Genomic DNA, 115,343 nt, shown 5'->3' on the forward strand with positions numbered 1-115,343 from the left:
GTACTGATGTGGGCGTAGCCCTTGTCGTAGTCGCGGGCAATCTTCGCCATCATTCGCGTCTGGCGCGAAGTCAGCTGGCCGTAAGGCACCGCCACTCGCAACATGGGTGCGAAACGCTGGATGTAAAGCCCGTTCTGCAAACGCAACGGGCGGAATTCTTCTTCGCTCAGCTCGCCTGCCAGATAGCGTCGGGTCTGATCACGGAACTGCTTGACGCGGTCCTCGATGATCCGCTGATCGTACTCGTCGTATACGTACATATAAGTCCTGTTCTCAGGCTTGGGCCGGTCGGATCCAGTTGCGTTTTCGCCTGGAAAGTCTCCGATACTGCCTTGGCAATTCTGCGCGCACGGCCGCGCACTCCCTACGGAGCCGGGGCAAGATACCAGTTTGGAGTTATGCGCAAAAGTGATGTTTGAGTATATGCAAAGAACCAAATCGACTAACGAGAATCGTTATTGATAAACCCGCATTTGTGGTGTGGGCAAACCTCGTCTTTACTCTGGTCGAGTCTTTATGCAATCACCGATAAAACCGACAAGAGGCGATGCAATGAGCAACCCTACTAAAGCTTCAAAGCCTGACAGTACGGTCGATGCTTGGGCCATCCTGTTTCTGATCATCCTGGTCGTGGGCACCGCGGTATTCTGGGTCAGCCATCAGTAACCGACCCCGTCCGGGCCCGATTCCGACGATTGTCGGACAAAAGCTGCAATAAACGCCGTTTTACGGGCGTTCGCTGGCTATAATGCGCGGCGAATTTCCGGGGGCTCGGACGACCAATGTTGAAGTTTCTCTACACCTTCCTGCTCATGCTGGGCACGGTTTACGGACCTGCTGCGCGTGCGGAATCGGTGTTGTTCCTGAATCCGGGGAAAGTCGACGAGGCCTTCTGGACCAGCTATTCGCAATTCATGCAGGCGGCCGCGACGGACCTGGGTATCGACCTGCGGATTGTCTATTCCCGGCGCATGCCGGAACTCACGCTGGCGCAAGCGCGCCTGGCGCTGCAAGGTCCCGACCGTCCGGACTATCTGGTGTTCGTCAACGAGCAATCCATCGCCCCGCAAGTCTTGCGCATGGCACAAGGCAGCGGCGTCAAGCTGTTCATGGTCAACGGCGCACTCACTGACAGTCAGTTGAGCCTGCTGGGTGAACGCCCGGATCGATTGGGCAGTCTGGTGCCCAACGACGAGGAGGGCGGCTACCTGATGCTCAAGGAGCTGATTCGGCAGCACCCACCCGTGGCGCCCGGTCAGGTGATCGAACTGCTGGCGTTCTCCGGCCTGAAAATCACGCCGTCAGCGCAGCTGCGCGAGCAAGGCATGATGCGGGCGCTGGCGGAACATCCTGAAGTGCGTTTGCGGCAACTGGTCTACAGCGGCTGGACCCGCGACCGTGCGTACGAACAGGCCAAGTTGCTGCTGCGGCGCTATCCCAAGGTGTCACTGGTGTGGGCCGCCAACGATGAAATGGCGTTTGGCGCGATGCAGGCGTATTCGGAAGCCGGTGGCGTGCCGGGCAAGGATGCGCTGTTCAGTGCGGTCAATACGTCTACCGAAGCGTTGCAGGCGAAAGTGGATGGCCGCTTGAGTGTCTTGCTGGGCGGACACTTCACCTTGGGCGGTTGGGCGCTGGTGGAGTTGCATGACCTGGATCGGGGCGTGGATATCAGCCACTACGGCGGCCGTGACCGTAAGATTCCGTTACTGCAACTGGTCGACAAGGCCACCGCCAAGCGGATGCTCGCCATGGGTGAATCGCCCGACTACGGGGTGAACTTCCGTCGACTCTCGGCCAAGGGCCGGCCAACGACCTACCGTTATCCGTTCAGCCTGCAAACCCTGATGCGTTAAACCCCCGCAAACAACAGCACCAATTGCACGATGCCGTAGAGCGTCAACGCAAACACCACCGTGAACAGAATCCCCAGGAGCACGAAGTGACTGGGTTTGCCGTGGGTGAAATCCCGGGCCCGGTTCTTCCCGCTCTGTACCCCGAACGCTGCAGCCATGACGCTGTGCAGCATCTGCCAGAAAGTCGGCGGCTTGTTGTCGACTGGATCGGTCATAAACCCCTCGTCACGGATGTGTGAGCGCTAAGCATAGACAATCCCTGCAAATACAAATCCCCCTGTAGGAGCGAGGCTGCTCGCGAAGGCGGTGTATCAGACGATATTGTTGTCGACTGACATGACCTCATCGCGAGCAGGCTCGCTCCTACAGGGGGATTTGTGTTGCCGCAGGGTTAGTTGTCGTAACCCAGGTTAGGCGCCAGCCAGCGTTCGGTCACGCTCAGTTCCTGACCTTTGCGCGAGGTGTAGCTCTGCACCTGATCCTTGTCGACCTTGCCCACGGCAAAGTATTGCGCCTGCGGGTGAGCGAAGTACCAGCCGCTGACCGCTGCCGCCGGGAACATCGCGTAGTGCTCGGTGAGGAACACGCCGCTGCGGCCGGCCTGCATTTCGCTGGCTTCAGGGTCGAGCAGGGCGAACAGCGTCGACTTCTCGGTGTGATCCGGGCACGCCGGGTAGCCCGGAGCAGGGCGGATGCCGGTGTATTGCTCTTTGATCAGCGCCTCATTGTCCAGCGTCTCGTCCTTGGCGTAACCCCAGTAGTCTTTACGCACTTGCTGGTGCAGCCACTCGGCGCAGGCTTCGGCCAGGCGGTCGGCGAGGGCCTTGACCATGATCGAGTTGTAATCGTCGCCCGCGTCCTGATACGCCTTGGCCACTTCTTCGGCGCCGATGCCCGCGGTGGTGATGAAGCCACCCACGTAGTCGGTGACTTCACTGTCCTTCGGTGCAACGAAGTCAGCCAGGGAGAAGTTCGGCTTGCCGTCGGTCTTGATGGTCTGCTGGCGCAGGTGATGCAGCTTGGCCAATGGCTTGCCGTCCTCACCGTAGACTTCGATGTCGTCGTCACGCACCTGGTTGGCCGGCCAGAAACCGAACACCGCACGGGCGCTGATCAGTTTCTCGTCGATCAACTTGGCGAGCATTTCCTGGGCGTCGGCGTACAGCGCGGTCGCGGCTTCGCCAACCACTTCATCCGTGAGGATGCGCGGGAACTTGCCGGCCAGGTCCCAGGAGATGAAGAACGGCGTCCAGTCGATGTATTCGGCCAGGACTTTGAGGTCGATGTTGTCCAGCACTTTGGAACCGGTGAACGTCGGTTTGACCGGTGCGTAGGTGCTCCAGTCGAACTGCGGCTTCTTGGCGATGGCGGCCGGGTAGCTCAGGCGTTCGGTGCGGGCGCTGCGGTTGGCGGTGCGCTCGCGAACGTCGATGTATTCCAGGCGGGTCTTCTCGACGAAGCCGGCTTTCAGTTCCTTGGACAGCAACTGCGTCGCCACGCCCACGGCGCGGGAGGCGTCGGTCACGTAGATCACCGCGTCGTTGCTGTACTTCGGCTCGATCTTCACCGCCGTGTGCGCCTTGGACGTGGTCGCGCCACCGATCATCAGCGGCAGGTGGAAATCCTGACGCTGCATTTCGCGGGCGACGTGGACCATTTCATCCAGCGACGGCGTGATCAGGCCGGACAGGCCGATGATGTCGCACTTCTGTTCCTTGGCCACTTGCAGGATCTTCTCGGCCGGCACCATCACGCCGAGGTCGACGATGTCGTAGCCGTTGCAGCCGAGCACCACGCCAACGATGTTCTTGCCGATGTCGTGCACGTCGCCTTTCACCGTGGCCATCAGGATCTTGCCCTTGGCTTCCGGCTTGTCGCCCTTTTCCAGCTCGATGAACGGGATCAGGTGGGCCACAGCCTGTTTCATGACGCGGGCGGATTTCACCACTTGCGGCAGGAACATTTTGCCGGCGCCGAACAGGTCGCCGACGATGTTCATGCCGGACATCAGCGGGCCTTCGATCACTTCGATCGGACGGGCGAACGACTGGCGCGACTCTTCGGTGTCCTCGACGATGTGCGTGGTGATGCCTTTGACCAGCGCATGTTCCAGACGCTTGTTGACCTCCCATCCGCGCCACTCTTCGGTCTCGGCTTCCTTGACGCTGCCGTCGCCCTTGTATTTGTCGGCGATGGCGAGGAGGGCGTCGGTGCCTTCCGGGGTGCGGTTGAGGATCACGTCTTCGACGGCGTCGCGCAGCTCTTGCGGGATCTGGTCGTAGATTTCCAGCTGGCCGGCGTTGACGATACCCATGGTCAGGCCGTTGCGGATCGCATACAGCAGGAACACCGAGTGAATCGCCTCACGCACCGGGTTGTTGCCACGGAACGAGAACGACACGTTGGACACGCCGCCCGAGGTCAGGGCGTACGGCAGTTCGTCACGGATGTAGGCGCAGGCATTGATGAAGTCCACAGCGTAGTTGTTGTGTTCTTCGATGCCGGTGGCCACGGCGAAGATGTTCGGGTCAAAGATGATGTCTTCCGGCGGGAAGCCGACTTCGTTGACCAGAATGTCGTAGGAGCGTTTGCAGATTTCTTTCTTGCGCGCTTCGGTGTCGGCCTGGCCGGCTTCGTCGAACGCCATCACCACCACGGCGGCGCCGTAGCGCTTGCACAGCTTGGCGTGGTGGATGAACTGCTCGACGCCTTCTTTCATGCTGATCGAGTTGACGATGCCCTTGCCCTGGATGCACTTGAGGCCGGCTTCGATTACTTCCCATTTCGAGGAGTCGATCATGATCGGTACGCGGGAGATGTCCGGTTCACCGGCAATCAGATTGAGGAAGGTCACCATGGCCTTCTTCGAATCGAGCATCCCTTCGTCCATGTTGATGTCGATCACCTGGGCGCCAGCTTCGACCTGCTGCAGGGCGACTTCCAGGGCTTCGGTGTAGTTGTCTTCACGGATCAGGCGGGCGAATTTGGCCGAGCCGGTGATGTTGGTGCGCTCGCCGACGTTGACGAACAGCGAGTTGCGATCGATGGTGAACGGCTCCAGGCCCGAGAGGCGGCAGGCCTTCGGGATTTCCGGGATTTCACGCGGTGCATAACCGGCCACGGCTTTGGCGATGGCTTCGATGTGGCCCGGCGTGGTGCCGCAGCAACCGCCGACGATGTTGAGGAAGCCGCTTTGGGCGAATTCTTCGATGACCTTGGCGGTTTGCGACGGCAGTTCGTCGTACTCGCCGAATTCGTTCGGCAGGCCGGCGTTCGGGTGCGCGGAGACGTGGGTGCCGGCCTTGTTCGACAGCTCTTCGAGGTACGGACGCAGTTCGCTGGCGCCGAGGGCGCAGTTCAAACCCACCGAAATCGGTTTGGCGTGGGCCACGGAGTTCCAGAACGCTTCTGTGGTCTGGCCCGACAGGGTGCGGCCGGAGGCGTCGGTGATGGTGCCGGAAATCATGATCGGCAGTTCGACGCCCAACTCTTCGAACACGCCTTGTACGGCGAAGATCGCGGCTTTGGCGTTCAGGGTGTCGAAAATGGTTTCGATCAGGATCAGGTCGGCACCGCCTTCGATCAGGCCTTTGGTGGCCTCGGTGTAGTTCTCCACCAGTTCATCGAAGGTCACGTTGCGGTAGCCGGGGTTGTTCACGTCTGGCGACAGCGAGCAAGTGCGACTTGTAGGACCGAGCACGCCGGCGACGAAGCGAGGCTTGTCCGGGTTCTCGTGGGTTTTCGCATCGGCGACCTTGCGCGCCAGGCGAGCGCCTTCTACGTTCAGTTCGTAGGCCAGTTCTTCCATGCCATAGTCGGCCATGGAAATCCGGGTGGCGTTGAAGGTGTTGGTTTCCAGAATGTCAGCGCCGGCGTCCAGATAGGCTTTCTCGATGCCGCCGATCACGTCCGGGCGCGTCAGCACCAACAGGTCGTTGTTGCCTTTGACATCGCTTGGCCAGTCGGCAAAGCGTTTGCCGCGATAATCCTGCTCTTCGAGCTTGTAGCTCTGGATCATCGTGCCCATGCCGCCGTCGAGTATCAGAATGCGCTCTTTGAGGGCGTGCTTGAGGGCTTGAAGGCGAACACTGCGATCGGACATTGGGGCTACTCGGAAAGACCATGACGAAGGGGCGGGATCATAGCAAACCTGTGCGGTTTTAGAGCATGTCGGGAAATTGCATGAATATCGCTCATGTTGGCGCAGAGGTCATGCCGGTAGAATCGCGGAGTTTTTTTCACGATCAGGACCAGGGACATGTCTTTTCGCGTCATCAGCATTGCGTTGCTGTTTTTAAGCTGGGGCGCCGCCGCGCAGGAACCGGCCATTTCCTCTGCTATTTCCTATAGCCGGGACATCCAACCGATCTTCACCGAAAAGTGCGTGGCCTGCCATGCCTGCAACGACTCCGCCTGTCAGCTCAACCTGGGCAGTGGCGAAGGTGCGGCGCGCGGCGCATCGAAAGTGCCCGTCTACGACGGCGAGCGCAGCCAGGCTGCCGCGCCGACCCGGTTGTTCTACGACGCTTTCGGCAAGCACGCCTGGCAGCAGAAAGGCTTCTACCCGGTACTCGACGCCCAGGGCAGCCAGGCCGCGCTGATGGCGCGGATGCTGGAACTGGGCCACAAGACGCCGCTGACACCCAACGCCAAATTGCCGGAAGACATCGTTCTCGGTTTGAACCGTGAAAACATGTGCGCGATGCCGGCGGAGTTCGACGGTTATGCCAGCGCTCATCCCAAGGAAGGCATGCCGCTGGCGGTCACCGGCCTGACCGATCAGCAGTACAAGACGCTGCAACGCTGGCTGGCCTCGGGTGCAGCCATCGATGAGCAAGCGCTGGTGCCTTCGGCGAAAGAAGCCCTGCAAGTGGTGCAGTGGGAAAATTTGCTGAACTCGCCGGGCGCACGGCAGAGCCTGGTGGGGCGCTGGCTGTTCGAGCACTGGTTTCTCGCGCACCTCTATTTCAAGGACGGCGAGCCGGGGCATTTCTTCCAGTGGGTGCGTTCGCGCACGCCGACCGGCCAGCCGATTGACCTGATCAGCACCCGCCGTCCCAATGATGATCCGGGCACGCAGGTGTATTACCGCCTGTGGCCGGTGCAGGGCGTGATCGTGCAGAAGACCCACATCACTTACCCGCTGAGTGCGGCGAAGATGGCGCGGATCAAAAGCCTGTTCTACAACGGCAACTGGCAAGTCAATGCCTTGCCGGGCTACGGGCCGGAGCGCCGGGCCAATCCATTCGCCACGTTCGAGGCAATTCCGGCGCAGGCGCGCTATCAGTTCATGCTCGATAACGCCGAATACTTCGTGCGTACCTTTATTCGTGGGCCGGTGTGCCGGGGGCAGATCGCCACGGACGTGATTCGCGACAACTTCTGGGCGTTGTTCCAGGCGCCGGAACATGACCTCTATATCACTGACCCCAATTATCGCGGCCAGGCTACGCCTTTGCTGGCGATGCCGGGGCAGAACGATGACGTCGGCAGCGTCCTGAGCCTGTGGCACAACTACCGCGACAAGCGTAACGAATACGAGGCGCTGCGCCGCGACAACTATGCCGACGCGCCCGCGCCGAGCTGGTCGACCTTGTGGGCGGGTAACGACAACGCGCTACTGACGATCTTTCGGCATTTCGACAGCGCTTCGGTGAACAAGGGCCTGATCGGTGACGTGCCGCAGACGATGTGGCTGTTCGATTTCCCGCTGCTGGAGCGCACCTATTATCAGCTGGCGGTGAATTTTGACGTGTTCGGCAACGTCTCCCACCAGGCCCAGACACGGCTCTACTTCGACCTGATCCGCAATGGCGCTGAGCAGAACTTCCTGCGCCTGATGCCCGCCGACTCCCGGGACGGTTTCCTCGACGACTGGTACCAAAGCAGCGGTAAATTCAAGATGTGGCTGGATTACGAGTCCATCGACAATGACAAGCCGACGGCGCTGAAGCTCGACGAGAAGGACCCGAAGCGCGACTTCGCGATGCAACTGCTGACCCGATACGGCGAACTGAATGCCAAACCCGATCCGATCAACCGTTGTGACGGTGCTTATTGCTCACGGCCGAACATCGATCCGGCCTTGCAGAGCGCCGAACAGGCCCTGAGCCGCCTGACTTCGCGTCCGGCGGCCGGGCTGAAAGTCATCGATCAGTTACCGGAAGCGACGATGCTGCGGGTTGAGACGGCCAGTGGCAAACGCGAGGTCTACAGCCTGCTACGCAACCGCGCCCACAGCAACGTCGCGTTCCTGCTTGGGGAATCTCTGCGTTATCAGCCGGGGCTCGACACCTTGACCCTTTTCCCGGGCGTACTCAGCAGTTATCCGAACTTCATGTTCAACGTTCCGGCCGAGCAGGTGCCGGCGTTCGTGGATGCGATGGAAAACGCCAAGGACGCCAATCGCTTCGAAAAAATCGTCGAACGCTGGGGGATTCGCCGCAGCCATCCGCAGTTCTGGTTCTATTTCCATGACCTGAGCACCTACGTCCATGAAACCGAACCGGTGGAAGAGGGCGTGCTGGACATGAACCGCTACGAGAATCTTTGACCTTTCGTTAGCGGCCCGGTGTCGGATCCATAAGGCACCGAAAAACCCTTGTAGGAGCCGGCTTGCCGGCGATAGCGCCCTCACAGTCACATTAATGTTGAACGTGACGCCGCCATCGCCGGCAAGCCGGCTCCTACAGGGGGGCGGTGGTTCTGGATTGCGACCGGAGGGCCGTCGATGTTGATTTCAGTACAGGCACTGCGCGCGCTCGCGGCCTGGACGGTGGTTTGCCACCATTTCATGCAGATCTTTTTCGACTTCCAGGCCCGTGGTCCCATCGGGCAGATGTTCATCGACAAGGGCGCGGTGGGCGTCGATGTGTTCTTCGTCATCAGCGGCCTGGTGATCTTCCTGTCCACCGAGGGCAAGTCGTTGCCGCCGGGACGATTCCTGCTGTATCGATTGTTTCGTATCGTTCCCGCGTACTGGCTGTACACGGTTCTGATGGCGCTGGTGGTGGTCTTCGCCCGGCCAGTGTTGCCGGACCAGACCGTCGACTGGTCGCATTTTCTCCTGTCCTTGTTGTTCATTCCTACGGAAAACCCCGGCGGCTACGGGATTTATCCGACATTGAATGTCGGCTGGACCCTCAATTACGAAATGCTGTTCTACGTGCTGTTTGCCTGGGCGCTGCTGTTCCGCTTGCAGGTTCGCCTGCTGATCGTCGCAGCGCTGCTGTTTTCGGTGTGTCAGGCCTGGACCGGCTACGGCTGGATCAGCGAGTTTTACCGATCCGACATTGTTTATGAGTTTTTGCTGGGGATCGCCATCGGCATGATCTACCGTCGCGGCTGGATCAAGCCGGGTTTATGGCTGCCGTTGCTGGGGATCGGCGCTGCGTTGCTGGCGATTTACCACTTGGCGCCGCAGCCGCGATTCTTGGCCTGGGGCGTACCGAGTGCGGTGTTGGTGATGGCGTGCATGGCTCTCGAGCGGTTTTTCGAGAACAACCGAGTGTTCAAATTACTCGGGGATTGCTCCTACTCGGTGTACCTGATGCACGTATTGGTGCTGTCGGCCGGCGGATTTGTCGCACAACGCTATGGCATAAACCCTTACGTGATGTTCGTCGTTTGCGTCGCAGCCATCGGCGTGGGGTCGTGGGCAAGTTACGAATGGGTGGAAAAATGCAGCTATCGGTGGCTTAAAGCACAGATCGACGGCGAATCACCCGATCGCGGCGAGCTGGCGCTTTCCCGACAAAAATACTAGGACTTTGTACGGCGCGATGATTGGCGTAAACTGCGCCCAAGCCTGCGAGGAGTTTCCATGACCGCTATTACCATCACCGACGCCGCCCACGATTACCTGGCTGATCTGCTCTCCAAGCAGAACACCCCGGGCATCGGCATCCGCGTCTTCATCACCCAGCCTGGCACCCAGTACGCCGAAACCTGCATTGCTTACTGCAAGCCGGGCGAAGAAAAACCCGAAGACACCGCGCTGGGGCTGAAAAGCTTCACCGCTTACATCGATTCGTTCAGCGAAGCGTTCCTGGATGACGCGGTAGTCGACTACGCCACCGACCGCATGGGCGGCCAACTGACCATCAAGGCGCCAAACGCCAAAGTACCGATGGTCAACGCTGACAGCCCGGTCAACGAGCGCATCAACTACTACCTGCAAACCGAGATCAACCCGGGGCTCGCGAGCCACGGAGGTCAGGTCAGCCTGATCGATGTGGTTGACGACGGTATCGCCGTGCTCAAGTTCGGCGGCGGTTGCCAGGGTTGCGGCCAGGCTGACGTCACCTTGCGTGAAGGCATCGAGCGCACCCTGCTCGAGCGCATTCCCGAGCTCAAGGGTGTACGTGACGTGACCGACCACACGCAGAAAGAAAACGCCTACTACTAAGGCGTTCGCTGCGACATGAAAAAACGGCGCCCCGTGAGCGCCGTTTTTTTATGCCTGATATTTCATTGGCCTCATCGCGAGCAGGCTCGCTCCCACAGGTTTTGTGCCCGACCTCAATCCTCTGTGGGAGCGAGCCTGCTCGCGATGGGGGCCTATGGCCTGTAGAGATGCGCATGCCCGGCGCGATACAGCGACGACTCACTGAACTGATCACTGCCCAACACCTGGCCCACCAGAATCAACGCCGTACGCCGAAATCCCTTCGCCTCAACCTTGCCGGCAATGTCCGCAATCGTCCCCACCACCCAATCCTGATCCGGCCAGGTCGCCCGGTGGATCACCGCAATCGGACAGTCCGCGCCGTAGTGCGGCAGCAACTCAACCAGGATTTTCTCCAGGTGGTTCACGCCCAAATGAATCGCCATGGTCGCCCCATGCTGCGCCAGGTTCCCCAGTTCTTCACCGGCCGGCATCACGGTCTTGTCGGCGTAGCGAGTCAGAATCACGCTTTGTGAAACATCCGGCAGCGTCAGTTCTGCGCCCAACAGCGCCGCGCACGCCGCCGTGGCCGTGACCCCCGGAATGATTTCAAACGGAATGCCGAGTTCGCGCAGGTGACGAATCTGCTCGCCAATCGCGCCATAAAGGCTCGGGTCGCCGGAGTGCACTCGCGCCACATCCTGGCCATTGGCGTGGGCGGCCCTGATCAGTTCGATGATCTGTTCCAGGTGCAGTTCGGCGCTGTTGACCACCTGCTCGGCGCGATGGCCTTCCAGCACTGCGGCGGGCACCAGCGAGCCGGCGTAGATGATCACCGGGCAACTGCGGATCAGCCGCTGGCCTTTGACGGTGATCAGTTCCGGGTCGCCGGGACCTGCGCCAATGAAGTAGACGGTCATCGTCGTTTCCTGTCAGAAAAAGGGGCTGGGCAAGGCTTCAGATGAAGATTGCTCATGATCGAAGGCGGGGATTATCGGGGATTTCACCCGGAGCGGGCCAATGCCAGGGTCGCCTGGGCATATTTTTGTCGCGAAATCAGCAAGGTCGCCGGTGCCTGCGCCAGTTGTTCAGCGAGGGCGAGGGCAGCACTTTCCGCTACGCCGTAGCAGCCGGTGCGTTCAAAGGCGATGTCCGAAAGGTGGCTGAGTCGCGGTTGAAAACCGGCCAGTTGTTCGCTGCTGAAGTACGTCAATGGCAATCCGAGTTGTGCGGCGAGCTCGATCAGGCCGGGTTCGTCACGCTTCAGGTCGATGCTGGCCAGGGCCGTGATTTGCTGAAGTGGGATTTGATGCGCCTGTAGCGCCTGATCGAGTAACGCCCGCAGCGTGCTGGCGGGGCAGCCACGCTGGCAGCCCAGGCCGACCACAAGAGTCGGCGCTGTGCCGGCATTCGTCATGCGTGGTATTGACCATCGCTTTTGCGGCGGAACAACCACGCGCTGATCAGGCCCAGGGCCAGCCAGAATCCGAGGTTGGTCAACTGCGAAGCGATTTTGAACTGCGCTTCCAGGGCTTCCGGCGCGAGCATCGAGTGCACTTCCGGTTGTGGTGCGCCGATCACGTGAGGGACGGCGAGAATCGCCACGCCCAGGAGCTTCATCAGCCAGTGGCGGCTGAAGACGATCAACGCGATACCCACTGCGGTGGAGGCTGCGGTGCCAATCCACCAGATTTGCCGTTGTGCCAGGTCAGCCGCGGCAGTGCCCGGCAGTTCCGGCGGCAGGCCGAGGGTCGGAGCCAGTACGAATGTGACGTAACCGGCCAGGCCCCAGAGCAGGCCTTGCGAAGTTTTGGTCGGGGAGCGCAGCGTGTACAGACCCGCGAGCATCAAGGCGAAACCGACCGCCACCACCAGGTTGCCGCCAGTGGTCGACAGCACGCGCTGCCAGCCGTCTTCCGGTTCCCAGGCTTCGGCATCGTGGGTGTGGGCGGCGGCACCGGCGGCGTGTTCATGAACTTCAACAGCGGCTGGTTCGGATTTTTCGTAAGTCTCGGCCTGCAGAATCAGCGGCGCGACCCAGAAGCTTTGCAGCAGGGTCAGCAGCAGGGCGGCCAGCAGCCCGGTGAAACCTGCGGTTTGCACGATACGCTTGATCATGTCGGCAGGTCTCAATGGCACGGGAAAGCAGAGCTGTGACGGGTATCGTGCGCGGCGTTGTGCACCGCTTCGATGTGCGAGAAACCGGCGAAGTACACCAGGCACGCACCAAGGATCGACGCACAGACGGCGGCGGTCAGGCGTTGGGCCAAAGTGGTCGTGGTAGTGCTGGCGGATGTGTGGCCGGTGCTGCTGATGATCGACATGGCGCTTCCCTCTGGTCTGTCAGCGGGTGAATAGAGCGCATGGAAGATCCCTGCAAATCGGGCTCGCAGAGATACAAACAGCGCCCGCCCACCGCGGGTTTGTTGTTCAGTGAACGTAATCGTCACTTTGTGTTGCGGGCCGGTCTCCGGGCTCGCGAGGGGCTTGGGCGTCAGCCGAAACCTGCAAGCGTCACCTTCCCATGCCGAACTGCTGGCACAGTGGATCTGACGCTTCGCTCGCTTACCGTTGCGGGGGCAGCACCGGACTGACATGGCTTTGAGTAAAGCACATGATTCACCGGTTTCCCGTTTCACCCTGTGAAGGGCACCCGTAACAAGTTGTGTAGGAGAGCATGGGTAGGGGCTGGGCGTCAATTGGCAGGGGTTCTCAACTCGGAACCGAGTCGCCCCCATCGCGAGCAGGCTCGCTCCCACAGTGGACCGCGGTCTAATGTGGGAGCGAGCCTGCTCGCGATGGGGCCAGTGCGGCTAACACAAGACATTGACCCGCCCCAAGACCATGCGTAGCCTTGCGCATTCGAGGTTCTTCGGCGCATGCCGAAGCTAAGAAGGGAACGCGGTCGATGCCGCGGCTGCCCCCGCAACTGTGAACGGTGATGTTCGCTGCCACGCCACTGCACGCTCCAGCCCTGGAGCCCGCGGGAAGGCGCAGCGAACGCCAGTCTAGCGACCGGCGCACCGTCAGCCAGGAGACCTGCCTCGAAACGAATTCTCACTACAACCGGGCGGGGTGATCCGGTGGCGAAATCTTCCGCGCGCCTGTCGCTGCGGTCGTCGTCCCGTATGCCCGCCACCTTGCCAAAGGGCATCCGATGAAAACACTGGCCAAACTCCCCGTCACCATCGTTACCGGCTTCCTCGGCTCGGGCAAAACCACCTTGCTGCGCCATATGCTCGATAACGCTCAGGGCCGCCGTATCGCGGTGATCGTCAACGAGTTCGGCGAGCTGGGCATCGACGGTGAAATCCTCAAGCAGTGCTCCATCGGCTGCACCGAAGAAGAAGCCAACGGCCGCGTCTACGAACTGGCCAACGGCTGCCTGTGCTGCACCGTCCAGGAAGAATTTTTCCCGGTGATGCGCGAACTGGTGGCCCGTCGTGGCGACCTCGATCACATTCTCATCGAAACCTCGGGCCTGGCCCTGCCAAAGCCGCTGGTGCAAGCCTTCCAGTGGCCGGAAATCCGCAGCGCCTGCACCGTTGACGCGGTGATCACCGTGGTCGACAGCCCGGCCGTGGCCGCCGGCACTTTCGCCGCATTCCCGGACCAGGTCGACGCCCAGCGCAAACTCGATCCGAACCTGGATCACGAATCTCCGCTGCACGAACTGTTCGCCGACCAACTGGCCAGCGCCGACCTGGTGATCCTCAACAAGGCCGACCTGATCAGCCCTGAAGACCTGGCCCGTGTGCGCCTGGAAGTCGCCGAAGAACTGCCGCCCGCCGTCAAAGTCATCGAAGCCTGCAGCGGGCGTCTGCCGCTGGACGTGCTGATCGGTCTCGGCGCCGGTTCCGAAGAACACATCGACAGCCGTCACAGCCATCACGATCACCACCACGACGGCGATGACCATGACGACCACGATCACGACGCGTTCGACTCCATTTCCATCGAACTGCCCCAGGCTGACGAAAGCCTGCTGATGGATGCGCTGACGCAACTGGTGGTCAAGCACGGCATCCTGCGGGTCAAGGGTTTCGCGGCGATCCCGAACAAGCCGATGCGCCTGCTGATCCAGGGCGTGGGCACGCGTTTCGACAAGCACTTCGACCGCCAGTGGGGCGCCGATGAGGCGCGCATCACACGTCTGGTGCTGATCGGCCAGGAGTTGGACGCCGCACAACTCGAAGCGCAACTGCGCGCCGCGCTCAGCGTTTAACCCATGCACCTGCTCAGGACCCAGCCCGGCGGTTTCGTGTCGGATGACAACATTGCCGACCTTGGACAAACCCCCGCCGAGCTGGTGATCCTGTGCAGCGGCGATTCCAGCCTGGCGCTGCTCGCTGAAGCGGCGCAGCAACTGCCCGACGATTACCCGAGCGTGCGTCTGGCCAACCCGATGCAGGTGCAGAATCACGCCTCGGTCGATTTGTATGTCGACGAAGTGCTGCGCCACGCCAAGGTGATCCTGATTTCGCTGCACGGCGGCATCGCTTATTGGCGCTACGGCGTCGAGCGGCTGGTCGAGCTTTCACAGCGCGGCGTGCAACTGATTCTGGTGCCGGGCGATGATCGTCCGGACCCGGAGCTCAGTGACCTCAGCACCGTCGGCGCCGAAGATCGCGACCGGCTCTGGCATTACCTGCGCCAGGGCGGCATGGGCAACGCGCTCGACCTGTTTCGTTGCCTGGCCAATCGCTGGCTGGACCGCGATTACGCCTGGGCCGAACCGCAAACCCTGCCACGCACCGCGATCTACCATCCACAAAAAAGCCCCGCGACATTGAGCGATTGGCACGCCGACTGGCAGGCCGGTCAGCCGGTGGCGGCGGTGCTGTTTTACCGCTCGCATTTGCAGGCGGCCAACACCGCGTTCATCGATGTGTTTTGCCAGCGTTTGCAAGCGGCAGGGCTGAACCCGTTGCCGATTGCCGTGGCCAGTCTGAAAGAGCCCGGCTGTCTGTCGGTGGTCGAGGACTGGCTGGATGACGTGGAGGCCGGGGTGATTCTCAACACCACCGGTTTCGCTCAGTCCAGCCCGGAAGCGCCGCACTTGCGCCCGTTTCGCCGTAATATCCCGGTGATCCAGGCGATTTGCGCCCAGGACAACGAACCCGGCTGGCGTGCCAGCGAGCAGGGCCTGGGTCCGCGGGATCTGGCCATGCACATTGCGTTGCCGGAACTGGACGGTCGGATCATCAGCCGGCCGATCAGCTTCAAGGACCTGGCCTGGCGTAGCGAGCGCAGCCAATCGGATGTGGTGTGCTATCGACCGCAACCGGAGCGCATGGATTTCGTCGCCGAACTGGCACGGCGCTGGATCGATCTGGCGCGGGTGCCCAACAGCGAAAAACGCATCGCCCTGATCCTCGCCAATTACCCGACCCGTGACGGGCGCATCGGCAATGGCGTCGGCCTCGATACCCCGGCTGCGGCGCTGAACATTTTGCGTGCGCTGCATCAGGAAGGTTATCCGCTGCCCGCCGAACTGCCCGACAGCGGCACCGCGTTGATCCAGCAATTGCTTGGCGGGGTCAGCAATGACCTCGACACCCTCGACCAGCGTCCGTGTCATCAAAGCCTGGCGCTGGACGACTACAATGCGATGTTCAACGCCTTGCCCGAGGCCAATCGCCAGGCGGTGCTGGAACGTTGGGGCGCGCCCGACAGCGATCCGATGTTCCGAGGCGGACGGATGATGATCGCCGGGCTGCGCTTCGGCCTGACCTTCGTCGGCATTCAACCGGCGCGGGGTTATCAGGTCGACCCGAGCGCGGTCTATCACGACCCCGACCTGGTGCCGCCCCACGGTTATCTGGCGTTCTATTTCTGGTTGCGCACCACCTATGGCGCCCACGGCGTGATCCACGTCGGCAAGCACGGCAACCTCGAATGGCTGCCGGGCAAAGGCGTCGGGCTCTCGGAAAACTGCTGGCCGGATGCGTTACTCGGGCCGCTGCCGAACATCTATCCGTTTATCGTCAACGATCCGGGCGAGGGGGCCCAGGCCAAGCGACGCACGCAAGCGGTGATCATCGATCACCTGATGCCGCCGCTGACCCGTGCCGAAACCTACGGGCCGCTGCGCAACCTTGAGCTGTTGGCGGACGAGTATTACGAAGCGCAATTGCTCGATCCGCGCCGTGCTCGGGAATTGCAGCGCGACATTCTGCAACTGGTGCGCGACACGCACATCGACCGCGAACTGCAGCTGGACGAGCAACTCGACAGCGATGCCGACGCGGCGATCTGGCTGCCGCGGCTCGACACGTACCTGTGCGATTTGAAGGAATCGCAGATCCGCGATGGCCTGCACATTTTCGGTGAGTCGCCGACCGGGCGCTTGCGCATCGATACGTTGCTGGCGCTGCTGCGGATTCCCCGGGGCGACGGACGCGGGGCGCAATCGAGTCTGTTGCGGGCGTTGGCCAAGGCGTTCGGGTTGGGGTTCGATCCGCTGGATTGTACGTTGGCTGAGCCTTGGACCGGACCGCGCCCGGATGCCTTGCAATCTGTCAGTGACGAGGCCTGGCGAACAGCCGGGGATATCCGCGAACGCCTGGAGTTGTTCGCCGCGCAACTGATCTCGCAAACACTGGACACCTGTAGGAGCGAGCCTGCTCGCGATGGTGTGTCAGTCGACACCAACGTGGCTGACACACCATCGCGAGCAGGCTCGCTCCTACAGGGATCGGGGTGGGCTGAGGTGAATGCCATCCTCGACAACCTGCGCGAAGTGGTTGCGCCAAGGCTCGACGCCTGCGGCCCGGCGGAAATGCGCGGCTTGCTGGATGCCCTCAGCGGCCGCTTCGTCCCGGCCGGCCCGAGCGGCGCGCCGAGTCGCGGGCGTCTCGACGTGTTGCCCACGGGGCGCAACTTCTATTCGGTGGACGTGCGCAACCTGCCGACCACCACCGCGTGGCGCATCGGTTTCCAATCGGCGAACCTGATCCTCGAGCGGCACTTGCAGGATCACGGCGATCATTTGCGTCAGCTCGGTCTGTCGGTCTGGGGCACCGCGACCATGCGCACCGGTGGCGATGACATCGCCCAGGCGATGGCGCTGATGGGCGTGCGGCCGGTCTGGGCCACGGGCAGTCAGCGGGTCGACGATTTCGAGATTCTGCCCTTGAGCCTGCTCGACCGTCCGCGCGTCGACGTGACCTTGCGTGTGTCCGGGTTCTTCCGCGATGCCTTTGCCAACTTGATCCGGCTGTTCGACGCCGCCGTGCAGGCGGTCGCCGCGCTGGATGAGCCGGACGATCTCAACCCACTGGCGGCCAAGGTCCGCGCCGAGCGTGAAGCATTGCTGCAATCGGGCCTTGATGAAGAAGCGGCCAGACGGCAGGCCGGTTGGCGCATCTTCGGCGCCAAACCCGGTGCCTACGGCGCGGGTGTGCAAGGCGCCATTGACGGGCGCCTGTGGCAGAGCCGCGAAGACCTCGCCGAGGTTTACCTGAACTGGGGCGGCTACGCTTATGGCGGCACCGACGAAGGCACCGCCGCCCGCGACCAATTCGCCCAGCGCTTGAGCCAGGTGCAGGCGGTGCTGCAAAACCAGGACAACCGCGAGCATGACTTGCTCGATTCCAATGACTATTACCAGTTCCAGGGCGGGATGCTCGCCGCCGTGGAAAGCCTCAGCGGCGAAGCAGCGGCCAGTTACCACGGCGACCACAGCCAGCCGGACTTGCCGAAGATCCGCACCCTGAAGGAAGAGCTGAACCGGGTGATCCGCTCCCGGGCAGCCAATCCGAAGTGGATCGACGGGGTGAAGCGGCACGGCTACAAAGGTGCGTTTGAACTGGCGGCGACGGTCGATAATCTCTTTGCATTCGACGCCACCACGCAGTTGATCGACGATCACCAGTACGCGTTGCTGGCGGAAGCGTACCTGCTCGACCCGGCGACCCGTGACTTCGTTCGCGAACATAATCCCCATGCGCTGCGGGACATGACCGAGCGAATGCTGGAAGCGCAGCAGCGCGGGATGTGGCAGGAGCCCGGCGCCTATAAAGAAGCATTGGAAAACCTGCTGCTAGACATAGAAGAAGACACTTGACACACCGCAAATCCCATGTAGGAGCGAGCCTGCTCGCGATAGCGGTGTGTCATCAATGCAGATATCAACTGAAATACCGCTATCGCGAGCAGGCTCGCTCCTACAGTAAAAGCAATTTCCGACCATGACCGAGATTTGATAATGACCGACACTCCGCATTTCCCCTTATCCGCCGTGGTCGGCGCCGACGACTTGAAACTCGCCCTGTACCTCACCGCCATCGACCCGAAAATCGGTGGCGTGCTGATCGAGGGCCCGCGTGGCATGGCGAAATCGACCCTGGCCCGAGGTCTCGCCGACCTGCTCGCCAGTGGTCAGTTCGTCACCTTGCCCCTGGGTGCCACGGAAGAACGCCTGGTCGGCACCCTCGACCTCGACGCCGCCCTGAGCGAAGGTCGCGCACAGTTTTCTCCTGGCGTGCTGGCCAAGGCAGACGGCGGCGTGCTCTACGTCGATGAAGTCAACCTGCTGCCCGATCACCTCGTCGATCTGCTGCTCGATGTCGCCGCCAGTGGCACCAACCTGATCGAGCGCGACGGCATTTCCCATCGGCATTCGGCGAAGTTCGTGCTGATCGGCACGATGAACCCGGAAGAGGGCGAATTGCGTCCGCAATTGCTCGATCGTTTTGGCTTGAATGTCGCGCTCAGCGGCCATACCGCGCCTGCCGAGCGCGGCCAGATCATTCGTCGGCGGCTGGATTTCGACAGCGATCCGCAACGTTTCTGTGTCGACTGGGAAAGTCAGCAGCATTCTCTGCGCGAACGTTGCGAAAGAGCACGCAGTATTCTGGCGAGCATCCCTCTCGACGATGAAGCGTTGGCGCAGATTACCGAGCGCTGCTTCGCGGCCGGCGTCGACGGTTTGCGTGCTGATCTGGTCTGGTTGCGCGCCGCCCGTGCCCACGCGGCGTGGCGGGGAGGCAGTGCCATTGCTGAGGAAGATATCGACGCCGTGGCCGAATTCGCATTGCGCCATCGCCGTCGCGAGCAATCGCCACCGGCGCCACAGAAGGCCCAACAACCTTCGCCACAGCAATCCGGCCCGAGCGAAGGCCAGGGCCAATGGGGCGACATGCCCGCCCAGGCGCTGCCGGTCGGTGCCCGACGCGAAGTGCCGAGCTGGCCAAAAAAGCCCTAGGCATTCGCCCTCGTTCTGACGCGGGGGCGAATGCCAGACCCCGTGCGGGACGACTGGACCACGGCAAACAGGGCAAGCGTCACGCCGCACGCAGTGGCTCGATCAATTGGCCTGGCACGTTGCTCAATGGCCGCCCGCGCCAACGTCAGGATCTGCTGTTTCAATTGCGCACCCGTTCGCCCCATGAACTGTGGCTGGTGATCGTCGACGCCTCGGCTTCGACGCGCCGCCATCAGGCATTGAGCGATGCGAAGGGGCTGCTGGCGCAACTGTTCGACGACGCTTACCGCCAGCGCGCACGCCTGGCGTTGTTGACTGCCAGCGGTCATTCGCCCACCTGGCAAGTGCAGGGGTTGAAAGCGTCTCGCGGATTGGGCCATTGGCTCGATGGCCTGGGTGCGGGCGGCGGCACGCCGTTGCTGGCGGCGCTGGGCGAGGCGGGGCGATGGCTTGCGGCGCGGCAAAAACGCTTTCCGGCCGAGCAGCAGCGGTTGTTGCTGGTGACGGACGGGCGCTTGAAGGAGTGGCCAATGCTACCGATGCTTGAGTGTCCGGGGCTACTGATCGATATCGAGCGCGGGCCGATCCGGTTGGGGCGCGCGCGGCAGTTGGCGGCGGAGTTGCGAGCGGAGTATCGGCATATCGATGAGCTGGTTTCTGGCTGAGTGCGGTGTGGTTGCGACTGACCTCATCGCGAGCAGGCTCGCTCCCACATTGGATCGTTGTTGAACACGCAATCTGTGTCCGCCAAAGTCTCCATGTGGGAGCGAGCCTGCACGCGATAAAGGCGACTCGGTCTATGCCTTGACCTCGATTACTTACCCATCGCCCGACGATACTGTCGCGTACGGCGGCCAAGGTACAGCTGGTCAAGAATCAGCGCCCAGAGGGCCGACACTTCGGGGCGGGGCTTGTTGCCGCGGCTAAGGCGACGAAGCTGGAATTTCACCACAGCCTGGTTCGCAAGGGACGCCAGCGGCTTGCGTTTCCAGTTGATCGGCGGCAATTGCGGATGGCTGTCCCGGCCTTCGCGCCAGTGCTTGACCAGTTGCGGTTCGATCGCCAGTGCCGTACCGATGCCCGCCATGGCGATGCCGCTGTCGAGCACCTGTTCGACCACGGCCAGGCGCCGAATCCCGCCCGTCACCATCACCGGCATGCGCGCCACGCCGGCCAGTTCGCCGGCCATTTCCAGAAAGTACGCTTCCCGCGCCAAGGTCCGGCCATCACGCGCTTCACCTTGCATGGCCGGGGCCTCATAGCTGCCTCCGGAGAGCTCCAGCAAATCGATCTGCTGATCGTTGAGCCACTGGATCACCTGACGGGCATCGTCGGCATCGAAGCCGCCGCGCTGGAAGTCCGCCGAGTTGAGCTTCACCGACACACAAAACTGCGGCGACACGGCCCGGCGAACGGCGCTGATCACCTCCAGCAACAGACGCGCACGATTTTCCAGGGAACCGCCCCAACGATCATCACGGCGATTGGTCAACGGCGACAGAAACTGGCTGAGCAAATAACCGTGCGCCGCATGAATCTGCACGCCGGTGAAGCCAGCCTTTTCGGCGAGCGCTGCGCTGGTGGCGAAGCGGCTGATTACATCGCTGATATCGCCCTCGGACATCGGCCGGGGTTCGGCAAACATCTTCGAGAATGAACCCAGGTCCAGCGCCACCGCTGAAGGTGCCAGTGCCTGCTGGCCGAGGTTGGCCATGGTCTGGCGTCCCGGGTGGTTGAGCTGCATCCAGAACTGCGCGCCACCGGAACGGCCAATCGTTGCCCATTGGCGAAAGCGTTGCAGGTCGCGGTCATCTTCCAGCACCACGCCACCGGGGCCGGTCATGGCACGGCGGTCGATCATCACGTTGCCGGTCAGCAACAGGCCGGTTTCACCCACGGCCCACGCCTGATACAAGCGAAACAGCGCGTCGGAAGGTGCCTGTGCGGTATCGGCCAGGTTCTCCTCCATCGCGGCTTTGGCGATGCGATTGGCGACGGTCTGGCCGTTGGGCAGATTCAACGCTTGGAAGGGCGACATGCTTGACTCCTCATCAGTGAAGGGTAGAGGCTAAGCTTAAAGTTAACTTTAATGTCAAGCAGGCAAATCGAGACCGTGATGAAGATTGGTGAATTGGCGCAGTTGAGCGGGTTCAACCCGTCGCGTATTCGTTTTTACGAGGCTCAGGGCCTGATCCAGAAAGTCGAGCGTCGGGCGAATGGCTACCGGCATTACCCGGACCAGGTTCTGCAGACGCTGTACCTCATCCAGTGCGCGCAGCAGGCCGGGTTCAGTCTGGAGGAGTTGAAGCAGTTGATGCCGGACACCGCGACCGGTGAATTCAAACACGATGAACTTGTGGCGGGCCTCAACCGTAAAGTCGAGCAGATCGAAGAAATGCAGCTTCACCTGGCGCAGAGCAAGGCGAAGCTGCTGGCGGTGATCGACGATATCCAGTCAAAACCCGAAGGCATGGGCTGCGACGCCAATGCCGAACGGGTACTGGCGTCATTCAAGCATTCGCGTTGACGGGGGACGCCGTTGGGTTGGGGATCGGGTTGCGCATCAAGGTGCCCACCACCAGCGCGCCCAACAAGGCGAGCAGACCCGCGACCCACAGCAGCAGGCTGAAACCACCGACAAAAGCCTGTCGAGCCAAGGGTTCAATCAGGCTCTGGGCGTTGCCCGGCAACAGGTTCATCGCTGCCGTCATGTCACCGGCCACCACCCGCGAAGCGATGCCCTGGGTTTGCGCGAGCCATTGCGCGCCCTGGGTCGAAAGGCTGGCGCGCAACAGTTGTTCGGTATGACTGGAAAGCAGGGCGCCGTACACGCCGATGGCCAACACGATGGCGCTGAAACGCATGGTGGTGCTCATGCCCGACGCCATGCCCGTGCGCTCCCTTGGCACGCAGGCCATGATGTTTTTCTGCGTGTCGCCGTTGAGCAATCCGGCACCGGCGCCCGTCACGGCAATCGCCAGGGCGAAGGGCAGGTAACCGCCGCTGTTGACCGCCCAGGCACTCAGCAAATTGCCGCTGCCGACCAGGGTCAGACCGGTGGCCATCAGCGTCGCCGGGGCAAAACGGGTGGACAGGCGCACGCCGATCCGCGGACAAATCAGCATGGTCACGGCAAACGGCAACATGCCCAGACCCGAGGCGATGGCCGAGAAACCCAGGCCGTTTTGCAGATAGAAGGGCAGCAACGTCATCATCACTTGAGCGCAGCCTGCATAGGCGAACATGCCCAGCAGCGCGCCGATGAAACGCGGGTGCCTGAACAGTTTCAGGTCGACCATCGGCCGTTGTTGCATGCGCTCTATCACCACGAACAACCCCAGCAACAGCGCGCCGCCGATCAGGCGGGCATAAGTGGTCGGGTTGTTCCAGCCGAGCCGGTTGGCTTCGATCAGGCCCCACATCAGGCACAACAGACTGGCGCTGAAGGCCAGGCTGCCCCAGGGGTCGAGGCGGGCGGATTGCGGGTCACGAGATTCCGGCACCGCGCGCCAGACCATGACCATCAGCAACAGGCCCACCGGCAAGTTCAGGTAGAAAATCCAGCGCCAGCCCATGTATTCGGTGATCAGCCCGCCGATGGTGGGTGCAGCGGTCATCGCCACGCCCATGCACGCGCCCCAGAACGCCCAGGCCTTGGCCCGTTCGACTTCATCGTGAAAGGTATGGCCAATAGAGGCCAGGGCCGAGGTCAGCAGCAATGCCGCACCGACCCCTTTGATTGCCCGGGCGATGTCGAGAAACAACGCGTTGGGCGCGGCGCCGCAGCCGATGGACGCCAGGATGAACAGACCCAGGCCGCAGAGCAGGGTTTTCTGTCGGCCAAAGCGGTCGGCGATGCTGCCAGCCGGGAGCAGCAGGGCGGCGAAGGCCAGCATGTAGGCGCTGACCACCCATTCGATGTCGGCAAAATTGGCGCCCAAGTCGCGGGCGATGGTTGGCAGGGTAACGGCGACGATGTTGGTGTCGAGGACGATCAGCGAACAGACGCCGGAGGCCGTCAGCAGGGTCAGGCGCGGATTGACCCGGTTCATGAGTGGATTGCCTTTTGTGCAAGGCCTTCGGTCACAAAGACGATATGGGGTTTGACGTGCATGGCATGGGCTCTCTACTGTGATTGCCAAGCCAGCTTATCGCGACCTTTTGCAGGCATTGTTAGCCGACAGCTGACACTTCATTACCTTTGAGCTAATGCACAATTGGACATCCGCCATTTTCGCTACTTTCTTGCCGTTGCCCGACATGGCCACTTCACGCGCGCCGCCGAGCAACTGGGCATCGCGCCGCCGACACTGACTCGACAGATCCAGGACATGGAGAGTGAACTCGGCACGCGGCTGTTCGTGCGCGAGACCCGTGAAGTGCGCCTGACCGAGGCCGGCGCGGCACTGGTCATCGAAGCCGAAGCCACCGTTCGCCAGTTCGAGTCCGCCCAGCGCCATGCCCAGCGCGCCGGTCGCGGCGATATCGGTCACATTGAGCTCGGTTACGTCGCCTCGGCGGTGTACTCGGGTTTGCTGCAGAAACAGGTGCAAGCGTTCAGCCGCGAATGCCCGGACGTCAGCCTCAACGTGCGCGAAAGCCCGATGGCGACCTTGCCGGCGATGGTGCTCGAAGGTCGCTTCGACATCGGTTATGTCCGTTCACCCATGACCTTGCCGGAAGGCCTGGAAGCGATTCGTCTCGACGCAGAGGGTTTTGTGCTGGCGCTGTCGAGCGAGTCGTGGCTGTGCCGCCTGGCCGAGATCGGCCCGGAACATCTGCAGGGCGAGTCGTTCATCCTGCCGGAGCAGATCAGCGGCACCTTGCAAGTCGCCGCCGAAGGCGGGTTCGCGCCGAAACTGGGATCGCAACCGGGCGGGCTGGTGGCCGTGCTGGCGCTGGTGTCGTTGGGGCAGGGCGTGGCGGTGGTGCCGGAATCGGTTGTCGGACATGTCGGGTTGCCGGGGGTGGTGTACCGGACGATCAAGGGTTGTGAGGCAAGTTCGTGGTTGTCGCTGGTTTATCGGCGGTTTGAGAAGTCTCCAGCGGTAGTCAGGTATATCGAGCGGGTCAGAAGCCGCTAAAGCATCGCGAGCAGGCTCGCTCCCACATTTGAAATGCATTCCAATGTGGGAGCGAGCCTGCTCGCGATGAGGGCCCCAAAAACGATGAATTCCTGAGGTTCTACAGATTTTGTAATGATTTCCGGCTGTAGGAAAAGTCGCTTTCACCTGTACGCTCCAAGGCCTTTTTCCTTTCAGGATTTGCATGAACACCCTCTCGGAGCCTCCCAGTTATCCATTCTCCCAGCGTCACCGTGCACGTTTGACGCACGCGAAACACCCGGTCTTTCGACTTCCGAACCCCTTTGCCATTGCAACTCCACGGCCCCAGCGCCGCGCCTTGCCGTGTCCGGCATTCTGAATTCACTGAACAGATCGAGACGTTTTTATGGAATGGATAGCTGATCCCACCGCATGGCTGGGCCTGTTGACGTTGATCGTGCTGGAGCTGGTGCTCGGCATCGACAACCTGGTGTTTATCGCGATCCTGGCGGACAAATTGCCGCCCGAGCAGCGCGACCGTGCGCGACTCATCGGCCTGTCCCTGGCCTTGCTGATGCGCCTGGGCCTGCTGGCGAGTATTTCCTGGCTGGTGACCCTGACGCAGCCGCTGTTCGAGGTGTTCGACAAGAGCTTCTCCGGGCGTGACCTGATCATGCTGTTCGGTGGTGTGTTCCTGTTGTTCAAGGCCACCATGGAATTGCACGAGCGACTCGAAGGGCATGTCGGCGAACGCACGACCAACACGACGTATGCGCTGTTCTGGCCGATCGTCGCGCAAATCGTCGTGCTGGATGCGGTGTTCTCCCTCGACGCCGTGATTACCGCAGTGGGCATGGTCGATGAATTGGCGGTGATGATGATCGCCGTGATCATTTCCATCGGCCTGATGATCATCGCCAGCAAGCCGCTGACCCGCTTCGTCAACGCGCACCCGACGGTGATCATGCTGTGCCTGGGCTTCCTGATGATGATCGGCTTCGCGCTGACTGCCGAAGGCCTGGGCTTCCACATTCCGAAAGGCTATCTGTATGCGGCCATCGGCTTCTCGATCCTGATCGAAATCTTCAACCAGATCGCCCGGGCCCGTCGCAAGAAGTCCATGCAGGGCCTGCGCCCGATGCGCGAACGCACGGCCCACGCGGTCTTGCGTTTGCTCGGCGGTCGCAAACTGGCGGCGGAAGAAGTCGACGAAGAAATTGCCGACTTGCTGGAAAACGGCGAAGCACCGGGTGAAGCGCTGTTCGACCGACGTGAGCGGGTGATGATCAGCGGCGTCCTGCAACTGGCCGAACGCCCAATCCGCACCGTGATGACCGTCCGCGCAGACGTCGACCACATCGACCTGTCCGACACGGCCGAGGCGATTCGTACACGCCTGATGCAATCGTCCTACTCGCGCCTGCCGCTGATCCGCGACGGCGAGGTGGATGAGCCGTTGGGCTTTGTGCACAAGAAGGAACTGCTCAAGGAATACCTGGGCGGAAACGAGCCCGACCTCGAACACCTGGCGCGCAAGACCCTCAACTTGCTGGACAGTTATTCGATCCTCAATGCCCTGGAACAGATGCGCAAAGCCTCGACGCACATTGCATTCGTGGTCAACGAATTCGGCGATTTCGTCGGTGTGCTGACCATGACCGACATTCTTGAATCGATCGCCGGCGAGCTGCCAGACGCAAGCGAAATCGAAGGCCCGGACGTGGTCGAGGACAATGGCGGCTTCCTGGTCGGCGGCGCGTTGAACCTGATGCGAGTGCGCCAGCGCACCGGGTTTGCGGCAGAACCCACCGACGATTACCAGACCTTGGCCGGGCTGGTGATGAGCCTGATGGACCGGTTGCCGATGATCGGTGATAGCCATGAATGGGAAGGCTGGCGGATGACCGTTGTGGCGGTGGAGGAGCGGCGGGTGACGCGGGTCAGGTTAATGCGGCTCGACGGGTAATTTGCTGCGTAGCTGATGGCCTCTTCGCGAGCAGGCTCGCTCCTACAGGGGATTTGTGCACGACGCAGGACAACTGTAGGAGCGAGCCTGCTCGCGAAAAACGTTTAGGCAACGCGTTGTAATAGTAAGAACGCGTAATCGTTGTCGTCCATCGCGAGCAAGCTCGCTCCTACAGGGAAACGCATTTCAAATGTGAGAGTGGCGGTGCGACGGTTCGACTTGCTCGCGAAGGCCATCTTCCTCAAACCTCATGAAACGGGTCCATGCCGCGTTCAGGAGCACACGCGCACCAACTGTGAACCTGATACCCGCCCCCGTAGCCAACGGTAGCGTTTTCCCATCAGCACCTTTCGTAACACCCTCTGCGCCGTTTCGCGCATCCCTCTGATTCAAAACACTTTTCAATTTCCCCTGCCTTCGCCTTTCAACCTGTGGCACACTTTCTGCTGTCTATTCCGTTGTTACATACCTTGTTCCGGTATAGCGGAATAAACATAATCCTGGAGTGCTTGCCATGCATCGCCGACCTTCCTTGTTTAAAGCGTGTGTTTTTCTTTTTGCAGCTTCGGCTGCTGCCGTGGGCGTGGCCCAGGCGGCGGACAGCAAGCTCGATAGCGTGCTGGCCCGCGGGAAATTGATTGTGGGTACGGGCAGTACCAACGCGCCGTGGCACTTCCAGGGGGCGGATGGCAAGTTGCAGGGTTTTGATATCGATATCGGGCACATGATTGCCAAGGGTCTGTTCAACGACCCGACCAAGGTCGAGTACGTGGTGCAGTCGTCCGATGCACGGATTCCCAACCTGCTGACCGACAAGGTCGACATCAGCTGCCAGTTCATCACCGTCACCGCCAGCCGTGCCCAGCAAGTGGCGTTCACGCTGCCGTACTACCGCGAAGGTGTGGGTCTGCTGCTGCCGGCCAACAGCAAGTACAAGGAAATCGAAGACCTGAAAGCGGCGGGCGACAAGGTCACCGTTGCGGTGCTGCAGAACGTTTATGCCGAGGAACTGGTGCATCAGGCGTTGCCCACTGCCAAGGTCGATCAGTACGACAGCGTGGACTTGATGTACCAGGCCGTGAACTCCGGTCGTGCCGATGCGGCCGCCACCGATCAGTCGTCGGTGAAATACCTGATGGTGCAGAACCCAGGCCGGTATCGCAGCCCGACCTACGCCTGGAGCCCGCAAACCTACGCCTGTGCGGTCAAGCGTGGCGATCAGGACTGGCTGAACTTCGTCAACACCGCACTGCATGAAGCCATGACCGGCGTTGAGTTCCCGGCGTACGCAGCGTCCTTCAAACAGTGGTTCGGTGTTGATTTGCCAACGCCTGCCATCGGTTTCCCAGTCGAATTCAAATGATCCCGTGAGAGTGGGGCGCCGATAACGCGCCCCGCTCAAGGTACTGCTGACCATGAACTATCAGTTGAACTTTGCCGCCGTGTGGCGCGATTTCGACACCTTGCTGGCGGGGCTCGGTCTGGGCTTGCAGCTGGCGCTGGTGTCGATCGCCATCGGCTGCGTGATCGGCCTGATGATGGCGTTTGCTTTGCTCTCAAAGCACCGCGCGCTTCGGGTGCTGGCATCGGTGTATGTGACGGTGATCCGCAATACGCCGATTCTGGTGTTGATCCTGTTGATCTACTTTGCGTTGCCGAGCCTCGGAATCCGGCTGGATAAAATTCCGTCGTTCATCATCACGCTGTCGCTGTACGCCGGGGCGTACCTGACCGAGGTGTTCCGCGGCGGTCTGTTGAGCATTCCAAAAGGGCAACGCGAAGCCGGGCTCGCCATCGGCCTCGGTGAATGGCAGGTCAAGGCCTACGTCACCGTGCCGGTGATGCTGCGCAATGTGCTGCCGGCGCTGTCGAACAACTTCATTTCGCTGTTCAAGGACACCTCGCTGGCGGCGGCGATTGCCGTGCCGGAGCTGACCTATTACGCGCGCAAGATCAATGTCGAAAGCTACCGGGTGATTGAAACCTGGCTGGTGACCACAGCGCTCTATGTTGCGGCCTGTTACCTCATTGCCATGTTGCTGCGTTACCTCGAGCAGCGTCTGGCGATCCGCCGATAGGAGGCCCCATGTACGAATCACCCAGTTGGTTGCATGAGTTGTGGGTTGCCCGAGAGGTTTTGTGGCAAGGCTTTCTGACCAGCGTGCAAGTGTCGGCGCTGGCGATTTTGCTGGGCACGATGGTCGGCATTGTCGCCGGTCTGGTGCTGACGTACGGCAAGTTCTGGATGCGCGCGCCGTTCCGTTTTTACGTGGACATCATTCGCGGTACGCCGGTGTTTGTGTTGGTGCTTGCCTGTTTCTACATGGCGCCGGCACTGGGTTGGCAGATCAGTGCATTCCAGGCCGGTGCCCTGGGGTTGACGCTGTTCTGCGGTTCCCACGTCGCCGAGATCGTGCGCGGCGCGTTGCAGGCCTTGCCCAGCGGTCAGATGGAAGCGAGCAAGGCCATCGGCCTGACGTTCTACCAGGCCCTCGGCTACGTGCTGTTGCCTCAGGCGCTGCGGCAGATCCTGCCGACCTGGGTCAACTCGTCCACCGAGATCGTCAAGGCCTCGACCTTGCTGTCGGTGATCGGCGTGGCTGAATTGCTGCTCAGCACCCAGCAGATCATCGCCCGGACGTTCATGACGCTGGAGTTTTACCTGTTCGCCGGATTTCTGTTTTTCGTCATCAACTACGCCATCGAATTACTCGGCCGGCACATTGAAAAGCGGGTGGCCTTGCCATGACTCAAGCTCAGCTCTCAAATTCAAAAGACGCTAACGCTCAAAACGCTCAGGCCCTGCTGGATATTCGCGGCCTGCACAAACAGTACGGCAAGCTCGAAGTGCTCAAGGGCGTCGACCTGACCATGCAGCGCGGCAACGTGGTAACGCTGATCGGTTCCAGCGGTTCGGGCAAGACCACGCTGCTGCGCTGCGTGAACATGCTCGAGGAATTCCAGGGCGGCCAGATCATGCTCGATGGCGAGTCCATCGGTTATGACGAGGTCAACGGCAAACGCGTCCGTCACCCGGAAAAAGTCATCGCCCGCCATCGCGCCATGACCGGCATGGCGTTCCAGCAATTCAACCTGTTCCCGCACCTGACCGCGCTGCAGAACGTCACGCTGGGCCTGTTGAAGGTCAAGAAGCTGCACAAGGACGAGGCCGTGGCCCTGGCGGAAAAATGGCTGGAGCGCGTCGGACTGCTGGAGCGCCGTAATCACTATCCGGGGCAGTTGTCTGGCGGTCAGCAACAGCGCGTGGCAATTGCCCGGGCGATTGCGATGAACCCGAGCCTGATGCTGTTCGACGAAGTCACCTCGGCCCTTGACCCGGAACTGGTCGGTGAAGTGCTGAACGTGATCAAGGGCCTGGCGGACGAAGGCATGACCATGTTGCTGGTGACCCACGAAATGCGTTTCGCGTTCGAGGTTTCAGACAAGATCGTTTTCATGAATCAGGGGCGTATCGAAGAGCAGGGGCCACCCAAGGAGCTGTTCGAACGTCCGCAATCACCGCGTCTGGCTGAGTTTCTCAAAAATACGCGTTTTTAACTTTCCAGAGTTCAATCAGGAGAAACACTCATGAGCATCACTCGTTACGGCACCGGCAGCAGCGCCGCTGGCGGTACGCCTCGTCCTTTCGCCCGCGCCGTTGAAGCCGATGGCTGGCTGCACGTTTCTGGCCAGGTGCCGGCGTTGGATGGCGAGATCATTGTGGGCGGCATCGTCGAACAGACCCACCAGACCATGAAGAACCTGATCGCGATTCTCGAAGAGGCCGGTTATGGCCTGGAAGATGTGGTGCGTGCCGGGGTGTGGCTGGACGATCCGCGGGATTTCACCAGTTTCAACAAAGTGTTCGGCGAGTACTTCAAACCTGAACACGCACCGGCCCGGGCCTGTGTTCAGGCGAGCATGATGGTTGACTGCAAGGTCGAGATCGACTGCATCGCGTACAAGAAAAAGGCCTGATTACCGTGGTGACCGCATCGCGAGCAGGCTCGCTCCCACATTGGAATGCGTTCCTCCTGTGGGAGCGAGCCTGCTCGCGATGGCGGCCTAACGGTCGACACGGCACTCTGGGTAAACTCCCGGCACTTTGAATGGGAATTTGAAACATGACCGAAGACACCATCAAGCGCCGGGCACGCGGTCTGGACCGGGCGTTCGATATCCTCGATTTCCTCAAGGAAATCGGCCAGCCCTTGCGCCCGAATGAAATCGCCAGCGGCATCGGCAGCCCCAAGTCCACGGTCTACGAACTGGTGGCCTCGCTGCTGGAACGGCGCATCCTCGAACCCGTGGGCAAGGACGGTCACGTCTACCTCGGCCGTCAGCTGTATTTCCTCGGGCAGGCGCATCTGCGCCACTTCGACCTGACCCGCGAGGCCGACCATGCCTTGCAGGAAATCGTCAGCCAGACCCATGAAACCGCGCAGATGTGCCTGCTCAACGGGCGCAAATACACGGTGGCCCTGATGAAAGAGGGCGAGCGACATTTTCGCATTTCCTCGGACATTGGCGAGAACGCCCCGATCCCCTGGACCGCCTCCGGACGCCTGTTGCTGGCGCACCTGAGCGACCAGGCCATCATCGACCTGATCGACCACGACGACTTCATCCTGCCCAACGGCGAACGCCTGCCGCTGGAGCAGTTCCTGGGGGAAATCCGTCAGGCCGGCATCGATGGCTTTTTCTCCTTCGATAGCGTCGCCGACACCTTTACCCATTGCTTTGCCGCGCCGGTCAAAGACCCGAACGGCATCGCCATTGCGACCCTGTGCATCGTCGCGCCACGTGCCGATGCGAAGAACAATTACAACGACTATCGCCGGGTGCTGATCGACAGCGCCAACAGCCTCGCCCGGCGTATCAACGAGTAACCGCGGCTGCCTGCGGCCGCGAATGTGAGGAGTTCGACCATGTCTACTGCCCAAAATACTGCCGCCGTGGAAAAGGGCTTTGCCCAGACCGGCGCCCACCTGGTACGCGATGTCAGCCTGCCAGCACTGGTGCTGCACCGCGAAGCGCTGGAGCACAACATTCGCTGGATGCAGGCGTTCGTCAGCAACAGCGGCGCCGAACTCGCGCCCCACGGCAAGACCAGCATGACCCCGGCGCTGTTTCGACGCCAACTGGACGCCGGCGCCTGGGGCATCACCCTGGCCAGCGCCACGCAGACCCGCGCGGCCTATGCCCACGGCGTGCGTCGGGTGCTGATGGCCAACCAGCTGGTCGGCACGCCGAACATGGCGTTGATCGCCGATTTGCTGGCGGACTCGACGTTCGACTTCCATTGCATGGTTGATCACCCGGACAACGTCGCCGACCTCGGCGCGTACTTCGCCTCGCGCGGTGTGCGCCTGAACGTGATGATCGAGTACGGCGTGGTCGGCGGCCGTTGCGGTTGCCGCTCGGAAGATGAAGTGATCGCCCTGGCCAAGGCCATCAATGCCCAACCGGCATTGGCGCTGACCGGCATCGAAGGCTACGAAGGCGTGATCCATGGCGACCATGCCGTCACCGGTATTCGTGAATTTGCGGCGTCGCTGGTGCGTCTGGCGGTGCAGTTGCAGGACAGCGGCGCTTTCGCCATTGCCAAACCGATCGTCACCGCATCGGGTTCGGCCTGGTACGACCTGATCGCCGAATCCTTCGAAGCGCAGAACGCCGCCGGGCGTTTCCTCAGCGTGTTGCGCCCGGGCAGTTACGTGGCGCACGACCATGGCATTTATAAAGAAGCGCAATGCTGCGTGCTCGACCGTCGCAGCGATTTGCACGAAGGCCTGCGCCCGGCGCTGGAAGTCTGGGCGCACGTGCAATCGCTGCCGGAGCCAGGCTTCGCGGTGATTGCGCTGGGTAAGCGCGATGTCGCCTACGACGCCGGTCTGCCGGTGCCGTTGCTGCGTTACAAGGCTGGTGTGGTGCCGGCGAAGGGCGACGACGTCAGCGCCTGCAAGGTGACGGCGGTGATGGACCAGCATGCGTTCATGACCGTTGCGCCGGGCGTTGAGTTGCGGGTGGGCGACATCATTTCGTTCGGCACTTCGCACCCGTGCCTGACGTTCGACAAGTGGCGGACCGGGTGTCTGGTGGATGAGCAGTTGACGGTCATCGAGACCATGGAAACCTGCTTCTAAGGTTGCAGACCGAGGCGTGGCCATCGCCGGCAAGCCGGCTCCTACATTGGAATGCGTTCCCCTGTAGGAGCCGGCTTGCCGGCGATGAGGCCCGACCAGACAACAAAGAACCACCAGAGACACCATCACAATGAACACCATCAACACCCTCGGCCCTGACACCCCGCGCATCGCCCTGATCGGCGAATGCATGATTGAACTCCAGCACCGCGCCGACGGCAGCCTGCAACAAAGCTTCGGCGGCGATACCTTGAACACCGCGGTCTACCTGTCCCGCGAACTGGGCGAAGGCGGCCGGGTGGATTACGTCACCGCCCTGGGCGATGACAGTTTCAGCGATGCCATGTGTCAGAGCTGGGCCAACGAAAATGTCGGCCTGGGCATGGTCCAGCGTTTGCCCGGGCGCTTGCCCGGTTTGTATTGCATCCAGACCGACGCGGCCGGTGAGCGGCGTTTCCTCTACTGGCGCAACGAAGCGGCGGTCCGTGACTGCTTCACCACGCCAGCCGCCGAACCGATTCTGGCGGCGTTGCCGGATTACGACGTGCTGTATTTCAGCGGCATCACCCTGGCGGTGCTCGGTGTCAAAGGTCGGGAAAAATTGCTGGAAACCCTGATCGAGGCCCGCCAGCGCGATGCGCGGATCGTTTTCGACAACAACTACCGGCCGCGTCTGTGGGCGTCAGTCGAAGAGGCTCGGGCGGCCTATCGCAGCGTGTTGCCGTACGTGGACCTGGCGTTGCTGACGGTCGACGATGAACAGGCGCTGTTTCATTTCTCCGACTGCGAGGCGGTGTTTGCCGCTTACGAGCAGGTCGGGACGCAGGAAGTAGTGCTCAAGCGCGGTGCCGAGGCGTGTCTGATTCGCTGTGACGGCGAGTCGTTCGAGGTGCCGGCGCAGAAGGTCGAGCGGGTGGTGGACACCACGGCGGCGGGGGATTCGTTCAGTGCGGCTTACCTGGCCAGTCGGCTCAAGGGCGGGAGCCCGATGGACGCGGCGGAGGCGGGGCATCGGTTGGCGAGTCGGGTGATTCAGGTGCCTGGGGCGTTGATTCCCAGATAAGGGTTGAATGGCCGTCTGCTGCGCAGTCGGATCACGAGCAGGCTCGCTCCTACAATGGAATGCATTTCAATGTAGGAGCGAGCCTGCTCGCGAAGGGGCCCTCAAGCCAAACACTCAATCCCGGTAAAACACCTGCACCAGGTGATAGCCAAATTTGCTCTTGATCGGCCCATGCACCACCCGCAGCGGCTTCTTGAAAATCACCGCATCAATCACACCGACCATCTGCCCCGGCCGCACTTCACCCAGGTCACCGCCGCGCTTGCCGGACGGGCAGGTGGAATATTTCTTGGCCAGCACATCGAAGGCTTCGCCCTTGGCGATGCGTTGTTTGAGCTGCTCGGCTTCTTCCGAGGTTTTCACCAGGATATGGCGGGCTTGAGCTTTCATGGGGACAGGTACCTTGCAGCGGTCGTGGCTATGTGGGTGGATCGGGGCGCGCGATTATGCCTCAACTCACTCGGGTTGACCGATCATCGTGCGAATCTTGTTGGCCAGCAGGTCGATGGAAAACGGTTTGGCCACCATGTCCATGCCTTCCTCGAGGAAACCCTGGCGTTCGGCGGCCATTTCCGCGTAGCCGGTCATGAACAGCACTTTCAATTCCGGACGGTGCTGACGGGCAATTTCTGCCAGTTGTCGACCGTTCATCCCCGGCAACCCGACATCGGTCACCAGCAGATCAACCCGCAGACCAGATTCCAGCAAGGGCAGGGCGGCCGTCGCATCTTCAGCCTCATGGGCGCGATAACCCAGTTCCTTGAGCAGGTCGAACACCAGCATGCGCACCGCCGGATCGTCTTCGACCAACACCACGGTTTCCCCGGCAATCGCCGACGGCGCCTCGCTGATGACCGGCGTCAGCACATCTTCCGGCTCCACCTCGTGCAACCGCGGCAGGAACAGGCGCACGCTGGTGCCCTGGCCGGGCAAGCTGAACAGGCTGACATGGCCGCCGGACTGCTGGGCAAAACCGTAGATCATCGACAAACCCAGCCCCGTGCCCTGGCCGATCGGCTTGGTGGTGAAGAACGGATCGAACGCCTTGGCCAACACTTTTGGGGTCATGCCGGTGCCGTTGTCGTTGACGGCGATCATCAGGTAATCCCCGGCCTTGACCGGTTCCAGGATGTTGATGTCACTGCTGTCCAGATAGACATTGGCGGTTTCGATGCTCAACTCGCCGCCGTCGGGCATGGCGTCCCGGGCGTTGATCACCAGGTTGAGCAGGGCATTTTCCAGTTGGCTGACGTCAGTGCTGACCGACCAGATGTCGTCGGCCAGTTGCAGCTTGAGTTCGATGTGATCGCCCTTGGTCCGGCTGAACAAGTCCTCCAGCGACAGGATCAGCTCGTTGGCGTTCAGCGGTTTGCGATCCAGCGACTGACGGCGGGAGAAGGCCAGCAGGCGATGGGTCAGGGCGGCGGCACGATTGGCAGAGGACACCGCCGCTTCGGTGAAACGGCCGATCTCGGTGATGCGCCCGTCGGCGATGTAGCGTTGCATCAGGTCCAGGCTGCCGATGATGCCGGTGAGCATGTTGTTGAAGTCATGGGCGATGCCGCCGGTGAGCTGGCCGACCGCTTCCATTTTCTGCGCATGGCGCAACGCATCTTCGGCCCGCTCGCGCTCGAACATCTCGTTTTGCAGGCGCTGGTTGGCTTCGGCCAATTGCTGGGTGCGGGCGGCAACCCGTTCTTCAAGGGTTTCGTTGAGGTTGCGCAAAGCTTCTTCGGTTTGCTTGCGCTCGGTTTCGTCGATCACGAAGATGTAGAAACCGTTCACCGCGCCATCCGCACCGTGACGGGGCAAATAATTCATCAGGGCTTGCCGGGTACTGCCATCGCGGTGTGGCGTGCTGATGCTGAAACAGCAGGTTTTGCCCGAGAGCGCCTCGGCGATGTAGTGGGCGCGCAAGGCATAGGCGTCTTCGCCCAGGACTTCACGAATGGTCCGGCCAAAAAGCTCCTGGGGCGTCAGGCCGTACCAGTCGAGGTATGCGGCGTTGTTCAGGCGAAAGCGCTCCTCGCTGTCGACGTAACTGATCAGGATCGGCATGGCGTTGATGATCAGTTGCAGTTCAGTCTGGCTCTGACGCAGCGCTTGTTCGGTGTGTTTGCGTTCGGTCAGGTCGAGGGCGGCGCCGAGGAATCGGATCGGCCGGCCATGATGGTCCTTGTAGCAACGACCCCGGGCGAACACCCAACGCAACTGACCGTCGGCTTGCAACAGGCGATATTCCTCGGCGTATTCGGTGCCGTGGGTGATGCAGTGCTTGATGCTGCGGGTGACCATCGCGCGGTCTTCCGGGTGCACGGCCTGGAGGTAATCGCTGATGGGCAACTGGCTGGCGTACTGCGGGTCGATGCCGTGCAATTGGGCAAAGTGTGCGTCGGCGATGAAGCGGTCTTCGCTGATGTCCCAGTCCCAGGTGCCGACGGCATCGGTGGCGGCCAGCGCCAGTTGCAGGCGTTCCTCGGTTTCGCGCTGGGCCTTGAGGCTGGCGGCTGAACGCTGCTCGAGTTCGAGCGCGATGCGCCGGCGCTCGTTGGTTTCGATGGCGGTGACCAGAATCCCGGCGACCTCGGCGCTTTCATCGCGGATCGGGCTGTAGGTCAAATCCAGCCAGAAGTCGGAATCTTCATTGTTACGTTGCAGGGTGAAGCGCTGTTCGCTGTAGGTCCGCACCTGGCCCTGTAGGACGGCGCTGTAAATCGGGTCGGTAAAGTCTCTGAGTTCTGGCCAGATCAGGTGTGTCGGTTGTCCGAAAGCGTGCGGATGCTTGTTGCCGGCGAGCAGGGCGAAGCCGTCGTTGTAGATCTGCGTAAGCTCCGGCCCCCACAGCAACAGCATCGGCATCGGTGAATGAATCACGATGTCCACCGCGGTACGCAGGCTCTGCGGCCAGGTACTGGCGGCGCCCAGCGAGGTGCGCGTCCAGTCCAGTCTGGCAATCAAGGCCTGGGCATCGCTGCCGGTGGGTATTGCGTTCATCAAGGTGTCCTGCACGTCGGTCAGTGTGGTGGGGTCTACTATCCTAGTGCGGTAGACGCTGTATGGCCCGTTTTCGGGCCATTTCTGTTCATTGAATGCTTCGCGGGTGTTTTTTGCCAATGGAAATCGATGCGCTGTTAACGCTGCTGGCCAGCCAGAATGGATCCGATCTGTACCTCTCCACCGGCGCGCCGCCCTGTGCCCGGTTCGATGGAGTGTTAAAGCCCTTGAGCGATCAGCCGTTCAAACCGGCAGAAATTGCGGCGATGGCCGCGTCCATCATGGACGCCGAACAGCGGTTGGAGTTCGACCGGGAGCTGGAAATGAACCTGGCGATTTCGTTGCCGGGTGTCGGTCGTTTCCGGGTCAATATTTTCAAGCAGCGCAACGATGTGTCGATCGTGGCGCGCAACATCAAACTCGACATCCCGCGCTTCGAGGACCTCAAGCTGCCGCCGGTGCTGTTGGAGTCGGTCATGCTCAAGCAAGGGCTGATCCTGTTCGTCGGCGCTACCGATTCGGGCAAGTCGACTTCACTGGCGGCGTTGATCGATTACCGAAACCGCCACAGCAGCGGCCACATCATCACCATCGAAGACCCGGTCGAGTACATCCATCGCCACAAGAAATCGATCATCAATCAGCGCGAAGTTGGCGTGGACACCCGCAGTTTTCATGCGGCGTTGAAAAACACCCTGCGCCAGGCGCCGGACGTGGTGCTGATCGGAGAGATCCGCGACCGCGAAACCATGGAGCACGCGCTGGCGTTTGCCGACACCGGGCACCTGGTGATTTCCACGTTGCATGCCCACAACGCCCATCAGGCGCTGGACCGCATCATCAACCTCTTCCCGGAAGACAGGCGCCTGCAACTGCTGCATGACCTGGCCAACAACCTGAAAGCGTTCGTGTCCCAGCGCTTGGTACGCACCCGAGACGGCCAACGCCGGGCGGCGGTGGAAGTGATGCTGGGAACCCCAACTATCGGCGACCTGATCCGCCGTAACGAGCTGGATGAACTGAAAGGGATCATGGAGAAGTCCGTGGACGCGGGGATGCAGACGTTCGACAGCGCGCTGTACGCCCTGGTCGTGGAAGGTGCGATCGATGAGGACGAGGCGCTGAAGCATGCGGACTCGGTGAACAATTTACGCTTGCGACTCAAGTTGCACGCCGAAACATCCCCAGCTCCCCACACCCCTCCGCGCGATTGGGGCCTGATGGACTGACCCAAAACCCTGTGGGAGCGAGCCTGCTCGCGATGCGGTGGCTCAGTCGATATCAATGTTGCCTGACCCGGCGCCATCGCCGGCAAGCCGGTCTCGCTCCCACAGGGGGAATGCATGCTGCCCCTCCTGTGGCTACGCTTGCTGAAGACAGGAGCACCCCCCATGCAAGCGCTGCTGCAGTATTTCAAGGCGATCGTCCACCCCGGCCCCGGGGTGTTGCTGTTTGCCTTGAGGACCATCGCCGCCGGGCTGTTGACCCTGTACCTGGCGTTCGTGTTCGACCTCGATCAGCCCAAATGGTCGATCATGGCGGTGGTCATCGTCAGCCAGCCATTGGGCGGCATGGCGTTGGCGCGCAGCTTCGGCCAGGTGATCGGCACGACCCTGGGCGCGGTCGTCGCGGTGGTGATCATGGCGATCTTTCCCCAGGCGCCGCTGCCGTTCCTCGTGACGTTATCGCTGTGGCTGGCGCTGTGTACCGCCGGTGGCACCTTGTTGCGCTACACCAGTTCTCAGGCCTTCGTGCTCAGCGGATACACGGCGGTGGTGGTTGGGCTGCTGGCGGTGCCCGATCAGGACGGCACCTTCCTGTTGGCCGTGACCCGCGTCACCGAAACGCTGCTGGCGGTGGCCTGCGTGTGCGTCGTCAGCCTGCTGACCGCACGCCCGGAAACCGTCGCCCGGGACTACTTCAACAAGATCGATCAAATCATCAAGCAGCTGGCGACTCATGCCAGCGCCGTCATTCGCACCGAAGAAAACGAAACCGACTTTATGCGCCGGCAGATGCAGCTGCTCGGCCAGATCAGTGCGCTGGAAGGCGTGCGCCGGCACCTGTATTACGACGCGCCACGCTTGCGCAGCGCCGACGAACTGGTGCAATTACTCGGCAATCAACTGGTGCTGCTGACCGCGCGGCTCACTGCCTTGCGCCATCAGCGCGAACTGTTGCTCGAACGCCTGGAAGGCGAGATTCCCCAGGAGATCCAGCGTTTGCTCGCCGAAGAAGTGCTGTTTCTCGATGAGCTGGCACAGCTGGGACGCGCGATGCCCGTCGAGCAAAGACGCCAGTTCGGGCTGTTGCAGAAGCGTTTCGATGACCTGGCCTACCTGTCGGAGCAACTCGTCGAACCTTTGCCGGCGACGTTGCGTTCGCTGTCCTGGTCGTTGCGCTGGGAACAGGCGCGGCTGTTGCAGCAGTTTGAAACGATCATGGAACTGAGTGACGTGATCCAGAGCGGACGCAAGGCCAGCAGTGTCTATCGCGGCCAGAAAAACACCCTGCACATGGACTACACGCTGGCGGCGATGAACGCGATCCGCGCGTTTTGCGCATTGATGGTGGCGGGGCTGATCTGGATCGAAACCGGTTGGGACGGCGCCCGTGGCGGCATGATCGTCGCCGGGATTCTGTGCTCGCTGATGGCGACATTTCCCCGGCCGATGCTGGCGGCCCAGAGTTACGCGCGGGGGCTCGGGCTGGCGCTGGTGGTGTCGGCGGTTCTGCAGTTTGCGCTGGTGCCGATGATCAGCAGTTTCGAACTGTTGGCGTTGTTGCTGGCGCCGTTGCTTTATTGCGTCGCGGTGGGGCTGTCGAGCCCGCCCACCACCGGCACCGGGATCGGTCTCGGGCTGACGACCTTCCTGTTATTGGGACCGCAAAATGTCGGGCTGGGGCAGAACAGCGCAATCCAGTGGTTCGAGTTCGCCGGCGCCTATGTCTGCGCCACGACGCTGGCATTGAGCGTGTATGCCTTGATCTTCCCCTTCAGGCCGGTGTTGCGGATTCGCCGCTTGCATAAGGAAAACTGCGAGCAGGTCAACGCCTTGCTGAAAATCCCGGCCACCGATGAAAATCAGTTTGCCTTCGAGAGCCGCATGGTCGACCGCCTGACCATGATGCTCGGCCTGTTGCCGTCGATTCAGGACAAACCCGCCCGTGACCTGTTCGACGTCAGCCTCGGTTGCATGGCCCTGGGCATTGCGTTGAACCAGCTGCGGCAACAGGGGCAGAACAACCCGTTGCTGAGCCCAGACATGCAGAACCGCTTGTTTGCGACGGTGCGGGACACCGGGCGCCTGGTGGCCGGCCGGGCGGGTATCGACAAGGATCGCGTGCTTGCCAGCCTGCATGTCCTGGGCGATGAGCTGGATGCGCTGCATTGCAGCGTGCATGAACAGCTATGGTCAGTGTTTCGCATGCGCGTGGCGCTGTTGATCGTGGTGTCGTTCCTGGAGCGCCACCGTGGCCACTTCGAACCCCCCATACCCACAGAAGGAGTGCCAGCCCTTGCCCATTGATCTGGAAATAGGCGGTGTCTACCTGCCGCCGATTGCCCAGGCCTTGCTGCTGGGCTTGCCGGTTTTCCTGCTGTTGGACTGGGTTCTGCGGCGCCTCGGCGTGTTGCAGTTCGTGTGGCATGAAGCCTTGTTCGAAGGCGCGTTGTACGCCTGCGTGTGCGCGACGCTGATTCTGCTGATGGGAGCCTGATGCAGTGAAGAAGATCCTTGCCCGACTCACGACAGTGGCCGTGGTCCTGCTGGCCTTTGTGCTCGGCTGGTTCGCCTGGGATCATTACACCCGCGCGCCCTGGACCCGTGACGCCCGGGTGCGGGCCGATGTGGTGACCCTCTCCGCCGATGTCGCGGGGCGCATCGTCAGCCTTGGCGTGCAGGACAACCAGCATGTAGAGAAGGGCCAGTTGCTGCTGGAAATCGATCCTGCGCGCTACGTCCTAGCGGTGGAACATGCCAAGCGCTCGGTGGAGGTGGCGAAGGCTTCACTGGGGCAGTCCGAGGCCACGATTGTCGCCAGCCAGGCGCTGCTCAAACAGCGTCAGAGCGAGGAGCGCCGGCGCCGCACGCTCAAGGACCGCGCGGCGATTTCCGGGGAAGAATGGGAAAAATCCAGCACCGATGTCTCGGTAGCCCAGGCCGATTTGCTGCGCAACCAGGCCAACCTGATTCTGGCGCAGGCCAATGTGCAGCTGGCCACGGCCGCCCTGACTCAGTCCGAACTCGATTTGCAGCGCACCCGCGTGGAATCGCCTGTCACGGGTTATGTCACCAACCTGCTGACCCGGCAGGGCGACTATGCGACGGCGGGCGGTCCGCTGTTGGCGTTGGTGGATAGCGATTCGTTTTACGTCAGCGGCTATTTCGAGGAAACCAAGCTGCCGCGAATCGGCGAAGGTGACCGGGTCGACATCGAGTTGATGAGCGGAGAACGCTTTGGCGGCACGGTGCAAAGCATCGCCTTCGCCATCGCCGACCGCGAAAACCTGCCCGGCGGCCGCTTGCTGGCGAACATCAACCCCAGCTACACCTGGGTGAAACTGGCGCAGCGGGTGCCGGTGCGGATCAAGATCGACGCGGACTATGCGGGCAAAGACAAACTGCGGGCGGGCACCACGGCTACCGTAACCGTCAAGGAACCCCAAGCACAACGCTGACTCCCCCCTGTAGGAGCCGGCTTGCTGGCGATGGACTCAAGTGCGCCGCGTTGATTCAGGCAGCACGCGTTTTCGTTAACGACCATCGCCAGCAAGCCGGCTCCTACAGGGATAGGTGGTGGCTTCAAGGGTGCAAAAAAAAGCCCCTCGACCGAATGGGGCGCGGGGCTAAAAATTTGGTTGGTTGGAACCAACCAAAAGAGCTCGTTAACGAATTACTTGCTGGCCACCGTCTCTGGCTGCCAGCCACCACCCAGGGCCTTGTAGATCGCGACGATGCCGCGATACAGGTCGATTTCAGCCAGGGCCTGGGAATCTTCCGCCGCCAGACGCTCGCGTTGTGCGTCGAGCAGGACGAGGAAGTCCGAGGAGCCTTCGCGGTAGCGAATTTCCGCCAGGTCCGCAGCCGCGCGGCTCGATTCACTCTGACGGATCAGCGAAATCAGGCGTTGCTGGCGTTTGCCGTAATCACTGAAGGCGTTTTCCGATTCTTCCAGCGCCAGCAACACTTGCTGCTCGTAGGTCGCGAGAGCGCCTTCGGCATCGGCATCGGCGCCGCGCAGACGAGCGCGCACGCTGCCCAGGTCAAACGCGGCCCAGGTGATGCTCGGGCCGAGTGCCCAGGCGTTGGCCGCCGAGGAACCGATCTGCGAACCACGTCCGGCGGTCCAGCCGAGGAAGCCGCTGAGGCTGACCCGTGGGAACAGATCCGCCTTGGCCACGCCGATACGCGCTGTGGCCGAAGCCAGTTTGCGCTCGGCGCTGAGAACGTCCGGACGACGCTGCAGCAATTCACCCGGATCACCGATCGGAAGTGCCTTGGCAATCGCCGGCAAGTCTTTCGGGCTCAGGTCCACGGTCAACTTGTCCGGACGCTCACCCAGCAGGGTGGCGATACGGTTTTTCTGCCGGACCTGCTCAGCCTGCAATTGCGGCACGCTGGCTTCGACCGCCGCCAGGCGGGCATCGGCGCGGACCACGTCGAGCTGATCGCCGACGCCGGCATCACGCAGGCTTTCGGTGATCTTGCGCGATTCCTGCTGGTTGTTCAGGTTGGCCAGGGCAATCTTTTCCCGCAATTGCGCACCGCGCAGTTGACCGTAGGCGTCCACCAGTTCGGCAATCATGGTGACTTGCAGCTGGTACAGGTCGGCTTCGGCCGCTTGCTGCTCGGCCTCGCTGGATTCCAGGTTGCGCTGGATGCGACCGAACAGGTCCAGTTCCCAGGCCATGTCCAGACCCAGGTCATAGCGTTCGCTGTTGACCCGCTGGGTGGTCTGGCCCGGAATCTGGCCTTTGCCCAGGTCACTGCTGGCGCGGCTGGTGATGGTCGGCATGGCGTCATTGCTGACGTCATCGCGGATCGCCCGTGCCGCTTTCCAGCGGGCGAAGGCGACGCGCAAATCACGGTTACCCTTGAGCGATTCGGTCACCAACTGGTTGAGGGTCGGGTCTTCGAACTGCTGCCACCAGATGCCTTCGAAACGCGAGCGGTCGAAGTTTTTCTGACCCGCAGCACCGTCGGTAGCGGTGGTGATGTTGGCCGGTTCAGTGGCCGGGGTCTTGTAGTCCGGGCCGACGGCACAGGCGCTCAGCGCCAGTACCAGCAGGCTCGGCAGGAAGGCTTTCAGACTCATTGTTGCGCCTCCAGTTTCAGGGCTTTGGCCGCTTTGCGCTTCTCGCCGCGTTCCACGAAATTACGGATCAACACGTAGAACACTGGCGTCAGCAATAGACCGAAGAAGGTCACCCCGAGCATCCCGGAGAACACCGCCACACCCATGGCGTGACGCATTTCGGCACCGGCACCGCTGGAGAACACCAGTGGCACCACACCCATGATGAACGCGAAGGAGGTCATCAGGATCGGCCGCAGACGCAGGCGGCAGGCTTCAAGCACCGCAGCCAGCGGGTTCATGCCTTCTTCCTGTTTGTCCTTGGCGAACTCGACGATCAGAATCGCGTTCTTACAGGCAAGTCCCACCAGTACGATCAAGCCGATCTGGGTGAAGATGTTGTTGTCGCCTCCCGAAGCAATCACACCGGTGATGGCCGACAGCAGGGTCATCGGTACGATCAGGATCACCGCCAGTGGCAGGCTCCAGCTTTCGTACTGGGCCGCGAGCACCAGGAACGCCAGCAATACGCAGAGCGGGAACACGAACAGCGCGGTGTTGCCGGACAGAATCTGCTGGTAGGTCAGGTCGGTCCATTCGTAGGTCATGCCGTTCGGAAGTTCTTCCTTGAGCAGTTTCTCGATGGCGGCCTGAGCCTGGCCGGAGCTGTAGCCCGGGGCTGCCGCACCGTTGATTTCAGCAGTGATGAAGCCGTTGTAGTGCATCACGCGGTCCGGGCCCGAGGTGTCGCTGACCTTGATGAAGGTCGCCAGCGGGATCATCTCGCCTTTGTTGTTACGCACTTTCAGCTGACCGATCTGGTCCGGCTCGAGGCGGAACTGCTGCTCGGCCTGAACGTTGACCTGATAAGTGCGACCGAAGCGGTTGAAGTCGTTGGCATACAGCGAACCCAGGTAGATCTGCAGGGTGTCGAAGATGTCGCTGACGGCCACGCCGTGGGTCTTGGCTTTTTCCCGGTCGATGGCGGCATCGACCTGCGGCACGTTCACGGTGTAGCTGGTGAACAGCGCGGCCAGTTCCGGCACGTTGTGGCTCTTGGTGATGATGTTCATGGTTTCTTTGTACAGCTCGTCGTAGCCCAGGTTGCCCCGGTCTTCGATTTGCAGGCGGAAACCACCGATGGTGCCCAGGCCTTGTACTGGCGGCGGCGGGAAGATCGCCATGTAGGCTTCCTGAATCCCGGCGAACTGGCCGTTCAAGGCACCGGCAATCGCACCGGCGGACATGCTCGGGTCTTTACGCTCGTCGAACGGTTTCAGGGTCACGAACACGATGCCGGCGTTAGGGCTGTTGGTGAAACCGTTGATCGACAGGCCAGGGAACGCTACGGCGCTTTCCACGCCCGGCTGTTTCAGGGCCAGGTCGGACATGCGCTTGATCACGTCTTCGGTGCGGTCCAGGCTCGAAGCGTCCGGCAATTGCGCGAAGGCCACCAGGTATTGCTTGTCCTGGCCGGGTACGAAACCGGTTGGGGTGCTGGAGAAACCGAAGAACGTCAGGACCATCAGGCCTGCGTACAACAGCAGGGCGATGCCGCTGCTGCGAATAACCCGGCCAACAGTACCAACGTAGGTGTGGCTGGCCTTGTCGAAGAAGCGGTTGAACGGACGGAACAGCCAGCCGCCGAAGATCTTGTCCAGCACCTTGGAGAAACGGTCTTTCGGCGCGTCGTGGCTCTTGAGCAACACGGCGGCCAGTGCCGGCGACAGGGTCAGGGAGTTGAAGGCCGAGATCACCGTCGAGATCGCAATGGTCAGGGCGAACTGTTTATAGAACTGCCCGGTCAACCCGGAGATGAACGCCGCCGGGATAAACACCGCACACAGCACCAGCGCCGTAGCGATGATCGGACCGGTCACTTCACGCATCGCACGCTTGGTCGCTTCGACCGGCGTCAGTCCGAGCCCGATGTTCCGCTCGACGTTCTCCACCACCACGATGGCGTCGTCTACCACGATACCGATGGCCAATACCAGTCCGAACAGCGACAGGGCGTTCAGCGAGAAGCCGAACAGGTGCATCACCGCAAACGTACCGATCAACGAAACCGGAACCGCCACCAACGGAATGATCGAGGCACGCCAGGTCTGCAGGAACAGGATCACCACCAGAACCACGAGGATCAGCGCTTCGAACAGGGTGTGAACCACCGCCTCGATGGAGCCGCGTACGAAGATCGTCGGGTCATAGACGATGCTGAAGTCCATGCCTTCCGGGAAGTTCTTCTTCAACTCCGCCATCTTGTCGCGCACTTCGTTGGAGATTTCGATCGCGTTGGAGCCCGGACGCTGGAAGATCGGGATCGCCACCGCCGGTTGGTTGTTCAGCAAGGAGCGCAGAGCGTACTGGCTGGAACCGAGCTCGACGCGAGCGATGTCTTTCAGGCGAGTGATTTCACCGTTATCGCCGGAGCGAATGATGATGTTCTCGAACTCTTCTTCGGAAACCAGACGACCCTGGGTGTTGACCGACAGCTGGAACGCGGTGGCATTCGGCGCGGGCGGGGCGCCCAGGGCACCGGCGGCCACTTGACGGTTCTGTTCGCGGATCGCGGTCACCACGTCGGTGGCGGTCAGGTTGCGCGAAGCGGTCTTGTTCGGATCGAGCCACACTCGCAGGGAGTAGTCGCCCATGCCGAACAGCTGCACGTCACCGACACCGCCCAGACGCGCCAGCTCATCCTTGATGTTGAGCAAGGCGTAGTTGGACAGGTAGAGCATGTCGTAGCGTTTGTCCGGCGAGGTCAAGTGCACAACCATGGTCAGGTCGGGCGAAGCCTTGTCCACGGTGATACCGATGCGCGTCACTTCTTCTGGAAGTTTCGGCTCGGTCCGGGTCACGCGGTTCTGCACCTGCACCTGGGCGTTGTCCAGGTCGGTGCCCAGCGCGAAGGTGATGGTCAGGGTGATCTTGCCGTCAGCCGTGGACTGCGAGGACATGTACAGCATGTTCTCGACGCCGGTGATGGCTTGCTCCAGCGGAGCGGCCACGGTTTCACCGATGACTTTTGGGTTGGCGCCCGGGAAGTTCGCGCGGACCACAACGGTCGGCGGCACGACTTCCGGGTATTCGCTGATCGGCAATTGGAACAGCGAGATGGCGCCGGCGATCAGGATCAGCAGCGAAAGTACCGCTGCGAAGATCGGCCGTGAAATGAAGAATTGGGAAAAATTCATCGGAGTCGTTATCCCTTAACCGCGTGGGGTCGCAGCAGCCAGTTTCACAGCCGTGCCCGGCGCGACCTTGGCAGGTGCGACTTGTGGCAGGTTGCTGGCTTCCAGCGCTTGTCGTTGTTGTGCGAGTGCCGCGAGGGTTTGTTCACTGGCCATCGGGATCACTTCAGGGGTGACCGGCGAGCCAGGGCGAACCCGTTGCAGACCCTTGACGATGATGGTGTCGTCCTTGTTCAGGCCGTTGCGCACGATGCGCAAGCCTTCGATTTTCGGACCCAGCTCAACCGCGCGGTAAGCGGTCTTGTTGTCGGCATCCATCACCAATACGAACTTCTTGCCGAGGTCGGTACCGACCGCTTCATCGTTGATCAGCACGGCGGAGTAGGTGCCGCTGCCGACCAGTTTCAGGCGGGCATACAGGCCCGGGGTGTAGGTGCCGTCGGTGTTGTCGAACACGGCGCGACCACGGATGGTGCCGGTTTTCGGGTTGACCTGGTTGTCGACGAAGTTCATCACGCCCTGGTGCGGGTTGCCGTCTTCGTTGGACAGGCCGAGGTAAACCGGGGTGGTCGCACCGCGTTTGCCCTGGCGAGCGAGCTGGGTGTATTTGAGGAACACACGCTCGTCGGCGTCGAAGTAGGCGTAGACCTTGTCGGTGGAAACCACGCTGGTCAGCGCGGTGGTGTCGGCGGTCACCAGGTTGCCGGCGGTGATTTCCGCACGGCTGACGCGGCCACTGATCGGCGCGGTAACACGGGTGAAGCTCAGGTTCAGTTTCGCCAGGTCCAGTTGCGCTTGCAGGGCGCCAACGGCGGCGCGGGCTTCCTGGGCGGCGCTGGTGCGCGAGTCGGCCAGCTCGGCGGAGATCGCGTTGCTGGTGCGCAGGCGTTCGCCGCGCTGGGCTTCGTTTTCGCTGCGGGTAGCGTTGGCACGGGATTGCGCGACCAGCGCTTCGAGGCGGCGGACCTCAGCCTGGAATGGGCGTGGATCGATCTGGAACAGCAGGTCGCCTTTCTTGACCAATGCGCCTTCGGTGAAAGCTACATCGTCGATCTGGCCGGAGACCCGTGGACGGATTTCAACCGTTTCCGGCGCTTCGAGGCGCCCGGTGAATTCGTCCCACTCGTTGACCGGTTGCTCCAGTACCTTGGCGACACTGACCTTCGCCGCTGGCATGGTCCCGGCAGACTCCGGTGCCTTGCCGCAGGCGCTCATCACCACTACGGCCAATATGGCCAACGGGAAGCGCAAATGTTTGAGTGACTGTTCCATGGATGCATCCGCCAATGTATTGAGAATGGACGGATGATGCTCGGCGGGGGTGGTAGCGGACGAATCGAATGAACCGAAGGTAACTATCATTCGGAATGATATAAGAACCAGGTTAGCTCTCTAGCCTGCGCCTTTCCCAAGGCGTCGATCAACGAGTTTGATGACAATTCTGTGTTTCCGGAACTGCAAAGGTCTGGATGTCGTGGCGGCCTATTCGCGAGCAGGCTCGCGAATGAGGCCTCCAGCCTCATGGCTTCCAGATTTCAACATCCTTGGCATCCACGGCCTTGGGCAACAGACCGGCAGCAAAGAACGCATCGGCGATTTTCTGCTGCTCACCCAGCTGCTCGACTTTCACCGGTTGCACCTGGTAACTGCGATGGGTGTTGGCGCTCTCGACGGTTTCCACCCCAAGGTTGCCCCACAGCGGGCTCAGAACCTGGGCCGCCTCACGAGGGTTGGTCTTGATCCAGTGGCCGGTTTTTTCCAGTTCGGCATAAACCACCTTGAGCACTTGCGGGTGGGTCTTGGCGTAGCTGTTGCTGGTCAGGTAGTAGCGTTTGTAACTGGCCAGGCCCGCGCCGTCCGCCAGGGTGCGGGTCGGCAGCTGCCGTTGTGCGCTGGTGAGGAACGGTTCCCAGGTCACCCAGGCGTCAACCTTGTTGTTTTCGAACGCCGCACGACCATCGGCCGGCGACAGGTAGGCCGGCTGGATGTCCGAGAACTGCAGGCCGGCCTTGTTCAAGGCGGCGATCAACAGATAGTGCGAGCCGGCCGCTTTGGTCACCGCGACGGTCTTGCCTTTCAGGTCCGACAATTGCCGCAGCGACGAGTCCTTGTGCACGACGATTGCCTGGGCCGAAGGCGAGGGCGCTTCCTGGGCGAAGTAGGTCAGTTTGGCCTGAGCGGCCTGGGCGAAAATCGGCACGGTGTCGGCGACGTCGGCACTGATGTCGACATTGCCGACGTTCAGCGCCTCCAGCAGCGGCAGGCCACTGGAGAACTCATGCCAGCTGACGTCGATGTTCTGTTGCGCGAGGGTTTTGTCCAGGGTGCCCTGGGTTTTCAGCAGGGTGATCAGGGTCGATGACTTCTGATAACCGATGCGCAGGGTTTCTCGAGCCTGGGACGGCAGGGCAAACGACAGGGCGGCCAAGGCAACCACCAGGCCGGTGAGCAGGGGACGACGGAATTTCGTTGGAGCACTTCGGGTGGACTTCGACATGGCACGCTCGCTTTCAGGTAATGAAAAAGAGGAAACTGGTAATGAGCATAAAGTTATAAAAAATAATTTATAAATAATTTATAGGCATTAGCTTAGTGAGTTTAGGGCAGCCTCCAGCACACCCAAAACCCCTGTAGGAGCGAGCCTGCTCGCGAAAAACGTCCAGACCCGCGTTGATCCAGACGGCCCGCGTCATCGTTGGCCTTCATCGCCAGCAAGCTGGCTCCTACAGTAGGAATGCGTACGTAAACCTGTAGGAGCGAGCCTGCTCGCGAAAAACGTCCAGACACCGCGTTGATCCAGACGGCCCGCGTCATCGTTGGCCGCCATCGCCAGCAAGCTGGCTCCTCGCGACGATTGAACTGTCCCGGTGTGATCTGTTTCGTCATGGTCAGGCTCTTGTCAGATGGCGATTTGCACGGGGGCTTGCCCCAGCAGCTGTTCTACTGCGCGAATCACCGGGTCGGCTTCGGTGCGCACCAGCCAGTCCGGGCTGACCTCGGCGAAGGCCACGGTCCCGTCCTTGTCGATCACCACCACGGTAGGTTGCGGCAGTTCCCAGGTGCCGGTGCCGGTGGTTTCACCGATGCCGTTGCCCTTGGCCAATGCCGCCTTTCGTGAGGCTTCATCAAAGCTGTAGAGAATGCCCAGGCGTCGGCCCAGCTGATTGTCCGGGTCGCTGGCCACTTGCAGCTCCAGGTTGTGGCGAGTCTTGATCTCTACCAGACGCTCCGGCACCTGCGGGCTGACCGCCACCAGCGGCACGCCCAGTGCGTGCAGCCGCGGGTAGAGCCGGCGCTGGTAATACGGCAGGGCGATGTTGCAGGCCGGGCAGCCGGCGAAACGGAAGAAAATCAGCACCGCCGGCCCCTTGGCGAGCAGCTCGTCCCGGCTCAGGCGGCCACCTTCGACCTTCAGCAGAGTGAAGGGCTCCAGGGTGTCGCCGATGCTGACGAAGTCTTCGCTGCGCGCTTCTTCCACCAGGCGTCGACGCTGATTGATATTGACCTGCAAGGCTGCCGGCTCCCAGGTCGCCACGCGTTGTGCATGCAGGTCCGCCAGCAGGGTGTTGAGAGATTCGCTCATGCCAGTGCCTCGCTTTCTTCCTGAACGGTGAGGGCGGCGGATGCATGACGGTTGACCGGGACGTGCAGGCCAAGGTGGTCACGCAGGGTGGCGCCACGGTATTCGTCGCGGAACAGGCCGCGCTGTTGCAGCACCGGCACCACCAGCTCGGTGAAATATTGCAGGCCGTCGGGCAGCAACGAATTGATGATGAAGCCGTCCGCCGCGCCTTGCTCGAACCACGTCTGAATCGCGTCGGCGACCTGTTCGGGCGTGCCGACGAAATCCCGGCGCGGCCGCGAGAAGCGCAGGGCGACTTCACGCAAGGTCAGGCCTTCATCCTTGGCCAGTTGCTTGATCCGGTCCGATCCGCCTTTCTGGCTGTTGGACCCCAGGTCGCCCAGCTCGGGGAACGGTGCGTCCAGCGGGTACTGGCTGAAATCGTGATCGTTGAAAGGGCGGCCCAAAGCGACGATCGCGTCTTCGATGGTCACCAGTTCAACGGCTTGCTGATAGCGGCTTTCCACCTCGTCGGCATCGCGACCGACAATTGGGCGAATGCCCGGCAGGATCGACAGTTTCAGCGGGTCGCGACCGAAACTGGCGGCGCGTGTTTTCAGGTCCTGATAGTAGGCTTGCGCATCCTCGAATTTTTCCGGGCTGACGAAGATCGCATCGGAATTTTCCGCGGCAAAATTGCGCCCGGCCTCGGAAGTACCAGCCTGGAAAATCACCGGTTGGCCTTGCTTCGAACGGGAGATGTTCAGCGGGCCTTTCACCGAGAAAAACTCACCCTTGTGTTCCAGCGCATGCAACTTGCCGGGGGTGAAAAACTCGCCGCTTTGCTTGTCGTAGGCAAAGGCGTCGTCTTCCCAGGAATCCCACAAACCCTTGACCACGTTCACGTGCTCTTTGGCGATGCGATAGCGAACGGCGTGGGGCGGGTGTTCGGATTTGCCGAAGTTGTCCGCGGTGCCGCTGAGCCACGAGGTCACTACGTTCCAGCCGGCACGACCGCCGCTGATGTGATCCAGCGAGGCGAACTGGCGGGCGACCTGGAACGGTTCGGTGTAGCTGACGGTGACAGTCGCGACCAGGCCGATGTGCTGCGTGGTGGCCGCCAGCGCCGAGAGAATGGTCAACGGCTCGAAGCGGTTGAGGTAATGCGGGCTGGACTTCTCGTGGATGTGCAGGCTGTCGGCGATGAACACGAAATCGAATTTGGCTGCTTCGGCCAGTTGCGCCTGTTGCTTGTAGAAGTCGAAACTCACGCTGGCATTCGGGCGGGCCTGCGGGTGGCGCCACTCGCCCCATCCGTGGCCGACGCCGTGGACCATCGCACCGAGTTTCAGTTGACGTTGTTTGCTCATGGTCTTACTCCTGAATCCGTCGCATCGTTATCGAGATGCCTGGTTGAGTTGGGCACGCTTGGCGTTGAAGCTCTTGTCGAAGCCTTGGGAAACGTCGATGCGTTTGCCGAGGATTCCTTCCTGCTGATAGATGTCCGCCGTGGTCTGCAGGCCGGCGATGACCTGATCGTCAATCGCCACCGATTCCATATGCGTGCCTTTGGCCACGGCGATGTGCACGTCCAGCGGCAGGCCGGTGACGCGGGCCTGGGCGGCGGCATATTCCTCGGGATGGGCGTTGGTCCAGCGATAAGCGCGGTCGACCCGGGCGATGAAATCGTCGAGCTGCTGACGCTTGTTGGCGATGGCCTGGCTGGTGGCGGCGAAGTACAAATGATTGGTCAGCAGTTTTTCGCCGCTGGCCAGGACCTTGGCCTGATTTTGCGTGGTGGAAATGGTGGTGTAGGGGTCCCAGGTCGACCACGCGTCCGCGCTACCGTTGTCCAGCAGGATTCGGGATTCGCTTGGCAGCAGGAAGATGAACTGCACGTCCTGAGTGCTCAAGCCGGCGTCGCGCAAAGCCTTGATCGCCAGGAAGTGGCCGATCGAACCACGCGTGGTGACGATTTTTTTGCCCTTCAGGTCGCTGGCGTTGTTCAGCGGCGAATCCTTGGGCGCGAGAATCGCGGTGGTGTAGCGACCTTCGGCGTGCACGATGCTGACGACCTTGATCGGTGCGCCCGCCCCGAGAGCGAACACGTACGGGGCATCGCCGAGGGCGCCGATGTCAACGGCGCCGGCATTCAACGCCTCGCCCAGCGGCGCGGCGGCCGGGAACTCGGAAAACTGGATTTCGTAAGGTACGTTCTTCAGCTCGCCGGACACGTCCAGCAGCACCTTGATCGAAGACTTCTGATTGGCGACCAGCAGTGGTTGCAGGTCAGCGGCGTGGGCGGAGGCGGCGAAGCCCAGGGTGCAAAAGAGGCTCAACAACAGGGATCGTGGTGACATGGGAAACTCCAGGCAGGTTGTTGCGCTTCGAATAACCTCCGCCTGGAGAAGGGGTCGGTGTTGGGGTGACGTTATCTCTATAAGAATCCTCTGTGAAATTCTTTATGGTTATATGCTAATTATGAAGTTATCTGATTATCACTTTAATGATTATTAAATAAATGCATTTAAAGGTTTGCGTAATACCCGTAGGAGCCGGCTTGCTGGCGATAGCGATTTATCCATCAACATAAATGTCGCCTGACCCACCGCGATCGCCGGCAAGCCGGCTCCTACAAATTGTGTGATGACACCGATCTCGTTGAATCCCCGTCCCTGTAGGAGCCGGCTCGCCGGCGATGGCGTCGTATCAGCCAGCATGAATGGCACCTGACCCACCGCGATCGCCGGCAAGCCGGCTCCTACAAATTGTGTGATGACACCGATCTCGTTGAATCCCCGACCCTGTAGGAGCCAGCTTGCTGGCGATGGCGGCGTATCAGCCAGCATGAATGGCACCTGACCCACCGCGATCGCCGGCAAGCCGGCTCCTACACAGGTATGTGTTGCTGTTAGAAGTTGTAGGCCAGCCGCGTGTAGTAATACGCACCGCCAAACCCGAACGGGGAGAACTGGCCGTATTTGTAGCCGCCCGCCCAATCCTGGATGCCGTTTTTGTCCGGGTACACGTTGAACAGGTTGTTCGCCCCCAACGCCACCGTCAGGTGCTTGGTCAGGTCGTAGGCGGCATCGATGTCGGTGATCCATTTGGCGCTGAATTTGCGGTCGTTCGCCGGGTTGTTATCGCCTTCGATGTAACTGCCGAAACGAGTCAGCGCCAGGTTGATGTTGTAATCGGTGACCTTCCAGTTCGCGCCGAGGATCAATTTCGATTGCGGCGTGGCCACGGTCAGGTCCTTCTGCAGGCGGCGGTCGAACAGCTGCAGGTTCGAGCCGCTGAGTTGCGGCGGGTTGTCCTGAAGCTTCTCGATCTTCGTCTGGTTCCAGTTATAGGCCGCGCTCCAGCGGACCTGCCCGTACTCATCCAGTTGCTGGCGGTACTCGTTGATGATGTCGACGCCGCGGGTCCGGGTGTCCACCGCGTTGGTGTAGTACTGGGCGAACAGGCCGGGAGACAAACCGTTGGCGACCAGCACCTGCGAGACCGTCGTGCCGCCGAGCAGGCTGGTGGAGACGATGCGGTCGCGGATGTCGATCTGATAGAGGTCGGTGGTCAACCGGTAGTTTTGCGTGGGCTCATAGGTGAAACCGAAGCTATAGTTCAGGGATTTTTCCGGCTTGAGTTTCTCCGCACCCAAGGCCTGGGCCTCAGGTGTATCGACGGGCAGAACCTTCACGGGCACGGAGATCTGCTGGCCATTGACCACGCCGCCGGAGGTAAAGGTCGACGAGGCATAAATGGTTTGCGCGAGCGACGGTGCGCGGAAACCGTTGTTGATCGTGCCGCGCAGGGCAAAGGCGTCGGTGAAGGCATAGCGGGTCGAGAACTTGCCACTCCAGGTGCTGCCGATGTCCTGGGTGTAGCGTTCATAACGAGCGGCTGCGCCGACATACCATTTGTCTGTCACGTCCAGGCCCAGATCGACATAGCTGGCGACGTTGCTGCGGCTGATTTCCCCGGCGTCGGCGGTGCTGGTGCCGTTGTAGGAAGCAAGGCCCGGCAGCGGCGTTCGCCCGGCAAACGGCCCACTGGGAATGACGTAGTTGCCGGGCGTGTAGGAGAGGAAGTCGCCGGGCTCGATCTGGTATTTCTCCCAGCGATACTCGAAACCGAACGCGGTTTGCAGCGGGTTTTTCAGGCCGATGTCGAAGCCGCGGTGGAAGTCGAGGTTGTTGGTCCACTGATCGAAGATCTGCGAAGCCAGGTTGAACGACGTGGGGCTGGTCGGGCCCAGGGATGGGTTGAGGGTGTTGTTGGCATTGAGCGTGGAGTCGTCCTCGCCCCAGGTGGAACTGGCGTCATAGTTCCAGCCGCCGACTTCACCCTTGAAGCCGCCCGCGATCTGGAAGTCCTTGGTGCGGTTGCGCCGTTGGGCGTGGATGCCGTCGGGGTAGGGCGTATTCGGGTCGCCGGCCAGGGACGTAATTTCGTTGGGGCGGTAATTGCCGGTGACTTTGGTGGTCTCCATGTAGCTGGCGGTGGAGAAGGAATAGAACGTCAGATCATCCTGGATCGGCAGTTCGAGGTTGTAGCTGGCATTGGTGACCTTTTCCCGGCCCAGGCCATAACTGGGGTTCCAGCCGTGGCGGTTGACGGTCTGGTCGCGGCTGTCGGGGAAACCGGGCAGCGAATACAGGTTGCCCTTGGCACTGCCGGTGCGGTCGAAAGGTTCTTGTTCCTTGCTGTCCAGCGACAGGTTGGCGAAACCGTCGTTGGGCAGCGACAGGCCGTAGTTGATCGTCTGGTGCACGGTGTCGCCATCGCCACTGCCGTAACGCCCGAAGGACGTTTCGGCGCTGCCGCCGCTGTCGTTTTCCTTGAGGATGATGTTGATCACCCCGGCGATGGCGTCCGAACCGTACTGCGCGGAGGCGCCATCGCGCAGCACCTCGATATGGTCGATGGCCGAGACCGGAATCAGGTCGAGGTTGACCGGCACCGCCGCCGTACCAATGCGCGCCAGGTTGTTGATCAGCGCGGTGTTGTGCCGGCGTTTGCCGTTGACCAGCACCAGCACTTGGTCCCCGGACAAACCGCGCATGGTCACGCCGCGAACCGACCATGACGTACCGCCGCCATTGATCGCCGGCAGGTTGAAGGACGGCAGCAGGCGCGAGAGCAATTCCTTGAGCCCGACCTTGCCGCTGGCCTGCAATTGCTCGGCGCTGATCACGTCGATCGGCGAGGGGCTGTCGGTGATGGTGCGTGGCTGGCCGCCACGGTTGCCGGTGACGACCACGGTGTTGAGGGTCTTGTCGGATTCTTCGGCCTGGACCGGGATGCTCGCGACCAGCAGGCTAAAAGCGGCGGCAGCGCAGTATTCGTATTTCACTCGGGGGGTGGATGAACTCATGTCGCCAATTCCTGAAAAGATCGTCACGCACAGACAAACCCCTTCGCGCGCATTGGCGGATGTCGAGTTTGTCGGGTAATGCCCGTCTGTAGGAGCCGGCTTGCCGGCGATAGCGCTGTGTCAGGCGACATCATGGTGATTGATGCACCGCTATCGCCAGCAAGCTGGCTCCTACAGGGGGCAGGTGTTGTTTTGGGGGATCAGGCCGCGTCGGCGCGTTTTGCCCGATGGGGGATGTCGTCGTAGGCGATCAGCACCCGTTCCATGCGGCGCGGATAGTCGCCGTAGTTGTAGACCGGGTAGTGCAGGGTCGAGCGGTTGTCCCAGAACGCGACCGAGTTTTCACGCCATTTGAAGCGCACCTGGTGCTCGGGCTTGTTGAATTCCAGCAGCAGGCGTTCGATCAGTTGTTTGCTCTTTTCCGGCGGCCAGCCAATCACCGAAGGGTTTTGCGAAAAATTGATGAAGAGTCCGTCCTCGCCGGTTTCCGGGTGAGTGCGCACCAACGGGTGGGCGAGGATCGGGTAGTCGTAGCCGACCTTGTCCAGCGACGACTTGAAATCGTGGACCACATGCAAGTCGTCAATTTCTTCCCGTAGCGCATCGGGCAAGGCGCGATACACCGCCGCCGTGTCGGCCCACAGGGTATCGCCGCCCACCGCTGGCAAATCCACCGCGCGCAACACGGCGCCAAGGGTCGGTTGCAGCAACCAGCTGGTGTCGGTGTGCCAACGACCGCTGATCCTCGGGCCGTAGAGTTTGCGGGCATCCTGCGCTTCAATCAGGTGCGCTTGCGGTTGTGCCGGATCGTTTTGCTGGGTGGTCGGGTGCACGTACAGCTCGCCGAATTCGCGAGCGAAGGCGATCTGCTGTTCAGTGCTGATGGCCTGGTCGCGGAAGAAAATCACCTTGTGCTCGAGCAGCAAGCGGCGCAACTCATCGCGCAGCGCCGGGGTCAGCGGCTGGCGCAGATCGATGCCGCTGATTTCCGCGCCGATGGTGGGTTCCAGGCGGGTGACGTGCAGGGTTTCTGTGGGATGTGACTCGGTGTGCTGCAAGACGGCGGACATGATGTAAATCCTCTCGGTTGTGGGTTCAGCCTCCGCCTGGAGAGGGGTCGGATGTGGGGTTGTTGCAATAACTGTAGGAGCGAGCCTGCTCGCGAAAAACCTGAGAACGCCGCGGAGAATCTGGTTCTTCGCGTTTTCGTTCACGACCCTCGCAAGCAGGCTCGCTCCTACAGGTTCAAAGCGTTTAAATCACGAAAAAGCCATGGGTACCGTCGCGGGCCAACTGGTCGACCAGTCCGAATTCCCAGTCCAGATAGGCCTGCATCGCTTCGCGCGGGTTGTCGGTGCCTTCATAAGGACGGCGATAACGGTCAATACGTGCCGAAGCCAGGCGGGTTTCACCTTCCTCCAGCGGCAAGTTCGCGGCGATCCAGCCGGCCGTGCCGTCCTTGAGCAGGAACACCGTTTTTCCGCTCAACGCCTCGACCTCGGCCACCGCCAGTCGCGCCAGCTGACTGCTGCCACAGGTCAGCACATAACGCTCGGCTGACGGCACGTTGGCCAGCGCTTCACGCAATTGACTGCGCAACGCCCACCACGCGCCGGGGATGTGGCGTTTGACGTAATTGGCGCTGCTGGTGAAATCCAGCACGGCGGTATCGCCATGGGTCAACCACTGGGCCAGTGTCTCGGGGCTGATTTCTTCAGCCTGACGTGGCGCCGGGACGGGCGCCTGCCATGCACCCTGTTCGCTGAAATGTTCAGGCTCAAGGTCATCCAGCACATGCACTTCCCAGCCCAGTTGCGACAGCCAGGACGCCGACATGTTGGCGCGTACGCCATCGTCGTCGACCAGCACCAGTCGCGCCCCGCGCACGCTGGCGAAGTGGTCGGTTTCCTGCACCAGTTGCCCGCCGGGTGTCGAGCGGGCAGACGGCAGGTGCCCGGCTTCGAATTCCTCCGGGGTACGCACATCGAACAGGTAAGTGCTGCGGCCCGGCTCCTGCTGCCAGCGTTGCAGGTCCGTCAGCGACGCACGACCTACCAGCGCTTTGTCGGCGACGCGGCGGGCATCGTCGGCGGCAATTTTCCGGTGCTCTTCGCTGGTCGGCGCAAAGCGGCGCGACTGGCCATGCTGCAATGTCTGCCCGGCCAGGGTCCAGCCGATGGTACCGTTGCGCAGGGCCGACACCGGGTTGGCTATGCCGGAATTGATCAGCGACTGAGTGCCAATGATGCTGCGGGTGCGGCCGGCGCAATTGACGATGATCCGCGTGGCCGGATCGGGCGCCAGCTCCCGGGCACGCAGCACCAGCTCCGCACCTGGAACGCTGATACCGGTGGGAATGCTCATGGTCTGGTATTCGTCGAAGCGCCGGGCGTCGAGCACCACCACATCGGCTTCGCTGTCGAGCAATGCCTGAACCTCTTCAGCCGCGAGGGACGGGGTGTGACGCTGGCTTTCCACCAGTTCGCCAAAGGCCTTGCTCGGCACATTGACGTCGATGAACAACTCGCCACCGCCGAGACGCCAGCCTTCCAGGCCACCGGCGAGCAGCGTGACATTGACGTAACCAAGCGCCTGCAGTCGCTGGGCCGCGATGCTCGCCAGACCTTCGCCATTGTCATAGACCGTCACGTGGGTATCGCGCCGTGGAATCCGCGAGAACACCTCGAGTTCAAGTTTCGACAAGGGAATGTTGGCCGCGAACAGCGGGTGGGATTCGGCGAAGGGCGCTTCTTCGCGCACGTCCACCAGCGCGAGCTCTTCACGGTTCAACAGGGCCTGGCGAACCTCGGCATAGGAACGGGTCGGTGCAGTGCTCATAGGGCTTGGCTCTCTTTGGACAAATCCCAGATATTGGGCAGGTAGGCGTTGGAATAACCGGAAATGAACAGCTTCTCGCTGCCGTCGGCCTGATAGACCGCGCGGCGCACCGCGCCGATGTTGGCGCCATATACATGGATGCTGATCGACACCTGGTCGTCGAAGGCATTGCTGACTTGATGAATGTCGCCGACCTTGGGCGATACCGCCTCGACCTGACCCGGGCGCAGTTGCCCGCGGCCGCCGTCGGCGATCAGGGACCCATCGTCGCGACGCTGGAAGCCTTGCGAATACTCCGCGCCACGCAACATGCCGATCAGCCCCCAGACCCGATGGTCATGGATCGGCGTGCTTTGCCCCGGCCCCCAGACAAAACTGACGATGCTGAACCGCTGCCGTGAATCGGCGTGCAGCAGGTATTGCTGATAGCGCTCGGGGTCTGGCTGGGCAAAGTCCTCCGGCAGCCAGTCGTCATGACTGACCAATTGGCTGAGCAGCTTGCCGCCACGGTGCAGCAGGTCGCCCTCGCGGGGGTTGCTGTCGATCAATTCCGCCAAGGCGCCTATGAATGCTCTGAGTCTCTCCGGGTGTCGGGCCTGGGTCATGGCGATTCCATCGTTCGTTGTGAATGTTGACCCTTTTGATTTAAGCATAATGTTTTAGATCAATATGCGATTGTTTAATGATTAGGTTATAGCTGAAAGTAATTTATAACCCCTTTGCATAGCGCCAGACGCTATTGGTCTTGGGGCGGGCATAGGGCGGGCTATCCAGATCACGCCAATAGAACTATGCTTTTCAGACATCTTATTGACTGTTCTCTATGTGCGGGCCAAATGAAAATTGATGATATCGACGCCTTCGTCGAAGTGATTCGTTGCCAGTCCATCAGCCATGCGGCCGAGTCGCTGCAACTGACTCAGCCGGCTATCACGCGGCGCGTGCAGAACTTTGAGCAGGCGTTGGGCGTGGAGCTGTTCGACCGCAATACCAAACCGCTCAAGCCTACGTTGATTGGTACACGGGTCTATGAACAGTGCCGGGTGATCCTGCGGGAAATGGATGCACTGCGCGAACTGGTCGCCACCGATGCACCGCCCACCGGCCTCTTGCGCCTTGGGGTTCCGCAGACGATTGGCGATGTGGTGTTGCTCGATGCGCTGAAACACCTGCGTGTCGAATACCCCGACTTGCGCGCTCAAGTAGCAACTGGATGGGGCAGCCAATTGGTCGGCAAGATCGAGCGCGGCGAACTGGATGCCGCCGCGGCGTTGTTCCCGGCCGGGAAGATTTTCCCGGACAACATCGTCGGCGAGTCGATCGGCAAGATGGAGCTGGTGGTGGTGTGCGCCAAGGCGCAATTGCCCAAGCGTCCGTGCAAGCTGGCAGACGTTTACCAGAACGGCTGGATTCTCAATCCCGATGGCTGCGGTTTCCGCGCCGGGTTGCAACGTACCTTGTCCGACCAGGGCCTGGCGCTGCGGGTGAACCTGGAAACCTTCGGCACCGAGTTGCAGTTGGGCCTGGTTGCCGACGGTCTCGGTTTGGGGTTGGTGCCACGTCCGTTGCTAGAGCGCAGTGCGCACTTCGATCAGTTGGCCGCCATGCCGTTGAAGGATTTCAAACCGGTGATGGACCTGTGGCTGATCTATCCGCACTTTCTCGGCAACCTGCAAGGACCGGTCGACGCATTTGGCAAATTGGTCGCCGGATCGCTGCAGAAAATCAAGAACGCGGCGTGATGAACGGGAATGGGATAATAAAAAAAAATAATAATTAGCTTAGATTAAAATGTGCTTTTTATTATTTTTTGCCTTCCCCTAGGCTTGCTGGAAGTCCTTAAGGCCATCCAGGAAGTTTTGCCATGAGCAGCGTCAGTCCGTTATCCAGCGTCTCGAAAAATGTTCGCCAGCGCGTCAGTTCCGAAGAATGGGAAGTGCGTGTAAAACTGGCCGCGGCCTATCGGCTGGCGGCCCTGTTCAAGTGGACCGACCACATCTACACGCATTTTTCCGCACGGGTGCCGGGGCCGGAAGAGCATTTCCTGATCAATGCCTTCGGTTTGCTGTTTGATGAGATCTGCGCCTCCAACCTGGTCAAGGTCGACATTGACGGCAGCATCGTCGATGACCCGACAGGGCTGGGCATCAATCCTGCCGGTTATGTGATCCACAGTGCGATTCACGCTGCACGCCCCGATCTGCAAGCCGTCCTGCATACCCATACGCGCGACGGCATCGCGGTGTCCGCCCAGCGCGATGGCTTGTTGCCGATTTCCCAGCATGCCATGGGTTTTTCCGGGCGGGTGGCTTATCACGGTTACGAAGGCGTGGCGCTGGACCTCGACGAGCGCGAACGGTTGGTGGCAGATCTGGGCGACAAGAGCGTGCTGATCCTGCGCAACCATGGATTGCTCACGGCGGGGATCAGCGTTGAACACGCGTTCCAGCAGCTGCATGGCCTGGAGCGGGCCTGCAATATCCAGATCGCTGCCCAAGCCGCTGGCAACGCCGAGCTGATCTTTCCGCCAGTCGAGGTCGTGGCCAAGGTCGAGAAACAGGCCGAGGTGTTCAAAAGCGGCGACGGGCCGGGCGTCGCACGGCATTGGGATGCGTTGATTCGTCAGTTGGAACGCAGTGATACCGAGTACAAGAACTGAACCTGAAGCATCCCCAAACCTGTAGGAGCCAGCTTGCTGGCGATGGCGGTCTGTCAGTCAACAGAGTTGTTGAATGTGCTGCCATCATCGCCGGCAAGCCGGCTCCTACAGGGAGTGGTGGTGTGCACACTCTTTGTGAACTGCGCGGACAACTGTAGGAGCGAGCCTGCTCGCGATAGCGGGCTGTCAGTCAACAGAGTTGTTGAATGTGCTGCCGTCATCGCCAGCAAGCCGGCTCCTACAGGGAGTGGTGGTGTGCACACTCTTTGTGAACTGCGCGGACAACTGTAGGAGCGAGCCTGCTCGCGATAGCGGTATGTCAGTCAACATAGTTGTTGAATGTGCTGCCGTCATCGCCAGCAAGCCGGCTCCTACAGGGAGTGGTGGTGTGCAAACTTTTGTGAACTACGCGGACAACTGTAGGAGCGAGCCTGCTCGCGATAGCGGTATGTCGGTCAACATAGTTGTTGAATGTGCTGCCGTCATCGCGAGCAGGCTCGCTCCTACAGAGGGACTTTGCTGGGGCTTCAGGCAACTTTTTCTGCGGCTTGCCGCTCACGTTCCGCCACCAGTTTGCGGGTCAGGGGGATCAGGCGTTTGCCGTAGTCGATCGCGTCTTCAAGCGGGTCGAAGCCACGGATCAGGAAGGTGGTGATGCCCAGGTCGTAGTAATCGAGCAAGGCTTCGGCCACCTGTTCCGGCGTACCGACCAGTGAAGTCGAGTTGCCTTGCGCACCCAAAAGCCCGGCAATGCCCGTCCACAGGCGCTTGTCCAGGCGTGAGCCTTGGGCCGCGGCGGCCAGCAGCCGTCGAGAACCTTCATTGGGTGGTTCACGGCGGACAAAACCATTCTTCTCTGCCAATGCAGTGGCTTGCTCCAAGATGCGCTCGGCGCGCTCCCAGGCTTGTGCTTCGGTGTCTGCCAGAATCGGGCGCAACGACAGGCTGAAGCGAATGTTGCGGCCATGCCTGGCCGCTTCGGCACGGACTTGCTTCACCACCTCGCGCACCTGCTCGTAGGTTTCACCCCACAACGCGTAGACGTCCGCATGTTTGCCAGCCACTTCGATGGCCGCGGTCGATGAACCACCGAAGTACAGCGGAATGTGCGGCTGTTGCGGTGACTTCACCGCCGAGTGCGCCCCCTCGATCTGGTAATACAGGCCTTCATAGTCGAACGGCTTTTCGCTGGTCCATTCCTGACGCAATACATCGAGGTATTCGTCGGTGCGGGCATAACGCTCGTCCTTGCCGATGTGACTGCCATCGGCACGCAATTCGCGATCATCGCCGCCGGTAATGATGTGCACCGCGGTGCGCCCGCCATTGAAGACGTCGAGGGTGGTGAACTGCCGGGCAGCCAGGGTCGGTGCGGCGAAACCCGGTCGGTGGGCAATCAGGAACTTGAGGTTTTTGGTCACGCTGGCGGCGTGCGAGGCAATCAGGGTGCTGTCCGGGCTGTTGGAGTGGAACGCGACGAGCGCCCGGTCAAACCCGGCCTCGTCATGGGCGCGTGCGACTTTCTCCACGTACTCGGGTTGCAGAACCGGGCCGCTGCGTGGGTGGATTTCCGAAGAATGGTGGCCGCCGATGTAGCCGATGAATTCAATGCTCATGAAGGGTTCCTTGTCGTTGAATAGGCGTGATTCAAGCCTCCACCTGGCATTGGGGTCGGTCTGTGGGATCAAAAATAGGCGCAGCGGGACAGGCCTGTGAAATGCCGTTTGGTTCTAAGTTAATTATTAAAAAAAAGAATGATATGTATTTATTGATATCAATTAACCGCATTTTAATCGGTCAGCGTCATCCAAGCCCCGGCAGGGCAGGGCAGGCGTTAATTATTATGCAAATAATTTATCAGGTGATTCGAATATCTGATTTTTAATCATATTAGGTTATTCCTAAAAAGAATTTCACTGAGGTTTTTTATGCGAATAGCATGAAAACCGAAGCTGACCCATGGCACCTCTCGCCATGTTCTTTAGAGGAAGGAAGCCTGATGACTGAAAAGACCTTCGATACACAGAGCCCCGAGAGCTCGTTTTCCGTCAATAAGGCTGCGCGCCAGACAGGTGAGCTGCAAGGTGCATCCAGGCTGCTCCCGAACTGGCTGCGCACCTGGCGCACACCTGATGCGTTGCTGCGCTTGCTCAGCCCGATTGCGTTGTTGTTGCTGTGGGAGCTGGCGTCTCAAGCGGGACTGATTCCGCAGCGAGTGATTGCGGCCCCTTCGCAAATCGGTGGCACGCTGTGGGCGATGATTGCTTCCGGCGAGCTCGGCAAGCATCTCCTGGTTTCGTTGCAGCGGGCGTTGGTGGGGCTGAGCATCGGCGTCAGCATCGGTGTCGTTGCAGCCCTGATCAGCGGCTTGTCCAAACGCGGAGAGGTGATTCTTGATTCGCCCTTGCAGATGCTGCGTACCATCCCCTCGCTCGCCCTGGTGCCATTGTTCATTCTCTGGTTCGGCATCGGCGAATTCACCAAGATTGCGCTGATCGTCACCGGCACCACCTTCCCGGTGTACCTGAACCTGTTCGCCGGTATCCGCAACATCGACCCCAAGCTGATCGAAGCCGCCAACACCCTGGGCCTGAGTCGTCGCGAGCTGATCTGGCACGTGATCCTGCCGGGCTCCCTGCCTTCGTTCTTTGTCGGCCTGCGTTACTCGCTGGGGATTTCCTGGCTGGCGCTGGTGTTCGTCGAGCAAATCAACACCACCGCTGGTATCGGTTTCCTGGCCAGTGATGCGCGGGACTTCATGCGCACCGACGTCATCGTGATCTGCCTGCTCATCTATAGCGTCCTCGGCCTGTTGATCGATGGACTGATCCGCACGCTGGAACGTTTTGCCCTGGCCTGGCGCCCAACTTTTGTGAGGAACTGATATGTCGAGCATCGATCTTTTGGACGTCACTTCTGCACCTTCCACGGCGCCGGTACAGCTGCGCAATGTGGTGCGCCAGTTCGGTCAGCAACGGGTCATCGATGGCCTGGACCTGGACATCGCACCGGGAGAGTTCGTCGCGTTGCTCGGCGCCAGCGGTTCGGGCAAGACCACTTTACTGCGCAGCCTCGCAGGGCTCGACAGCATCGACAGCGGTCAGTTGCTGGTGCCGAAGGCGCGGGCGGCGGTGTTTCAGGAGCCCCGGCTGATGCCGTGGAAACGCGCCTGGAAAAACGTGATTCTCGGTTTGCGCATCCCCAACGCGAAGGTGCGTGCGGTGCAGGCGCTGACAGAAGTCGGGCTGGCTCATCGGCTCGATGCCTACCCGGCCACGCTTTCCGGCGGTGAAGCACAGCGCGTGGCGCTCGCCCGTGGCCTGGTGCGTGAGCCGAAACTGCTGTTGCTGGACGAACCCTTTGCCGCACTCGATGCGTTGACCCGGATTCGCATGCATCGACTGATCATCGAACTGTGGCGCAAACACACCCCGGCGGTGCTGCTGGTGACCCATGACGTCGATGAAGCGATCCTGCTGGCCGACCGGGTCATCGTCCTGGAAAACGGCAAGATTGCCGAACAGGTCATTATCGATCTGCCACGGGCCCGAGACACCGGGCAGGCGGGTTTCCAGGCGATCCGTGCGCGCCTGCTGAACCTGCTCGGTGTCGAAGTAGAGCCCGCGGCTGTTGCCGAGCGTCGCGCATCGAACACCACGGTCCGGCGTTTCGCCCATGGCTGATTCCGTATTCAGCCTTTTGCTACAGGGACGCTCCGCGATGTCACCACGGGTATGGAAGTCAGCGGCTGTTCTACTCTCGGGAGCGGCGTTGTTGCTGAGCGGTTGCGGGGAAACAGTCGAGAGCAAAGCGCCTGCCTCGGTTCACTCGGATCTGTCCGGCGTGACGCTGATCCTTGGCGATCAGGCCAAAGGCTTGCGCACGGTGGTTGAGGCGGCGAATGCATTGGAGGGCATCGACTACAAGGTCGAGTGGGCGAACTTCCAGGGCGCCGCACCTTTGTTCGAAGCCCTGCGCGCCGGTGCCGTCGACCTGGCGCCGGCCGGTGATACGCCGGTGTTGGCGGCAGCTACCGGTGGTGCGCCTTTGCGCATTGTCGCCGTGCGGCGCAGCCAATCGCGGGGGATCGCGATCCTGGTGCCGGCGGATTCGCCGATCCATGACGTGGCGGACCTGAAAGGACGCAACGTCGTGGTGTCTTCGGCCCGGGGCAGCATTTCCCAGTACCTGCTGATTCGTGCACTGGCCAATGCCGGCGTCGATGAGAAAGAGGTCAACGTCGGGTTCGTCCTGCCGACCGACGCCCTGTCCGCATTCAACGCCGGCAAGATCGAAGCCTGGGCCACGTTCGGCATCTATCAGGCCTTTGCGGAACAGCAGGGCGCGCGGGTGCTGATCACCGGGGAGGGCATCAACACCGGGCTGACCTTCATTACAGCCTCTGAAGAAGTCCTCGCCGACCCGCAAAAGCGCAAGGCACTCAGTGACGTGCTGCAGCGTTTCGCCAAGGCGTTCGAGTGGGCGCGGCAGCATCCCGACGAATACGCGCGGGTCTTTGCCAAGGTCAACGACATCCCGCTGGAAGTCTCGCAGCGCCTGCGCAGTTGGGGTGACGAATCGTTGCTGCCGGTCGAGCCGCGGGATGTCCAGGCCTTGCAGCAGGTCGATGACCTGTTCGTGGAAAAGAACATCTTTCCCCATCGAGTCGACGTGGAAAAGCTCACGGATACGGCGGTGTTTTCTGCTGCACCACTGGCGGTCACGCAATCGGAGCCGGCGCGCTAGTCCGGGTTCAATCTGAAGATTTACAGGAGTCTATCAATGGGCAATGTCCAGAGCGCCACCAGTGCCTTAGAGGTGTTTCGACACCCTCTGCCTGGCGGTGAATTGCTCGATCTTGGCCGGGTCTTTCGCGAACCTTTGGCGCAATCGCGCCTGCACAGCACACCCAAGCGCGTCCTGAGCCGCCGCGAAGCGGTGTTGCTCGGCGTCTTCGCGCTGGTGCTGCACGGCGCGGTGATCGTCTGGGTCAACAGCACCCCGACGCCGCCGCTGCCGGTGGTGCCGCCGGAAATCCCGCCGATGACCATCGAATTTTCACAACCGGCGCCGCCTGTGGTGGAACCGCCACCACCCGAGCCGATTGTGCAGCCGGTGGTCGAGCCTCCGCCGCCGGTGGAGGATGAACTGGCGGTCAAGCCGCCACCGCCGAAACCGATTCCCAAGCCCAAGCCCAAGCCTGTGGTCAAGCCTGTGCCTAAACCAGTGGCCAAACCGGTGGAGCAACCGCCCGCGCCACCGGCCCCACCGCAACCGGTCGCAGCCCCGGCGCCACCCGCACCGCCGGCGCCGAAACCGGTGACCCCGGCCTCGGCCAGCGCTGGTTATTTGAAGAACCCGGCACCGGAATATCCATCCTTGGCGATGCGTCGCGGCTGGGAAGGCACGGTGCTGTTGCGTGTACATGTATTGGCCAGTGGCAAGCCCGGGGAAATCCAGCTGCAGAAAAGCAGCGGTCGCGACCAGCTCGACGAGGCCGCACTGGCAGCAGTGAAGCGCTGGAGTTTCGTCCCGGCGAAACAGGGTGATGTCGCCCAGGACGGCTGGGTCAGCGTGCCGATCGACTTCAAGATCAAGTAACTCAACTTCGAACGCTTTTATCGCGGGCCACCTGACAAAAGGCGCATCGCTACACCTGATTAATGCCTTGCTGGAGAGCCCACCATGAACCTCATTGCGTCCCCGTTTGAATCCATCGAACACGCGGTCATCTGGCTGCTGATCATCTTCTCCGTCGCGACCTGGGGCCTGGCCTTGTTGAAAGGCGTGCAGTTCACCCGCCTGAAGACCCAGGACCGCAAATTCCACAAGCAATTCTGGGCCGCCTCGAGCCTGGATTCCGCCGCCGAACTGGCCCACAGCCAACCCGGCGCCGCGGCCCGCGTGGCGCTCGCCGGTTACGCGGCGATCCAGGTCCCGGACGGCGTGCAGGCCACTGACCTGAGCCAGGCGATCAACCATCAGGACCGCCTCGAACGCGCCTTGCGCCAGCAGATCGTGCGCGAGCGGCGTTCGCTGGAAACCGGGTTGGCGATCCTCGCCAGCATCGGCAGCACCTCGCCCTTCATCGGTCTGTTCGGTACGGTCTGGGGGATCATGTCGGCATTGAAAGGCATCAGCGCGGCCGGCTCGGCGAGCCTGGAAACCGTGGCCGGGCCGATCGGCGCGGCGCTGGTCGCCACCGGCGTGGGCATCGCCGTCGCGGTGCCGGCGGTGCTGGTCTACAACTACCTGCTGCGCCGGTTGAAGCTGACCGCCGCCGACCTCGACGACTTCGCCCACGACTTCTACAGCCTGGCGCAGAAGCATTCGTTTCGTGTGCTGACGCACCCGGCGCTGAAAAAATCCGGCGCCACCGCGACCGGGCAGAAAGTGAAGGAGGCGTCCTGAGATGGCCTTTTCCGCACAAGACAATGACGAAGTGCTGAGCGAAATCAACGTCACGCCGCTGGTGGACGTGATGCTGGTGCTGCTGGTGGTGTTCATCGTCACCGCGCCGCTGCTGACCAACTCGATCCCGATCAACCTGCCGAAGACCGAATCGGTGGCGCCGGTGGAGCAGAAGGACCCGCTGGTGGTGAGCATCGACGACAAGGGCAAGCTGTTCATCAACAAGGACGAAATCCAGCCGGACCTGCTGGAAACCAACCTCAAGGACGCCAAAAGCAAAAACGCCGACGTGCGCGTACAGCTGCAGGCCGACAACGGCGTGAACTACGGCGAAGTGGCCCGGGCGATGGCCTCGATCGAGCGGGCGGGCATCACCAAACTGTCGGTCATCACCGCGAAGTAGGAGCCGGCTTGCCGGCGATGGCGCCCGTGAGAACGCCATCGCCAGCAAGCTGGCTCCTACAGGGATCTTTGTCGCCATCAAGTGACATGACACACCACAAACCGTGTAGGAGCCGGCTTGCCGGCGATGGCGGAGTGTCAGGCGACATTGATGTCTACTGATCGGCCGCCATCGCCAGCAAGCTGGCTCCTGCAGGTGGCGGTGTCACCACAAAGGAGGGAGGGTGGCGGTACTTTTACAGGCTGTCCGGATCGCCGAAAAACATCTGAATCCGCGACCTTAACCAGCGTTCACCCGGATCATTGTCCTGAGACCCGCGCCACGCCATGTGCAATTCAAAGCTGCGCACCGGCAACGGTGGTTCTTCCGCTCGTACACCGCCTGCTGCCGTCAACGCTTCAGCGGTGTAGTCGGGCACGGTCGCGACAATGTCGGTGCCGGCGAGCAGCGTGCTCAGGCCGTTGAACTGGGGCACCGCGAGCACGACATGCCGTTTGCGCCCGAGTTTCTCCAGTTCTTCATCGATAAAACCGCTCAAGTCGCCGGCAAACGACACCAGCGCATGAGGGCGCGCGCAGAAGTCGTCGAGGCTCAACGGCCCCGGCACCGTATCGGCGCGCAACAGCTTCGGCGAGCTGCGCCGCAGCACTTTGCGCTTGGCGTTGGCCGGCAGGTCGGTGGTGTAGCTGACGCCAATGGAAATCTCGCCGGAGGCCAGCAATCCCGGCATCAGGATGTAGTTGACCCGTCGTATGACCAGCACGATTCCCGGGGATTCGGCGCGCAGACGCTTGAGTAGCATCGGCAGCAAGGCGAATTCGACGTCGTCGGAAAGGCCGATACGGAACACGGCGGTACTGGTCGCCGGGTCGAATTCCGCCGCACGGCTGACGGCCGTGGAAATCGAGTCCAGGGCCGGGGAGAGCAGGGCGAAGATCTCCACTGCCCGGGCGGACGGCTCCATGCTGCGACCGGTGCGTACGAACAGCGGATCATCGAACAGGCCACGCAGGCGCGAAAGCGCCGCACTGATGGCCGGTTGGCCGAGGAACAATTTCTCCGCAGCACGGGTCACACTGCGTTCATGCATCAATGTTTCGAAAACGATCAACAGGTTCAGGTCGACACGACGCAGGTCATTACGATTCATCTGGAGTCCTGGCAGAGTCATCAAGCTTGACGGGAGCAGCCATATGAGAACAATGGCCGGCATGAATATTACGGGGAAAGGCTGCTACTCTGCACCGAGTAATTCAGATTTCCTACAAAGGCTGCTTCGGTTTCTTACGACATTTGAAGATGTCGCCGGCGCTGCGGAATCAATGACAGGCATGTCGACTATTAATAGCCACTGATAGTCTTGGGTAGAAAGCCCAGATAGAGTTCATGGCATTAGAGGTTCATTTGGCGAGGTTTGCGATGTCCCGCACGATCCGTTTTCACAAATTTGGTCCAGCCGAGGTGCTCAAATGCGAAGAGCATGCGGCGGCTCTACCTGCACCGGGTGAAGTGCAGGTGCGCGTCGAAGCCATTGGCATTAGCTGGTATGACATTCTCTGGCGTCAGAACCTGGCGTCGTCCCACGCTCGTCTGCCTTCAGGCCTTGGCCATGAAATGTCCGGCGTTGTGACGGCAGTCGGCGATGGCGTCGATGACCTGGCAGTCGGTGACAAGGTCGCCAGCTTCCCGGCCGAGAGCCCGAACGACTACCCGGTATACGGTGAGCAGATTGTTCTGCCGCGCTCGGCGCTGACCCGTTATCCGGATGTGCTCAGCCCGATTGAAGCCGCCGTGCATTACACGCCGCTGCTGATTGCTTATTTCGCCTATGCCGACCTGGCACGGGTCAAGCCCGGGCAATTTGCCCTGGTGACGGACGCCAGCCACTGCGCCGGACCTTCGTTTGTGCAACTGGGCAAGGCCTTGGGTGTACGGGTGATTGCCGCCACCAAGACGGCGGAAGAGCGTGAGTACTTGCTCTCGCTGGGTGCCGAGAAGGTCATCGTCACTGAAGAAGAAGATCTGCTGATGCGGATCAACAAGATCACCGACAACCGCGGTGTGGATGTGGTGTTCGATGGCCTGGGTGGCCCGCAGATGTCGTTGCTTGGCGATGTGCTGGCACCGCGCGGCAGCCTGGTGCTGTACGGCCTGCAAGGTGGCAACCAGACGCCGTTCCCGGCCTGCGCAGCGTTTCAGAAGAACATTCAGTTCTTTGTGCACTGCATCGGCAACTTCACCGGCAAGCCGGAACTGGGCATCATCCAGGACCAGGTTGCACTGCAACGTGCACTGCGCGACATCAACCAGCTGACCGCCGATCGCGTGCTGCTGCCGCTCAAGACTCGGGTCTTCCCGTTCTCCGAGTTTGTCGAAGCGCACCGCTACATGGACGAATGCCCATGCCGCGAAAGGGTTGCGCTGCAGGTTGAGCCTGCGTAATAGCGATCCGTCCTGAAAAAGTCCGTGCCTGCACGGACTTTTTTTTGCGCCATGAAAACCAGTGACACGATTCATTGTAGGAGCCAGCTTGCTGGCGATGGTCGTTAACGATAACGCGTGCAGACTGGTTCATCGCAGTGCATTTGAGTCCATCGCCAGCAAGCTGGCTCCTACAGGTTCCGGGTATCCCGAGATTCCTTTTATTGTCTTTGGAAGCGTCGAATGCGCTTGCTGAAGAAGTCAGTTCAGCAACTGAACTGGTTTTTGCTTTCAATCTGTATCTTCTAATCGCCACTTAAGCCCTGATAATTGGATGATTACATTCATCTCAAGGAAAGAGTCATGGCTGGGTATCGGTTTGATACTTCTAAACTCACATTGTTAATAATTTTCCGACTAACCGTTGATCGTTGCGCAGTTGCCAGGCAAACATGTGCAACTTCTTTCTTTATTTCTTGTGCTAAATGTCTGTGGGATGTTGTCGGACATTTCCTAGGATGTCTCTCGAAGCCCAGAAGCGCCGGTAGTACGGGGCTTTTCGGCGTGTCGGTGCTAGCTGGATTAATCGGATTGTCCGGATGTTTAAAATAACGACTCTAAGCTGAAGTGTTAGCATTTGACCATGACGTCCAGCACTTCATTTGTGGCAGATAATCCGTTTGCGCACTGCATATCGTTGTTTTCGCACTATTGAACTTACGAGTATCAGGTAAATAAAGATGACGCTTATCCATGATCAGGCGATGAATTATGTCTATCAGCAGATGTTGCAACGTTTGCTGGGTTTCTTTTCCCGGGCGGAACGCACGGCATTGCAATTGATGATTCAACGGTTGGTTGTCACCGCCGGCGGTATGGAGCGCATTGGCGACTACAAGGTGCTGTTCATCCAGTCAGGGTCACGGGACAGTTGCTACACCCTGGCGCTGCTGCGTGCCGCGCAACTGAGCATTGCCGGCAGGGCGCCCAACACGTTCCAGCTGCGCGTGGCTTCATTGCGCATGAACGGCGTCAGCCCGATGGCCCAGGACAACATTCATCGCAGCTACAGTGCGTTATTCCTCTACGACGACCCGAGGGTCGAAGTCTTGATGGTCGACAACCGGGAGGTTTTGCCGTTCAGGCACCTGACGCCGCTCTCGGAGCCGGGCCGCGAAGTCGGCCGACTCAATCTGTTGATGGTGGGGCATCGCCGGACGCTGGACGGGCCGATTGACCTGTGGGACGACGGGTATCTGGCCACCGGGGAGTTTTATGGGCAAGTTGCTCGCTGGAACAGCGGCGTCGACGCCTTGATCAGCAGCGACACCCTGCATCAGCAAAAACAGTTCCTTGCGGGTTTGAAGCGGGCATCCGGGAAGGCCGGGCTCAAGGTGTCAAATCATCCAGGGAGCGGTTTTGACCCTTTGTTTGCGATGCTCGATGAGCTCGGCAGCGATTGTTACCGCATGCTTTATGCCGGTCATGTGCAGGCGCAGTGGCGTCCTGCAGAACAATTCGAAGCCTGCCGTCGCGCCTCGTTCATCGATATTCACGACATGCTGGTCAGCAACCGCGAGGAGCGTTGGCCACTGCTGACCGAGTTTCTCGGTTTTCAACCCGACGAGCTCACGGCCCAGCTCGGCGAAAACGAATATGTAAGCCCCTCGATCTCTGCCCATGTCCGCGGATTGCAGGCGTGCTTCGTGCAAGGCCGCAGCTACGAGTCGGGGGTCGCTGAGTATTTGCAGAAGGCCTTGGTGCTGATGCGCCGCAAGCAATTGCCGGAGCGTCTGTGCGAACAAGCGGTCGAGGCGTTCGGCAACCCGGCGAAACTGTCCGATCAACGCGCGCTGGCAGCGGCCGAGGCGCAGAAAAGTCTCGGCCTGAGCGAGTCGCAGCTGGTCTGCCTGCTCTTCGCGCCCTTTGTCGATAACGGCGCCGGGCTTGAACGTTTTCTGCGTCAGTGCCATCCGGGCATGCTGGTCGCGCTGCCTGATTTGCATCGGGCGATGCAGGGCAGTCCGGTGTCGGAGCAGATAGCGCAATGGATGGTTGACGTCAGCGGGCTGCCCGTCAGCCTGATCGGCAAGCTGTACCGGATGGGACCGGTGCCAGGTGTCGAGGACGGTTTGACCGACGCAGAAACCGACGGTGCAGAGGGGGGCGGAGAACTCGACAATGATGCAATGGTGGCGGGTGAATGGTCAGCGGGACGTTGAAAGGCCCGCGTGAGACCGACTTTGCCTATCAGGCCGTGTACCGCTACCTGACACACCTGATCAATGAGCCGGTCAGCGACACCAGCGTGCGCTTGCCATCGCTGCGCCAGTTGGCCAATCGCCTGAATGTCTCGATCTCGACCATTCAGTACGCCTATTCGTTGCTGGAGAAAGAAGGGCGTGTCTATTCGGTGGCGAAATCCGGTTACTACGCGTTGCCGGTGTCTTCCATCAACCTGCTCGGCAATGGCGATGATCTGCTCGAAACCCTGTATGTCAGTGCCCGGCGCCCGGGCATGTTGGTCTTCAGCGCCGATGAGCCGGCGTTGCTGCAACCCCTCGACAGTCCGTTGCTGCTGCTGGAGCGAGAACTGCTGCGCCAGTATCCACGTCTGCCACAGCCACCCTCACAACCTTGTGGCGAGCTTGAACTGCGCACCGCGCTCGCGGCGCGCTACACCACGTCGCCGGTGCGTTGCTGGCATGCCGATGACGTCTACATTGGCGCAGACCTGCGCGGCGTCCTGGAAATACTGATCGCCGTGTTGGGCCTCAGGGAAGCCGCGGTGGTCGTCGAGTCGCCTTGTGACTGGGCCATACTGCGCCTGCTTCAGGCGGCGGACGTTCAAGTCATCGAATGGCCGGTGCAAGTCGATGGCAGCCTGGACGCCGCGCGGCTCAAGGAATTGCTTGAAACCCGTCCCGTGCGCCTCGTGCTGCTGTCGTCGGGATTGAGCGTGCCGCGAGGCAGTCTGCCTCCCGATGACAATCGACTCGCCATCGCGAGGTTGGTGGAGCAGCATGGCAGTTGGGTCCTGGAAAACGACTGCAACGGCGAGCTCGAATTCGAGCCCGGCGGTTTGCGTTTCCGCGACCTGCTCGATCCTGAGCGGCTGATCGTGTTTTCCTCGTTCGAGAAAATCATCGGCCCGGAAGCGCCTTACGGCTATCTGCTGTCGCGGCATTTCAGCGAGCAACTGCAGCGTCATTTTCTACTGCGTTCGTTCCGCTTGTCGCCAATTCGCCAGAAAGCCATTGCCCGTTTGTATGGTAATGGCCGGATTGATCAGCACCTGCAGGTCTTGCGCAGGTTGCTCAAGGATCGCAAGGTGCAGATGACGCAGCTGCTGCAGGAGCGTCTGGCCGATGCGCTGCAGGTCGTTGAGCCTCAGGGCGGGGCAACGGTCTGGGCGCGTTCGTTGCGTCAGGTCGATATGCGGCGCGTATTCCAGCGTCTGCTCAAACATCACGTCGTCATCGCGCCGGGCGAGCTGTTCAGCCTGCAAGGGCTACACTCGCAGCATCTGCGCATGAGTCACGCCTTCGGTGGGGATCATGACCTGGGCGCTGCATTGAGCCTGTTGGGGGATGCCTTGCGGCTGGAATCGAGCGACTGAACAGGCTCGAAAACAACCTGTGTGCCCGAGGATCGATCCCATCGCGTTGCGGTCAAACTGCCAGTAAACTGCGATCCTATTCCTGAACCACTCTATTCCAGAGGTTTTGCATGACACTCAGTCCTTTTGCGGGCAAACCGGCACCGGCAGAATTGTTGGTCGACATCCCGCGACTGGTTACGGCCTATTACACCGGCCAGCCCGATGCCGCCATCTCCACCCAGCGCGTTGCTTTTGGCACGTCGGGGCACCGGGGCAGCTCGTTCGACCTGAGTTTCAACGAATGGCACGTTCTCGCGATCAGCCAGGCGATCTGCCTGTACCGCGAAGCCCAGGGCATCGACGGGCCGCTGTTCGTCGGCATTGATACCCACGCGTTGTCGACCCCGGCCGGCGCCAGCGCCCTCGAAGTGCTGGCGGCCAACGGCGTTACGGTGATGATCGCCGAAAATGACGAATACACCCCGACACCGGCGATTTCCCACGCCATTCTCTGCTACAACCGCGGCCGCACCACCGGGCTGGCGGACGGCATCGTCATCACGCCGTCGCACAACCCGCCGCAAAGCGGTGGCTACAAATACAACCCTACCAATGGCGGCCCGGCTGATACCCACATCACCAAGTGGATCGAAGCCAAGGCCAACGAGCTGCTGGGCAACAAGCTGGCCGGCGTCAAACGCATCAGCTATGAGCAGGCACTGAAAGCCAGCACCACGCACCGTCACGATTACCTCAACACCTATGTGGCCGACCTGATCAACGTGATCGACTTCGATGCCATCCGCAACGCCAAGCTGCATCTGGGCGTGGATCCGCTGGGCGGAGCAGGGGTGCGCTACTGGTCGGCGATTGCCGAGCATTACAAGCTCGACCTGGAAGTGGTGAACAAACAGGTCGATTCGACCTTCCGCTTCATGACCGTCGATTGGGATGGCCAGATCCGCATGGACCCATCTTCCAGCCACGCGATGCAAGGCCTGATCGGCCTTAAAGAGCGTTTCGACGTGGCCTTCGCCTGCGACCCCGATCACGACCGTCACGGCATCGTGACCCCGTCGGGCGGTCTGCTTGCGCCGAACAGCTACCTGGCGGTGTCGATTGACTACCTGTTCCAGAACCGTCCGCTATGGCGTGCCGACGCGGCCGTGGGCAAAACCGTGGTCAGCAGCGGTTTGATCGATCGTGTGGCCAAGCGCCTGGGTCGTCGCCTGTACGAAGTGCCGGTCGGTTTCAAATGGTTTGCCGACGGTCTGTTTGACGGCTCGCTGGGTTTCGGTGGCGAAGAAAGCGCCGGCGCCTCGTTCCTGCGCAAGGACGGCGGGGTCTGGAGCACTGACAAGGACGGCCTGATTCCGGCACTGCTGGCGGCTGAAATGACCGCGCGCACCGGCCGTGATCCGAGCCAGGCTTATCGCGCGTTGACCGACGAACTGGGCGAACCGTTCTCGGTGCGGGTCGATGCCAAGGCCAATCCGCAACAGAAAGCGCTGCTGAGCAAGCTGTCGCCGGAGCAGGTGACCTCGACCCAACTGGCAGGCGAGCCGATCCAGAGCATCCTCAGCCACGCGCCGGGTAACGATCAGGCCATTGGTGGCCTGAAGGTCATGACCGAGAACGGCTGGTTCGCGGCGCGTCCGTCGGGTACTGAAGACATCTACAAGATCTACGCCGAGAGTTTCGTCAGCGACGAGCACTTGAAGCAGCTGGTGGCGGAAGCCCAGACCCTGGTGGATGGCGCTATTTCGGCGAAGTAAGCGAGGGCCTCTCGCGAGCAGGCTCGCTCCCACAGGCTCACGCAAAACCCTGTAGGAGCTGGCTTGCCAGCGATGAGGCCATCCAAAACACTGCAAATCCTGAACAAAAAAAGGGGCGACCATCACGGTTCGCCCCTTTTTTGTTTCTCCAGCACCTACAACATCAAGCCAGATCCACCAGCACAATCTCGCTGTCCTCAACCGCCGTCACCCGCAGCACCTGCTCATCCGCCACGGCAACACCGTCTCGAGCTTGTGCACGTAAGCCATTGACCTCAATGACACCGGTTGCCGGAACCAGATATGCGCGACGGCCATTGTCCAGGCGGTATTCAGCCGATTCACCGGCCTTCAGGTTAGCCGCCACCAAGCGCGCGTCGGCCCGGATCCGCAGGCTTTGATCGTCGCCGGCCTTGCCGCTGGCCAGGGTCACGAAGCCTTCACGCTGACCTTTGGGGAACGGCTTGGCACCCCAGGACGGTGCGAGTCCGGTTTCGTTCGGGATGATCCAGATCTGGAAGATCCTGGTTTCGCTGGCTTCCAGGTTGTATTCGCTGTGGGCGATCCCGGTGCCGGCGCTCATGACCTGAACGTCGCCCGCTTCAGTGCGGCCCTTGTTCCCGAGGTTGTCCTCGTGGGTAATCGCGCCTTCACGAACGTAGGTGATGATCTCCATGTCCCGGTGCGGGTGTTTCGGGAAGCCGGTGCCGGAGGCGATCACGTCGTCGTTCCACACCCGCAGGTTGCCCCAGTTCATGCGCTTGGGATCGTGGTACTCGGCGAACGAAAAGTGGTGATGGGCATCCAACCAGCCATGGTGGGCGCCGCCCAGGGAGTTGAAAGGTCTGAGTTCGAGCATGATCGTCTCCTGAAAAGGGTGTTTGATGGCGAGCATCATCCATGAGGGACTGATCGATAAAAAGCGTAAAAAATGCCTCATTATCATCTAATTAGTTGATATCAAATCACCTCGAAACGTTCTCATCCAGCCTTCACTTCATCGCATAAGCCAATGACCTGTAAGCATTTCACTAGAACTGAACGGCAAATGCAGACACCATAGCCCGCAACAGCCTCACACCCTGGAGTCAGCCCGCGTGCCGCAACACACCCCCGATCTTCCTCCTGAACTTCGTCCCTTGGCCGAGATGCCGCTGCTCAAGCGCCTGGCCGCCAGGTTCTTCGGTCATGGCCTGACCCGGCTGCGCGCGCAGCACCGCGCGTCATGGTTGCATGGCCAGGCCGATGGTTTCCGCAGCGGTCACAGCGCCGGCGTGGACTACGGCTATAAAGAAGGCAAGCTCGAAGGGTTGGAGGAAGGCCGGCAGGTGTTGCTGATTCGTGACTCGCGCTCCACCGAGCACCGGCCACCCAACGTCGACGACAACCTGTTCGACGACTGGCGCCTGCCCTTGAGCGCCGAGCTGAAGAAGCGCATGAAGGCCGACGTCGCCCGCTTGCTGCCCAGTCATGCACAGCCCAGCGCTGCCCAATGGAAGATGATTTTCAGCGACACCCCCTCGACCTCGGTGATCGCAGGTGCGGGCGCGGGCAAGTCGACCACCCTGGTGCTGCGCCTCGTGCTGCTCACCCATTACCTGGGTTTCGAGCTCGATTCGATGACGGTAGTGACCTTCACTCGGGAATCGCGCAAGGACTTCATCAATAAGCTGATCGAGCTGTTCGCACTCTGGGGGCGGTCACTCAGCCTGAAAGAGGCGCGGGACCTGGTGCGCACCTTCCATTCGCGCATCCTGCCGATGGTGCGCAGCCTGCCGGGCTTCGAACGACTGCAAGCCTTCGAAAACCTCAGTCACCGTGCACCCAATGGCGATGATGAAGCCGACAGCAATCCGTTCGACCTGCGCATCAATGATGCCCAGCGTCAGCAGCTCAATGCCTGCTATCACCAGTTGCACAGCCGGGATGAGCGTTTTCGCGAGTTGATCAAACCGTTATCCCGCCATGCCTTGCAGCTTAAAGAGGTGGAGCGCGATCACCCCGACGTGCAAAAACGCATGGCCGTGACCGAGCTGGCGGCCAAGCGTGACGAGGAGCTGTGCGATCTGATCGAGGATTTATGGTTTCGAGCGGGCGCGTGGCCGATCAAGGGCATCGAGCCCAACCGCCAGACGTTTGATATCAACGGCTCGACCTTTCACTGCCACGGCTATATTCCGAGCCTGGACGCGTGGGTGGTGCTGGGGTTCGATCCCCGGGAAAACCCTCAGGTCAGTCGCCCGAATGCCAAGCTCAGCGTTCGCGCAGAGTGGGCAGTAAAGCGCACCCTGTTTCAAGCTTTCTGTCGTAAGCCTTTGATATGGATTGATAGTTATGATTCGTCGAAACGTGTGTTGGCCTCGCTGGCAGGCGATGCCAGCGCCGGGCCGGGCTTCGATTACAAGGTCAAGGGTGAGCTCGGCTCAGCGCCTTTGCTCGACTGTTTTGTCGCGGCCGCCGGGTTTATCGAGAACCTGAGCCTGGATGTGCCGAACGCCGTCAGCCAGATGAGTTTTGCCAAGGACGACCCGGACCGCTTTTTCTTCGAAGCCCTGAGTCTTTATTGGCGCGCACTGGAAGATCACCTGCTGGACCAGAAGCCACCGGTGATGACCTACAACCGCATGTTCGCCTTGTTCAGCGAGCACTCCCCGGAAAACCAGAAGCTGCTGACGGATGACCTGCTGCGACCGCTGTCACACCTGATGATCGACGAATTTCAGGACGTCTCGCCGCAGATTGTTTCCTGGATACGGGCCAGCCTCGCGGAAATTCGCAGTCGCGGGCCGGCGATGCACGTCGGCCGTGGCGCGCAGCGTTCGTCGCTGCTGTGCGTGGGGGATGACTGGCAGTCCATTTATGGTTGGCGCGGCAGTTCGCCGACCTACTTCATGGAGTTCAACAAGGAATTCCCGTCGCCGAGCACCACCAAAGTCATGCTCAGCGACAACTATCGCAGCCACCAGCACATCATCGATGCCGCCGAACATATCGTCCGCGCGGCGCCGGCCATTGCGGGGAAGAAGGCCAAGGCCAGCGGCGAGCCCAAGCCTTTGCTCCCGGTCAACGTACTGGATCGGGACGACCAAAGTATGGCGAAGCGTCTGATGGAGCACTACAGGCAGGGCGATTCAATCTTGATGCTTTATCGAAAAACTAGCGATAAGTCATTGATAGAGGAGCATATTCAGTCTGTAGTTAATGTGGATTCTAGCTTGCCGTACGAGTCTCGGCGGTTGAAACAACTGACCTATCACAGTGCCAAGGGCCTGCAGGCCGACGCGGTGTTTCTGCTCGGCGATTGTCAGCACCTGACCAGTTCGCCTTACAAGAACCAGGTGTACCGCATGGCGGGTCTCGGCAAGGCTGGCGACAATGAAGCCTACGACAATGCGCAAAAGGACGAGATCCTGCGGCTGGCCTATGTCGGCATCACCCGGGCGGTGAGCCATTGCTACTGGTATGTGGACGGGCAAGATACCCAGGCGGCGAACATGCCCAAGGCATCCGACCGGATCGGCAAGGGCAAGGCGTTCTTCGTCGATCACCGTGCGGGCAAGGCGCTTTAATTCCGGACACTAAAAAGCCCACTAAATGTGGGCTTTTTGATGGAAGTGCGCTGAAACCTTCAGGCATAGCTCCTGAGGGCCACCGGTGGAATGAAAGACTCGAGTTCATCCTCCACCGCTTCGATAATTCGTTCTACATCCGCGGCATTCATGACGGTTGCACAAGGGATACCCGCGATGGCGATCATGGTCTCGCCACTGGCACGGTCAAACAGACGGGCGATCATGCTGCCCGGCGCATCCATGCTCGCCTCAAAACCCATGGGATGAAAATGCCAGCGCATCAGCTGGCAGGCGTTTGGAAAGGTAACCTTACTGAACCCTTTATTCATATGTTGCCCGCCTTCTTCATCGAGCGCTTCCGTTAGCTCATGTTAGGAGGGAAGAGCCTTCATTGGCTCAACCGGTGACTGTCTTTAAAAGTAGCATCCGGATGTGAAAATAATGTGGAATTTTCAGGCCGTTTAGCGATTGCTTCAGTTTTTTTTGATTCAGGTCACAGTGCTGCGATGATCAGGCAATCGGCCGCTACCGAATCGACGTTGAACCCGTGCCTGAATTTCGGCAAGCTCGCGGTTTTCCCGCCGAGACCGCCAATGCCCGTCGATGATGATGGTCCGCTGCAAACCCAGGCCACGAGCCAGACGGTCCTGCGCTATCACCTGCGCTGGAAACACCGGGACCTGGACGGGGTCATGGCGCTGTATCACCCGGACGTGCAGTACCACGACTTTTTCCAGAACCGCGTGATGGGGCTGGATGAGTTGCGCGAGTACGTGCGCAGCAGCATGCCGCGCGATCCCGATGAAGCGCTGGAGCACTCCGACCGCATTCGACTGGACGGCAACACTGCGTTCATCCAGTACCGCATCACCCTGCGCGGCGGTGAAGGCCTGGTGTCGTTTCGGGCCAGCGAGGCGATCACCGTTCGCGACGGACTGATCTGGCGCGTCAATGAATACGCTTCGCTGGTGCATGAACAGCCCGTTAGCAAGACCGCCAGCCATCAGCAGCGTCCGGCGGCCAGCCGGCTGGGGTTGTCGCCGCGTCAACTGAGCTTCATGGCTGAAGACCTGCAACAGTATTTCCAGCGTCAGCAACCCTATCTCGACCCCGGGCTCGACCTGCAGCGGGTGGCGAAGGAGTGCGGGTACAGCCGCAACCAGATTTCCTACCTGCTGAACCAGGTGCTGGGCCAGAGCTTCTATCGCTACGTCAACCAGGCACGCTTGCAGCACTTGCTCGCTGCACTGGACGCCGCCACGCCGCCGTTGCGGATCGACGACCTGGCGTTTGCCGCCGGCTTCAACTCGCTGTCGGCGTTTTACAGCTGTTTCCGCCAGCACACCGGCCTGTCGCCCAAGGCCTACGTCAAACAAATTTCTTTGCGTGCACGCGCGCAAGACAGCCTCTAAGGCCACGCACTAGGATCACCGCCATCGAAGTTTGAGTGGCGGAGTCTTGCATGCCGGCGTGGCGCACTATCAGTTTGTGGATGGACCAGCTCGACGAGCCGTTAACGGCGCGTCCGGCCCTGGAACAAGACCTGGACGTCGACGTCGTCATCATCGGCGCCGGCTACACCGGGCTCTGGACTGCGTATTACCTCAAGCGCCTGGCGCCGGGCCTGAACATCGCCATCGTGGAAGCGCAGACCGCCGGTTTTGGCGCCTCGGGGCGCAACGGCGGCTGGCTGATGGGTAATATCCTCGGCGAAGACCGCTTGCTCGCCGGTTTGTCGGCCGAGAAGCGGCTTGCCTCCTACGAACTCTTGCACAGCATTCCGGATGAAGTGGAGATTGTCCTTGAACGTGAGGGCATCGACTGTGATTACCGCAAGGGCGGGGCGCTGTACTGCGCGGCGCGCTATCCCGAACAGGAAGCCAGCCTGCGGCATTATCTGGACACGCTCTACCAGCAAGGCCTGACCGAAAGCCATTACCGCTGGCTCAGCCCTGAGCAATTGGCGCAACAGATCCGGATCGCCAAACCTTACGGCGGCATCTATTCACCGCACGTCGCGACCCTCCACCCGGCCAAGCTGGTTCGAGGCCTGGCCCGGGCGGTTGAGCGCCTTGGCGTGCGGATTTATGAAAACAGTCCGGTAACCCACTGGCAGTCCGGCAGCCTGCGTACGGCGAAAGCCGGGGTGCGCAGCCGCTGGATCGTGCCGGCGGTAGAAGGTTATGCGGCCACGCTGCCGCCGCTGGGGCGCTATCAGTTGCCGGTGCAAAGCCTGATCGTCGCCACCGAACCGCTGTCCGCCGCGACCTGGGACGAAATCGGTCTCAACCAGGGCCAGGCGTTCGGCGAAAGCAGCCGCCAAGTCACTTACGGCCAGCGTACGGCGGATAACCGCCTGGTGTTCGGTGCACGGGGCGGCTATCAGTTCGCCGGCAAGCTGCGCCATGACTTCGACCTGACCACCAGCGAAGTGGCGTTGCGCCGCTACCTTTTCGGCGAGCTGTTCCCGCAACTCAAGAACGTGCGCATCACCCATGGCTGGGGCGGCAACCTCGGCATGTCGCGGCGGTTCAAGCCGCACATGCTGTGCGATCAGGCCAGCGGCATCGCCTTGTCCGGCGGCTATGGCGGGGAGGGTGTCGGTGCCAGCAACCTGGGCGGACGGACCCTCGCTGACCTGATCCTGCAGCGTGACACCGAACTGGTTCGCCAACCCTGGGTGATTCCTCAAGGCGGTCTCGATGCGCTGAAAGCCTGGGAGCCGGAACCCTGCCGCTGGCTCGGTTACAACGCGATCATCCGCAGCTTCGTCCATGAAGACCAGACCCTTGCCAACCCGGCGACCGCGCCGTGGCGGCGAAAGCTGGCGAGTGGGGTCGCGGGGTTCATGGAACGTTTCATGCACTAATCGACGCTTTTTCCATAGACAGGTACTCCCATGAGCATCACCCAATTCAAGAACACCGCAACCCTGAAACTGGACGAGTCGAACCCGGTCGCCGTGCCGCTGGGCACTCCAGTGGCTGTGGCGTCCACCACCAGTGTCGAGCGCGACGACGGCGTCGAAACCGGGGTCTGGGAATGTACCCCCGGCCGCTGGCGTCGCCAGATCGTCGCCCAGGAATTCTGTCACTTCATCCAGGGCCGCTGCACCTTCACCCCGGACGACGGTGAAACCCTCTACATAGAAGCCGGCGATGCACTGATGTTGCCAGCCAACAGCCTCGGTATCTGGGACATCCAGGAAACCGTGCGCAAGACCTACGTCTTGATTTTTTGATCCTCTGATTGCCTGCCAACAATAACTCACACAGGAATCCGCTCATGATCCGAAAGACCCTGGCACTCGCTCCACTGGCGCTCGTCGTCAGCCTCAGCCACGCCGCCGACACCGTGAAGATCTACAACTGGTCGGACTACATTGCCCCGGACACCACCAATAACTTCCAGGCAGCCACCGGCATCGGCTTCAGCTACGACGTCTACGACAGCAACGAAACCCTCGACGGCAAGTTGATGACCGGTAAATCCGGTTACGACGTGGTGTTCCCGTCCAACCATTTCATGGCACGGCAGATTCAGGGCGGGGCGCTGAAGAAGCTCGACAAGAGCCAGTTGCCGAACTGGAAGAACCTGAATCCGGTACTGCTCAAAGCCCTGCAGACCAACGATCCGGGCAACGAGCACGGCTTCCCGTACCTGTGGGGCAGCACCGGCATCGGCTACAACATCGCCAAGGTCAAAGCGGTACTGGGCGAGAACGCGCCCGTGGATTCCTGGGACCTGATTTTCAAACCCGAAAACATGGCCAAGTTGCAGAAGTGCGGCGTGGCGATCCTCGACAACGGTCCGGAATTGCTCCCGGCCGCGCTCAACTACCTCGGCCTGCCGCATCACAGCAAGAACCCGGAAGACTATAAAAAGGCTGAAGCCTTGCTGATGAAAGTCCGGCCGTACGTCAGCTATTTCCACTCGTCCAAGTACACCAGCGACTTGGCCAACGGTGATATCTGCGTGGCGGTCGGTTTCTCCGGTGACATCCTGCAGGCCGAAAACCGCGCCAAGGAAGCCAAGAACGGCGTGGACATCGGCTATGCGATTCCCAAGGAAGGCGCTGCGATCTGGTTCGACATGGTTGCCATGCCCGCCGATGCCCCGGACGAGAAGGCCGGTTACGCCTTCATGAACTACCTGCTACGCCCGGACGTCATGGCCGGCATCAGCAACTACGTGCATTACGCCAACGGCAACGAACAGGCTGACAGCCTGATCGACCCGGCGATCAAGAACGACACCAAGGTCTATCCGAGCCCGGAAATGATGGGGAAACTGTTTGCCCTGGAAGCGATGCCGCTGAACATCGACCGCATCCGCACGCGGGTATGGAACAAGATTCGCACCGGCAGCTGACAGGCTGGACAGGCCATCGGGACAGGATGTCCCGTTGCGCGATCATCCGACCGGTTCGGCCGTACAACGCAATGGCGCCGAGCCCGGTATCTGCAGCAAGGCGTCGTCGCCGGTTTGCAAGAAGCTGTAGCTCCCGCGGTTATCCTTGCCGCTGAACTGGCTGGCGGAATCGTTCGGCACCTGGCTGAGGGTGGCGGCGCTGTTCGCCCACTTCAGGTACACGATGCGGGGCTCGACATTGAAGAATGTCGCGGAAACCAACGCATTGAGCCCTGCGCACCGGAAGGCCACGGGGCCGTCGGTGAGCCTGTTCGGGTCTTTGGTTCGGACAATCGCCGAGCCCTGGCGAAGCTGATGCGCACGTTCGGCGTAACTGCGGATGGTGCAGGCCTTGGGGTCTGCGTCGGCAGAGCATTGGTTGCGCGCGGCGACCCAGAAGCGCTGGTCGACCTCGACTTTGTCCGGGGGCGGCACCGAGCGATCGTCCGTGAGCGCCAGGCGATACAGGCGCGTCAGTTCAATGTCCATCTGCTTCAGTTGCGGGGTGCGGCAGATCAGCTTTTCAATGGCCGCGCTGGCCCTGGCGCAGTCGAAACTGGTGGCCAGGACCGTCACGGTTCCCGCATTCGCACACAGGCTCGTGGCGGTGAATGCGCCGGCGGTGATGAGAGCGGCCCAGACGGGCGTGACCATTTTCATGTCGGCTTCACCCGGATCATTTCGAGAGGCCCTTGGTGCAACGGAAATAATGCATCGTCATTCGTTTGCATGGGCTGTATCGCAGTTTAAGGCAGTGTGCGAAACCTGCCACATCGAGCACCGTTTGCCGAAGATGATTCGGTGTCTGTATGGACCTCTTCGCGAGCAGGCTCGCTCCCACAGTGGCGCGCGCATGGAGATCCCCTGTGGGAGCGAGCCTGCTCGCGATGAACGATAACGCGGTGCCTAGTCTTCCTTGCGAACGGTAGCCACCTCATCAACCTTGACCTTCACTTTGGCCCCGGAAATATCTTCGAATTCGTAAACGCCTTCCTTGGTATTGGCCTTCGGCATGTCCTTGGTCAAATACTGAGTGCCGTTCTGCAAGGTCACCACCGTCTGCGTCGAGCAACCGGCCAGGGCTAACAGGGTCGCCATTGCCAGTGGCAACCCCAGCGTCTTGATATTCATAACCACCTCTCATCCTTCAACTGTCACTGTATCTCTACCGCGGTTGGTACGACGGATCCGCAGAAAGTTCGACGGCCCGCCAAAAAAAATCCTTATGGCGCCGCCGCTTATCCTTTTCCGTTTGCACCGGACGGGGCGTTGCTGGTATCTGTACGCATAACCAGTATTCGCTCGCCATGGCCCTGTTCCCCTGTGACCCAGAATCCGCTCGACGATCCGTTCTATTACTTGAACAACTTCATGCAAGTCATTGATTGGCTTGAACATCGCTATGCCGATGTACTGAGTGACGAGGAGCAGGCCTTCATCCGTGATTTCAACCGGCTGCCCCGCGAGTCCAGGGCACTGCTGGTGCGGATGATCATGCGCAAGGGCATACATTTCCGGGCGAGCAAACTGCATTACCTCGAGATTGGTGACATCGAGAGCGCCGCCATGCCGCTGCTGGAACGAGGCTGGATCGATGAGCAGGCGCCGTTGCCGCTCGAAACCCTGTTCGAGGTGCTGCTCAAGGCGGAAATCCTCCAGTGTTTCGGCGCCGCTATTGACCAGCCCAAGGGCAAGAAGACCGATTGGCTGCCAGTCCTGAGCGAGCGGTTTGCCGAAACCCGAAGCTTCAGCCAGTGGTGCCCGCCGCTGGAGGACCGGCTGTTCAGCCTTACCATCATGGGCCTGTGCGATCGTCTGCGCCTGATGTTTTTCGGCAACCTTTATCAGGACTGGTCGGAGTTCGTGCTCGCCGACCTTGGCATTTTTACCTACGAAAAAGTCGAGTTCTGTGCGGAGTCCCGTGGCTTGCGCAGTCGCGAGGACGTGGATGCCTGTCTGTTTCTGCACGCCTGCCAGCAGCGTTTCGAGGCCGGTGAATCGGTGGCGGAGGTGGTCGAGCAGATCAACGGCCTGACGCTGAGCAATCCCTGGCTGCAGAAGCGCCGTGGCAAGCTGCTGTTCCAGCTCGGCCAGTACTGCGAGCGCATGGCGGATTTCGCCAATGCCCTGAGCATTTACCGCGACTGTGCCTGGCCCGGGGCGCGGCAGCGGTTGATTCGGGTGCTGGAGCGCTGCGGCGAGTATCAGCTGGCCATGGACCTGGCCGTTGTCGCCGGGCAGGCACCGGAAAGCGCCGCCGAACAACAGCAATTGCTGCGCATGTTGCCCAGGCTGCGACGCAAACTCGGAGGGCCACCGGTGAAACGAGCGTCCCCACGGCAGATGCTGCGCCTCGATCTGCAGTTGCCGCGAACCGATCCCGAGCTGTCAGTGGAGTTTTACGTTCAGGCGCATCTGACCGAGGATTCGGCACCCGTACACTACGTCGAAAACAGCCTGATCAATTCGTTGTTCGGGTTGCTCTGCTGGCCGGCGATCTTCGCGCCGTTGCCGGGAGCGTTTTTCCACCCGTTCCAGCGCGGACCGGTGGATCTGCACAATGAAGACTTCCATGCCCGACGGGCGGAACTGTTCGATGCCTGCCTCGCCCAGCTGGATGACGGCCGCTACCTGCAGACGATCCGCGAGCGGTATGTCGCGAAGTGGGGCGTGCAATCGCCGTTCGTGTTCTGGGGCGCGCTGAGCGAAGAGCTGCTCGAACAGGCGCTCGATTGCCTGCCGGCCGAGCACCTCAGGCACTGGTTCAACCGGTTGCTGCTGGACATCAAGGCCAACCGCGCCGGCATGCCGGACCTGATCCAGTTCTGGCCGCAGCACAAGACCTACCGCATGATCGAAGTCAAAGGCCCCGGCGATCGCTTGCAGGACAACCAGTTGCGCTGGCTCGAATTCTGTCAGGAACACAAGATGCCCGTTGCCGTGTGCTACGTGCAATGGGCGGAGCAGAGCGCTTGAGCTACAGCATCGCGGTGCGGGCGCTGTGTGAGTTCACCGCCAAGGTCGGCGACCTCGACCTGCGCTTTACCCCGTCACCGACCGCGCTGGAGGGTATCGTCGGCCACCGAACGGTGGCGTCCCGGCGCAGCGAGGGCTACCAGAGTGAAGTCGCCCTTGAGGGCCTGTATCAAACGCTGAAGGTCAAGGGCAGGGCGGACGGCTACGACCCGGCGCAGAACTGCCTGGAAGAAGTCAAAACCTATCGCGGCGACCTGGGCAAGCAACCGGCCAACCATCGCCAACTGCACTGGGCGCAGGCCAAGGTCTATGGCTGGTTGATGTGTCAGAAGCTCGATCTGGCAGAGATCAACGTGGCCCTGGTGTATTTCGACATCGTCAGCGAAAAGGAAACCTGTCTGGTCGAGCGCTTTGGCGCTGACGAACTGAAGGCGTTCTTCGAGCACCATTGCCGGTTGTTCCTGCACTGGGCCGAACAGGAAATGGCCCATCGCGAGGCGCGCAACCACGGCGCGCAGCACCTGGCGTTTCCCCATGCCGGGTTCCGTCCGGGGCAGCGGCATCTGGCGGAATCGGTATTCAAGGCCGTCAGTACCGGCCGCTGCCTGATGGCGCAGGCACCGACGGGGATCGGCAAGACTGTCGGCACTTTGTTTCCGATGCTCAAGGCCCTGGCCCCGCAGCAACTGGACAAGGTGTTCTTCCTGACGGCGAAAACCCCGGGGCGCAAGCTGGCGCTCGATGCCGCGCAGGTCATTCTCGACAGCGCCACTGCGCCGCCGTTGCGGGTGCTGGAGATGATCGCCCGGGACAAGGCCTGCGAACATCCGGACAAGGCCTGCCATGGCGAGTCCTGCCCGTTGGCCCAGGGTTTCTATGACCGCCTGCCGGTGGCGCGCCAGGCCGCCAGCGAGCTGACGCTGTTGAACCAGAGCGCTTTGCGCGACGTGGCCCTGGCACACGCGGTTTGCCCTTATTACCTGAGCCAGGAAATGGCCCGTTGGGCCGACGTGGTGGTTGCCGACTACAACTATTACTTCGATTTCAGCGCGCTGCTGTTCGGCCTGGCCCAGGCCAACAACTGGAAGGTCGCGGTGCTGGTGGACGAAGCGCACAACCTGGTGGAGCGTGGGCGGCAGATGTACAGCGCCAGCCTTGACCAGGCGACGCTCAACAGTGTGCGCAAAACCGCGCCCGAGCCTTTGAAAAAAGCCCTGCAGCGGGTCAATCGTGAATGGAACGCCCTGCATAACCTGCAACTCGCGGCGTACCAGGCTTACGACAAACCGCCGGAAAAACTGCTCCAGGCCTTGTTCAAGTGCAGTGCCAGCATCGGCGACTACCTCAACGATCACCCGCAAGGGCTGGACAGTGCCTTGCAGAGTTTCTATTTCGAGATGCTGCAATTCTGCAAGGTGGCGGAGCTCTTCGACGAACAGTTCCTGTTCGATATCAGCAAGCGTGACCTCGACCGCCCGCGCAACCTGTCACAGCTGTGCCTGCGCAACGTGGTGCCGGCCGGGTTCATTCGCCCGCGCCTGACGGCGGCCCGCAGTACCGTGCTATTTTCCGCAACGTTGAGCCCGCGTCATTACTATGCGGACCTGCTGGGGACGCCGGCGAATACGGTATGGATCGACGTCGAGTCACCGTTTCACGCTGACCAGTTGCAGGTCCATATCGTCAGCCGGATTTCGACGCGGTTTGTCCATCGACAGTCATCCCTTGCGCCGATTGTCGAGCTGATTGCCCGGCAGTTCAGTCAGCGCCCGGGCAACTACCTGGCGTTTTTCAGCAGCTTCGATTACCTGCAGCAGGTCGCGCAGTTGCTGGCCGAAACCCATCCTCACATCAATCTGTGGGCGCAATCCCGAGGCATGGCGGAAGGTCAGCGGCAGGATTTTCTCGATCAGTTCACCGCGGACAGTCAGGGTGTCGGATTCGCGGTGCTGGGCGGGGCGTTCGGCGAGGGCATCGACTTGCCCGGCGCCCGGTTGATCGGCGCCTTTATCGCCACCCTCGGGCTGGCGCAGCTCAACCCGGTCAACGAGCAGTTGAAACACCGCATGGCGGCGATTTTCGGCGCCGGCTACGACTACACCTACTTGTTTCCCGGGGTGCAGAAAGTGGTTCAGGCGGCGGGGCGGGTGATCCGGACCCAGCAGGATCAGGGGGTGGTGATGTTGATCGATGACCGGTTTGGCGAGAGCAAGGTCAAGCAATTGCTGCCACGGTGGTGGTCGGTCGAGCATGAAGTGGGTGCAACGCCATCCTGCCATCGCTATGAGGCCGGTTGATCAACTCGCGTCAATGAGTGTTTTCGGGCTTTCCTATTCTTCGGTTTGTCCCATACTCCACCAAAACAATCATGACGTGAGGGCTCAATGAGCGAGGATCGGACCAAAGCCAGCGCCATCGAGGACGGACGCTTTCGCCTGTTGATCGATGCGGTGATTGACTATGCGATCTACATGATTGATCCCGACGGCATCATTTCCAGCTGGAACGCCGGTGCCAAGCGTTTCAAGGGCTACGAGGAAGCCGAGATCATCGGCCAGCACTTCTCGCGTTTCTACACGGAGGAAGACCGTCTCAAGGGGATGCCGCAACGGGCGCTGGACACGGCGATTCGTGACGGGCGTTTCGAAGGTGAAGGCTGGCGGGTTCGCAAGGACGGCTCGCATTTCTGGTGTCACGTGGTGATTGACCCCATTCGCGACCCGTCCGGCAAGCTGCTGGGGTTTGCCAAGATCACCCGGGACCTCACCGACCGCAAGATGGCCGAGGAAGTCCTCAAGCAGAGCGAGCAGCAGTTCCGGCTGCTGGTGCAAAGCGTTACGGATTACGCCATCTACACGCTTGACCCGGAGGGGCGCCTGACCAACTGGAATCCAGGCGCCCAGCGCATCAAGGGCTATTTGCCCGAAGAGGTGATCGGCAAGCATTTTTCAATGTTCTACACCCCGGAGGATCGCGAGGCCGGTGAACCGAAGCGTACGTTGAGCATTGCCGTTCGTGACGGGCGTTTCGAAAACAAGGGCTGGCGGTTGCGTAAGGACGGCACGCGGTTTCTCGCCCATGTCGTGGTCGATCCGATCTGGGGCGACACGGGCACCTTGCTCGGTTTCGCCAAGATCACCCGGGACATCACCGAAGCCACGCTCGCCCAGCAAACCCTCGAACAAACCCGTGAAGCGCTGTTCCAGGCGCAAAAGATGCAGGCCATCGGCCAGCTCAGCGGGGGCATTGCTCATGACTTCAATAATCTGTTGACGGTGATCCTCGGCAACCTGGAGATCGTGCGAAAACGCGTGGGCGATGACTCGAAAATCACCCGGTTGCTGGATAACGCCACGCAGGGCGCGCTGCGCGGCGTATCGCTGACCCAACGCATGCTGGCGTTTGCCCGGCGTCAGGAGCTGAAAACCGAGTCCGTCGAAGTCCCGGCGCTGGTGGAAGGCATTACTGGTTTGCTGCGCAGTTCCCTCGGACCTTCCGTGGTGCTCGAAACCCGGTTCACGGAAACGGTCGAACCCGTACTGGCCGACATCAACCAGCTTGAACTGGCGGTCCTGAACCTGGTGACCAACGCCCGCGACGCGATGCCCCATGGCGGCAAGATCCTGATCAGCGCTCGTTCTGAAGACGCGAAAAACGATCGCTCGCTCACCTCTATGTCAGGCCGTTACGTTTGCCTGAGTATCACCGATGCAGGAGAGGGCATGGACGACGCCACCCTCGCCGTGGCGATGGACCCGTTCTTCACCACCAAGGGCGTCGGCAAGGGCACGGGGCTAGGGCTGTCGATGGTGCATGGCTTCATCGAACAACTGGGCGGACGCTTTATCCTCAAAAGCCAGAAGGGCAAGGGCACCACGGCGGAATTGTGGCTGCCTGTCGCGACCCACGGTTCGAAGGCCAAACCCGCCGAAGTGCAAGCCGCACCGCCAGTGCCTCGACTGTGTGTGCTGGTGGTGGATGACGACAGCCTGGTGCTGACCAGTACCTGCCTGCTGCTCGAAGACCTCGGGCATCGGGTGATCAGTGCGATGTCCGGGGTACAAGCACTGCAAGCGTTCGACAGCGAACCGTCGATTGACCTGGTCATCACCGACATGGCCATGCCGCAAATGGACGGTGCAGAACTGGCGCAGGCCATCAGGAAGCTCAAGCCGGAGCTGCCGATTATCCTCGCCACCGGTTACGCCGAGCGGCTGGAAGGCTTCGCGACCGAACTCCCGCGCCTGTCCAAACCCTTCACCCAACTGAACCTGGTGGAGATCATTGCCTCGACAATGAAATGATTGGCGTATGGGGCGGCCTGAATCCATATGAACTTGTCGGCAGGCGTTTCTTCTAAACGCTTTCGATCCTGTGTGTGCCCTGTGCCAAGAATATTGACTGAAGCCCCCGCCGAAGAAGCCCTGACTGAACACAACGCCAAAATGTTTGGCTCGCCCAAGGAACGTCTGGATTTCTACCGACGGGAAATCCAGTACGAAACCAGCATCCTGGCCAATCGCACGGACGCTTATCTGGCGGCGCAATCGTTCCTGGTGATTGCCTTCGCGTCGTGCATGTCCAACCTCAATCCTGAATGGGGCAAACTTTTCACCCTGGTGGTGCCACCGTTTCTGGCATTGCTGGGGCTGCTCAGTTCGCTCAATGCCTGGCCGGGCATTCGTGCGGCATACGACATCATCGATCACTGGCATTTCAAACAGAGCGAATTACTGCGCAGCGAACCCTTGATGGGGCTCGCTTACGACGAGTCGCCGCTGTTCAGCGAGATGGAGTCGTCGCACAAGGGGTATCGCAAGTCGCTGTTGTTCTCGGTGCGTACGCCGTGGATATTTGCCACGTTCTGGATATTGCTGGGCAGTTATGCGGTGTTTATCCAGGTCACCAATCCGGGCGGTTGAGCAGCGTTAGGCAAAATGGCCATCACACATGCGCATTCCTGTAGGAGCCAGCTTGCTGGCGATAGCGGTGGGTCAGTCGACATATTTATTGTCTGGACGGACGCTATCGCCGGCAAGCCGGTTCCTACATGTTGATTGCGTAGATCCGAAAATGACGTGTAGATCCAAAAATAAAAGGCCCGGTCAATACCGGGCCTATCTGTGCCTGTGTCATTGATCAGGCCGCCATGTTGGCGCCCATTTCTTTTTTACATTGAGCCTTCATGGTCTCCATCTGCGCGCCCAACTCTTCCAGCGTCGCTTTGCCCAGCAGCTTTTTCGCCTGAGGAAACATTTCCGTTTCTTCCTCTTCGATGTGGTGCTCCAGCAATTCCTTGACCACTTTTACCCGCCCGGCAAACTCCGGTGTGGAAGGATCGGTGACTTTCAAGTCAGGCAATACCAATGAATCAACCGTACGGTGTTCTTCCTTGGCTTCGTGATACATGACTTCCTGTTCCTTGCCACCGGCTTTCCTGTACGCCGGGTACAGGATTTCTTCTTCGAGACGGGTATGGATGGCAATCTCCATTTCCAGTTTTGCCAGCAGTTCAGTGCGTTTCTTGATACCACGATCGGTGGATTCGCTGAGCTGGGTCAGGATGCCTTTCACGCGTTCATGGTCGGCTTGAAGCAGGTCGATGGCGTTCATGGTCAAGTTCTCTCAAGAAGTCACGGGATGTGCGCAAACGGTCTCATGGCCGAAGGTCGCTCATTGACCTGGAGCATTTGTCGTGCCGATTTGGCTTCGGGGTAAATCGGCATAAATATCAAAAACTTGTACAGCCTGATGGCCAACTGCGCTCATGCAGGCTGCATGAGTCTTAAATTTGACTCATGCAGTTCGCGGTCTCGCTTTTTGTCGACGCCATCGGTATCGGTGGGAAGTCCTCATTGAGTACGCGTAAGTGCTCGATCGCGTCTTCGAACTTAAGATCAGCCTTCCTGCGCATTGCCTGATAGCGATCAAACAGCTCCCCATCCAGATCACTTTCCTCAAGTAATTCAAACGCTGCGCGGCTCAGCGCCTGGGCTTCTTCAAACATCTGACGATTACGTTCCAGCGCAAAAGCCCGGCACGCTTTGATTTCATCGCGGGTGGAATACTGAATCATGACCAGCACCTTCAATTCGTTGACAGGCAGTGACGCCACGGCCGTTCAAACCGGGCGATATCAAGCTTGTGACCCGTCGCGCCACGCAAGGATTTCAAATTTATGAACGTGAAAATTTGATGATTCCTGGCGGTAAATCGCCGGCATCAAATCAGGTTTTTTGCTTTTTGCGCTGCTCATACCAGGCCAGCGTTGGTTGCGTGCTGAGGCCATGGACGAGGATGCTCATGGCGACCACCGACAAGGTCAGGTCGGTACAAAGCGTGGCAAGGGAAGGGGCGAGCCCATGGTTGAGGGCATAAAACAGGTAATACAGGCTGCCGATCCCGCGAATGCCGAACCAGCCGATCAACAACCGCTGATGACCGTTCAGCACGCCGCGCCAGGGCAGGGCGACGACGCACAGCGGTCGGATCAGGCAAAACAGCGCGCCGCTTATCAATAGCGCCCGCCAGTCCCAGTGCGCGACCAGCACCACGCCGAGCAGCGTCACCAGAAAGACTTCCATGGCCCGTTCCACCAGGCTGCCGAAGGCGAGCATGTCGCCCATCATGATGCCGGCGGCGACCTGGGTGTCTTCAAGGCGTTCGGTATCGCCATGCACGGCGTGTTGCGGCTCGACATTCTGGTGCCCGACCACCGGCTGGACCAGATGCTCGGCAGGCAATTCATCGTCGCCCGTGGATTTCACCTCTTCATGGCGCAGGCCCAGACCGGCGGCGAACACAGACAGAAAACCGTAGCCATGCAACGATTCGGCGCTGACATACGCCAGGGCGATCAGCGCCAGTGCCAGGTAATCGTTGGGCGAAACGGTGCTGTCCGCATGTCTGATTCGCAATGCCAGCGTCAGGCGCCCGATGCCTCGCCCCATGCCGTAGCCAATCAGCAGGCCAGCGGGAACGGCCCAAAGCACACTGCGCAGCAACCAGTCGCCGAGCCAGCCGGGGTTGTCGTCGTGTTGCAACAACACCAGCCCAAGGATCACGAACGGGAAGGCAATTCCGTCGTTCAGCCCCGCTTCCCCGGAGAGGCCGAAGCGCACGCTGTCGTCATCCCGCGCGTCGTTGACCTGCACCAGCGCGGCGAGGACCGGATCGGTCGGCGCGAGGATCGAGCCGATCAACACCGATGCACCCCAGGAAAGGTCAAACCCGAAGTGCAGCAACACGCTCACCCCGGCAATGGTCAGCACCATCACCGGGCCGGCCAGGCCAACAGCGACACGCCAGTTTTTATTCTTGAAGGGTGACCGCAGCTTCAGGCCGCAGACAAACAGCGAAAACAGCACCGCGACTTCGGTCAGGTGCTCCATCCAGAACGAAGCGTTCTGCATGTCCAGTTTCAATAACCCGAGCCCCGCCGGCCCGATGGCAGCACCCAGTACCAGGCACACCGCGGACGTGGTGACCGGCAACCAGCGCAGGTAGGACGAGGTCAGGGCCAAGGTCAGTAGCACGGCGCCCAATACCGCCACCCAAACTACGAAGGTCATGGTCTGTACTCAGGGCAGAAGAGTCAAAGGGTGGACCTTGTTCTTCTGCCTTGAGTTCGCCCGGATTTCGGATGCGCACCCATCCCCGTAGGAGCCGGCTTGCTGGCGATAGCGGTGGGTCAGTCAATCAATGTGCTGACTGGACGGACGCCATCGCCGGCAAGCCGGCTCCTACAGGGATCGGGTTCACACGGTCAAAATGGCTGGCTTGCCAGCGATGGCGTCCTGACAGGCGACGCGGGATTCAGGATCGAATCGCCGGCAAGCCGGGGGTCAGCGCAGGCTACGTTCCATCCGGGCGATGCCTTCTTCCAGCAACGAGCGCGGGCAACCGAAGTTCAGGCGCACGAACTGTTTGCAGTCATCGCCGAAATCCAGGCCCGGGCTGAGGCCGACTTTCGCCTGCTCAAGGAAGAACTGCTGCGGATTGTCCAGGCCCAGCGCCGAGCAATCCAGCCAGGCCAGGTAAGTGCTCTGGGGCACGTTCATGGTCACGCCCGGTAGTCGGGTGCGAACTGCGTCGACCAGGTAATCGCGGTTGGCCTGAAGGTACTTCAGCAGCTCGGCCAGCCACGGCGCGCCTTCGGTGTAAGCCACTCGCGTCGCTTCCATGCCCAGCGGATTGACGCTGTCGACCATGCCGCAACGGGCGTGATTGACCCGCTCACGCAAGGCGCGGTCCTGGATGATCATGAACGAGGTCTTCAGGCCGGCAATGTTGTAGGCCTTGCTCGCCGACATCAGCGTGATGGTGCGCTGGGCGATTGCCGGGCTCAACGAAGCGGTGGGGATGTGTTTGCGCCCGTCGAAGCACAGCTCGGCATGGATTTCGTCGGAGATGATCCACGCGTCCTGTGCCAGACAAAGCTCGGCCACGGCTTGCAGTTCTTTCCGGGGGAAGGTCTTGCCCAGCGGGTTGTGCGGGTTGCTCAGCAACAAGGCGCCGCCACCTTCCAGCGACTGGCGCAAGGTGTCGAGTGGCGTGGCGTAGGTGCCGTCGGGCAGCGTGTCGAAACTCAGTTCGACCTTGTTCAAGCCCCAGTGCACGGGGGCATGTCGCAGCGGCGGGTAGTTGGGCACCTGGACGACGACGGTCTGCTGCGGTTGCACCAGGGCGTTCAAAGCCATGTTGAAGCCCGACTCGACGCCGGGCAGGAAAATCAGCTCCTGGGGCTCGACACGCCAGGCATATTTATTCCAAAGGTCGTTGACGATGGCGTCGCGCAAATCATCCTGGGCCACGCTGTAGCCGAGCAACGGGTGTTCCAGACGTTTTTGCAGGGCCTGGATGATCGCCGGCGGCGCGGCAAAGTCCATGTCGGCGACCCACATCGGCAATACGTCGGCCGGGTAGCGGCTCCACTTGGTACTGCCGGTGTTGTGGCGGTCGAACACCTGATCAAAATCGAAGGTCATGCTCAGTCTCGTAACAGCAGGGTGGGTAATGGCGGCCATGATAATCGCCAAGCCCCTGTGGGAGCGAGCCTGCTCGCGATGGACTTGAAAACAACGCGTTTATTCAGCAAACACGCGTTATCGTTGACGATCATCGCGAGCAGGCTCGCTCCCACAGGGGGTGGGTGTTGGTCAGAAGGGGCCGAAGCGCAGCGGGTACTCGATGACCACGTAAACCCGGTCGATGTCGTCACCGGCCTGGGCGCTGTTGGCGCGGTGCGAGACATGGGACAGTTGCAGCGACAAGCCCTTGGCCGACCCGGATTGCACGATGTAACGCAGGTCGATGTCGCGCTCCCAATGCCGTCCGCCGTCACCTTGTTGCGGCACATAGCCGCCGAGCGCTTCATCGAACGGGTTGTAGGCGCCGCCCTTGGGCGCATGGGTGCCGTCGATCTGGCTGCCCGTGACATAACGGGTCATGAACTTCAGGCCGGGAATGCCGTAGGCACCCAAATCCAGGTCGTAGCGGGCTTGCCAGGATTGCTCGTGGGCGCCGTTGAAGTCGGCGTATTTGATCGAGTTGGCCAGGTAGATGGAGTCGCCACCGACGAAATCGAACGGCGTATCGCCGTTGATCTTTTGATAAGCCAAGGTGACGGCGTGGGCATCGACGGTGTATTTGCCCGACAGGCTGAACGCAGTGTTATCGATGGCGCCGGCCAGCGCCTGGCCCGTGTCCCGCGTGTGATAGAGGTTGGCGTCGAGGAACCAGCCGGATTGCTTCAGGTGCAGGTTGCCGTAGTACTGATGCCAGGTGTCGGTCAACTCCGAGGCATAGAGCGCGCCACCCAAGGGGCTTTGCGTGAACAGGTCGGCACCCAGCAGGGAAATGCCGCCGGCCTCGGTGTTGGCGCCGTAGCCGTAAAAGTTGTCCTTGCCCGAGGAACCGTCCTGATTCTTGAACGCCGTGAAGTGCCCGGCGACCAGGTTCATGCCCTCGATTTCGCGGCTATTCAGCAAAAAACCGGTGGCGTACTCCGGTTGCAGGCGTTTGTCGGCGGTGTCGAACACCGGGGTTTCGACCATCATTTCACCGAAGGCCAGTGTGGTGTTCGAGGCCCTGACTTTGAGTGCGCCGCCCGCGCTGGAATAGTTGCCTTCGCTACGGCCGTCACTGTCCAGCGGTAACAGCCCCGTCCCGGAATGGCCTCTGCCGCCGTCCAGTTTCAACCCCACAAAGCCGTGGGCATCGAGACCGAAACCCAGCGTGCCGGCGGTGAAGCCCGATTCCATCGAACTGATGAAACCCTGGGCCCATTCGGCCTTGTAACTCTTGCCTGTGGGCGAGGGCGTGCGGTAGTCGCTGTTGAGATAGAAATTGCGGCTGAGCACCTCAACCTTCGAGCCTTCGATAAAGCCTGGCACCGATTCATCCGCGTAGGCGACCGTGCCCGAGAGCAGCACTGACAAACACAACGGCAGCCGGACCTTGAGGTCGTTCATCGATCAATTACCACCAGAAGAATGCGACGCAGAACTCCTGTAGGAGCGAGCCTGCTCGCGAAACGTTCTGTCAGAAAACACCGATGTTGAATGACAGATTGCATTCGCGAGCAGGCTCGCTCCCACAAGGGCCGAGCGGTGTTGATTAATGGCCTTCGGAGGCGCCAAACATGGTCTTGGCGTAGATCAGGCCCAGACCATAGGAGCCACCGTTGGCGATCGAGGTTTTGACGGTTTCGTCATAGGTCTCGCCGCGCGCCCAGTCGCGTTGCAGCTCAAGCAGGTATTGCAGCGACGTCATCGGGCGAGCGCCGAGCTGGATCATGCGCTGGATGGCCATTTCGTGGGCTTCGATGGACACATCGCCGCAGGCATCGGCAATGAAGTACACCTCAAAACCCTGATCGATGGCCGACAGCGCCGGGCCAACAATGCACACGGACGTCCACAGGCCGGCCAGGACGATTTTCTGCTTGCCGAACTTGTTGACCTCGACGGCGATGCGCTCGTCTTCCCAGGTGTTCATGCTGGTGCGGTCGATGATGGTGTGTTCCGGGAACACCGACTTGATTTCGTCAAAGATCGGGCCGGAGAAGCTCTTTTCGGCGACCGTGGTGAGAATGGTCGACACCTTGAAGCCACGCGCAGCCTTGGCCACCAGCGCGGCGTTGTTGCGCAGGGTCACGGCGTCGATCGACTTGGTCGCGAAGGACATTTGCGACTGATGGTCGATCATGATCAGCGTGTGGTCGGTCGGGGTCAGCAGGGTTTTGCCGGGAGCAGCTTTGGCGATAGCCATGACAATGTCCTTTCAGAGTGAGTGGGGACGTACATGGTGCCGCGGGTCTGCGCGCGGATATTGAGCGGATGTGCTGTGTTTGTACCCCGTCTCCACTGGCGCCCACCCCCTACGGTCCGTCGCCAAACGTCTATGCTGGGCTAACCCAGTGTTGCAAGGAGCCTCCCATGGAGCCCACGTCCTTCACCGAGAAAACCCTGACACGCACGTTGCTCGACGTCTTTATCCGGGCCGGGCTGATCGCGGTTCTGGTGCTGTTCTGCTTCGAGATCTTCAGCCCGTTCCGCGACCTGATGCTGTGGTCGCTGATTCTCGCGATCACCCTTTACCCGCTGCAGGAACGGTTGAAAGGACCGTTGGGGATGAAAGAAGGACGTATCGCGACGCTGATCATCCTGGTCGCTATCATCATCCTGATGGTGCCGATCTACCTGCTGGGCACTTCGATTGCCGACTCGGTCGAGCATGCGATGGCGATTGTCAAGGGCGGCAACTTCCACATTCCTCCGCCCGCCGAATCCATTGCCAGTTGGCCGGTGATCGGCCAGTCCCTCTCAGACCTGTGGCTACAGGCCTCGACCAATCTGCCTGAGCTGGCAGCCAAGTACATTCCACAGATCAAAAACGTCAGCCTGACCCTGTTGGGCAAACTGGCCGGCGTTGGCATGGGGTTCCTGACCTTCATTTTCGCCTTGATCATTGCCGGCATCTTCATGGCCCACGGCGAGAGCGGCAATCGCGCCTCCGTGCAAATCGCCTCGCGGGTCAGCGGCCCGGCCAGAGGTCCTAAGATCGCCGAACTGTGCACCGCCACCATCCGTGCGGTGGCGCTGGGGGTGGTGGGTATCGCGTTTATCCAGATGCTGCTGGTGGGCCTGGGCTTTGTCTTCAAGGGCATTCCCGGTGCCGGTTTGCTCGCCCTGGCGGTGCTGTTGCTGGGCATCATGCAGTTGCCGGTGACGCTGATCACGATTCCGGTGATTGCGTTCGTGTTCGCCACCGAAGGCGCCTCCACCGCGACGATTGTGTTCTCCATCTACGTTTTCGTCGCCGGTCTGGTGGACAACGTGCTCAAACCGCTGCTGTTGGGGCGCGGCGTCGATGTGCCGATGCCGGTGGTGCTGATCGGCGCCCTCGGCGGCATGGTCACCAGCGGCATCATCGGGCTGTTTATCGGCCCGGTCGTGCTGGCGGTCGGGTATCAATTATTCTGGCAATGGGTCCGGGATCGGCCGCCGGAAGAAGGAGGGCCGCTGTCATAAGCGCCTTGGCGGCGATAACCCAGTCACATCGGTGACTCGTAAAACAGCACGGAGGAATGAATCATGAGTGTGCATTCCTGGGAAAAGCTCTACCTCGATGACCTGAGCGTGGGTCAGGACTTTGAAAGCGACCCCGTGCGGGTTGATCGGGAAGCCATGCTGGCCTTCGCTCGGGAATATGACCCGCAACCTTTCCACCTGAGCGCCGAAGAGGCGGAGCTGAGCCTGTTCGGCGGGCTGGCCGCCAGCGGCTGGAACACCGCGGCGCTGACCATGAAAATGCTGGTGGCCAGCGTGCCACTGGCGGACGGCATTATAGGCTTGGGCATTGAGTTGAGCTGGCCGACGCCGACGTATCCCGGTGACGTGTTGCAGCTGTTCAGCAGCGTGCGGGCCATAGAGCCGTCGGCGTCGAAACCGGATCGGGGGGTGGTGACGCTGTTCATGGAGACGTTGAACCAGAATGACAAGGTGGTGCAGCGGGCGACCGGGAAGTTGTTGGTGTTCAGGAGGCCCGCGGAGGATTGAGGATATTGGGTGGATGGCCGCGCTTTGCGCGGATCGCGAGCAGGCTCGCTCCCACAGGGTCATGTGTCGGTCACCTAACCTGTGAACGACACATGACCTTGTGGGAGCGGCGATGCGGCGTCCCGACTTGCCCGCGATGCTTTTAAGCTTTAAGAGCGTGCCCGTCTTTCCTCGACTTCGGCCAGCACCGCCAGGTCCATATCCCCCTGGCCATGGGCAATGGCATCCAGCAGGTTATCGCGGATCAGATTGGCGGTCGGCAGCTGGATCGACACATCCTCGGCCGCCGCGCGGATCAGCTCGACATCCTTGAGCCCAAGGGCCGCCTTGAACGCTGCCGGCTCATACCGGCGTTCACCGATCAGGGCGCCGTAGCCTTGATAGACCGGGCCGGTGAAAATCGTGCTCGACACCAGATCGATCAGGGCCGAGGAGGGCAGGTCGTAGCGGGTGACCAGCACCGCCGCTTCACTCATGGCCTGCACCGCCGACACCAGAAGGAAGTTGGTGGCCAGTTTCATGGCGTTGGCGCTCGAAGCTTTCTCCCCCAGTCGCCAGGTCTTGCGCCCGATCAGGTCGAGCAACGGTTGTACCCGGTCGATGGCGGACTCGGGCCCGGCAGCAAGAATGTTCAGTTGGCCCGAGGCCGCGACATTGGGCCGTCCCATCACCGGCGCCGCGACGTAGTCGATACCCTGCGCCGCATGCAGGGTGGCCAGTTCCTCGGCGAAGGCCACGGCAATGGTCGCCAGGTTGACGTGAATCAGCGGCGCCTTGAGCCCGGCCAGCAACCCGGAATCGAGCAACACCGCCCTGAGCGCCTTGTCGTCGGCGAGCATGGTGAACACCACATCGGCATTGAACGCCTCAGCCGCAGTCGCCGCGGCATTCGCGCCGAGCTCGACCAGCTTGCGCGCCGCGTCGGGGGAGCGATTCCACACCCACACTTCATGGCCACTTTGCAAAAGATTGGCGGCAATGGCCTGGCCCATGCTGCCAAGACCCAGAAAACCGATTTTCATGAGCGGTGTTCCTCTGTGTTAAAGGAGATTGAGGTGGAACTGTAGCTGTAGGTTTCAGTTTCTAACCCATAAAAAAGCCCGACTTATTCGGGCTTTCAAGGTGTGCGGCTCGGCATTCAATCAATACCGCTGATATTTCGACCCGAATTCGGCACGATTGTCCGCCACCACCACACCGCCGCGCACGGCGTTGGCCGGGCTGACCAGCGCAACACGTTCACGCAGTTCTTGCAGACGATCGGCACCGCCTTCGGCAACGCGATTTTCGATCAGACGATCGGAGCCGCCTTCAGCCACGCGTTCACGCAATTCTTGCAGGCGATCGGCACCGCCCTCGGCAACGCGATTCTGTTGCAGGTGATCCGAACCGCCTTCCACCAGCAACTGCTGGGTGCTCGCGGTATTGGCCGAGGCCAGGTTCGATAGGCCGAGACCGCCGATCAGTGCCAGACCGAGTGCCAGGGACGAAACTTTCGAGAAGTTGAACATGGTTGATTCTCCGTGCGTTTAGTTTGAGTGGGTCGGTAGCTGCGGCTATCCGGTGAACACAGTTAAACGCTCGGGTGTATCGCCGATGTGTGCTTTTACGTCGCGAAATCGCTGCCTGCGTATCCAGCCGGGGTTCATATACAGACGGATACAAAACTGTCCCGTCGGTAGCTCCAGGCAATCAGGGGTCGATATCTGACAAACCGCTTTCATCCCTGGCATCGACAATCGGTGGAACGTCCGGCGCCATCGAAGGCCGGCATCAATCAACGGGAGAGCGGGACATGCTGCAACTGAGCGAATCCGGCCGGCCACAACCGCCGGTGCTGCGTATTGGTTTCTGGCTGATGGACGCCTTCGATATGTACGCCCTGGCCAATGCCCTGGAGCCCTTGCGCCTGGCCAACCAGTTGGCGGGCGGCGAGGTCTGCCGCTGGCAAATGCTGAGCCTGGACGGGCAGTCACTGAACGCCAGCAATGGCATCGCCACCCACACGGCGCGACTGGATCAGGCACAGGCGTTTGATGTGTTGATCCTCTGTGGTGGCGACAACCCGCAGCTTCAGGCGGAGCATCCGCAATTGATCGCGCAACTGAATCACTGGGCGTTGCAGCCGGTCAGTCTGGGGGCATTGGGCAGCGCTGGCTGGTTGCTGGCGAAGATCGGCGCCCTGAAAGGCTTCCGTTGCAGCTTGCCGGAGCCTGCAGCTTACCTGGCTTTTGCTGCGTTCAGCCAGTTGACGCCGGTGGCCGCGCCGTTCTGCGTCGATCGCCAGCGCCTGACCTGCGTCGGCCCGCAGGCCGTGCAAGGCTTGATGCACGATCTGCTCGCGCGGAGCCATGGCCGAGGCCTGATCCTGCGCATGGAAAAACATGCCGCCCGCCAGGCCCGGCCGCTATTGCCCGTGCAGGACGCCCCGGCAAAACTCCAGGCGACACTGGCGTTGATGAACGAGCACTTGAGCCGAACGCTCGGTATCGACGAACTGGCTGAGGCCATGGGGATTTCCGTCCGGCACCTGGAGCGCTTGTTCAAACGCAGCCTGGGTTGTTCACCGGCGAGGCATTACCTGGATTTGCGGTTGCAACAGGCGCGTCAGCTGCTGCGGGGAGGTGAACAGTCGCTGTCGGAGGTCGCCACCGCGTGCGGATTCGTTTCGTTGCAGCATTTCTTTCGTTGCTACCGGCAGTACTTCGGCGCGCACCCTCGCGACCATATGGGTACAGGCCTGCTCAAGCGGGGATCGATGTTGGCGGTCCCGGCCTCATCGCGAGTTGGCTCACTCCCACACTGATTGCGTCATTTTCCCGATGCCTCCGCCAAGCGGCCTTTACCGCGCTTGCCGGGGGCATTTTTGTTTCTTGCGGCAGGGCTTTCGAAAACAGCGGATATGACCAACTACAGGTCGGATTCGCGCAAAAAAGCCCGGTTTGCATCTGTTCGAATGATCTCCAGCGGCCCGCCAGATTGGCGCCATCTGTAGCTCAAACAATGAAAAGGATAAATGACATGCAAATGCCGAAAACCATCCAGATCAAGAACGGCGAGAAAACCAGCCCGACGTTCTCCGCTCAGGAATACGCCAACCGCCAGGGCAAATTGCGCGCCTACCTGGCGCAGAACAACATCGACGCCGCCGTCTTCACCTCGTATCACAACATCAACTACTACAGCGATTTCCTGTACTGCTCCTTCGGGCGTCCGTATGCCCTCGTCGTGACCCAGGACAGCGCCGTGACCATCAGCGCCAACATCGATGGCGGTCAGCCATGGCGCCGCACCGTCGGCACTGAAAACATCGTCTACACCGACTGGCAGCGCGACAACTACTTCGTCGCGATCCAGCAGGCGTTGCCGAAGGCCGGGCGCATCGGCATCGAATTCGACCATCTGAATTTGCTCAATCGCGACAAGCTCGCCAGCCGCTATCCGCAGGCAGAGCTGGTGGACATCGGTGCACCGTGCATGCGCATGCGCATGATCAAGTCCGCCGAAGAACACGCGATCATCCGCCACGGTGCGCGGGTCGCGGACATCGGCGGCGCCGCCATCGTCGAAGCCCTGCGTGATCAGGTGCCGGAATACGAAGTGGCACTGCATGCGACCCAGGCCATGGTGCGCGAGATTGCCCGCACGTTCCCGGATGCGGAGCTGATGGACACCTGGACCTGGTTCCAGTCCGGCATCAACACCGACGGTGCGCATAACCCGGTCACGTCGCGCAAGGTCAACAAGGGCGATATCCTCAGCCTCAACTGCTTCCCGATGATCGCCGGTTACTACACCGCGCTGGAACGTACGCTGTTCCTCGACCATTGCTCCGACGAGCATCTGCGCCTGTGGGAAGTGAACGTCAAAGTGCACGAAGCGGGGCTGAAGCTGATCAAGCCGGGCATGCGCTGCTGCGACATCGCGCTGCAATTGAACGAGATCTTCCTGGAGCACGATCTGCTGCAATACCGCACCTTCGGCTACGGTCACTCCTTCGGTACGCTGAGCCACTACTACGGCCGCGAAGCCGGGCTGGAACTGCGCGAAGACATCGACACGGTGCTGGAGCCGGGGATGGTGGTCTCAATCGAACCGATGATCATGCTGCCCGAAGGCCTTCCAGGTGCCGGCGGCTATCGTGAGCACGACATCCTGATCGTCAACGAACAGGGCGGGGAAAACATCACCAAGTTCCCGTATGGCCCTGAACACAACATCATCAAGAAGTAAGACGTTGCGCCGCACAGCGAACCTGTGCGGCGTTTTACGTTGATGAGCGGCGAAAAATCTTACCGGTGGCTGAGATAAACCGGAAAAAAACAACGCATGCGCACCCCAGAGCGCGCAGCATCTACCGAGCCTTAACCCTGCCAAGTAAAACAATAGAGGGTTTTGTCATGTCCCACGTCCCGGCTTTTCATTTCGACAACCGCACCTCTCACTTCGGAGGTGCACAATGAGCACCCAAAGCGCTTCGCTGACGCCCGCCATGGAACAGCAACTTGAACAGACGGCCGAGCGCAAGGCCCTGCGCCGCGCCGCCAGTGCCAGCTTCATGGGCAACTTCGTCGAGTGGTTCGACTATGCGGCCTACGGCTATCTGGCAACTGTCATCGCCCTGACGTTTTTCCCGCAAACCGACAAGGCTTCGGCGCTGCTGGCGACCTTTGCCGTGTTCGCGCTGTCGTTTATCGTCCGCCCGCTGGGTGGACTGGTCTGGGGTCACTTCGGTGACAAATACGGGCGCCGCAGCGCGCTGTCGTGGTCGATTCTGATCATGTCGGTCTCGACCTTTTGCATCGGCATCCTGCCGACCTACAACCACATCGGCCTGTGGGCTCCCGCGCTGTTATTGCTGATTCGCCTGTTCCAGGGCTTCTCCGCTTCAGGTGAGTATGCCGGGGCATCGGCGTTTCTCGCCGAGTACGCACCCGAGGGCAAGCGCGGCTTATACACCAGCATCGTCCCGGCGAGTACAGCGGCGGGCTTGCTGTTCGGCGCGGTGTTCGTCGCCGGGCTGCACGCGTGGATGAGTGTCGAGGACCTGCACAGCTGGGGCTGGCGCTTGCCCTTTTTGCTGGCGGCGCCATTCGGCCTGGTGGGGCGCTATATCCGCATGAGCCTGCAGGACACGCCCAAGTTCCTGGAGATGGAAAAACGCCTGGAAGCGAAGGAATGCGCGACCCACGCCCCGGTTCGCGAGTTGCTGACCGTGCACCGGCGCAGCGTGATGATCGGGATCGGCGTGACCTGCCTCAACGCGGTGGCGTTTTACCTGTTGCTCAGCTACATGCCGACCTACCTGTCCACCGAAATGGGCATGAGCGAGAGTGATTCGTTCCTGGCCTCGACCGTGTCGCTGGCGACCTACATCGGCCTGATTTTCCTGATGGGTCGGTTATCGGATCGCTTCGGGCGCAAGACCATGCTGGTGATCGCTTCGGTCATGTTCCTGGCGTTGACCTTTCCGTTGTTCGGGATGCTGGAGAATCAGCCGCTGATGGTGATCCTGATGATTCAGATTGCGTTCGGCGCGATCCTGGCGATGAACGACGGCACCTTGCCGTGCTTCCTCGCCGAGATCTTCCCCACACGGGTGCGCTTCAGCGGTTTTGCCTTCAGCTTCAACATCGCCAACGCGGTGTTTGGCGGGACGGCACCGTTTATCGCGACCTGGCTGATTCAACTGACCGGCAACAAAATGGCGCCGGCCTGGTACCTGCTGGCGGCAGCGGCGGTGGCGTTGGTTGCGATGCTGGCGAGTCGGGAAACGGCGCACAAGGCGTTGCAGGATTGATAGTTCCTGGGTGTTCTTGAGTAAGCCATCGCGAGCAGGCTCGCTCCTACAGTTGACCGAGTGCGGTTCAATGTGGGAGCGAGCCTGCTCGCGATGAAGCCGACATCAATGCAAGGCCGCCACCTGCTTGCGCTCCCCAATCGGCGACACACCAAAAAACCGGCTATAGCATTTGGAAAAATGCGCCGGCGACACGAAACCGCAGGCGAGGGCGATGTCACGGACCTGCGATTCACTGCGTAGCAGCAGTTGCCGCGCCCGTGCCAGGCGCAGCTCCAGATAATACTGGCTCGGCGTGCGTTGCAGGTGCTTGTGAAACAGGCGCTCCAGTTGCCGCACCGACACCTCGTTCAACCGCGCAAGCTCCTCAAGACCCACCGGCTCCTCGAGATTGGCTTCCATGATCGCCACCATCTGGCTGAGCTTGGGTTGCGAGGTGCCGAGCTTCTGCCGCAACGGCACACGCTGTTGTTCCTGCGCCCCCCGAATCCGGTCACACAACAGCAACTCCGCCGTATGGGCGGCGATGTCCCGGCCACCCGGTTCGCGGGCGATCAATTGCAAGGTCATGTCCATCGAGGCCACGCCACCGGAGCAGGTGTAGCGGTCACGGTCCAGCTCGAACAGCTGGTTGGAAATGATGATCCCCGGAAAACGTTCCTTCAGTGCTTCGATGTCCTCCCAGTGGATCGTGCAGCGATAACCCTTGAGCAGATCGGCACGCGCCAGCAAATGGCTGCCGGTGCAGATCCCGCCCAGCGGCACCTGGTCATGGGCCAGCTTGCGCAGCCAGTTGAGCAGCGGACGGCTGCTGTGGTTGGCGACGATCGGGTTTGAACCGACGACGAACAGCATGTCGAGTTTTGGTGCATCGGTGATGCTGTGGTCGGGCAGGATGCGCATGCCATTGCTGGCCGTGACCGGCTCCAGGCTGGCAGCGATGATCACCGTGCGGAACATCGGCTTGCGCGCCGCCAGGTTGGCCATGCGCAGGGTTTCCACGGCGGAAGCGAAGCCGATGGTGGTGAAGTTGGGGATGACCAGGAAACCCACGGTTTTAACCGGCCGTAGTTCATTCGCCGAGCGTCCTGCGGCGGGTTGCGCCGCTTGGAGTTTCGCCATTGTTACCGCTCCTCGACTGCATCAGTGACGCGCTCTGCCGCAAGCGGCCGACCGGGCGACGTCATCTCGTTTTTGTGATTGTGGACCCTGAAAACAGGTTTGTGGATTTTATACCGGGCGACCTTTCAACAGGCCGTCACCACAGGTGTATGCACGCAAGATGCCATGAGTATGGACCGGCTTGAGCGGGGGTGTTTGAAGCGGGGAAGTCAGGCATAACGGGTCTGCAAAAAAAACCGGCCGGCTCCGTGGTGGCGAGCGGCCGGAAAGAGGTGATCGGTAAGGTGGTTAACCTGTAGGAGCCGGCTTGCCGGCGATAGCGTCCTTTCAGGCGATACATGTATTGACTGATACACCGCCATCGCCGGCAAGCCGGCTCCTACAGGTGGCGTTAGGCGTTTTCGGTTTGAGCTCCGTCAGCGGTTTGAACGGTCTTCTTCCGGGAGTTGAAGATTGCACCCATGCAGACGATGGAGACGGTCAGCGCACCGGTGGCGATCACTTCCATGCGGTGTTCCGGCAAGATCAGCATCACCGTGAGGATGCTCAGGATGCAGACAATCACCAGGTAGCTGAGCCACGGGAACAACCACATTTTGAAAACGATCGGCTGCCCCGACGCGTTCATCTGCTTGCGCAGCACCAGTTGCGACACCGCAATGGCCAGGTAGACCAGCAGTGCCACGGCCCCGGAGCTGGCCAGCAGGAAGGAGAACACTTCGTTTGGCGCAAAGTAATTCAGTGCCGTGGTCAGGAAACCCACCGCCGTGCTGGCGAGTACCGCGATATAGGGCACGCCGGCGGACGAGGTTTTCTGCAGAACTCGTGGGCCATCCCCGCGTTTGCTCAGGGAAAAGACCATGCGAGACGCCGTGTAGATGGCCGAGTTGAGGCAGCTGGCGACGGCGATCAGCACGACAATGTCGACGATCATTTTCGCGTGGGGAATGTTCATCAACTCCAGCGCGCGCTGGTAAGAGCCGACTTCCCTGAGCATCGGGTCATTCCAGGGCACGATGGAGATGATGAGGAACACCGAGACGATGTAGAAAATCCCCATCCGCCAGACCACGGAATTGGTCGCACGGGTGATCTGCCTGGCAGGGTTTTTCGATTCGGCAGCGGCAATGGTGACGATTTCCGTGCCCATGAAGCTGAACACGGTGGTGAGCATCGCCCCGATCACGGCGGTCATGCCATTGGGCATGAAGCCGCCGAACTCATGGCTCAGCTGAACCACGCCACTCACCGTCGTCTCCGGCAACCCTCCGGCCAGAGCCAGGGCGCCCAGGGCAATGAAGCCCAGCACCGCGATGACCTTGAGCATGGCGAACCAGAACTCGAACTCGCCGTAGCGGGCGACACTGAACAGGTTGGTCAAGGTCAGCAGGCCAGTGACTGCGATCGCGAACTCCCAGGTCTGGATGGAGGGAAACCAGGCGTGGAGGATGGCCGCCGCGGCGATGGCTTCGATCGGAATCACCAGCACCCAGAACCACCAATACAGCCAGCCAATGGTGAAACCGGCGCTGCGTCCCATCGCTCGCTCGGCGTAGGTGGAAAACGAGCCGGTATCGGGCGACGCGACGGCCATCTCGCCCAGCATGCGCATCACCAGCACCACCAGGGTGCCGGAAAAGATGTAGGCGAGGATGGCGGCGGGGCCCGCCGACGCGATGGCGTGCCCTGAACCGATGAACAGGCCGGCGCCGATGGCACCGGCAATGGACAACATGGTGACGTGACGCTGCTTGAGGCCCGGGGCCAAGGTTGAGCTGCTGGACATGAGACTTACCCTTTTTATTGTACTTGGGGAGGGTGAAGCGTTAACCGTGGGTGCTTGTTCGGCACGTCCGTTTGTTGTTCAGGCGTCCAGTGCAAAAGCCTCGCGCACCGCGGCGCTGATGCCGGTGATGCACACGTCGAGAATCAGTTCGCCTTTCTCGCGACTGGAGCCTTTGGGCGATGACAGCGTTCCGCAGGCCGGCGTGCGTTCCGGGATGATGGGGAACACGTCGTAAGGCGGGAATTTCGCGGGAGGGTGGTCGACCGCACGACTCAGATCGACCTTGTCAGGGTGCAACGCGAGCATCAGCGACGTTTCGAACACACCGCCGTGTTCGATATCCCAGCCGAGGAAGCCGTCGGGGTAGAGTTTGGCGATGACGGCGGGGTCGTTGACGAAATCCCAGTAGGACAGCACCACCACCTTGAAGTCGGTGATGCCGCCGTAGCGCAGTTCCCGCAGGGCCAGGTCGATGCCCTCGACAATGAACATCGAGTTTTCAAAGTGCCCGTTCATCAACACCAGCTTGCGGGCGCCATGGCGCGCCAGTTCGCGAATGATGTCCTGCACGGTACTGGTCAACGTGGCGCCATCGAGGCTGGTGGTGCCGGGAAAGTGGTTGCCGCCGCCGGATTTCTGCTGGGACTTGTAACCGTAGGCAAGGGCCGGCAACACCAGGCCGCTGACCTTTTGCGCCACCGCTTTGCAGATCGCCGAAGGCAGCAGGACATCGACCTCCATGCACATGTGATGACCATGTTGCTCAAGCGCGCCAACGGGCAGGAAGACCGGGCAGCCGGTCGCCACCTTCTCCGCATACTCCGGCCAGGTGAGTTCTCCAATTACGACACTGTTGTTCATCTGCACACCCTTGGAAATGGATTGATCGCTTGCTGGTTTCAAGCCGGTGAATGGAGGCGTTCGCCTAGGGCTTGCCCCTCCCGTTGGCGGGCCGGAACCGAAAAGCGTTCGTAGGGCAATTCGATCAGATGAGGAGGGCGCCGACTTGTCTAAATCCGACCCGTAATTGACAAAACAGCCTCTCATTTGGCGTTTTCGTCGGATGAATCAGCTAGGTCAATGCCGCTTTTGGGTAAGCAGGGCGATAAGTCGGATCTGACAAAGTCCAGGTCGGGCGCGCACAAAAATCGCTGAAGGCGAACTGCTGCAATGCATTCGGCGAGCCACCAACGCAGGTGGCTGGCAGTGGAAGCAGGCAGGGGACAAGGCACTTTCCATCATCCAGGCGAAACCATAATGAAAAAAACCACCGACTTTTCACGACGTACCTTCCTCAAGACCACCAGCCTTCTGGCCGGCACCGCAGTGCTCTCCGGGCTGTTGCCCTTGAGAAGCTTTGCCGCCGCGGAAAAAGAACTGGTCATCCTCGCCTGGGCCGGGCACGCCGAACCGGACATCGTTGCCGATTTCGAGCGCCAGTACGGGGTCAAGGTCCGGGCCAAGTACTACACCGGTGGCGACAACATGCTGGGGCTGATTGCGCAATCGCCGCCCGGCACCTTCGACCTGATCCTGTCCGACGCCGAGTATGTGCAGCAGCTCAATGCCGCCGAGTACATCGAGCAACTCGACCCCGCCGATTACCCCTTCGACGACTTCTACCCCGAGTTCCAGCATTTCCCCGGTCACTGGCAGGGGGACAAGCTCTATTCGGTGCTGATCCGCTTTGGTTTCCTCGGCATCGCCTACAACACCCAGCTCGTGCCCGAAGCCAAGGTGCAGAGCTATGACGTGTTCTGGGACGAGAGCCTCAAGGGCAAGGTCGGGCACTTCGATTGGCACCTGCCGAACCTCGGGCAGATCAGTTTACTCAGCGGCAATGCACGCCCCTACGACATCGATGCCGCGCACTGGCAATCGGTGCAGCAGAAACTGATGAGCTTGCGCCCGCAGATCGGCGGTTTCTTCGACTACGGCGGCACCTTCTCTTCGCTGAAGAACGGTCAGGTGCACGCCATGTGCGGCATCGGCGACTGGATCACCGGCGTCCTGCAACGGGCCGGCGCGCCGGTGAAAACCGTGCTGCCGAAGGAGGGCGGTTTGCAGTGGACGGAGTCGTATTGCATCGCGAGGAAGGCGCACAGCCCGGAACTGGCGAAGAAGTTCATCCAGTACATCACCTCGCCGGAAGGCCAGGTCAAGTCGGCGAAGATGGCCGCCTATCCGGCACTCATCCCGAACAAAAAGGGCTGGGAGCTGCTGAACCGCACGGATCCCGCCGAAGCGAAGCGCCAGGGCATGCTGCTCGGTCAGCGCAACGTCATGGACGACATCCGCGATGGTCGCATCAAGTACCGCGAGCTTCCGGTGCGGCAGAGCCTGGATGAGTGGAACGACTTCTGGTCGCAATACAAGGGTGCCTGACGAGACGCGAGGAGGTGGTCGCCATGATTTCAGACAAGTTGAAGACTTCACCGTCAGTGCTCGCCGCAACGACCGGTGCCGGCGTGCAACGCGGCATCAAGCGAAGAGGGCGCCGGCCCTGGTTTGGCCTCAGTTTTTCTATGCCGATCCTGGTCTGGCAATTGATCTTTTTCGTATTGCCGCTGGGGTTCCTGGTGGCCATCAGCTTCTGGCTGGTGCGCAATTTCCGGATGGTGCCGGCGTTCGAGTGGCAGAACTGGAGCTACATGTTCAGCCGTGGCTTCTTCTGGGACGCCTACCTGCATACCCTGGCGATGGCCGCGGGCGCCACGGTGCTGGTCAGCCTGGTGGCGTTTCCCTGCGCCTACACCATCGCGTTCAAGTTCCGCGAGTCGGCCAAACAGCTGCTGGTGTTGCTGCTGGTGACGCCGTTTTTCACCAGCTATCTGGTGCGTACCTATTCGTGGCAGGTGTTCCTCAGTGATAACGGCATCTTCAACGCCGCGCTGGGGCTGGTCGGGCTGGAACCCTTGGCCATGCTGAACACGACGTTCGGCACCTACGTTGGCTACTTCACGCTGTGCCTGCCGTTGGTGGTGCTGCTGCAACTGTTCAGCCTGATGTACATCGATCGATCGTTGATCGAGGCCGCGCACAACCTCGGCTGCGGACGGCTGCGAACGGTGTTCCTGGTGGTGGTGCCGTCGGCGCGGATCGGCATCGTCGTCGCCGCGCTGTTCTGCTTCATCCTCACCTTCGGCGACTTCGTCAGCCCGCTGTACCTGGGCGGCGGCCAGCCACCGACCTTGAGCACGCTGATCACCGACACCACCAAGTCCGGGCAGCAATGGCCACGGGCGGCGGTGATCGCGACGATGATGATTGTCACGCTGTTGATCACGGCGTTCGTCGCCGTTCGCTTTGCTTACCGGAGGCGCGCATGAACGAGCATCGGCTGATCAACTTCCTGCTGCGCGGCTTTGTCGCGCTGGTGTTCCTCTTCATCTTCCTGCCCATCGCCGGCAGCTTCGTGTTCTCGTTCAACATCGACCGCTTTCCTTCCTTGCCACTGGGCGGCTTCAGCCTCCACTGGTACGAGACGATTGCGGCCGACCCGGCGGTTTGGCAGGCCTTCCGTAACAGCCTGACGGTGGGCGTGGTGGTGTCGCTGGTTTCAACCCTGCTCGGGTTCACCGCGGCGTACACCGACTTCCGTTACCAGTTCTTCGGTAAATCGATCTACATGGCGCTCGCGCTGCTGCCGCCGACTATTCCGGTGGTGATCCTCGGGCTGGCGATGCTGGCGTTCCTCTCGCGTGTCGGGCTCTCCGGCGAGATCTACGCGGTGATGATCAGCCATATCGTGATGTGCGCGCCGTTCGCCATGGCGGTCATTCGCATGCGCCTGGCGCAGATGGACCCGAACATCGAGGCCGCGGCCTGGAACCTCGGCGCCCATCAATGGAAGGCCATGCGCTATGTGATCCTGCCGTTCACAGCACCGAGCATTTTTGCCGCGCTGTTCGTGACCATGGCGGTTTCCTTCGATGAGTTCGCCGTCGCCTGGTTCGTCTCGGGGCTCAACGAGACGGTTCCGGTGCGCATCCTCAACACCCTGCAAGGCCAGGTCAGCCCGACCATCAACGCCATCGGCACGATCGTCTTCATCACCACCATGACCCTGGTGATCCTCGCGCAGTTGCTGCTGATGCGGCGCCGCAAACCCGCAAGCGCCTGAGACCACCCTGACAATCATCCGCACACGAAGGATTCAACCATGACGCAACCGCTGGTGGTATTCGATAACGTGGTCAAGCATTTCGGCAGCTACCAGGCCGTCGAGCGCATGAACCTGGAGATCTACAAAGGCGAGTTCGTCGCGATCATGGGGTCGAGCGGGTGCGGCAAGACCACCACGCTGCGCATGCTCGCCGGGCTGGACAAGCCCAGTGAGGGTGAAATCCGTCTCAACGGTGAACGCATCAACGATCTCTATTCCTGGCAACGGGAAACGCCGCTGGTCTGGCAGAACCTCGCACTGTTCCCGTTTCTCAACGTGCTGGAAAACGTCGAGTTCGGCCTGCGCATGCGCGGGATGGCCAAGGCTGAACGGCGCAAGAAGGCGCTTGAATGGCTGGATCGGCTGGGCCTGGCGGAATTCGCCACACGCGACATCAGCCTGCTTTCCGGTGGCCAGCGCCAGCGGGTGGCGCTGGCCCGTTCACTGGTCACCGAGCCGCCGATCCTGTTGCTCGACGAACCACTGAGCGCCCTCGATGCGCACCTGAGCGTGCGCATGCAAGGCGTGCTGACCAGCCTGCAAAAGGACTTGGGGATCACCTTCGTCTACGTCACCCACAGCCAATCCGAAGCATTTGCCATGGCCGACCGCGTGGTGATCATGAGTCGCGGCCGGGTCGAACAGATCGGCTCGCCCCAGGAGGTGTTCCTCGAACCGCACAACCGCTTCGTCGCCGAGTTCGTGGGCGGCAAGAACATCCTCTGCGGGACGGTCGTTGGTGTCGACGATAGAGGCAGCGTGCGCATCGATTCGGAGCACGGCGGATTCCTCGCACGGCTGCCGACGGGTAAAACGGTCTCGCCAGGCGAGCGGGTGACGTTCTGCGTCAGCGCCGAGCATATCGAGCTGACCGCGCAGCCTGTGCGTCGCAACCGGTTGAGCTGCACCGTGGTGGGAGAAGAGTTCATCGGCTCGATGGTCAACCTCTACCTCGAAGCCAGCAACGGGCTGGAACTGCAGGTGCAGAAACTCCACGCCGAGTACAAGCAGTTGGGCGTGCAGGGCGGGCAGTCGATCTTCGCCGAGTGGGACGCTGCGCATGCGCTGATTTTGCGTGGGGATTGACGGTCGCTTTCCTGTAGAGGGAAGCCGCGGCCCGGTGAAGGCGCCGCGGCGGCCGATCGATCAGGCGGCTGGGAGCAAACCTTTCTGTTTGGCGACATGCGCCGCCATTGCGTCCATCAGGTCTGGCGACAGGCAGTCATAGGGTTCAAGACCGATTTCGCGCAGGCGCTCGCGGATGGCTTTCATCTGCGCGGGCGGCGTGCCGGTTTCGATGATGGAGGAGACGAACGCCGCGAAGCCCGGCGCGCACCATCCCTGTTGTGGGGAAAGCTCGGTGTGGACGAAGTCCAGGCCATAAAACGCGTGGTCCTTGTTCTCGATGCGCCCGAAGAGATGGACGTGGCATTGCTTGCAGGCGTGGCGCTGGATGGCGGCTTTTTCGTCGACAACGGCCAGTTTTTCGCCGTGGACAATCACGCTGACCTTGTCCCGTGGGACCACGGCGATCACGGCGAATAGCGCGTTTTTCGGCTTCCAGCATTTGCTGCAGCCACACGCGTGGTTATGCAGGGTTTGTGCGTCGATCCGCACCTCGACCCTGTCGGTCGCGCACAGGCATTGCAGGGTGCCACCGCTGAAATTGGCGGCGGCGGGTTGGATTCCGTTGTCCAGGGCAGGATGAAGTTTGAGGGTGCTCACGTTAACTTCTCCGTTTCAGGGGTGAATGAAAGAGGGCGCCGATTCACGCTCGCCATCTATCCAATCCTAGACCATCGTCGCGCCCCTCAAGCCTTCAGGCGCCGGAAGCTTCAAGCACTTTCACGACCGATCAGCCGGCACTCCAGCAAGTTCAAACGCTGCACCTCATCTTCCACCGGCAACACGCCCAGGCTTTGCAGGACCCGGGTCGCCGCCAGCACGCCAATTTCCAGGGCCGGTGGTTTGATGGTGCTCAGGCTCGGCAGCAGCATCTCGGCGAACGGGTAGTCACCAAAGCCGATGACGGCGCAGTCTTCAGGGATTTTTAGCCCGGCGCGCTGGCCCGCCAGCAAGCCGCCGGCGGCGAGGTTGTCGTTGGCGAAGATGATGGCGTCCGGGGGAGGCGAGGCGCTCATCAGGGCCTGCATCGCCTGTTTCCCGGCTTCAAACGGTGCCCGGTCGGCATCCGGTGCAAACACCCAGGGATCCAGGCCCAGTTCACGCACACACGCGGCATAACCGTCGCGCCGCTCCAGCGCGCTGAAGTCACCGACAGCGCTGTTCTGCACGAACGCGATGCGGCGATAGCCCTTGCCATGCAGGTAGCGCGCGGCTGTCACGCCGACCTCATAGTGCGAAAAACCAATCTGAATCGGCTCGCGGTCGGGCTGATAGTCCCAGGTCTCGATCACCGGGATATCCGCTTCCGCGATCATCTTCTCGGTGGCCGCGCTGTGGAAGTGACTGGTCAGCACCAGTGCCGCCGGCGACCAGCCGAGAAACGCGCGCACTGCACTTTCTTCCTGATCGGCGCTGAAGTAACTCGACGCCAGCAGCAGTTGGTAGCCGTGGCGACTGAGCGTGTCGCTGAAACCCTGAATGGTGTTGGCGAAGATCGGCCCGGAAATGTTCGGGATCACCATGCCGACGATTTTGCCCCGGGCCGACGCCAGTCCACCCGCCACCAGGTTGGGCACATAACCGAGTTCCGCAACGACCGCCGCGATGCGTTCACGGCGTTCCGGGGATACCTGGTCTGGCTGATTGAAATAACGGGACACCGTAATCGCCGAAACACCGGCCTGTCGGGCCACGGTATTGAGCGTCACGCGACCGGCGCCGCGGCGTTTTCGAGGTTTTTCTTCGTTCAACGGGCAATCCTTCGTTAAAACAAAATTGCATATAAGAGTAATTTTTCAGTATTTGACGATCTATGTGACGCTTGCGGATACTGGTGATGTTAGCGCTAACAAAGCGCGTTGTCTGCTACTCGCTCGAGCGAATGCCCAAGACACATTCACGGCGCTGTCGTCGCAGAACGGCAGCGGTTCAGGGCACACATTCGAGCGGTCAGACATGCACAATTTTCCTGGGGCAACAAAGAAGCTGGCGCAATCGATTCGCGCTGCAAGCTGGCTCTTCACCGGCCTGGCCGCGTTACCGCTGCCCAACGCATTCGCCGCTGACAGCGGCGAGCAAGACCTTACCCTGCAAGCCGTCACGGTCACCGCCACCCGCCGCGAAGAG

The 115,343-nt window shown here is 61.0% G+C and carries 97 protein-coding genes and 2 riboswitches (2 of these 99 running past the window's edge); of the genes, 55 read left to right on the top strand and 42 right to left on the bottom strand.

Annotated features, from left to right (window positions below):
- Positions 1-260: the 5' end (the start) of a nitrite/sulfite reductase gene (locus tag ACF6ZU_RS26720; RefSeq protein ID WP_392888539.1), read on the bottom strand. It extends 1,399 nt beyond the left edge of the window; 260 of the gene's 1,659 nt are visible here — the first part of the coding sequence; it begins with the start codon at positions 258-260; the stop codon falls past the left edge of the window.
- Between the two features lie 522 nt (positions 261-782).
- Between ACF6ZU_RS26720 and ACF6ZU_RS26725 the strand changes: the two genes are divergently transcribed.
- Entirely contained in the window at positions 783-1,856 is a 1,074-nt protein-coding gene (locus ACF6ZU_RS26725; protein WP_392888541.1) for an ABC transporter substrate-binding protein, read from the top strand.
- Here the strand turns inward: ACF6ZU_RS26725 and ACF6ZU_RS26730 are convergent.
- Positions 1,853-2,071: a DUF2970 domain-containing protein gene (locus ACF6ZU_RS26730; protein WP_392888542.1), complete on the bottom strand. Its 219-nt coding sequence runs from the start codon at positions 2,069-2,071 to the stop codon at positions 1,853-1,855. The two genes, ACF6ZU_RS26725 and ACF6ZU_RS26730, sit on opposite strands and share 4 nt — an antisense overlap.
- Before the next feature lie 176 nt (positions 2,072-2,247).
- A complete protein-coding gene (gene metH / locus ACF6ZU_RS26735) occupies positions 2,248-5,958 on the bottom strand; it encodes a methionine synthase (protein WP_392888544.1) in 3,711 nt (1,236 codons plus the stop codon).
- A gap of 156 nt (positions 5,959-6,114) precedes the next feature.
- On the opposite strand from metH, the gene ACF6ZU_RS26740 reads away from it, so the two are divergent.
- The 3 genes from ACF6ZU_RS26740 (at position 6,115) to nfuA (ending at position 10,263) form a co-directional block, all read left to right on the top strand.
- On the top strand, positions 6,115-8,409 hold the full coding sequence (locus tag ACF6ZU_RS26740) for a fatty acid cis/trans isomerase (RefSeq protein ID WP_392888546.1): 2,295 nt from the start codon (positions 6,115-6,117) through the stop codon (positions 8,407-8,409).
- A 177-nt stretch (positions 8,410-8,586) separates the two neighbouring features.
- Positions 8,587-9,621, top strand: coding sequence for an acyltransferase family protein (locus ACF6ZU_RS26745; RefSeq protein ID WP_392888548.1), 1,035 nt, complete (start codon positions 8,587-8,589; stop codon positions 9,619-9,621).
- A 57-nt stretch (positions 9,622-9,678) separates the two neighbouring features.
- Positions 9,679-10,263: a Fe-S biogenesis protein NfuA gene (gene nfuA / locus ACF6ZU_RS26750; protein WP_028621370.1), complete on the top strand. Its 585-nt coding sequence runs from the start codon at positions 9,679-9,681 to the stop codon at positions 10,261-10,263.
- Between the two features lie 152 nt (positions 10,264-10,415).
- Here the strand turns inward: nfuA and cobM are convergent, their stop codons facing one another.
- The 4 genes from cobM to ACF6ZU_RS26770 form a co-directional block, all read right to left on the bottom strand.
- Complete coding sequence (cobM, locus tag ACF6ZU_RS26755) at positions 10,416-11,162, bottom strand: precorrin-4 C(11)-methyltransferase (protein WP_392888550.1); 747 nt, start codon at positions 11,160-11,162, stop codon at positions 10,416-10,418.
- Positions 11,163-11,245: 83 nt separating this feature from the next.
- Complete coding sequence (locus tag ACF6ZU_RS26760; RefSeq protein WP_392888552.1) at positions 11,246-11,659, bottom strand: cobalamin biosynthesis protein; 414 nt, start codon at positions 11,657-11,659, stop codon at positions 11,246-11,248.
- Entirely contained in the window at positions 11,656-12,360 is a 705-nt protein-coding gene (locus ACF6ZU_RS26765; protein ID WP_392888553.1) for a CbtA family protein, read from the bottom strand. Before ACF6ZU_RS26765 ends, ACF6ZU_RS26760 begins: the two co-directional genes overlap by 4 nt.
- 11 nt (positions 12,361-12,371) lie before the next feature.
- Positions 12,372-12,566, bottom strand: coding sequence for a CbtB-domain containing protein (locus ACF6ZU_RS26770; RefSeq protein WP_192416590.1), 195 nt, complete (start codon positions 12,564-12,566; stop codon positions 12,372-12,374).
- A gap of 119 nt (positions 12,567-12,685) precedes the next feature.
- A riboswitch (cobalamin riboswitch) is annotated at positions 12,686-12,914 on the bottom strand.
- A gap of 176 nt (positions 12,915-13,090) precedes the next feature.
- Positions 13,091-13,304, top strand: a riboswitch (cobalamin riboswitch).
- A gap of 95 nt (positions 13,305-13,399) precedes the next feature.
- Between ACF6ZU_RS26770 and cobW the strand changes: the two genes are divergently transcribed.
- The 4 genes from cobW (at position 13,400) to ACF6ZU_RS26790 (ending at position 20,115) form a co-directional block, all read left to right on the top strand.
- Entirely contained in the window at positions 13,400-14,467 is a 1,068-nt protein-coding gene (gene cobW / locus ACF6ZU_RS26775) for a cobalamin biosynthesis protein CobW (RefSeq protein WP_392888555.1), read from the top strand.
- Between the two features lie 3 nt (positions 14,468-14,470).
- Positions 14,471-18,310 (top strand): cobaltochelatase subunit CobN, encoded by a 3,840-nt coding sequence (cobN, locus tag ACF6ZU_RS26780; protein WP_392888556.1) that lies wholly within the window; start codon positions 14,471-14,473, stop codon positions 18,308-18,310.
- A 141-nt stretch (positions 18,311-18,451) separates the two neighbouring features.
- Entirely contained in the window at positions 18,452-19,450 is a 999-nt protein-coding gene (locus tag ACF6ZU_RS26785) for an ATP-binding protein (protein WP_392888558.1), read from the top strand.
- Positions 19,375-20,115, top strand: a complete 741-nt coding sequence (locus tag ACF6ZU_RS26790) for a VWA domain-containing protein (protein WP_392888559.1) — start codon at positions 19,375-19,377, stop codon at positions 20,113-20,115. Before ACF6ZU_RS26785 ends, ACF6ZU_RS26790 begins: the two co-directional genes overlap by 76 nt.
- 149 nt (positions 20,116-20,264) lie before the next feature.
- Here the strand turns inward: ACF6ZU_RS26790 and ACF6ZU_RS26795 are convergent, their stop codons facing one another.
- Positions 20,265-21,488, bottom strand: coding sequence for an NADH:flavin oxidoreductase/NADH oxidase family protein (locus tag ACF6ZU_RS26795; protein WP_392888560.1), 1,224 nt, complete (start codon positions 21,486-21,488; stop codon positions 20,265-20,267).
- A 78-nt stretch (positions 21,489-21,566) separates the two neighbouring features.
- Here ACF6ZU_RS26795 and ACF6ZU_RS26800 point away from each other — a divergent pair, with 78 nt between their 5' ends.
- Positions 21,567-21,977 carry a MerR family transcriptional regulator gene (locus ACF6ZU_RS26800; protein ID WP_392888562.1) on the top strand — a complete coding sequence of 137 codons (411 nt, stop codon included), beginning with the start codon at positions 21,567-21,569 and terminating at the stop codon, positions 21,975-21,977.
- Here ACF6ZU_RS26800 and ACF6ZU_RS26805 read toward each other — a convergent pair.
- The gene (locus ACF6ZU_RS26805; RefSeq protein ID WP_392888565.1) at positions 21,961-23,502 is read right to left on the bottom strand and encodes an MFS transporter; all 1,542 of its coding nucleotides are present in this window, start codon (positions 23,500-23,502) and stop codon (positions 21,961-21,963) included. The genes ACF6ZU_RS26800 and ACF6ZU_RS26805 overlap by 17 nt on opposite strands.
- A 165-nt stretch (positions 23,503-23,667) precedes the next feature.
- Here ACF6ZU_RS26805 and ACF6ZU_RS26810 point away from each other — a divergent pair, with 165 nt between their 5' ends.
- The 10 genes from ACF6ZU_RS26810 to ACF6ZU_RS26855 all read left to right on the top strand — a co-directional run bounded on the left by ACF6ZU_RS26810 (position 23,668) and on the right by ACF6ZU_RS26855 (position 33,670).
- Complete coding sequence (locus ACF6ZU_RS26810; protein WP_392888567.1) at positions 23,668-24,534, top strand: LysR family transcriptional regulator; 867 nt, start codon at positions 23,668-23,670, stop codon at positions 24,532-24,534.
- A gap of 367 nt (positions 24,535-24,901) precedes the next feature.
- A complete protein-coding gene (locus ACF6ZU_RS26815; protein ID WP_392888570.1) occupies positions 24,902-26,461 on the top strand; it encodes a TerC family protein in 1,560 nt (519 codons plus the stop codon).
- A gap of 514 nt (positions 26,462-26,975) precedes the next feature.
- Entirely contained in the window at positions 26,976-27,824 is an 849-nt protein-coding gene (locus ACF6ZU_RS26820; RefSeq protein WP_392888573.1) for a transporter substrate-binding domain-containing protein, read from the top strand.
- 52 nt (positions 27,825-27,876) lie between these two features.
- On the top strand, positions 27,877-28,539 hold the full coding sequence (locus ACF6ZU_RS26825; RefSeq protein ID WP_392888575.1) for an amino acid ABC transporter permease: 663 nt from the start codon (positions 27,877-27,879) through the stop codon (positions 28,537-28,539).
- An 8-nt stretch (positions 28,540-28,547) separates the two neighbouring features.
- A complete protein-coding gene (locus ACF6ZU_RS26830) occupies positions 28,548-29,210 on the top strand; it encodes an amino acid ABC transporter permease (RefSeq protein ID WP_008033040.1) in 663 nt (220 codons plus the stop codon).
- A complete protein-coding gene (locus ACF6ZU_RS26835; RefSeq protein ID WP_392888576.1) occupies positions 29,207-30,019 on the top strand; it encodes an amino acid ABC transporter ATP-binding protein in 813 nt (270 codons plus the stop codon). Before ACF6ZU_RS26830 ends, ACF6ZU_RS26835 begins: the two co-directional genes overlap by 4 nt.
- A 30-nt stretch (positions 30,020-30,049) precedes the next feature.
- Positions 30,050-30,439 (top strand): RidA family protein, encoded by a 390-nt coding sequence (locus ACF6ZU_RS26840; protein ID WP_392888578.1) that lies wholly within the window; start codon positions 30,050-30,052, stop codon positions 30,437-30,439.
- 146 nt (positions 30,440-30,585) lie between these two features.
- Positions 30,586-31,350, top strand: coding sequence for an IclR family transcriptional regulator (locus ACF6ZU_RS26845; protein ID WP_392888581.1), 765 nt, complete (start codon positions 30,586-30,588; stop codon positions 31,348-31,350).
- A 39-nt stretch (positions 31,351-31,389) separates the two neighbouring features.
- Complete coding sequence (locus ACF6ZU_RS26850; protein ID WP_392888583.1) at positions 31,390-32,607, top strand: amino acid deaminase; 1,218 nt, start codon at positions 31,390-31,392, stop codon at positions 32,605-32,607.
- Between the two features lie 130 nt (positions 32,608-32,737).
- Complete coding sequence (locus ACF6ZU_RS26855) at positions 32,738-33,670, top strand: sugar kinase (protein ID WP_392888586.1); 933 nt, start codon at positions 32,738-32,740, stop codon at positions 33,668-33,670.
- Between the two features lie 114 nt (positions 33,671-33,784).
- Here the strand turns inward: ACF6ZU_RS26855 and ACF6ZU_RS26860 are convergent, their stop codons facing one another.
- Entirely contained in the window at positions 33,785-34,060 is a 276-nt protein-coding gene (locus tag ACF6ZU_RS26860) for a peptidylprolyl isomerase (RefSeq protein WP_007898282.1), read from the bottom strand.
- A gap of 66 nt (positions 34,061-34,126) precedes the next feature.
- Positions 34,127-36,664, bottom strand: coding sequence for a PAS domain-containing protein (locus tag ACF6ZU_RS26865; protein ID WP_392888590.1), 2,538 nt, complete (start codon positions 36,662-36,664; stop codon positions 34,127-34,129).
- A 119-nt stretch (positions 36,665-36,783) separates the two neighbouring features.
- On the opposite strand from ACF6ZU_RS26865, the gene ACF6ZU_RS26870 reads away from it, so the two are divergent.
- From ACF6ZU_RS26870 to ACF6ZU_RS26885, 4 genes are all read left to right on the top strand, one after another.
- Positions 36,784-37,893 carry a PilT/PilU family type 4a pilus ATPase gene (locus ACF6ZU_RS26870; RefSeq protein ID WP_392888592.1) on the top strand — a complete coding sequence of 370 codons (1,110 nt, stop codon included), beginning with the start codon at positions 36,784-36,786 and terminating at the stop codon, positions 37,891-37,893.
- 162 nt (positions 37,894-38,055) lie between these two features.
- Complete coding sequence (locus ACF6ZU_RS26875) at positions 38,056-40,194, top strand: FUSC family protein (protein WP_392888595.1); 2,139 nt, start codon at positions 38,056-38,058, stop codon at positions 40,192-40,194.
- Complete coding sequence (locus tag ACF6ZU_RS26880) at positions 40,184-40,384, top strand: DUF1656 domain-containing protein (protein WP_392888597.1); 201 nt, start codon at positions 40,184-40,186, stop codon at positions 40,382-40,384. Before ACF6ZU_RS26875 ends, ACF6ZU_RS26880 begins: the two co-directional genes overlap by 11 nt.
- Before the next feature lie 4 nt (positions 40,385-40,388).
- Positions 40,389-41,345, top strand: a complete 957-nt coding sequence (locus tag ACF6ZU_RS26885) for a biotin/lipoyl-binding protein (RefSeq protein ID WP_392888598.1) — start codon at positions 40,389-40,391, stop codon at positions 41,343-41,345.
- Positions 41,346-41,560: 215 nt separating this feature from the next.
- Here ACF6ZU_RS26885 and ACF6ZU_RS26890 read toward each other — a convergent pair whose 3' ends face one another.
- From ACF6ZU_RS26890 to ACF6ZU_RS26945, 12 genes are all read right to left on the bottom strand, one after another.
- The gene (locus ACF6ZU_RS26890; protein ID WP_392888600.1) at positions 41,561-42,982 is read right to left on the bottom strand and encodes an efflux transporter outer membrane subunit; all 1,422 of its coding nucleotides are present in this window, start codon (positions 42,980-42,982) and stop codon (positions 41,561-41,563) included.
- Positions 42,979-46,158, bottom strand: a complete 3,180-nt coding sequence (locus tag ACF6ZU_RS26895; RefSeq protein ID WP_392888602.1) for an efflux RND transporter permease subunit — start codon at positions 46,156-46,158, stop codon at positions 42,979-42,981. Before ACF6ZU_RS26895 ends, ACF6ZU_RS26890 begins: the two co-directional genes overlap by 4 nt.
- A gap of 15 nt (positions 46,159-46,173) precedes the next feature.
- Complete coding sequence (gene mexE / locus ACF6ZU_RS26900) at positions 46,174-47,427, bottom strand: multidrug efflux RND transporter periplasmic adaptor subunit MexE (protein ID WP_392888604.1); 1,254 nt, start codon at positions 47,425-47,427, stop codon at positions 46,174-46,176.
- 247 nt (positions 47,428-47,674) lie between these two features.
- Positions 47,675-48,652, bottom strand: a complete 978-nt coding sequence (locus ACF6ZU_RS26905; protein WP_392888606.1) for an aliphatic sulfonate ABC transporter substrate-binding protein — start codon at positions 48,650-48,652, stop codon at positions 47,675-47,677.
- A 402-nt stretch (positions 48,653-49,054) separates the two neighbouring features.
- On the bottom strand, positions 49,055-49,738 hold the full coding sequence (locus ACF6ZU_RS26910) for a peroxiredoxin-like family protein (RefSeq protein ID WP_392888608.1): 684 nt from the start codon (positions 49,736-49,738) through the stop codon (positions 49,055-49,057).
- Positions 49,735-51,087 (bottom strand): LLM class flavin-dependent oxidoreductase, encoded by a 1,353-nt coding sequence (locus ACF6ZU_RS26915; protein ID WP_392888610.1) that lies wholly within the window; start codon positions 51,085-51,087, stop codon positions 49,735-49,737. Before ACF6ZU_RS26915 ends, ACF6ZU_RS26910 begins: the two co-directional genes overlap by 4 nt.
- Positions 51,088-51,114: 27 nt before the next feature.
- Positions 51,115-52,077, bottom strand: coding sequence for an ABC transporter substrate-binding protein (locus ACF6ZU_RS26920; protein ID WP_392888612.1), 963 nt, complete (start codon positions 52,075-52,077; stop codon positions 51,115-51,117).
- Positions 52,078-52,230: 153 nt separating this feature from the next.
- The gene (locus tag ACF6ZU_RS26925) at positions 52,231-52,566 is read right to left on the bottom strand and encodes a hypothetical protein (protein ID WP_392888614.1); all 336 of its coding nucleotides are present in this window, start codon (positions 52,564-52,566) and stop codon (positions 52,231-52,233) included.
- A 62-nt stretch (positions 52,567-52,628) separates the two neighbouring features.
- Positions 52,629-55,091: a TonB-dependent receptor plug domain-containing protein gene (locus ACF6ZU_RS26930; RefSeq protein WP_392888615.1), complete on the bottom strand. Its 2,463-nt coding sequence runs from the start codon at positions 55,089-55,091 to the stop codon at positions 52,629-52,631.
- A 200-nt stretch (positions 55,092-55,291) separates the two neighbouring features.
- Positions 55,292-56,161 carry a TauD/TfdA dioxygenase family protein gene (locus ACF6ZU_RS26935; protein WP_392888618.1) on the bottom strand — a complete coding sequence of 290 codons (870 nt, stop codon included), beginning with the start codon at positions 56,159-56,161 and terminating at the stop codon, positions 55,292-55,294.
- 184 nt (positions 56,162-56,345) lie between these two features.
- Positions 56,346-57,929 (bottom strand): rhodanese homology domain-containing protein, encoded by a 1,584-nt coding sequence (locus ACF6ZU_RS26940; RefSeq protein ID WP_392888620.1) that lies wholly within the window; start codon positions 57,927-57,929, stop codon positions 56,346-56,348.
- Positions 57,926-58,534, bottom strand: coding sequence for a cysteine dioxygenase (locus ACF6ZU_RS26945; protein ID WP_392888621.1), 609 nt, complete (start codon positions 58,532-58,534; stop codon positions 57,926-57,928). The genes ACF6ZU_RS26940 and ACF6ZU_RS26945 overlap by 4 nt, the downstream gene beginning before the upstream one ends.
- Positions 58,535-58,765: 231 nt before the next feature.
- On the opposite strand from ACF6ZU_RS26945, the gene ACF6ZU_RS26950 reads away from it, so the two are divergent.
- The gene (locus tag ACF6ZU_RS26950; protein ID WP_392888623.1) at positions 58,766-59,671 is read left to right on the top strand and encodes a LysR family transcriptional regulator; all 906 of its coding nucleotides are present in this window, start codon (positions 58,766-58,768) and stop codon (positions 59,669-59,671) included.
- Positions 59,672-59,793: 122 nt separating this feature from the next.
- Positions 59,794-60,588, top strand: a complete 795-nt coding sequence (locus ACF6ZU_RS26955) for a class II aldolase/adducin family protein (RefSeq protein ID WP_392888625.1) — start codon at positions 59,794-59,796, stop codon at positions 60,586-60,588.
- A 527-nt stretch (positions 60,589-61,115) separates the two neighbouring features.
- Here ACF6ZU_RS26955 and ACF6ZU_RS26960 read toward each other — a convergent pair.
- Complete coding sequence (locus ACF6ZU_RS26960) at positions 61,116-62,204, bottom strand: LLM class flavin-dependent oxidoreductase (RefSeq protein WP_392888627.1); 1,089 nt, start codon at positions 62,202-62,204, stop codon at positions 61,116-61,118.
- A gap of 26 nt (positions 62,205-62,230) precedes the next feature.
- Here ACF6ZU_RS26960 and ACF6ZU_RS26965 point away from each other — a divergent pair, with 26 nt between their 5' ends.
- The 7 genes from ACF6ZU_RS26965 (at position 62,231) to ACF6ZU_RS26995 (ending at position 67,402) form a co-directional block, all read left to right on the top strand.
- Positions 62,231-62,473, top strand: a complete 243-nt coding sequence (locus ACF6ZU_RS26965) for a hypothetical protein (protein ID WP_392888628.1) — start codon at positions 62,231-62,233, stop codon at positions 62,471-62,473.
- 114 nt (positions 62,474-62,587) lie between these two features.
- Positions 62,588-63,472 carry an ABC transporter permease gene (locus tag ACF6ZU_RS26970; RefSeq protein ID WP_392888630.1) on the top strand — a complete coding sequence of 295 codons (885 nt, stop codon included), beginning with the start codon at positions 62,588-62,590 and terminating at the stop codon, positions 63,470-63,472.
- Position 63,473: 1 nt separating this feature from the next.
- Entirely contained in the window at positions 63,474-64,271 is a 798-nt protein-coding gene (locus tag ACF6ZU_RS26975) for an ABC transporter ATP-binding protein (RefSeq protein ID WP_392888632.1), read from the top strand.
- A 37-nt stretch (positions 64,272-64,308) separates the two neighbouring features.
- Positions 64,309-65,334, top strand: coding sequence for an ABC transporter substrate-binding protein (locus tag ACF6ZU_RS26980; protein WP_392888634.1), 1,026 nt, complete (start codon positions 64,309-64,311; stop codon positions 65,332-65,334).
- A 36-nt stretch (positions 65,335-65,370) separates the two neighbouring features.
- Positions 65,371-66,189 carry an energy transducer TonB gene (locus ACF6ZU_RS26985; RefSeq protein ID WP_392888635.1) on the top strand — a complete coding sequence of 273 codons (819 nt, stop codon included), beginning with the start codon at positions 65,371-65,373 and terminating at the stop codon, positions 66,187-66,189.
- 84 nt (positions 66,190-66,273) lie between these two features.
- Positions 66,274-66,999, top strand: a complete 726-nt coding sequence (locus tag ACF6ZU_RS26990; RefSeq protein ID WP_392888638.1) for a MotA/TolQ/ExbB proton channel family protein — start codon at positions 66,274-66,276, stop codon at positions 66,997-66,999.
- Position 67,000: 1 nt separating this feature from the next.
- Complete coding sequence (locus tag ACF6ZU_RS26995; protein WP_392888640.1) at positions 67,001-67,402, top strand: ExbD/TolR family protein; 402 nt, start codon at positions 67,001-67,003, stop codon at positions 67,400-67,402.
- 235 nt (positions 67,403-67,637) lie between these two features.
- Here the strand turns inward: ACF6ZU_RS26995 and ACF6ZU_RS27000 are convergent, their stop codons facing one another.
- Complete coding sequence (locus ACF6ZU_RS27000; protein ID WP_392888641.1) at positions 67,638-68,552, bottom strand: LysR family transcriptional regulator; 915 nt, start codon at positions 68,550-68,552, stop codon at positions 67,638-67,640.
- A gap of 269 nt (positions 68,553-68,821) precedes the next feature.
- Between ACF6ZU_RS27000 and ACF6ZU_RS27005 the strand changes: the two genes are divergently transcribed.
- The 4 genes from ACF6ZU_RS27005 (at position 68,822) to pgm (ending at position 75,199) form a co-directional block, all read left to right on the top strand.
- A complete protein-coding gene (locus ACF6ZU_RS27005; protein WP_392888642.1) occupies positions 68,822-69,844 on the top strand; it encodes a zinc-dependent alcohol dehydrogenase family protein in 1,023 nt (340 codons plus the stop codon).
- Positions 69,845-70,563: 719 nt separating this feature from the next.
- Positions 70,564-72,045: a hypothetical protein gene (locus tag ACF6ZU_RS27010; protein ID WP_392888644.1), complete on the top strand. Its 1,482-nt coding sequence runs from the start codon at positions 70,564-70,566 to the stop codon at positions 72,043-72,045.
- Positions 72,042-73,442: a PLP-dependent aminotransferase family protein gene (locus tag ACF6ZU_RS27015; protein ID WP_392893944.1), complete on the top strand. Its 1,401-nt coding sequence runs from the start codon at positions 72,042-72,044 to the stop codon at positions 73,440-73,442. The genes ACF6ZU_RS27010 and ACF6ZU_RS27015 overlap by 4 nt, the downstream gene beginning before the upstream one ends.
- Positions 73,443-73,552: 110 nt before the next feature.
- Positions 73,553-75,199: a phosphoglucomutase (alpha-D-glucose-1,6-bisphosphate-dependent) gene (gene pgm / locus ACF6ZU_RS27020; RefSeq protein WP_392888647.1), complete on the top strand. Its 1,647-nt coding sequence runs from the start codon at positions 73,553-73,555 to the stop codon at positions 75,197-75,199.
- A gap of 163 nt (positions 75,200-75,362) precedes the next feature.
- On the opposite strand, the gene ACF6ZU_RS27025 is transcribed toward pgm, so the two are convergent.
- On the bottom strand, positions 75,363-76,058 hold the full coding sequence (locus ACF6ZU_RS27025; protein WP_392888649.1) for a pirin family protein: 696 nt from the start codon (positions 76,056-76,058) through the stop codon (positions 75,363-75,365).
- 238 nt (positions 76,059-76,296) lie between these two features.
- On the opposite strand from ACF6ZU_RS27025, the gene ACF6ZU_RS27030 reads away from it, so the two are divergent.
- Entirely contained in the window at positions 76,297-78,768 is a 2,472-nt protein-coding gene (locus ACF6ZU_RS27030; RefSeq protein WP_392888651.1) for a UvrD-helicase domain-containing protein, read from the top strand.
- Positions 78,769-78,827: 59 nt separating this feature from the next.
- Here ACF6ZU_RS27030 and ACF6ZU_RS27035 read toward each other — a convergent pair whose 3' ends face one another.
- A complete protein-coding gene (locus ACF6ZU_RS27035; protein WP_150711725.1) occupies positions 78,828-79,100 on the bottom strand; it encodes a DUF1652 domain-containing protein in 273 nt (90 codons plus the stop codon).
- A gap of 264 nt (positions 79,101-79,364) precedes the next feature.
- Here ACF6ZU_RS27035 and ACF6ZU_RS27040 point away from each other — a divergent pair, with 264 nt between their 5' ends.
- Genes ACF6ZU_RS27040 through ACF6ZU_RS27055 form a run of 4 tightly spaced genes read left to right on the top strand, consistent with a single transcriptional unit; the run spans position 79,365 to position 83,142 of the window.
- Positions 79,365-80,183, top strand: a complete 819-nt coding sequence (locus ACF6ZU_RS27040) for a helix-turn-helix domain-containing protein (RefSeq protein ID WP_392888652.1) — start codon at positions 79,365-79,367, stop codon at positions 80,181-80,183.
- A 50-nt stretch (positions 80,184-80,233) separates the two neighbouring features.
- Positions 80,234-81,640 carry an NAD(P)/FAD-dependent oxidoreductase gene (locus ACF6ZU_RS27045; protein ID WP_392888654.1) on the top strand — a complete coding sequence of 469 codons (1,407 nt, stop codon included), beginning with the start codon at positions 80,234-80,236 and terminating at the stop codon, positions 81,638-81,640.
- A 30-nt stretch (positions 81,641-81,670) separates the two neighbouring features.
- Positions 81,671-82,012, top strand: a complete 342-nt coding sequence (locus ACF6ZU_RS27050) for a cupin domain-containing protein (RefSeq protein ID WP_214383284.1) — start codon at positions 81,671-81,673, stop codon at positions 82,010-82,012.
- A 44-nt stretch (positions 82,013-82,056) separates the two neighbouring features.
- Positions 82,057-83,142 carry a polyamine ABC transporter substrate-binding protein gene (locus tag ACF6ZU_RS27055; RefSeq protein WP_392888656.1) on the top strand — a complete coding sequence of 362 codons (1,086 nt, stop codon included), beginning with the start codon at positions 82,057-82,059 and terminating at the stop codon, positions 83,140-83,142.
- Positions 83,143-83,184: 42 nt separating this feature from the next.
- Here ACF6ZU_RS27055 and ACF6ZU_RS27060 read toward each other — a convergent pair whose 3' ends face one another.
- Entirely contained in the window at positions 83,185-83,841 is a 657-nt protein-coding gene (locus ACF6ZU_RS27060) for a hypothetical protein (RefSeq protein WP_392888658.1), read from the bottom strand.
- A 246-nt stretch (positions 83,842-84,087) separates the two neighbouring features.
- Positions 84,088-84,312, bottom strand: a complete 225-nt coding sequence (locus ACF6ZU_RS27065) for a YgdI/YgdR family lipoprotein (protein ID WP_392888659.1) — start codon at positions 84,310-84,312, stop codon at positions 84,088-84,090.
- Positions 84,313-84,504: 192 nt separating this feature from the next.
- Here ACF6ZU_RS27065 and ACF6ZU_RS27070 point away from each other — a divergent pair, with 192 nt between their 5' ends.
- The 4 genes from ACF6ZU_RS27070 to ACF6ZU_RS27085 all read left to right on the top strand — a co-directional run bounded on the left by ACF6ZU_RS27070 (position 84,505) and on the right by ACF6ZU_RS27085 (position 91,079).
- Complete coding sequence (locus tag ACF6ZU_RS27070; protein WP_392888661.1) at positions 84,505-86,157, top strand: VRR-NUC domain-containing protein; 1,653 nt, start codon at positions 84,505-84,507, stop codon at positions 86,155-86,157.
- Positions 86,154-88,454 (top strand): ATP-dependent DNA helicase, encoded by a 2,301-nt coding sequence (locus ACF6ZU_RS27075; protein WP_392888663.1) that lies wholly within the window; start codon positions 86,154-86,156, stop codon positions 88,452-88,454. Before ACF6ZU_RS27070 ends, ACF6ZU_RS27075 begins: the two co-directional genes overlap by 4 nt.
- Positions 88,455-88,541: 87 nt before the next feature.
- Positions 88,542-90,461 carry a PAS domain S-box protein gene (locus ACF6ZU_RS27080; protein ID WP_392888665.1) on the top strand — a complete coding sequence of 640 codons (1,920 nt, stop codon included), beginning with the start codon at positions 88,542-88,544 and terminating at the stop codon, positions 90,459-90,461.
- Between the two features lie 81 nt (positions 90,462-90,542).
- A complete protein-coding gene (locus tag ACF6ZU_RS27085) occupies positions 90,543-91,079 on the top strand; it encodes a hypothetical protein (protein ID WP_392888666.1) in 537 nt (178 codons plus the stop codon).
- A 217-nt stretch (positions 91,080-91,296) separates the two neighbouring features.
- Here ACF6ZU_RS27085 and ACF6ZU_RS27090 read toward each other — a convergent pair whose 3' ends face one another.
- The 6 genes from ACF6ZU_RS27090 to ACF6ZU_RS27115 all read right to left on the bottom strand — a co-directional run bounded on the left by ACF6ZU_RS27090 (position 91,297) and on the right by ACF6ZU_RS27115 (position 97,428).
- Positions 91,297-91,770, bottom strand: coding sequence for a hemerythrin domain-containing protein (locus tag ACF6ZU_RS27090; RefSeq protein WP_392888667.1), 474 nt, complete (start codon positions 91,768-91,770; stop codon positions 91,297-91,299).
- A 172-nt stretch (positions 91,771-91,942) separates the two neighbouring features.
- Entirely contained in the window at positions 91,943-92,233 is a 291-nt protein-coding gene (locus ACF6ZU_RS27095; RefSeq protein ID WP_392888669.1) for a hypothetical protein, read from the bottom strand.
- 151 nt (positions 92,234-92,384) lie between these two features.
- On the bottom strand, positions 92,385-93,728 hold the full coding sequence (locus tag ACF6ZU_RS27100; protein ID WP_392888671.1) for a cation:proton antiporter: 1,344 nt from the start codon (positions 93,726-93,728) through the stop codon (positions 92,385-92,387).
- A 273-nt stretch (positions 93,729-94,001) separates the two neighbouring features.
- Entirely contained in the window at positions 94,002-95,144 is a 1,143-nt protein-coding gene (locus ACF6ZU_RS27105; RefSeq protein WP_392888673.1) for a MalY/PatB family protein, read from the bottom strand.
- A gap of 171 nt (positions 95,145-95,315) precedes the next feature.
- Positions 95,316-96,629: an OprD family porin gene (locus ACF6ZU_RS27110; RefSeq protein WP_392888674.1), complete on the bottom strand. Its 1,314-nt coding sequence runs from the start codon at positions 96,627-96,629 to the stop codon at positions 95,316-95,318.
- A 145-nt stretch (positions 96,630-96,774) separates the two neighbouring features.
- On the bottom strand, positions 96,775-97,428 hold the full coding sequence (locus ACF6ZU_RS27115; protein ID WP_392888675.1) for a hydrolase: 654 nt from the start codon (positions 97,426-97,428) through the stop codon (positions 96,775-96,777).
- Positions 97,429-97,595: 167 nt separating this feature from the next.
- Between ACF6ZU_RS27115 and ACF6ZU_RS27120 the strand changes: the two genes are divergently transcribed.
- Complete coding sequence (locus ACF6ZU_RS27120) at positions 97,596-98,690, top strand: AI-2E family transporter (RefSeq protein WP_392888676.1); 1,095 nt, start codon at positions 97,596-97,598, stop codon at positions 98,688-98,690.
- Between the two features lie 63 nt (positions 98,691-98,753).
- A complete protein-coding gene (locus ACF6ZU_RS27125) occupies positions 98,754-99,218 on the top strand; it encodes a MaoC family dehydratase (RefSeq protein WP_392888678.1) in 465 nt (154 codons plus the stop codon).
- Between the two features lie 149 nt (positions 99,219-99,367).
- Here ACF6ZU_RS27125 and ACF6ZU_RS27130 read toward each other — a convergent pair whose 3' ends face one another.
- Both ACF6ZU_RS27130 and ACF6ZU_RS27135 read right to left on the bottom strand, forming a co-directional pair.
- Positions 99,368-100,240, bottom strand: a complete 873-nt coding sequence (locus ACF6ZU_RS27130; protein WP_392888680.1) for an NAD(P)-dependent oxidoreductase — start codon at positions 100,238-100,240, stop codon at positions 99,368-99,370.
- 120 nt (positions 100,241-100,360) lie between these two features.
- A complete protein-coding gene (locus tag ACF6ZU_RS27135; RefSeq protein ID WP_392888682.1) occupies positions 100,361-100,729 on the bottom strand; it encodes a hypothetical protein in 369 nt (122 codons plus the stop codon).
- Positions 100,730-101,013: 284 nt separating this feature from the next.
- On the opposite strand from ACF6ZU_RS27135, the gene ACF6ZU_RS27140 reads away from it, so the two are divergent.
- The 3 genes from ACF6ZU_RS27140 (at position 101,014) to ACF6ZU_RS27150 (ending at position 105,018) form a co-directional block, all read left to right on the top strand.
- A complete protein-coding gene (locus ACF6ZU_RS27140) occupies positions 101,014-102,024 on the top strand; it encodes a GlxA family transcriptional regulator (protein ID WP_392888684.1) in 1,011 nt (336 codons plus the stop codon).
- A 215-nt stretch (positions 102,025-102,239) separates the two neighbouring features.
- A complete protein-coding gene (locus ACF6ZU_RS27145) occupies positions 102,240-103,451 on the top strand; it encodes a M24 family metallopeptidase (RefSeq protein ID WP_392888685.1) in 1,212 nt (403 codons plus the stop codon).
- A gap of 226 nt (positions 103,452-103,677) precedes the next feature.
- Positions 103,678-105,018: an MFS transporter gene (locus tag ACF6ZU_RS27150; RefSeq protein ID WP_392888686.1), complete on the top strand. Its 1,341-nt coding sequence runs from the start codon at positions 103,678-103,680 to the stop codon at positions 105,016-105,018.
- Between the two features lie 105 nt (positions 105,019-105,123).
- Here ACF6ZU_RS27150 and ACF6ZU_RS27155 read toward each other — a convergent pair whose 3' ends face one another.
- The 3 genes from ACF6ZU_RS27155 to ACF6ZU_RS27165 all read right to left on the bottom strand — a co-directional run bounded on the left by ACF6ZU_RS27155 (position 105,124) and on the right by ACF6ZU_RS27165 (position 108,787).
- A complete protein-coding gene (locus ACF6ZU_RS27155; RefSeq protein WP_392888688.1) occupies positions 105,124-106,140 on the bottom strand; it encodes a GlxA family transcriptional regulator in 1,017 nt (338 codons plus the stop codon).
- A 391-nt stretch (positions 106,141-106,531) separates the two neighbouring features.
- Positions 106,532-107,926, bottom strand: coding sequence for a GABA permease (gene gabP / locus ACF6ZU_RS27160; RefSeq protein WP_392888689.1), 1,395 nt, complete (start codon positions 107,924-107,926; stop codon positions 106,532-106,534).
- Positions 107,927-108,004: 78 nt separating this feature from the next.
- Complete coding sequence (locus tag ACF6ZU_RS27165; RefSeq protein WP_392888691.1) at positions 108,005-108,787, bottom strand: creatininase; 783 nt, start codon at positions 108,785-108,787, stop codon at positions 108,005-108,007.
- 396 nt (positions 108,788-109,183) lie between these two features.
- On the opposite strand from ACF6ZU_RS27165, the gene ACF6ZU_RS27170 reads away from it, so the two are divergent.
- Genes ACF6ZU_RS27170 through ACF6ZU_RS27185 form a run of 4 tightly spaced genes read left to right on the top strand, consistent with a single transcriptional unit; the run spans position 109,184 to position 113,177 of the window.
- A complete protein-coding gene (locus tag ACF6ZU_RS27170) occupies positions 109,184-110,311 on the top strand; it encodes an extracellular solute-binding protein (RefSeq protein ID WP_392888693.1) in 1,128 nt (375 codons plus the stop codon).
- Between the two features lie 23 nt (positions 110,312-110,334).
- Entirely contained in the window at positions 110,335-111,255 is a 921-nt protein-coding gene (locus ACF6ZU_RS27175; protein ID WP_392888695.1) for an ABC transporter permease, read from the top strand.
- Complete coding sequence (locus ACF6ZU_RS27180) at positions 111,252-112,049, top strand: ABC transporter permease (RefSeq protein ID WP_392888697.1); 798 nt, start codon at positions 111,252-111,254, stop codon at positions 112,047-112,049. Before ACF6ZU_RS27175 ends, ACF6ZU_RS27180 begins: the two co-directional genes overlap by 4 nt.
- A gap of 39 nt (positions 112,050-112,088) precedes the next feature.
- Entirely contained in the window at positions 112,089-113,177 is a 1,089-nt protein-coding gene (locus tag ACF6ZU_RS27185; protein WP_392888699.1) for an ABC transporter ATP-binding protein, read from the top strand.
- Positions 113,178-113,237: 60 nt separating this feature from the next.
- Here ACF6ZU_RS27185 and gfa read toward each other — a convergent pair whose 3' ends face one another.
- Together gfa and ACF6ZU_RS27195 are read right to left on the bottom strand one after the other, a co-directional pair.
- Positions 113,238-113,816: an S-(hydroxymethyl)glutathione synthase gene (gfa, locus tag ACF6ZU_RS27190; RefSeq protein ID WP_392888701.1), complete on the bottom strand. Its 579-nt coding sequence runs from the start codon at positions 113,814-113,816 to the stop codon at positions 113,238-113,240.
- A 110-nt stretch (positions 113,817-113,926) separates the two neighbouring features.
- Entirely contained in the window at positions 113,927-114,967 is a 1,041-nt protein-coding gene (locus ACF6ZU_RS27195; RefSeq protein WP_392888702.1) for a LacI family DNA-binding transcriptional regulator, read from the bottom strand.
- 205 nt (positions 114,968-115,172) lie between these two features.
- On the opposite strand from ACF6ZU_RS27195, the gene ACF6ZU_RS27200 reads away from it, so the two are divergent.
- A protein-coding gene (locus ACF6ZU_RS27200; protein WP_392888704.1) for a TonB-dependent receptor crosses the window boundary here: on the top strand, positions 115,173-115,343 show its beginning. It continues 2,055 nt past the right edge of the window; only the first 171 of its 2,226 coding nucleotides appear in the window; it begins with the start codon at positions 115,173-115,175; its stop codon lies beyond the right edge, outside the window.

It is taken from the genome of Pseudomonas migulae (assembly GCF_043225285.1).
GTDB lineage: Bacteria > Pseudomonadota > Gammaproteobacteria > Pseudomonadales > Pseudomonadaceae > Aquipseudomonas > Aquipseudomonas migulae_C.

What these genes read in the sequence shown, in the direction of transcription:
- ACF6ZU_RS26725 (WP_392888541.1), top strand. Translation starts at nt 783, where the DNA reads ATGTTGAAGTTTCTCTACACCTTCCTGCTCATGCTGGGCACGGTTTAC.
- ACF6ZU_RS26730 (WP_392888542.1), bottom strand. Translation starts at nt 2,071, where the DNA reads ATGACCGATCCAGTCGACAACAAGCCGCCGACTTTCTGGCAGATGCTG.
- metH (WP_392888544.1), bottom strand. Translation starts at nt 5,958, where the DNA reads ATGTCCGATCGCAGTGTTCGCCTTCAAGCCCTCAAGCACGCCCTCAAA.
- ACF6ZU_RS26740 (WP_392888546.1), top strand. Translation starts at nt 6,115, where the DNA reads ATGTCTTTTCGCGTCATCAGCATTGCGTTGCTGTTTTTAAGCTGGGGC.
- ACF6ZU_RS26745 (WP_392888548.1), top strand. Translation starts at nt 8,587, where the DNA reads ATGTTGATTTCAGTACAGGCACTGCGCGCGCTCGCGGCCTGGACGGTG.
- nfuA (WP_028621370.1), top strand. Translation starts at nt 9,679, where the DNA reads ATGACCGCTATTACCATCACCGACGCCGCCCACGATTACCTGGCTGAT.
- cobM (WP_392888550.1), bottom strand. Translation starts at nt 11,162, where the DNA reads ATGACCGTCTACTTCATTGGCGCAGGTCCCGGCGACCCGGAACTGATC.
- ACF6ZU_RS26760 (WP_392888552.1), bottom strand. Translation starts at nt 11,659, where the DNA reads ATGACGAATGCCGGCACAGCGCCGACTCTTGTGGTCGGCCTGGGCTGC.
- ACF6ZU_RS26765 (WP_392888553.1), bottom strand. Translation starts at nt 12,360, where the DNA reads ATGATCAAGCGTATCGTGCAAACCGCAGGTTTCACCGGGCTGCTGGCC.
- ACF6ZU_RS26770 (WP_192416590.1), bottom strand. Translation starts at nt 12,566, where the DNA reads ATGTCGATCATCAGCAGCACCGGCCACACATCCGCCAGCACTACCACG.
- cobW (WP_392888555.1), top strand. Translation starts at nt 13,400, where the DNA reads ATGAAAACACTGGCCAAACTCCCCGTCACCATCGTTACCGGCTTCCTC.
- cobN (WP_392888556.1), top strand. Translation starts at nt 14,471, where the DNA reads ATGCACCTGCTCAGGACCCAGCCCGGCGGTTTCGTGTCGGATGACAAC.
- ACF6ZU_RS26785 (WP_392888558.1), top strand. Translation starts at nt 18,452, where the DNA reads ATGACCGACACTCCGCATTTCCCCTTATCCGCCGTGGTCGGCGCCGAC.
- ACF6ZU_RS26790 (WP_392888559.1), top strand. Translation starts at nt 19,375, where the DNA reads ATGGGGCGACATGCCCGCCCAGGCGCTGCCGGTCGGTGCCCGACGCGA.
- ACF6ZU_RS26795 (WP_392888560.1), bottom strand. Translation starts at nt 21,488, where the DNA reads ATGTCGCCCTTCCAAGCGTTGAATCTGCCCAACGGCCAGACCGTCGCC.
- ACF6ZU_RS26800 (WP_392888562.1), top strand. Translation starts at nt 21,567, where the DNA reads ATGAAGATTGGTGAATTGGCGCAGTTGAGCGGGTTCAACCCGTCGCGT.
- ACF6ZU_RS26805 (WP_392888565.1), bottom strand. Translation starts at nt 23,502, where the DNA reads ATGAACCGGGTCAATCCGCGCCTGACCCTGCTGACGGCCTCCGGCGTC.
- ACF6ZU_RS26815 (WP_392888570.1), top strand. Translation starts at nt 24,902, where the DNA reads ATGGAATGGATAGCTGATCCCACCGCATGGCTGGGCCTGTTGACGTTG.
- ACF6ZU_RS26820 (WP_392888573.1), top strand. Translation starts at nt 26,976, where the DNA reads ATGCATCGCCGACCTTCCTTGTTTAAAGCGTGTGTTTTTCTTTTTGCA.
- ACF6ZU_RS26825 (WP_392888575.1), top strand. Translation starts at nt 27,877, where the DNA reads ATGAACTATCAGTTGAACTTTGCCGCCGTGTGGCGCGATTTCGACACC.
- ACF6ZU_RS26830 (WP_008033040.1), top strand. Translation starts at nt 28,548, where the DNA reads ATGTACGAATCACCCAGTTGGTTGCATGAGTTGTGGGTTGCCCGAGAG.
- ACF6ZU_RS26835 (WP_392888576.1), top strand. Translation starts at nt 29,207, where the DNA reads ATGACTCAAGCTCAGCTCTCAAATTCAAAAGACGCTAACGCTCAAAAC.
- ACF6ZU_RS26840 (WP_392888578.1), top strand. Translation starts at nt 30,050, where the DNA reads ATGAGCATCACTCGTTACGGCACCGGCAGCAGCGCCGCTGGCGGTACG.
- ACF6ZU_RS26845 (WP_392888581.1), top strand. Translation starts at nt 30,586, where the DNA reads ATGACCGAAGACACCATCAAGCGCCGGGCACGCGGTCTGGACCGGGCG.
- ACF6ZU_RS26850 (WP_392888583.1), top strand. Translation starts at nt 31,390, where the DNA reads ATGTCTACTGCCCAAAATACTGCCGCCGTGGAAAAGGGCTTTGCCCAG.
- ACF6ZU_RS26855 (WP_392888586.1), top strand. Translation starts at nt 32,738, where the DNA reads ATGAACACCATCAACACCCTCGGCCCTGACACCCCGCGCATCGCCCTG.
- ACF6ZU_RS26860 (WP_007898282.1), bottom strand. Translation starts at nt 34,060, where the DNA reads ATGAAAGCTCAAGCCCGCCATATCCTGGTGAAAACCTCGGAAGAAGCC.
- ACF6ZU_RS26865 (WP_392888590.1), bottom strand. Translation starts at nt 36,664, where the DNA reads ATGAACGCAATACCCACCGGCAGCGATGCCCAGGCCTTGATTGCCAGA.
- ACF6ZU_RS26870 (WP_392888592.1), top strand. Translation starts at nt 36,784, where the DNA reads ATGGAAATCGATGCGCTGTTAACGCTGCTGGCCAGCCAGAATGGATCC.
- ACF6ZU_RS26875 (WP_392888595.1), top strand. Translation starts at nt 38,056, where the DNA reads ATGCAAGCGCTGCTGCAGTATTTCAAGGCGATCGTCCACCCCGGCCCC.
- ACF6ZU_RS26890 (WP_392888600.1), bottom strand. Translation starts at nt 42,982, where the DNA reads ATGAGTCTGAAAGCCTTCCTGCCGAGCCTGCTGGTACTGGCGCTGAGC.
- ACF6ZU_RS26895 (WP_392888602.1), bottom strand. Translation starts at nt 46,158, where the DNA reads ATGAATTTTTCCCAATTCTTCATTTCACGGCCGATCTTCGCAGCGGTA.
- mexE (WP_392888604.1), bottom strand. Translation starts at nt 47,427, where the DNA reads ATGGAACAGTCACTCAAACATTTGCGCTTCCCGTTGGCCATATTGGCC.
- ACF6ZU_RS26905 (WP_392888606.1), bottom strand. Translation starts at nt 48,652, where the DNA reads ATGTCGAAGTCCACCCGAAGTGCTCCAACGAAATTCCGTCGTCCCCTG.
- ACF6ZU_RS26910 (WP_392888608.1), bottom strand. Translation starts at nt 49,738, where the DNA reads ATGAGCGAATCTCTCAACACCCTGCTGGCGGACCTGCATGCACAACGC.
- ACF6ZU_RS26915 (WP_392888610.1), bottom strand. Translation starts at nt 51,087, where the DNA reads ATGAGCAAACAACGTCAACTGAAACTCGGTGCGATGGTCCACGGCGTC.
- ACF6ZU_RS26920 (WP_392888612.1), bottom strand. Translation starts at nt 52,077, where the DNA reads ATGTCACCACGATCCCTGTTGTTGAGCCTCTTTTGCACCCTGGGCTTC.
- ACF6ZU_RS26925 (WP_392888614.1), bottom strand. Translation starts at nt 52,566, where the DNA reads ATGCTGGCTGATACGCCGCCATCGCCAGCAAGCTGGCTCCTACAGGGT.
- ACF6ZU_RS26930 (WP_392888615.1), bottom strand. Translation starts at nt 55,091, where the DNA reads ATGAGTTCATCCACCCCCCGAGTGAAATACGAATACTGCGCTGCCGCC.
- ACF6ZU_RS26935 (WP_392888618.1), bottom strand. Translation starts at nt 56,161, where the DNA reads ATGTCCGCCGTCTTGCAGCACACCGAGTCACATCCCACAGAAACCCTG.
- ACF6ZU_RS26940 (WP_392888620.1), bottom strand. Translation starts at nt 57,929, where the DNA reads ATGAGCACTGCACCGACCCGTTCCTATGCCGAGGTTCGCCAGGCCCTG.
- ACF6ZU_RS26945 (WP_392888621.1), bottom strand. Translation starts at nt 58,534, where the DNA reads ATGACCCAGGCCCGACACCCGGAGAGACTCAGAGCATTCATAGGCGCC.
- ACF6ZU_RS26950 (WP_392888623.1), top strand. Translation starts at nt 58,766, where the DNA reads ATGAAAATTGATGATATCGACGCCTTCGTCGAAGTGATTCGTTGCCAG.
- ACF6ZU_RS26955 (WP_392888625.1), top strand. Translation starts at nt 59,794, where the DNA reads ATGAGCAGCGTCAGTCCGTTATCCAGCGTCTCGAAAAATGTTCGCCAG.
- ACF6ZU_RS26960 (WP_392888627.1), bottom strand. Translation starts at nt 62,204, where the DNA reads ATGAGCATTGAATTCATCGGCTACATCGGCGGCCACCATTCTTCGGAA.
- ACF6ZU_RS26970 (WP_392888630.1), top strand. Translation starts at nt 62,588, where the DNA reads ATGACTGAAAAGACCTTCGATACACAGAGCCCCGAGAGCTCGTTTTCC.
- ACF6ZU_RS26975 (WP_392888632.1), top strand. Translation starts at nt 63,474, where the DNA reads ATGTCGAGCATCGATCTTTTGGACGTCACTTCTGCACCTTCCACGGCG.
- ACF6ZU_RS26980 (WP_392888634.1), top strand. Translation starts at nt 64,309, where the DNA reads ATGTCACCACGGGTATGGAAGTCAGCGGCTGTTCTACTCTCGGGAGCG.
- ACF6ZU_RS26985 (WP_392888635.1), top strand. Translation starts at nt 65,371, where the DNA reads ATGGGCAATGTCCAGAGCGCCACCAGTGCCTTAGAGGTGTTTCGACAC.
- ACF6ZU_RS26990 (WP_392888638.1), top strand. Translation starts at nt 66,274, where the DNA reads ATGAACCTCATTGCGTCCCCGTTTGAATCCATCGAACACGCGGTCATC.
- ACF6ZU_RS26995 (WP_392888640.1), top strand. Translation starts at nt 67,001, where the DNA reads ATGGCCTTTTCCGCACAAGACAATGACGAAGTGCTGAGCGAAATCAAC.
- ACF6ZU_RS27000 (WP_392888641.1), bottom strand. Translation starts at nt 68,552, where the DNA reads ATGAATCGTAATGACCTGCGTCGTGTCGACCTGAACCTGTTGATCGTT.
- ACF6ZU_RS27005 (WP_392888642.1), top strand. Translation starts at nt 68,822, where the DNA reads ATGTCCCGCACGATCCGTTTTCACAAATTTGGTCCAGCCGAGGTGCTC.
- ACF6ZU_RS27010 (WP_392888644.1), top strand. Translation starts at nt 70,564, where the DNA reads ATGACGCTTATCCATGATCAGGCGATGAATTATGTCTATCAGCAGATG.
- pgm (WP_392888647.1), top strand. Translation starts at nt 73,553, where the DNA reads ATGACACTCAGTCCTTTTGCGGGCAAACCGGCACCGGCAGAATTGTTG.
- ACF6ZU_RS27025 (WP_392888649.1), bottom strand. Translation starts at nt 76,058, where the DNA reads ATGCTCGAACTCAGACCTTTCAACTCCCTGGGCGGCGCCCACCATGGC.
- ACF6ZU_RS27035 (WP_150711725.1), bottom strand. Translation starts at nt 79,100, where the DNA reads ATGAATAAAGGGTTCAGTAAGGTTACCTTTCCAAACGCCTGCCAGCTG.
- ACF6ZU_RS27040 (WP_392888652.1), top strand. Translation starts at nt 79,365, where the DNA reads ATGCCCGTCGATGATGATGGTCCGCTGCAAACCCAGGCCACGAGCCAG.
- ACF6ZU_RS27045 (WP_392888654.1), top strand. Translation starts at nt 80,234, where the DNA reads ATGCCGGCGTGGCGCACTATCAGTTTGTGGATGGACCAGCTCGACGAG.
- ACF6ZU_RS27050 (WP_214383284.1), top strand. Translation starts at nt 81,671, where the DNA reads ATGAGCATCACCCAATTCAAGAACACCGCAACCCTGAAACTGGACGAG.
- ACF6ZU_RS27055 (WP_392888656.1), top strand. Translation starts at nt 82,057, where the DNA reads ATGATCCGAAAGACCCTGGCACTCGCTCCACTGGCGCTCGTCGTCAGC.
- ACF6ZU_RS27060 (WP_392888658.1), bottom strand. Translation starts at nt 83,841, where the DNA reads ATGAAAATGGTCACGCCCGTCTGGGCCGCTCTCATCACCGCCGGCGCA.
- ACF6ZU_RS27065 (WP_392888659.1), bottom strand. Translation starts at nt 84,312, where the DNA reads ATGAATATCAAGACGCTGGGGTTGCCACTGGCAATGGCGACCCTGTTA.
- ACF6ZU_RS27080 (WP_392888665.1), top strand. Translation starts at nt 88,542, where the DNA reads ATGAGCGAGGATCGGACCAAAGCCAGCGCCATCGAGGACGGACGCTTT.
- ACF6ZU_RS27090 (WP_392888667.1), bottom strand. Translation starts at nt 91,770, where the DNA reads ATGAACGCCATCGACCTGCTTCAAGCCGACCATGAACGCGTGAAAGGC.
- ACF6ZU_RS27095 (WP_392888669.1), bottom strand. Translation starts at nt 92,233, where the DNA reads ATGATTCAGTATTCCACCCGCGATGAAATCAAAGCGTGCCGGGCTTTT.
- ACF6ZU_RS27100 (WP_392888671.1), bottom strand. Translation starts at nt 93,728, where the DNA reads ATGACCTTCGTAGTTTGGGTGGCGGTATTGGGCGCCGTGCTACTGACC.
- ACF6ZU_RS27105 (WP_392888673.1), bottom strand. Translation starts at nt 95,144, where the DNA reads ATGACCTTCGATTTTGATCAGGTGTTCGACCGCCACAACACCGGCAGT.
- ACF6ZU_RS27110 (WP_392888674.1), bottom strand. Translation starts at nt 96,629, where the DNA reads ATGAACGACCTCAAGGTCCGGCTGCCGTTGTGTTTGTCAGTGCTGCTC.
- ACF6ZU_RS27115 (WP_392888675.1), bottom strand. Translation starts at nt 97,428, where the DNA reads ATGGCTATCGCCAAAGCTGCTCCCGGCAAAACCCTGCTGACCCCGACC.
- ACF6ZU_RS27120 (WP_392888676.1), top strand. Translation starts at nt 97,596, where the DNA reads ATGGAGCCCACGTCCTTCACCGAGAAAACCCTGACACGCACGTTGCTC.
- ACF6ZU_RS27125 (WP_392888678.1), top strand. Translation starts at nt 98,754, where the DNA reads ATGAGTGTGCATTCCTGGGAAAAGCTCTACCTCGATGACCTGAGCGTG.
- ACF6ZU_RS27130 (WP_392888680.1), bottom strand. Translation starts at nt 100,240, where the DNA reads ATGAAAATCGGTTTTCTGGGTCTTGGCAGCATGGGCCAGGCCATTGCC.
- ACF6ZU_RS27135 (WP_392888682.1), bottom strand. Translation starts at nt 100,729, where the DNA reads ATGTTCAACTTCTCGAAAGTTTCGTCCCTGGCACTCGGTCTGGCACTG.
- ACF6ZU_RS27140 (WP_392888684.1), top strand. Translation starts at nt 101,014, where the DNA reads ATGCTGCAACTGAGCGAATCCGGCCGGCCACAACCGCCGGTGCTGCGT.
- ACF6ZU_RS27145 (WP_392888685.1), top strand. Translation starts at nt 102,240, where the DNA reads ATGCAAATGCCGAAAACCATCCAGATCAAGAACGGCGAGAAAACCAGC.
- ACF6ZU_RS27150 (WP_392888686.1), top strand. Translation starts at nt 103,678, where the DNA reads ATGAGCACCCAAAGCGCTTCGCTGACGCCCGCCATGGAACAGCAACTT.
- ACF6ZU_RS27155 (WP_392888688.1), bottom strand. Translation starts at nt 106,140, where the DNA reads ATGGCGAAACTCCAAGCGGCGCAACCCGCCGCAGGACGCTCGGCGAAT.
- gabP (WP_392888689.1), bottom strand. Translation starts at nt 107,926, where the DNA reads ATGTCCAGCAGCTCAACCTTGGCCCCGGGCCTCAAGCAGCGTCACGTC.
- ACF6ZU_RS27165 (WP_392888691.1), bottom strand. Translation starts at nt 108,787, where the DNA reads ATGAACAACAGTGTCGTAATTGGAGAACTCACCTGGCCGGAGTATGCG.
- ACF6ZU_RS27170 (WP_392888693.1), top strand. Translation starts at nt 109,184, where the DNA reads ATGAAAAAAACCACCGACTTTTCACGACGTACCTTCCTCAAGACCACC.
- ACF6ZU_RS27175 (WP_392888695.1), top strand. Translation starts at nt 110,335, where the DNA reads ATGATTTCAGACAAGTTGAAGACTTCACCGTCAGTGCTCGCCGCAACG.
- ACF6ZU_RS27180 (WP_392888697.1), top strand. Translation starts at nt 111,252, where the DNA reads ATGAACGAGCATCGGCTGATCAACTTCCTGCTGCGCGGCTTTGTCGCG.
- ACF6ZU_RS27185 (WP_392888699.1), top strand. Translation starts at nt 112,089, where the DNA reads ATGACGCAACCGCTGGTGGTATTCGATAACGTGGTCAAGCATTTCGGC.